Annotated in this window: 71 protein-coding genes and 18 pseudogenes (1 of these 89 cut by a window edge); 25 read left to right on the top strand and 64 right to left on the bottom strand. The window is 34.9% G+C overall.

Going from position 1 to position 115,343, the window contains the following annotated elements; translation table 11 throughout:
* Nucleotides 1-63 carry the 5' end (the start) of an IS6 family transposase gene (locus tag ABH960_RS16670; RefSeq protein WP_404446780.1) on the bottom strand. It extends 645 nt beyond the left edge of the window, so the window shows 63 of its 708 coding nt (coding positions 1-63); its start codon is at nucleotides 61-63; the stop codon falls past the left edge of the window.
* A gap of 73 nt (nucleotides 64-136) precedes the next feature.
* On the opposite strand from ABH960_RS16670, the pseudogene ABH960_RS16665 reads away from it, so the two are divergent.
* Nucleotides 137-673 (top strand): annotated as a pseudogene (locus ABH960_RS16665) (transposase); the annotation flags it as partial.
* A 384-nt stretch (nucleotides 674-1,057) separates the two neighbouring features.
* Here ABH960_RS16665 and ABH960_RS16660 read toward each other — a convergent pair.
* A complete protein-coding gene (locus tag ABH960_RS16660; protein WP_113937317.1) occupies nucleotides 1,058-1,657 on the bottom strand; it encodes a TetR/AcrR family transcriptional regulator in 600 nt (199 codons plus the stop codon).
* A gap of 114 nt (nucleotides 1,658-1,771) precedes the next feature.
* On the opposite strand from ABH960_RS16660, the gene ABH960_RS16655 reads away from it, so the two are divergent.
* The 4 genes from ABH960_RS16655 (at nucleotide 1,772) to dltB (ending at nucleotide 5,950) form a co-directional block, all read left to right on the top strand.
* On the top strand, nucleotides 1,772-2,341 hold the full coding sequence (locus ABH960_RS16655) for a cysteine hydrolase family protein (RefSeq protein WP_078178481.1): 570 nt from the start codon (nucleotides 1,772-1,774) through the stop codon (nucleotides 2,339-2,341).
* A 115-nt stretch (nucleotides 2,342-2,456) separates the two neighbouring features.
* Nucleotides 2,457-3,680, top strand: a complete 1,224-nt coding sequence (locus ABH960_RS16650; RefSeq protein WP_340954662.1) for a multidrug efflux MFS transporter — start codon at nucleotides 2,457-2,459, stop codon at nucleotides 3,678-3,680.
* Between the two features lie 414 nt (nucleotides 3,681-4,094).
* Nucleotides 4,095-4,691 (top strand): TetR/AcrR family transcriptional regulator, encoded by a 597-nt coding sequence (locus ABH960_RS16645; RefSeq protein WP_016093780.1) that lies wholly within the window; start codon nucleotides 4,095-4,097, stop codon nucleotides 4,689-4,691.
* Between the two features lie 92 nt (nucleotides 4,692-4,783).
* Nucleotides 4,784-5,950, top strand: a complete 1,167-nt coding sequence (gene dltB, locus ABH960_RS16640; protein WP_098633303.1) for a D-alanyl-lipoteichoic acid biosynthesis protein DltB — start codon at nucleotides 4,784-4,786, stop codon at nucleotides 5,948-5,950.
* A 464-nt stretch (nucleotides 5,951-6,414) separates the two neighbouring features.
* On the opposite strand, the gene ABH960_RS16635 is transcribed toward dltB, so the two are convergent.
* The 4 genes and pseudogenes from ABH960_RS16635 to ABH960_RS16620 all read right to left on the bottom strand — a co-directional run bounded on the left by ABH960_RS16635 (nucleotide 6,415) and on the right by ABH960_RS16620 (nucleotide 9,085).
* A complete protein-coding gene (locus tag ABH960_RS16635) occupies nucleotides 6,415-6,867 on the bottom strand; it encodes a CBO0543 family protein (protein ID WP_002191492.1) in 453 nt (150 codons plus the stop codon).
* A gap of 407 nt (nucleotides 6,868-7,274) precedes the next feature.
* Nucleotides 7,275-7,799 (bottom strand): site-specific integrase, encoded by a 525-nt coding sequence (locus ABH960_RS16630; protein WP_235661835.1) that lies wholly within the window; start codon nucleotides 7,797-7,799, stop codon nucleotides 7,275-7,277.
* A 17-nt stretch (nucleotides 7,800-7,816) separates the two neighbouring features.
* Nucleotides 7,817-8,280, bottom strand: a pseudogene (locus ABH960_RS16625) (ArpU family phage packaging/lysis transcriptional regulator).
* 202 nt (nucleotides 8,281-8,482) lie between these two features.
* Nucleotides 8,483-9,085 carry a DUF6944 family repetitive protein gene (locus tag ABH960_RS16620; protein ID WP_404446751.1) on the bottom strand — a complete coding sequence of 201 codons (603 nt, stop codon included), beginning with the start codon at nucleotides 9,083-9,085 and terminating at the stop codon, nucleotides 8,483-8,485.
* 510 nt (nucleotides 9,086-9,595) lie between these two features.
* Here ABH960_RS16620 and ABH960_RS16615 point away from each other — a divergent pair.
* Together ABH960_RS16615 and ABH960_RS16610 are read left to right on the top strand one after the other, a co-directional pair.
* Nucleotides 9,596-10,102 (top strand): annotated as a pseudogene (locus ABH960_RS16615) (BclA C-terminal domain-containing protein); the annotation flags it as partial.
* A 708-nt stretch (nucleotides 10,103-10,810) separates the two neighbouring features.
* Nucleotides 10,811-10,966, top strand: a pseudogene (locus ABH960_RS16610) (spore germination protein); the annotation flags it as partial.
* 87 nt (nucleotides 10,967-11,053) lie between these two features.
* Here ABH960_RS16610 and ABH960_RS16605 read toward each other — a convergent pair.
* From ABH960_RS16605 to ABH960_RS16565, 9 genes and pseudogenes are all read right to left on the bottom strand, one after another.
* A pseudogene (locus ABH960_RS16605) lies at nucleotides 11,054-11,331 on the bottom strand (AbrB/MazE/SpoVT family DNA-binding domain-containing protein).
* A 357-nt stretch (nucleotides 11,332-11,688) separates the two neighbouring features.
* Nucleotides 11,689-11,766: pseudogene (locus ABH960_RS16600) on the bottom strand (restriction endonuclease); the annotation flags it as partial.
* A 172-nt stretch (nucleotides 11,767-11,938) separates the two neighbouring features.
* Nucleotides 11,939-12,268: pseudogene (locus ABH960_RS16595) on the bottom strand (putative mucin/carbohydrate-binding domain-containing protein); the annotation flags it as partial.
* A gap of 75 nt (nucleotides 12,269-12,343) precedes the next feature.
* Complete coding sequence (locus ABH960_RS16590) at nucleotides 12,344-13,066, bottom strand: thioesterase II family protein (RefSeq protein WP_003192753.1); 723 nt, start codon at nucleotides 13,064-13,066, stop codon at nucleotides 12,344-12,346.
* A 16-nt stretch (nucleotides 13,067-13,082) separates the two neighbouring features.
* Nucleotides 13,083-13,757: a 4'-phosphopantetheinyl transferase family protein gene (locus tag ABH960_RS16585; RefSeq protein WP_404446749.1), complete on the bottom strand. Its 675-nt coding sequence runs from the start codon at nucleotides 13,755-13,757 to the stop codon at nucleotides 13,083-13,085.
* Between the two features lie 416 nt (nucleotides 13,758-14,173).
* A complete protein-coding gene (locus ABH960_RS16580; protein WP_404446746.1) occupies nucleotides 14,174-29,083 on the bottom strand; it encodes a non-ribosomal peptide synthetase in 14,910 nt (4,969 codons plus the stop codon).
* Nucleotides 29,080-35,550, bottom strand: coding sequence for an amino acid adenylation domain-containing protein (locus tag ABH960_RS16575; protein WP_404446744.1), 6,471 nt, complete (start codon nucleotides 35,548-35,550; stop codon nucleotides 29,080-29,082). The genes ABH960_RS16580 and ABH960_RS16575 overlap by 4 nt, the downstream gene beginning before the upstream one ends.
* Nucleotides 35,551-35,552: 2 nt before the next feature.
* The gene (locus ABH960_RS16570) at nucleotides 35,553-40,109 is read right to left on the bottom strand and encodes an amino acid adenylation domain-containing protein (protein WP_404446741.1); all 4,557 of its coding nucleotides are present in this window, start codon (nucleotides 40,107-40,109) and stop codon (nucleotides 35,553-35,555) included.
* 14 nt (nucleotides 40,110-40,123) lie between these two features.
* The gene (locus tag ABH960_RS16565; protein ID WP_404446738.1) at nucleotides 40,124-41,386 is read right to left on the bottom strand and encodes an MFS transporter; all 1,263 of its coding nucleotides are present in this window, start codon (nucleotides 41,384-41,386) and stop codon (nucleotides 40,124-40,126) included.
* Between the two features lie 705 nt (nucleotides 41,387-42,091).
* On the opposite strand from ABH960_RS16565, the gene ABH960_RS16560 reads away from it, so the two are divergent.
* Nucleotides 42,092-43,261, top strand: coding sequence for a serine hydrolase domain-containing protein (locus ABH960_RS16560; RefSeq protein ID WP_404446735.1), 1,170 nt, complete (start codon nucleotides 42,092-42,094; stop codon nucleotides 43,259-43,261).
* A gap of 649 nt (nucleotides 43,262-43,910) precedes the next feature.
* Here the strand turns inward: ABH960_RS16560 and ABH960_RS16555 are convergent.
* Nucleotides 43,911-44,180 (bottom strand): annotated as a pseudogene (locus ABH960_RS16555) (serine hydrolase); the annotation flags it as partial.
* On the opposite strand from ABH960_RS16555, the gene ABH960_RS16550 reads away from it, so the two are divergent.
* Nucleotides 44,077-44,583 (top strand): TetR family transcriptional regulator, encoded by a 507-nt coding sequence (locus ABH960_RS16550; RefSeq protein ID WP_320557510.1) that lies wholly within the window; start codon nucleotides 44,077-44,079, stop codon nucleotides 44,581-44,583. The pseudogene ABH960_RS16555 and the gene ABH960_RS16550 sit on opposite strands and share 104 nt — an antisense overlap.
* A gap of 253 nt (nucleotides 44,584-44,836) precedes the next feature.
* On the opposite strand, the gene ABH960_RS16545 is transcribed toward ABH960_RS16550, so the two are convergent.
* From ABH960_RS16545 to ABH960_RS16530, 4 genes are all read right to left on the bottom strand, one after another.
* The gene (locus tag ABH960_RS16545; protein ID WP_003192791.1) at nucleotides 44,837-44,959 is read right to left on the bottom strand and encodes a hypothetical protein; all 123 of its coding nucleotides are present in this window, start codon (nucleotides 44,957-44,959) and stop codon (nucleotides 44,837-44,839) included.
* Between the two features lie 294 nt (nucleotides 44,960-45,253).
* Nucleotides 45,254-46,297 (bottom strand): methyltransferase, encoded by a 1,044-nt coding sequence (locus tag ABH960_RS16540; protein ID WP_002203968.1) that lies wholly within the window; start codon nucleotides 46,295-46,297, stop codon nucleotides 45,254-45,256.
* 68 nt (nucleotides 46,298-46,365) lie between these two features.
* The gene (locus ABH960_RS16535; protein ID WP_404446732.1) at nucleotides 46,366-47,586 is read right to left on the bottom strand and encodes a PrnB family protein; all 1,221 of its coding nucleotides are present in this window, start codon (nucleotides 47,584-47,586) and stop codon (nucleotides 46,366-46,368) included.
* 757 nt (nucleotides 47,587-48,343) lie between these two features.
* Nucleotides 48,344-48,460 carry a DNA topoisomerase I gene (locus tag ABH960_RS16530; protein WP_002203966.1) on the bottom strand — a complete coding sequence of 39 codons (117 nt, stop codon included), beginning with the start codon at nucleotides 48,458-48,460 and terminating at the stop codon, nucleotides 48,344-48,346.
* A 613-nt stretch (nucleotides 48,461-49,073) separates the two neighbouring features.
* Between ABH960_RS16530 and ABH960_RS16525 the strand changes: the two genes are divergently transcribed.
* Nucleotides 49,074-49,301 (top strand): hypothetical protein, encoded by a 228-nt coding sequence (locus tag ABH960_RS16525; RefSeq protein ID WP_131243726.1) that lies wholly within the window; start codon nucleotides 49,074-49,076, stop codon nucleotides 49,299-49,301.
* A gap of 227 nt (nucleotides 49,302-49,528) precedes the next feature.
* On the opposite strand, the gene ABH960_RS16520 is transcribed toward ABH960_RS16525, so the two are convergent.
* The 8 genes and pseudogenes from ABH960_RS16520 to ABH960_RS16485 form a co-directional block, all read right to left on the bottom strand.
* On the bottom strand, nucleotides 49,529-51,775 hold the full coding sequence (locus tag ABH960_RS16520; protein WP_404446727.1) for a putative mucin/carbohydrate-binding domain-containing protein: 2,247 nt from the start codon (nucleotides 51,773-51,775) through the stop codon (nucleotides 49,529-49,531).
* A 238-nt stretch (nucleotides 51,776-52,013) separates the two neighbouring features.
* Nucleotides 52,014-54,005, bottom strand: a complete 1,992-nt coding sequence (locus ABH960_RS16515; RefSeq protein WP_404446724.1) for a DUF3472 domain-containing protein — start codon at nucleotides 54,003-54,005, stop codon at nucleotides 52,014-52,016.
* A gap of 140 nt (nucleotides 54,006-54,145) precedes the next feature.
* The gene (locus ABH960_RS16510) at nucleotides 54,146-56,392 is read right to left on the bottom strand and encodes a M60 family metallopeptidase (RefSeq protein ID WP_404446721.1); all 2,247 of its coding nucleotides are present in this window, start codon (nucleotides 56,390-56,392) and stop codon (nucleotides 54,146-54,148) included.
* Nucleotides 56,393-57,168: 776 nt separating this feature from the next.
* A complete protein-coding gene (hfq, locus tag ABH960_RS16505; RefSeq protein ID WP_404446718.1) occupies nucleotides 57,169-57,357 on the bottom strand; it encodes an RNA chaperone Hfq in 189 nt (62 codons plus the stop codon).
* A 39-nt stretch (nucleotides 57,358-57,396) separates the two neighbouring features.
* Nucleotides 57,397-57,712: pseudogene (locus ABH960_RS16500) on the bottom strand (transposase).
* Between the two features lie 248 nt (nucleotides 57,713-57,960).
* Nucleotides 57,961-58,239, bottom strand: a complete 279-nt coding sequence (locus ABH960_RS16495) for an AbrB/MazE/SpoVT family DNA-binding domain-containing protein (protein WP_404446716.1) — start codon at nucleotides 58,237-58,239, stop codon at nucleotides 57,961-57,963.
* Nucleotides 58,240-58,563: 324 nt separating this feature from the next.
* On the bottom strand, nucleotides 58,564-59,985 hold the full coding sequence (locus ABH960_RS16490) for an MBL fold metallo-hydrolase (protein ID WP_404446713.1): 1,422 nt from the start codon (nucleotides 59,983-59,985) through the stop codon (nucleotides 58,564-58,566).
* Between the two features lie 67 nt (nucleotides 59,986-60,052).
* Complete coding sequence (locus tag ABH960_RS16485; RefSeq protein WP_367631230.1) at nucleotides 60,053-61,252, bottom strand: FAD/NAD(P)-binding oxidoreductase; 1,200 nt, start codon at nucleotides 61,250-61,252, stop codon at nucleotides 60,053-60,055.
* A 482-nt stretch (nucleotides 61,253-61,734) separates the two neighbouring features.
* On the opposite strand from ABH960_RS16485, the gene ABH960_RS16480 reads away from it, so the two are divergent.
* Both ABH960_RS16480 and ABH960_RS16475 read left to right on the top strand, forming a co-directional pair.
* Complete coding sequence (locus ABH960_RS16480) at nucleotides 61,735-61,875, top strand: hypothetical protein (protein ID WP_002203961.1); 141 nt, start codon at nucleotides 61,735-61,737, stop codon at nucleotides 61,873-61,875.
* 99 nt (nucleotides 61,876-61,974) lie between these two features.
* Entirely contained in the window at nucleotides 61,975-62,442 is a 468-nt protein-coding gene (locus ABH960_RS16475; protein WP_404446709.1) for a transposase, read from the top strand.
* On the opposite strand, the gene ABH960_RS16470 is transcribed toward ABH960_RS16475, so the two are convergent.
* The 5 genes and pseudogenes from ABH960_RS16470 to ABH960_RS16450 all read right to left on the bottom strand — a co-directional run.
* Complete coding sequence (locus tag ABH960_RS16470) at nucleotides 62,420-62,551, bottom strand: hypothetical protein (RefSeq protein WP_265323983.1); 132 nt, start codon at nucleotides 62,549-62,551, stop codon at nucleotides 62,420-62,422. The two genes, ABH960_RS16475 and ABH960_RS16470, sit on opposite strands and share 23 nt — an antisense overlap.
* 629 nt (nucleotides 62,552-63,180) lie before the next feature.
* The gene (locus ABH960_RS16465) at nucleotides 63,181-64,293 is read right to left on the bottom strand and encodes an RNA-guided endonuclease TnpB family protein (RefSeq protein WP_404446705.1); all 1,113 of its coding nucleotides are present in this window, start codon (nucleotides 64,291-64,293) and stop codon (nucleotides 63,181-63,183) included.
* An 11-nt stretch (nucleotides 64,294-64,304) separates the two neighbouring features.
* Complete coding sequence (tnpA, locus tag ABH960_RS16460; protein WP_044438563.1) at nucleotides 64,305-64,703, bottom strand: IS200/IS605 family transposase; 399 nt, start codon at nucleotides 64,701-64,703, stop codon at nucleotides 64,305-64,307.
* 851 nt (nucleotides 64,704-65,554) lie between these two features.
* The gene (locus tag ABH960_RS16455; protein ID WP_404446701.1) at nucleotides 65,555-67,537 is read right to left on the bottom strand and encodes a methyl-accepting chemotaxis protein; all 1,983 of its coding nucleotides are present in this window, start codon (nucleotides 67,535-67,537) and stop codon (nucleotides 65,555-65,557) included.
* A gap of 821 nt (nucleotides 67,538-68,358) precedes the next feature.
* Nucleotides 68,359-68,661 (bottom strand): annotated as a pseudogene (locus ABH960_RS16450) (MerR family transcriptional regulator); the annotation flags it as partial.
* Between the two features lie 405 nt (nucleotides 68,662-69,066).
* Here ABH960_RS16450 and ABH960_RS16445 point away from each other — a divergent pair.
* The 3 genes and pseudogenes from ABH960_RS16445 to ABH960_RS16435 all read left to right on the top strand — a co-directional run bounded on the left by ABH960_RS16445 (nucleotide 69,067) and on the right by ABH960_RS16435 (nucleotide 71,092).
* Nucleotides 69,067-70,333: pseudogene (locus tag ABH960_RS16445) on the top strand (Y-family DNA polymerase).
* Nucleotides 70,330-70,671, top strand: a complete 342-nt coding sequence (locus ABH960_RS16440; RefSeq protein WP_404446698.1) for a YolD-like family protein — start codon at nucleotides 70,330-70,332, stop codon at nucleotides 70,669-70,671. Before ABH960_RS16445 ends, ABH960_RS16440 begins: the two are co-directional and overlap by 4 nt.
* Nucleotides 70,672-70,717: 46 nt before the next feature.
* Nucleotides 70,718-71,092: a hypothetical protein gene (locus ABH960_RS16435; protein WP_404446695.1), complete on the top strand. Its 375-nt coding sequence runs from the start codon at nucleotides 70,718-70,720 to the stop codon at nucleotides 71,090-71,092.
* A 222-nt stretch (nucleotides 71,093-71,314) separates the two neighbouring features.
* Here the strand turns inward: ABH960_RS16435 and ABH960_RS16430 are convergent, their stop codons facing one another.
* Nucleotides 71,315-71,527, bottom strand: a complete 213-nt coding sequence (locus tag ABH960_RS16430; protein ID WP_078178634.1) for a hypothetical protein — start codon at nucleotides 71,525-71,527, stop codon at nucleotides 71,315-71,317.
* A gap of 920 nt (nucleotides 71,528-72,447) precedes the next feature.
* Here ABH960_RS16430 and ABH960_RS16425 point away from each other — a divergent pair.
* The 3 genes from ABH960_RS16425 to ABH960_RS16415 are packed head-to-tail and all read left to right on the top strand — an operon-like array spanning nucleotide 72,448 to nucleotide 73,424.
* Nucleotides 72,448-72,642, top strand: coding sequence for a helix-turn-helix transcriptional regulator (locus ABH960_RS16425; protein ID WP_404446692.1), 195 nt, complete (start codon nucleotides 72,448-72,450; stop codon nucleotides 72,640-72,642).
* Between the two features lie 17 nt (nucleotides 72,643-72,659).
* Nucleotides 72,660-73,046: a hypothetical protein gene (locus ABH960_RS16420; RefSeq protein WP_404446689.1), complete on the top strand. Its 387-nt coding sequence runs from the start codon at nucleotides 72,660-72,662 to the stop codon at nucleotides 73,044-73,046.
* Nucleotides 73,047-73,091: 45 nt separating this feature from the next.
* Entirely contained in the window at nucleotides 73,092-73,424 is a 333-nt protein-coding gene (locus tag ABH960_RS16415) for a hypothetical protein (RefSeq protein ID WP_404446686.1), read from the top strand.
* A 756-nt stretch (nucleotides 73,425-74,180) separates the two neighbouring features.
* Here ABH960_RS16415 and ABH960_RS16410 read toward each other — a convergent pair.
* From ABH960_RS16410 to ABH960_RS16385, 6 genes are all read right to left on the bottom strand, one after another.
* Nucleotides 74,181-75,599: a 6-phospho-beta-glucosidase gene (locus ABH960_RS16410; protein WP_404446684.1), complete on the bottom strand. Its 1,419-nt coding sequence runs from the start codon at nucleotides 75,597-75,599 to the stop codon at nucleotides 74,181-74,183.
* Nucleotides 75,600-75,611: 12 nt separating this feature from the next.
* Complete coding sequence (locus ABH960_RS16405) at nucleotides 75,612-77,480, bottom strand: beta-glucoside-specific PTS transporter subunit IIABC (protein WP_404446681.1); 1,869 nt, start codon at nucleotides 77,478-77,480, stop codon at nucleotides 75,612-75,614.
* Between the two features lie 275 nt (nucleotides 77,481-77,755).
* The gene (licT, locus tag ABH960_RS16400; protein WP_404446678.1) at nucleotides 77,756-78,607 is read right to left on the bottom strand and encodes a BglG family transcription antiterminator LicT; all 852 of its coding nucleotides are present in this window, start codon (nucleotides 78,605-78,607) and stop codon (nucleotides 77,756-77,758) included.
* Nucleotides 78,608-79,026: 419 nt separating this feature from the next.
* Nucleotides 79,027-80,442 (bottom strand): phosphatidylinositol-specific phospholipase C, encoded by a 1,416-nt coding sequence (locus tag ABH960_RS16395; RefSeq protein ID WP_404446675.1) that lies wholly within the window; start codon nucleotides 80,440-80,442, stop codon nucleotides 79,027-79,029.
* A gap of 479 nt (nucleotides 80,443-80,921) precedes the next feature.
* A complete protein-coding gene (locus tag ABH960_RS16390; RefSeq protein ID WP_002069635.1) occupies nucleotides 80,922-81,491 on the bottom strand; it encodes a hypothetical protein in 570 nt (189 codons plus the stop codon).
* Nucleotides 81,492-81,993: 502 nt separating this feature from the next.
* Nucleotides 81,994-82,224, bottom strand: a complete 231-nt coding sequence (locus ABH960_RS16385) for a DUF2187 domain-containing protein (protein WP_404446672.1) — start codon at nucleotides 82,222-82,224, stop codon at nucleotides 81,994-81,996.
* Between the two features lie 1,264 nt (nucleotides 82,225-83,488).
* Between ABH960_RS16385 and ABH960_RS16380 the strand changes: the two are divergent.
* A pseudogene (locus ABH960_RS16380) lies at nucleotides 83,489-84,436 on the top strand (IS4 family transposase); the annotation flags it as partial.
* Between the two features lie 87 nt (nucleotides 84,437-84,523).
* Here ABH960_RS16380 and aiiA read toward each other — a convergent pair.
* The 9 genes and pseudogenes from aiiA to ABH960_RS16330 form a co-directional block, all read right to left on the bottom strand.
* Nucleotides 84,524-85,276 (bottom strand): quorum-quenching N-acyl homoserine lactonase AiiA, encoded by a 753-nt coding sequence (gene aiiA / locus ABH960_RS16375; protein ID WP_003193532.1) that lies wholly within the window; start codon nucleotides 85,274-85,276, stop codon nucleotides 84,524-84,526.
* 291 nt (nucleotides 85,277-85,567) lie between these two features.
* Nucleotides 85,568-86,041 (bottom strand): GNAT family N-acetyltransferase, encoded by a 474-nt coding sequence (locus ABH960_RS16370; protein ID WP_003193530.1) that lies wholly within the window; start codon nucleotides 86,039-86,041, stop codon nucleotides 85,568-85,570.
* A gap of 171 nt (nucleotides 86,042-86,212) precedes the next feature.
* Entirely contained in the window at nucleotides 86,213-87,301 is a 1,089-nt protein-coding gene (locus tag ABH960_RS16365) for a saccharopine dehydrogenase NADP-binding domain-containing protein (protein WP_404446667.1), read from the bottom strand.
* Between the two features lie 120 nt (nucleotides 87,302-87,421).
* Nucleotides 87,422-87,733 (bottom strand): ArsR/SmtB family transcription factor, encoded by a 312-nt coding sequence (locus tag ABH960_RS16360; protein WP_404446665.1) that lies wholly within the window; start codon nucleotides 87,731-87,733, stop codon nucleotides 87,422-87,424.
* A 633-nt stretch (nucleotides 87,734-88,366) separates the two neighbouring features.
* Nucleotides 88,367-88,529, bottom strand: a pseudogene (locus tag ABH960_RS16350) (DNA cytosine methyltransferase); the annotation flags it as partial.
* Between the two features lie 754 nt (nucleotides 88,530-89,283).
* Nucleotides 89,284-90,117: pseudogene (locus ABH960_RS16345) on the bottom strand (anthrax toxin lethal factor-related metalloendopeptidase); the annotation flags it as partial.
* 157 nt (nucleotides 90,118-90,274) lie between these two features.
* Nucleotides 90,275-90,628, bottom strand: a pseudogene (locus ABH960_RS16340) (IS4 family transposase); the annotation flags it as partial.
* A 512-nt stretch (nucleotides 90,629-91,140) separates the two neighbouring features.
* The gene (gene tnpB / locus ABH960_RS16335) at nucleotides 91,141-92,262 is read right to left on the bottom strand and encodes an IS200/IS605 family element RNA-guided endonuclease TnpB (RefSeq protein ID WP_404446662.1); all 1,122 of its coding nucleotides are present in this window, start codon (nucleotides 92,260-92,262) and stop codon (nucleotides 91,141-91,143) included.
* A 740-nt stretch (nucleotides 92,263-93,002) separates the two neighbouring features.
* Nucleotides 93,003-93,815 (bottom strand): S-layer homology domain-containing protein, encoded by an 813-nt coding sequence (locus ABH960_RS16330; RefSeq protein WP_404446775.1) that lies wholly within the window; start codon nucleotides 93,813-93,815, stop codon nucleotides 93,003-93,005.
* A 199-nt stretch (nucleotides 93,816-94,014) separates the two neighbouring features.
* Here ABH960_RS16330 and ABH960_RS16325 point away from each other — a divergent pair, with 199 nt between their 5' ends.
* From ABH960_RS16325 to ABH960_RS16315, 3 genes are all read left to right on the top strand, one after another.
* The gene (locus tag ABH960_RS16325; protein WP_002016601.1) at nucleotides 94,015-94,248 is read left to right on the top strand and encodes a hypothetical protein; all 234 of its coding nucleotides are present in this window, start codon (nucleotides 94,015-94,017) and stop codon (nucleotides 94,246-94,248) included.
* Nucleotides 94,249-94,472: 224 nt separating this feature from the next.
* The gene (locus tag ABH960_RS16320; protein WP_002169373.1) at nucleotides 94,473-94,718 is read left to right on the top strand and encodes a hypothetical protein; all 246 of its coding nucleotides are present in this window, start codon (nucleotides 94,473-94,475) and stop codon (nucleotides 94,716-94,718) included.
* A gap of 31 nt (nucleotides 94,719-94,749) precedes the next feature.
* Nucleotides 94,750-95,727 carry a CgeB family protein gene (locus tag ABH960_RS16315; RefSeq protein ID WP_404446658.1) on the top strand — a complete coding sequence of 326 codons (978 nt, stop codon included), beginning with the start codon at nucleotides 94,750-94,752 and terminating at the stop codon, nucleotides 95,725-95,727.
* A 125-nt stretch (nucleotides 95,728-95,852) separates the two neighbouring features.
* Here the strand turns inward: ABH960_RS16315 and pseI are convergent, their stop codons facing one another.
* The 9 genes from pseI to ABH960_RS16270 are packed head-to-tail and all read right to left on the bottom strand — an operon-like array spanning nucleotide 95,853 to nucleotide 104,991.
* The gene (pseI, locus tag ABH960_RS16310) at nucleotides 95,853-96,902 is read right to left on the bottom strand and encodes a pseudaminic acid synthase (RefSeq protein ID WP_002169371.1); all 1,050 of its coding nucleotides are present in this window, start codon (nucleotides 96,900-96,902) and stop codon (nucleotides 95,853-95,855) included.
* Entirely contained in the window at nucleotides 96,895-97,455 is a 561-nt protein-coding gene (pseH, locus tag ABH960_RS16305; protein ID WP_016093948.1) for a UDP-4-amino-4,6-dideoxy-N-acetyl-beta-L-altrosamine N-acetyltransferase, read from the bottom strand. The genes pseI and pseH overlap by 8 nt, the downstream gene beginning before the upstream one ends.
* Before the next feature lies 1 nt (nucleotide 97,456).
* Nucleotides 97,457-98,557, bottom strand: coding sequence for a UDP-2,4-diacetamido-2,4,6-trideoxy-beta-L-altropyranose hydrolase (gene pseG, locus ABH960_RS16300; protein WP_219375431.1), 1,101 nt, complete (start codon nucleotides 98,555-98,557; stop codon nucleotides 97,457-97,459).
* 39 nt (nucleotides 98,558-98,596) lie between these two features.
* Nucleotides 98,597-99,592 carry a cytidylyltransferase domain-containing protein gene (locus ABH960_RS16295; protein WP_404446653.1) on the bottom strand — a complete coding sequence of 332 codons (996 nt, stop codon included), beginning with the start codon at nucleotides 99,590-99,592 and terminating at the stop codon, nucleotides 98,597-98,599.
* A complete protein-coding gene (gene pseC, locus ABH960_RS16290) occupies nucleotides 99,593-100,798 on the bottom strand; it encodes a UDP-4-amino-4,6-dideoxy-N-acetyl-beta-L-altrosamine transaminase (protein WP_002069610.1) in 1,206 nt (401 codons plus the stop codon).
* Nucleotides 100,798-101,760 (bottom strand): dTDP-glucose 4,6-dehydratase, encoded by a 963-nt coding sequence (locus tag ABH960_RS16285; protein ID WP_002204252.1) that lies wholly within the window; start codon nucleotides 101,758-101,760, stop codon nucleotides 100,798-100,800. Before ABH960_RS16285 ends, pseC begins: the two co-directional genes overlap by 1 nt.
* Nucleotides 101,757-102,782 (bottom strand): SDR family NAD(P)-dependent oxidoreductase, encoded by a 1,026-nt coding sequence (locus tag ABH960_RS16280; protein WP_002191469.1) that lies wholly within the window; start codon nucleotides 102,780-102,782, stop codon nucleotides 101,757-101,759. The genes ABH960_RS16285 and ABH960_RS16280 overlap by 4 nt, the downstream gene beginning before the upstream one ends.
* 33 nt (nucleotides 102,783-102,815) lie before the next feature.
* Nucleotides 102,816-104,219, bottom strand: coding sequence for a CDP-glycerol glycerophosphotransferase family protein (locus tag ABH960_RS16275; protein WP_404446647.1), 1,404 nt, complete (start codon nucleotides 104,217-104,219; stop codon nucleotides 102,816-102,818).
* 4 nt (nucleotides 104,220-104,223) lie between these two features.
* Nucleotides 104,224-104,991 (bottom strand): glycosyltransferase family 2 protein, encoded by a 768-nt coding sequence (locus ABH960_RS16270; RefSeq protein ID WP_404446644.1) that lies wholly within the window; start codon nucleotides 104,989-104,991, stop codon nucleotides 104,224-104,226.
* Nucleotides 104,992-105,298: 307 nt separating this feature from the next.
* On the opposite strand from ABH960_RS16270, the gene ABH960_RS16265 reads away from it, so the two are divergent.
* Nucleotides 105,299-106,588: a glycosyltransferase family 2 protein gene (locus tag ABH960_RS16265; RefSeq protein WP_016093943.1), complete on the top strand. Its 1,290-nt coding sequence runs from the start codon at nucleotides 105,299-105,301 to the stop codon at nucleotides 106,586-106,588.
* Nucleotides 106,589-107,066: 478 nt separating this feature from the next.
* On the opposite strand, the pseudogene ABH960_RS16260 reads toward ABH960_RS16265, so the two are convergent.
* Nucleotides 107,067-107,659, bottom strand: a pseudogene (locus ABH960_RS16260) (IS6 family transposase); the annotation flags it as partial.
* 138 nt (nucleotides 107,660-107,797) lie between these two features.
* The gene (locus ABH960_RS16255) at nucleotides 107,798-109,843 is read right to left on the bottom strand and encodes a sigma 54-interacting transcriptional regulator (RefSeq protein ID WP_404446641.1); all 2,046 of its coding nucleotides are present in this window, start codon (nucleotides 109,841-109,843) and stop codon (nucleotides 107,798-107,800) included.
* A gap of 269 nt (nucleotides 109,844-110,112) precedes the next feature.
* Here ABH960_RS16255 and ABH960_RS16250 point away from each other — a divergent pair, with 269 nt between their 5' ends.
* Nucleotides 110,113-111,525, top strand: coding sequence for a YfcC family protein (locus ABH960_RS16250; RefSeq protein WP_404446771.1), 1,413 nt, complete (start codon nucleotides 110,113-110,115; stop codon nucleotides 111,523-111,525).
* Between the two features lie 36 nt (nucleotides 111,526-111,561).
* A complete protein-coding gene (gene iadA, locus ABH960_RS16245; RefSeq protein ID WP_404446638.1) occupies nucleotides 111,562-112,734 on the top strand; it encodes a beta-aspartyl-peptidase in 1,173 nt (390 codons plus the stop codon).
* Nucleotides 112,735-112,889: 155 nt separating this feature from the next.
* Here iadA and ABH960_RS16240 read toward each other — a convergent pair.
* The 4 genes and pseudogenes from ABH960_RS16240 to ABH960_RS16225 all read right to left on the bottom strand — a co-directional run.
* Nucleotides 112,890-112,985, bottom strand: a pseudogene (locus ABH960_RS16240) (helix-turn-helix domain-containing protein); the annotation flags it as partial.
* A gap of 313 nt (nucleotides 112,986-113,298) precedes the next feature.
* A pseudogene (locus ABH960_RS16235) lies at nucleotides 113,299-113,754 on the bottom strand (Rpn family recombination-promoting nuclease/putative transposase); the annotation flags it as partial.
* Between the two features lie 43 nt (nucleotides 113,755-113,797).
* A complete protein-coding gene (locus tag ABH960_RS16230) occupies nucleotides 113,798-114,499 on the bottom strand; it encodes a YrrS family protein (protein ID WP_404446635.1) in 702 nt (233 codons plus the stop codon).
* A 238-nt stretch (nucleotides 114,500-114,737) separates the two neighbouring features.
* Nucleotides 114,738-115,172, bottom strand: coding sequence for a hypothetical protein (locus ABH960_RS16225; protein ID WP_002013690.1), 435 nt, complete (start codon nucleotides 115,170-115,172; stop codon nucleotides 114,738-114,740).
* Nucleotides 115,173-115,343: the final 171 nt, after the last annotated feature.

The following is a 115,343-nucleotide window of genomic DNA, read 5'->3' as shown; positions in this document are numbered from 1 at the left end:
TACCGTTAACAAAATTAAATCAGGCTGATAATGCTTCCATTTGAATAAATTTTCCTTTTTTATACTGATCACACACCTTTTCTAGAGTAGTAATATCAGTATGTCCAAGTTTTATAGATTTTTTGCACCAGAACCAGATCAAGTTGTAAGAGAAAAAAAGAAAGGAATGAAGTATTCTCCTCGTAGTAAACGACTCAGTGGTATCAATGTATATATGACCAACACCCCTACAGATATTGTCCCGATGGGACAGGTACATGACTGATATTCTTTGCGTTGGCAAATCGAAATTTTATTTAAAACGTGGAAGTCATTCTTTCAAATCCATCATTGTAAAAAGATAAAACCAGAACGATTGGAGTGCCATTTATATGGTCAATTGATTGCCATTCTACTCTGTTCTTCTATCATGTTTCAAATGCGCCAATTACTCCTCATGAAGAAAAAACGAGAGCTTAGTGAGTATAAAGCCATATATATGATTAAAGACTATTTTCTTCTTCTATTCCAAACTATACAAAAAAACACCCAAGAGCTATCAAAGGTGTTACTTCGCCTGTTCAATCTCCTACAGCAAAACGGGCGGAAATCCCCTAGGTATGAGAAGAAAACAGTCTTTGATATATTAGGTGTCGTTTATAATTGTACCATGTCTGATAACCAAGCAGCTTAATTCAAAAAAGGAAACCCGTTAGGGTTTATTTCGTATGCAAATCTTTAAAGCATCTACGTATAGACTTTCGAAAAAAAGAAACAATCTTGCTTATCATTGACGTTACACGGGCTTAGCTTGATAGCGATGTGGCGATACCCCTTTAAAGACTATATAACTATACTGATTTTTATAGTATGTATAGTAAATAATGAAGGGAGGAATAATTGGAAATGGAAATTATTCTGCTAACTGGCAGAATTAATTGTTGAAAATCGAAAAGGGAGATATAAAGATAAAAGATTCCCATTTAAGGAACCTTTTATGGTGGCAATTTCATTATGTCTTCTTTTTTATAAAATATATAATGAAATTGATAAATTGCAAATTGACATTATTCATATCTTAACAAAACGTTAAACAAAGTTGCTCCAAAATCATATCAGCCGAATAGCCACGGATTTCTCTTTGAAACAAATAGAAATCACTGCTCAAAGCAGCCAGTAACATATCAGCTCTAAAGACGCTGTTAGGTTGGTTTTTCTCGGTTCTATGCATCTCGTCAAATAATTCTACGAATAGCTGATGCAATTCATAATATAAAGGACTCTTATCCTTTGATCGTGGATTACTTGAAGTAGAATTCTCTACTCCTGTAAGCAATTGTGCCTTTTTTTCTCTGAAACGGACAAATAAGCTGAGTACGCCTTTTATTCGTTGATTTGGCGGCTCAGTCTGGTTCTGCTTCAAGTATGCTTCGATATTCTCAAAAAGCATATCAATATTATCTTTGATCAAATCAAGACACAACTCACTTTTATTTCTATAACGGCGATAAAGCGTTCCTGCACCAATTCCTGCCTCTGTTGCTATTTGATTCATACTGACTTGTTCAACACCATTGTGTTCAAATAGCCTAAGAGCCGTATTTAATATACGTTGGCGATTCTCGGCAGCGTCACGTCGCTCAGTCCGATTATGGGCTGTATTCTGATTATTTGCCATACCATCACTCCCTAACATTTATATCCCTTGACAAACGGAGAACTCTCCACTTATAATTCTTAAACGGAGAACTCTCCACTTGATTTTAACCTATTGTAAAGGAGTTATGCAAATATGCAAAATCAAAATAGTAAACCCTCATTATTAGTTATGGATTTACAAAATGGTATTGTATCACGTTTCTCAGAAAATAAAGATGTATTACTTCCATTCCAGAAAGCTGTTGAAGCGGCACGCCAAAATAATATTCCTGTTATTTTTATTCGATTAGGATTTAGCGAAGGCTATCCAGAAGTGAGTCCACAAAATAAAGGATTCTCAGCCATTACTAAAATGGGCGGAATGACTATCTCGGATGCGTGGACACAAATTCACGAATCTGTTCAGCCTGAAGCAAATGAACCTGTTGTAACGAAGTACAGATTTAGTGCATTCGCTGGTAGTAATCTGGAGGTTATCCTCCGTGCACAGCAAATCGATTCGCTTGTTCTCTGCGGTATTTCTACAAGCGGTGTGGTTCTATCCACTTTAAGGGAATCAGCAGACAAAGACTTTGCAATAACGGTACTTTCTGATGCTTGTCTAGATGCCGATTCTGAGGTTCACCGCGTTCTTATGGAAAAGGTATTCCCTCGTCAAGCAGATGTGGTTACTGTTGACGCTTGGATTAAAACACTGGATTAATATCATAACTAAGCAAACGCCTCTCAAGGATTTTCTCCTAAAGTGGCGTTTGTTTGATTTTACTCAGAACATCATTTGTTATAGAAATAAAAAAATGAAAGGACAGGTTATACTCATGCCGATTTGGAAAAGAAATTTAATTGTTTGCTGGTTTGGGATGTTTGTCACGGGTGTGGGAATGAGTCAGCTTGCACCAGTGTTGCCGCTTTATATCAAGCATCTTGGAGTTGATAATGCAGCTTTAATTGCACAGTTGTCCGGATTTTCTTTCGGCATAACCTTTATTATTTCTGCCATTTTTTCACCAATTTGGGGGCTTGCTGCGGATAAATACGGACGAAAACCAATGCTTTTGCGGGCGAGCCTTGGTATGGCAATAGTTATAGGTAGTATGGGTTTTGCTTCGAATGTATATGTATTGATAGGATTAAGATTATTACAGGGTGTAATAACAGGATACAGTTCAGCCTGTACTACACTAATTGCAACTCAGACGGAAAAGGAACATTCAGGGTGGGCTTTAGGTACCCTTTCAACGGCAAGTATTTCGGGTTCTTTACTTGGACCCATGATCGGTGGCTTCATGGCGGAGAATTTTGGATTACAAAATGTATTCTTTATAACGGGGGCAATGATGCTTATTGCATTTATTATTACCGCTTTATTTGTAAAGGAGTCCTTCAACCGCGAGGACAAAAAAGTGCTTAGTGCCAAGGAAACATGGAGGAATGTACCTGAAAAGAGCTTAACTCTTACCATGTTTGTGACTTTTTTTATAATATATATGGCATTGTATACAATGGAACCAATCATCACAGTATATGTGACTCAATTGTCCCGTGATACTAGTCATATTGCAATGATAGCTGGTATCGTATTCTCTGCTTCAGGGATGGCAAATATAATTGCCGCACCAAGATTGGGTAAAATTTCCGATAAAATAGGGCCCCAAAAAGTAATATTAGTCGCCCTTGTAGTAGCGGGACTCATTTTTATACCAGAAGCCTTTGTGAAAAATCCTTGGCAGTTAATGGTACTTCAATTTTTATTGGGATTAACCACAGCTGGCTTGGCTCCTGCAGTCAGCGTTTTAATTAAGAAAATCACACCATCTGCTCTAACAGGTAGGGTTTTTGGCTTTAACATGTCAGCAGGATATATGGGTGTATTTGGAGGTTCTGTTCTAGGAGGGCAAGTGGCGGCCCATATAGGTATCCGATATGTATTTTTTATTACAAGTACATTGTTACTGATAAATGCTGTGTGGGTTTACTACAGAGTATATAAAAAGCTTAATTTAAAAGAAGAAGACTTATTAAGAAGAAAAACAATCACTTGATGGTCTCTAAATAAAGGTATTCTAAATCCTTGTTCACGGGGTTCTATAGTTCGATAAAATAGTATAAAAGATCGATTATTATATAAACCAATTTTACTTTGAATACATGTAAATGATGTGAGAACCATTGTTATTCCAATAGTTCTCACATCGAAGTTAAGATAATCGCGTGATGTGGGAGGGACCCCATGCCCATCAACTTAAGAAAAGTAGACACTCCCAAAAAGAAAAAATGAGCTAAATTCTCAAAATAACTAACTGTAGAGAAAGATAATTTTCATATAGGTGTACATCAAAACCTTAGCTTGGTGGACATGGGGATGGTACTTAGTATTGTAAAAAATGTTCTAATAGAGTAGTATAAATTTATATTTATTGGTCGGTTGACCAAACTAAAAAAGAAGGTGAAATACAATGTCTAATTCTAAAAAAACAGCTACTCGGGATCAAATACTAATGGCTACGTTTGAATGCTTAGCTGAAAAAGGCACAACCGCTATTACATTACGAGATATTGCTACAAAAGCGGGAATTACTTTAAGTTTAATTCATTATTATTTTCCAACAAAGGAGGGATTATTAGTTAACGCTACCTCCTATGTCATGCAAAAACAGATTAAAGAAATTCAGAAGGAACTCTCAAATATACAAGATTTCTCAGAGAAAATGAAAAAACTAATATTTGTAGTACATCACCAGTTCAAAAGTTCTGAATGGAGAAAAGTGTATTTTAGTTTATTGGCAGCAGCAGCTTGGTCACCGAAAATTATGGAAGAAATTCGAGTTCTACAGAACCAATTGATAGACCTAATTCAAGAATATGCTCAAACTTCCAATGTAGAAATCCCAGATCTAGAAGCGTTTTCTAGGGCTTTATTGGCTTCGATGAATGGATTAGCGTTACAAGTTATGCATGGGGCTTCAGAAGAACAAATTGCTCCGGCATATGCGATTATAGAAAAAGTATTTATTAACATCTGCAACCCAAAAAACGCAATGAGTGATTATTAAACTATATAATTCCAAATTCATGTGCCAATCCATTATTCCATGACACCAAATGGAATGAAGGATTGCAAAACATTATAAAGTGAGGTTACAGCATGACCGCATATGGATCATTTTATTTTTTTGCTATAGTGGGGATTTTATTGATACCTACTATCGTAGCTGGATTAAGAGGTAAAATGTTGCGCAAATATAATGCTATCTTAACGCTTATTATGCTTGCTATTATCTTCTCGGATAAGTCAAATCAAGCAATGATGTTAGTAGTATTTATTATTTGGCAATATGTCCTTATTAAAGGCTATTTACTACTAAGAAAACAAAATAATAATACGTTCATGTTTTGCATGGCTATTATTTTGTCGATTTTGCCATTGATTTTGGCAAAAATCGCACCATTTGTACCTGAATTAAAATTCATTGTTTTTACTGGTATATCTTATGTAACATTCAGAGCAGTACAAATGGTATTTGAAATTCGCGATGGCTTAATTAAAGAATGCTCATTTTTTAATTTCTGGGAATTCATTTTGTTCTTCCCTGCTATTTCGACCGGACCTATCGATAGGTATCGCAGGTTCCAAAAAGATATTCAAAAACCACCAAGCGCTGAAGAATATCAAAACCTACTATACACGGGAATTAACCGTATTTTCCAAGGTTTTCTGTATAAGTTTATACTTGCTTACCTAATAAAAGAAAATATTATAGATGCAACATTAGCTCACCAAAACACAATTTCATCAAATATGATTTACATGTATAGCTATAGTTTATATCTATTTTTTGACTTCGCAGGTTATAGTTCATTCGTAATTGGTGTCAGTTATATGATGGGTATTAAAACACCAGAAAACTTTAATAAACCGTTTATCAGTCGTAATATTAAAGATTTCTGGAATCGTTGGCATATGAGCTTATCATTCTGGCTCCGTGATTTTATTTACATGCGCTTTGTCTTTTTTGCAACAAAGAAAAAGCTCATTAAAAATCGCTATATGATTTCATATATTGGCGTCTTTTTAAACTTTTTTGTCATGGGAATTTGGCACATTACTGGTCATGATATTGCTCAATATATTATTTATGCTCTATATCATATTTTTCTGTTTATTTTATTTGATATTTTCGAACGGAAAAATAAGAAGCATAAATTTTGGCCCAACAATACGTTCATGCATGTCCTTGCAATTGTGATTACATTCCATTTCGTATGTTTCGGTTTCCTAATCTTCTCTGGTCACCTAAACAATTATTTTTAATGAATGACCTCTTTTCTCACAACTAAGAAGTTACACATATTTGCGCTTGTAAACGTGGGAGTCAGTTTATTATTTAGATATTCTTCTATAATTCTTTTAATTATGGCTCTTATGATACTATTAATAACTATTATGTTTTTTAGTGTAGAGAAGAAATTGAAAGTATAGTATAGTGAGAATAAATTTTTTTTATAAACAGTTATCCTCCATTATTATTAAATTAAAAAGAATTTCTATCCATATTACGAAAAAAAACATTATTCTTTTTGTAGAAATATGCAGAAAGGATAGCGTTTTTTTTATCAATAACACATATATTTTTATTAACATAATCCATTATTCTCTGTATTAAATATATCTAGAAAAACCCCCTTCAGTTTGCTTACTGAAGGGGGTTCGTATTTACATAATTCCCGTTTTCGGCAATCAAAAACATTCGAATTCTATTATGTTGCCTTCAGGATTTAGTTCATGACTTCTAACTTTCTTAAATAGAGGTAATACCAGTACACCCACATATAAGGGATGATATAGGAAAAAAATGTCCAAATAATATTCCAGCCGTTACCATATACGATTTCTCCACTTAAAACTAATGTCATTTCAAGAAGGGTAGTAAATAGGGATATGAAAAAGACCATCAAGTAAGGTCTTTTGGTTTTCTTTATAAAGAATATCAAGTAACTTGCCAAAATCGGATAAATTCCTATATTAAAGGGTAACGCAGAAAAAGTTTTTTGATCAAGGAAAGGAGCAATCCTCCAAAAACCACAATAAAAGCCGAATTCATTTACGACAAAAGCAACGACACAAAAGAATGAGCCAATCAGAGGGATAATTCTTCTCTCTTTTTTGTAAAGGTGAAGAATTCCAACAGTCCAAGGTAACACAAATGCAATTAGAATATTAAATAACATCTTGACTCTACCTTCCTTTCCTTATAACCATCTTCACCTTACTCCTTATAATTTAAACTAAAAAAGTTTTCCAAACCAACGCAACATGATAATTACAATCAACTGAGTTATGATTAAATTATAAGGCTGCTTATCTCTTATTTTGTTCTCAAAAATATACCCCATATACACATCTAGTTTACATAAAACCACTTATCGGTAGCAAGGAAAAGGCAGGAAACCGTACTCTCACCAAGGAACCTTCTTTTTTTGTTCTATGGATCTATGCCCTTTTTTATACATTCCTATCCTAGCACGGTTTTTGGATTCTTGTTTGTTACTAGAACTGTATAAAATCTTGCATACTCTTAGCATGAGTTTTTCCAAAATGCTGCAATACCCTAGATTTAAAAAGAAATAAGCAGTGATTAGATTTTAAACCTAGTCATTGCTTTATCCATTGCATCTTGATTTACACCTATATAACGTAACGTGACCTTCTCTGACGAGTGATTGAATATCTCCATAAGTAATGCTATGTTTTTCGTTTGCATGTACATGTGATACCCGTATGTTTTTCTTAACGTATGTGTTCCTATTTCATCTAACCCAAACTCTGCCGCTGCTCCGCTTAATATCTTATATGCCATGCTACGACCAATTGGACGATTCTTACCTTGTCTGCTTTGCAATAAATACTCATTGTCTTCTCTTTCTACAATAAACCATTTAAGTTCTCTTTTCAGCGCTGCAGTAATTTGTATTCGTTTCTCTTTCCCTGTTTTCTTTTCCCGCATAGATATATGGCTGCCTTTAACATCCCCTACCTTCAATTTCAAAATATCTGAGATTCTGAGACCTGTATTAATACCCATAATGAAGAGAATGTAATTACGTAAGCTCTTTTCCTTAAAATACTCTTTTAGCTGTTGTATTCGCTCTGGATCACGTATTGGCTAAACAAAATTCATTATTCATTACCTCCAGATTCTTCAGTCTCATAAACTTCTAATCTAAGAGCAAATGCTAATTTATAAAAAGCATTTGATTTATTTCTTCTATATGTACGTTCACTCATACCAATATCGTTATAAACCATATAATCAAAGACTTCCTCATCTTCCAAATATCGTTTTACAATGATATCTCGTTGATTTTTGCTAAATCGACTTAATGTTTATCAATTTGAAAAGATAAACGTTGTAATTTTAATTCTCTTTCACTCATTGCAACATTTGCTAAAGCAACATCTTCAGCTGGCTTGCCTACCATGTTTGTTGGGCCATGATATCTTACCTCGCAAGAAGCTGTGACCTTCACCTCATTTCTAATCATCCCAAATTTTCTATAAATACGAACATTTTCAAGAATCTCTTCTAAACGAACTTGTGTTGCTCTACGATCAATTTTAGGTAAGAAAGTTAATTGCGTCATATATAAAAACACTCCTTATCTATTTTATTAATAAAAAAACAAAAAGCGGACACCAAACCATAGAGCACTATCACTTATGCTCTTTATGGTTTGATGTCCGCTGGTTCTTCCAGTAGGACTAAATATTTAATTGGTATTATTATATCATTTTCTCATATTTTAGTAACTTTGTTATTAGAAAAGGATTATTTTATTAAGTCCTCTATGAAATACTTTCTTCTATCTCTTGGCTTTCTTCTCTTATTTGACCGATTAATGAAACTACTGAACCGACCGCTTGGACCCAACTCCCCGTAATCACTATAAGCTGCCCATCCTCCTCATCGTCTTCCGAAATTCCCTCCACTTTATCCCGACTAGCTTTCAATTCATCTATTCCACCTATTGCCTGTAATGAATTACCAGTCGCTTGTAACACATTCCCGATAATGATATACGATTCATCCATATTGGAACTATCTTCTATTTCCCCACCTATTGATGTAACACCACCTAATGCTTGTATCCAATTTCCTGCAATTACTAATTTTTTTTTTGTTTCATCTTCAAATTCTATAATAAGTCCTGTTAGAACCGTTACATTACCAATTGATTGGATTTCGTTCCCAATCAATTCAAGGGATATTTCTCCTTGTCCATCAGCTTCCAGACCATTCCCCGTTGCCTGTAATACATTCCCCCATACGCTCAAATCTTTTCTTAATTCGCTGTTCAATCTTTTTAAAGGTGTACTCCCAATCGCAGCAATAATTGTCCCTACTGCAACAAACCATGCGCCAACTATCTCCTTAATCGGATCATCCATTCTCAATCTACCCCGTCATTAATTTACTACTTGTAAGATATGTATTGGAGCATCTTCATGTTAATGGCCTACTTCTCTCCCTCCTGAATAAAGCTCAATATTTCGTCAATACTATACATACATCTAGAGTTACATCACTGTTTGGAGCAGTTAGCTACTTCAGCTAGCTGCTTTGTTGTGCCAAATTAATTTTGGGTTCAAATAATTCACACCTTTTGAAAAATACAGATCCGATATTACGTATTCTTTTACAGTAATGGTACTGGTCATAAGAGCATCCTCAAAGGTTGCTCTTTTAAATTTAATCTTCTCTTTAATCTTCTCTTTAATCTGTTCACAATTTTATGCGGTAGACATATTATTAACAAGACAAGACAAGACAAGACATAGTTTATATATAGTGGTGCACAAAAAACTTTGTGCACCATTTTTCATCTCGATAACTTAGTATTTAAATAGCTTTTTTGTTCAAATACTTCACGCCCATGAAAAAATTTCATTTGGTATCACATAACCGGAGCTACTGGAATAACTGGAGCAACCGGACCTTCTGGTGGACCTCCGGGGCCTACTGGACCTACTGGACCTACCGGACTTACAGTATCTGGGTTATCTCATTATGCTTATGTTTTCAATACAGCAGCTCAAGTTGTTGCCTTAGAAGCACCTATTCTTTTTAATTCACATGGTAAAATGACACCTGGTTTTACTCATACGCTTGGAACTTCTCAATTGATGGTTCTTAATGCAGGAGATTATAAAATTTCTTTTTCTATATCAGGAGTTGAGCCTAATCAATTCACACTTTTTTTAAATGGTGCTCCGGTTACCAGCGCAGTTTATGGATCAGGTGCAGGAACTCAACCAAACAACGGCCAAACAATCCTCACTTTAGCTGCAGGTGATATTATTACCCTTAATAATCATACTTCCGCTGCTGCAGTTACTTTGCAGACTTTGGCAGGTGGAACACAAACAAATATAAATGCTTCGATTGTAATTGAAAAATTAAATTAATTTAATCATTTATTTCTTGAAACTCTGGCAGTAAATAACCTAGAGTGGATTCTTTTTTTAACAAGCAGTTAGCTTTTGCTAGCTGCTCTTTTAATTAAAATAACGATTTTATTTTAAAACTACACAAAGCGAAAGAAATACGCATACAATGTCGCGGATTCTTTTTCAATGTAAGTTTGGGTAGAAGAGCACCTTGGTAAGCGCTCTTTAATTTCTACTGTATATTTTTATACGCAATTCATATACTTTAAATAACCTGTTATGTCTTCAACAAATATTTTAGTGACATTCCACTTTTTTGAGACAACAAGCCCTCCGGTTGTTGTCTTTTTTCTCTATTCAAATAAGGATTTTGTTTTAAAATTGCACCTACCTAAATAGCACGTATACAATATCGTGTGTATTCATATTCAATATAAATTTTAGTCAGAGAGCTCTTTTCAAAGAGCTCTCTATTTTTCAAATCAGGACCTTGTTCTATTTTTTATTTAAAACGTATAAATCAAAATGGTGGTAAGTAATTATCTTGACAATTGAATAATTCTTATTTCGGCACCTATACGAAGTGCTCTTTTTTGATTATTACAAAATAATTATTTTATTAAAATCTTCACGAGCAATAACTTCGAATTCTTAGATCAAAATGAACCTCTAGATGATTACAACATATGCTAATTTAAATACTTTCTAGGAAATTAGGTGCGTACTATGCCCACAGTTGTAGCAAACCTTGTCGCACAAAATAGTACTGGTTCTTTCAACTTAGGCGATTTTTATAATGTTTCTCCAAAAGAGAATACAAAATCTTATAATGGTTCAGGATCATCAAATGTTGGTTTTGTTATCAATACCTTTAGCGGTGTTAGGTTCGTTGTGTTATTATTTTTTATAATAAATACGGTACATGAAATTATTTTATTGATTTTAAAAAAAGCCCCTTGTAAGGGCCACTTATTTTACAAGGTACTGTTTTACTTCTTTTATTAATAGTTCCGCACCTTCTGGATTTAATGTTATCTTACCATTTGCTAATACTATGTTACGATTTGACACCTCTTCTGTTAATGCACAAACACCACCAGGCTGATACTTCTGTAAAACAATGTCTTCACCTTCTACAAGATCTCTAATGGTGATTTTTCTTTAATACCTAGCGTATTTCTAAGTTCCTTTGGAATTACCACACGCCCTAACTCATCTACTTTTCTAGTTACTCCGGTTGCTTTCATCTAATATCTTTCCCCATACATGAAAATTTAGTTTCATTTACAAAAGAACAAGTAAAATAAATAGAGGATTTTTGGCACGATAACAAGATAAGTAATTGAAATGAAGCAATTCGTCAGCTAGTAGAAAAGGGTTAAGTCTTAAATAATGACTAGCCTTTTTATTCCCCCTAAAAACCCCAAAAACACATTTAAAGTCCTTATCTGTCTTTACATATGTTTTTAAAATGAACAAGACCTATTTTAACTTGTCCATCGAAACGCAAAATAAACAAACCTGAAAAGTCGTTTTTAAATTAAACTTCCTTTTTTTAATACACTCTTTAAAAAATTGAAAAAGAGCTGAATTTTTATCACAGCTCATGTATTTATTAGCTCTGTATGCGTACATGTAGAGTGTTGAGAACATCCAAAAATCTTGCTTCCTGTTTTATTTGATGTACAAAATCAGTCTTTTCTAAATCAGAAAGATTTCATTCACAGAATTTTTGGACTTATAGTATAAAATACGATTCCGTTAAAAATCTACTATCGTTCCTCTTCATATATTGGCACCAGAACCTCCTTTTTAACCAAAAAAGTTGAGGATTCCCCCAACTTTTTGATTCATCTATTGTCTTATTAGTCCTGTAGATGTAACCTGATATATTCTCTTCTTACCCATATATTCCTGTTTGCCATTCTCAAGGTTAGTTAAAGTAGCTCATATCTTTTCCTTTTCTGCTTCCCCTTCTATATGGGTAAGTTCAATGTAATCCCCAACTTTTACAGGAACGGTTTGGGTTTCAGCAGTTCGTTGTCTATTTCCCACAATTTCTTTATTGTACACAACGCTACCCGATGAGTTCTGTACTTTTATACTTGCATACGTACTATTAAAGTAGGAATGTGGTATACCAGCTTCTAATTGTATCTGCATTTTTTCTATCTCTTTATTCAATGATGTTTCAACAGAACCTGTATTTTTCACCTTTAATATTTTTATTTTTCAACCATAAGTATACCTAGAAATATTCTAAAAACTAGTTGAAAATCTTTTAGATTCTAACTTTCTTATAATACCACTTGCTATTTCTTCAATATTTTCATTTAGAAAGAAATGATTACCTTCAAATGAATTGAAGGTACACGATTTACTTGTGTATTGTTTCCATTTTTTCACCTCATCATATGTAGTTAATTCATCTTTTTTTCCGTTCAATACAAGAAAATCAATGTCACATGCTCGTATATTGTTGTTATGGATATATGTCTCTACAATTTTAAAATCTGCTCTTAGAATGGGGAGAAAAATTCCCATTAATTCTTCTGATTGTAGTACCTCGGTTGATGTTCCCCCCATTGCAATAACTTCATTTTTGAATTGTTCATCGGGTAGGTTATGTCGAATATTTTTTATCTTACTATTAGGATGATTTCTACCGGATAAAACAAGAAATTCAGGCAATACATTATTAGAATCCTGTATTTTTCTAGCTAATTCATAGGCAATCAAGCTTCCCATGCTATGCCCATATAAAATATAGGGCGAATTATCTAGTTGCTTGACTATACTATTGTAGACATCATTTACAGCCTCTTCCATACTCTGGTACAGGCTTTCTTCAATTCTATATCCTCTACCGGCTAACTCTATTGGAACTACTTCAATATGTGGATTAAAGTAATTTTTCCATTTTGAGTAACTAAACGCAGAGCCACCAGCATGTGGAAAGCAAAAAAGTTTAGTCTTATTCATAGATTTTCTCCTTACTTTAAAATTTGTTTATATTTTGGCCAATTGTATAAAAGTCTTTAATTATTATCTCATTCGGTAATTCATCACGTTTTGCACAAGCAGATATCTTATAATTTGGATCAATATTATATTGTCTAAAGTAAAAGTTTTGAGGTATATTCGTGTATGAAATTAAAGTTCGTGACTCTTTTTTTACAGAGAATGAATTTAACGGGATATAAAGTCCTTTACCAATCATTTTTATATGGCTTTCTTTTAATGTCCATAAATCAAAAAAATAATTGATTTGTTCATCAGAATTCATATTAGATAAATCATAAAATTCTTCCTCTGAAAAAAATTCATTTGCTAATTTAAGAGCCTCTATGTCTGAAACTCTTTCAATATCAATACCTACATTAGAATTAGCAGTGGCACAGACCACCCATTCTCCTGAATGCGAAATATTAAAGTGAAAGTCAGAAAAATTTTGAACAAAAGGTTTTCCGTACTCATTATATATAAATTTAATTTCTTCATTATTCATTTTATATTTTTGGCAAACTAGGGAACGAATTAATAAATCTCCTATCAAAGTCCTATTAATATCACATAAATTTAATAAACGCTTCATTCGTTCTCTCTTCTCATTTGAAATCAAGTTACTAAATTGATTAAACAAATGATTTTCAATATTTTTTGGTATTTTCACAGCATGAATTTGTATGATAAATCACTTCCTTTTTAAAAGGATTTCTTCCTATGTATACGTTATAGAAATTCAATTTCATTTTCTAACTTGCATTTATTCAAGTGCAAATATAATAGAAAAGGTGCATATTTACATATCAATGAAAATATACACCTTTCCTCAGCAATATCATCAAAGCATTCGCTTCTGGTACAAAAACTTCAGAGAATTTACAGCATACTATGAACAACTCATATATGTTTCTATGTCCCTATCAAGCAAGCCCCTTAAAAAGTAATGCTCTTGATATATATATACATAATCTCCTACACTTGATGTGCAGTTATTGGACTGCTCTCTTTATTTACACTACTACTCACAAATAACAACTTTAATAATAACAATGTTTGTTTATAAAGTTGCCTCTTTTGTGCTCTCTACTTTTCCGTTAGCGAAAGGGATGTCTCTTTTATTCCTTCTAATTCATTTAGTAGATACTTAGCTAACTTTTCAACTGCGGGGGAAGCTACTATTTCTTCGTGTGATCCAGGGACCGAATACATATTCACTCTTCCTTTTAATAAAGGCTTCCAATCCGTAAACAATTCTTTACCTTCCTCAGCACTAAAGTAAATAACTTCCCCAAAATATGGTGTTAAATCATGCTCTGCCATTAAATTCAGACATTTCCTGTGAGCATTGATAATTTGCTTCAAATTCGTAAGATTTGCATCAGGCGGGAGCACTCCTTCCACAATTAATTGTTCAACAAGCATGTCCTGTTGATGAACAAGCTCTTCTTCCTGGTCCACTAGCTCTATATGGATGAAATGCTCCAATATATAAGATAGCATTTCATCCTCTGTCTTGTAATCCCGTTCTGAAGGCACCTTGGTATCCAATAGTACCAACACCTCAACTTCTTCTCCCTGGTTCCGTAGCATAGTTGCGATTTCATAGGCGATGGCACCGCCCAGAGACCATCCTCCCAGACGATACGGCCCCTCTGGCTGAGCCCGCTTCATTTCCTCGATGTAGAGTTGCACTACTTCCGATAAAATCAACCCGTTCATTCCTTCTTTCTCTACGAGAGGATTCTGTAGACCATAAAATGAGCAGTGATCCTTGAGTAACCTTGCTAGCTGAATGTAACAGAGTACATTACCCATAAATGGGTGAACACAGAAGAAAGGTCTTTTCTCTGATTCTTGTAATGGAACCAGAACCGATAATGATTCTTCCATACGATGATTCTCACGGATGAGACAAGCGATTCCTTCCACTGTCGGATTCTTAATTAGTGCGGGCACCTTAATCTCTTTTCCAAATTTCTCTCTGACCTTTGAAATCAATTTGATTACAAGGAGAGAGTGACCTCCTATATTGAAGAAATCATCGTTTACATGGATATCTTCTAACTGTAGCAAATCCTGCCAGATTGTAATCAGCTGATACTCGATTTCATCCCGTGGGATGATTGGTGTAGAAAAGGTACTTTCTCTTTGAATCGTTAAGCTGTTCAGTGCCTTTCGATCAACCTTCCCATTTGTTGTAAGCGGAATCGCATCCACCTCAATAAAGTGTGCAGGAATCATATAATTCGGTACTTGCCTCTTGAGATGCTCACGCCATTCATGCATACTTCCTTCACCCACCACATAGGCAACCATTCTCCGATCTCCTGGTTGGTCCTCTCTTATCAAGACTATAGCCTCTTTCACCGATGGATGACTTTCTAAATTCGCTTCAATCTCTCCAAGCTCAATCCGGAATCCTCGAATTTTCACTTGATTATCGATTCTTCCCAGATAATCCAAATGGCCATCAGCTAAATAGCGGACTAGATCTCCCGTCCGGTATAACCGTTCCCCTTCATTAAATGGATGAGGAATAAAACGTTCTAACGTTAACTCTGGACGATTCAAGTATCCTCTCGCTAGGCCTGCTCCACCGATATAAAGTTCACCCGTTACACCAACTGGAACAGGTAACAACTTCTCATCCAATACATAGGCTTGAACATTTGGCAACGGACGCCCAATGGTTACTCTCTTACTATCTTTTTTGATACGATAGCATGTCGCATCAACCGTACATTCCGTAGGACCATATACATTATAAAAATGGATATGGTCATTCTCTACTAATTGTTCCCACAGTGATGGCATAATCGCTTCTCCACCGACCAGTACCTTGCTTGGAACATGAACACTATCGTTTTTTTCTAACAACCCCTCATCTATGAGTAATTGGAGTAGTGAAGGTGTTATATCAAACATTTCCAACTTATTCTCCCGAATATAAGATACAAACTTTTGAGGATCACTGCGAACTTCTGTTGAAATAATATATAAACTAGAACCATACAAAAGCATTTGTAATTGTTTAACGGATGAATCAAAGGCGATTGAGGCATTTAGACCAACGCGCATGTTATCATGTGCCCGATGTGAAAAAACCTCTTTCTGTAAACCATAGGATAGATTTAATACCGAATGATGCTGCACCATAACCCCTTTTGGATTCCCGGTCGAACCTGAAGTGTAGATAACATACGCCAAGTTTTCTCCTGTTACTTTACATATTGGTGAAAGGGTGTTTTCTTGCGAAATCATTGCTTGATCTCGGTCCAAACAAACTGTTTCAACTTCTTCAGGTATCCAACCTTGTGATACTTTGTTCGTAACCAATATTTGAATTCCTGTGTCCTCCAGAATATATCGTAGGTGACTTTCTGGATACGATGGATCCAGCGGAACATAGGCTGATCCAGCTTTCAAGATTCCCATGAGACCGACAATCATCTCAACTGAACGTTGGAAACAAAGCCCGACCAATGACTCCGTCCCAATCCCACATTTCTGAAGATAATGGGCCAATTGGTTTGCTTTCTCATTCAGCTCTCGATACGTCAACTGCTGATTTTCATCTACCACTGCCACCGCATCAGGTGTACGATCCACTTGATCTTCAAACAGTTTGTGGATCACACTCTCACGTGGATACGCTGCTGCATTATCATTCCATTCTTCCAGTAGTTGTTTCTGTTCTATTTCCGTAACATACACCAGCTCCGACAGAGTTTGATCAACGTTCTCGATCATTTGCTTAAACACCTGGCTTAAATGCCCCAGCATCCGTTCAATAGTGAGACCATTAAACTTGCTACGATCATACTTCAACTTTAACAACAACTGGCTTTCTGGGACAACTGTCAATCCTAATGGATAATGAGTTTGCTCTACTCCTTCCAACTCACCAATTTCTAGATTTCCTGAGGACTCCTCTTTCACTGGGTAGTTTTCAAACACATACAAGCTATGGAACAGTGGGGTTCCTCTAGGAACTTCACTCCATCCTTGAATCTCTGTCAAAGAAGCATATTCATATTGTCTTCTTTCTATCTCTTCCTCTTGTATCTTCTGCAACCAATCCATTATTTTTATATTATCTATCAACTGAATTCGCGTCGGTGATGTGGCAATAAAAGGACCTACAATGTTTTCAACATCAATAATCTCAGTAGGGCGTCCTGAGCTAGTTACACCATAGACAATGTCATCTTCTCCACTATACCGGCCCATGAGATACGCCCACGCACCTTGAATTACCGTATTCAAAGTGAGCCTATTGCGCTTCGCCCAGTTTTGTAACGCTTGGGTTTGCTCTTCTGATAAATAAGTTACCTTCTCTGTGTAACCTTTTTCTTGCTCTTTACTTTCTAAACCCAGCAGAGTTGGAGCTGTAAAACCTTTAAGTTTCTCTCTCCAGAATTGCTCCGCCTGATCCTGATTCTGCTCTCTTAGCCATTGAATATATTTCTTGTATGGCGATGACTTAGGTAAATGCACGGCTTCTCCATTCATTCTCTTCTGGTACACTGTAAGCAATTCGTTAAAGACCAGTGGTAGGCTCCATCCATCCAACAGAATATGGTGATGTGTCCAAACAATCCGATATTCTTCCTCACCTTCTTGAATGACAGTCACCCGCATCAATGGCGCTTCATCAAAAAGAAAGGCTTGTTTTCGATCCAATGCCAAAAAGGCTTTTCTTTTCTCCTCTTTTTCTTCAGCAGTCAGCGTACGCCAATCTTCTACATTCACCTTAAATGGAACACTCTCATACACCACTTGTAAAGGCTCTTCAACTTCATCCCAAAGGAAAGATGAGCGGAAAATTTCATGCTGCTGAATTACCGATTTCCACGCCTGTTCGAAAGTTACAATATCCAATTCTCCTCTAATCATGAAACTTAATTGCACTATATACGGCGCTACATGTTCATCCCCTTGGTCATGCAATGTATGGAAAATCATACCTTCTTGCAAAGGCGATAGTGGATATAAATCGGTAATCTGATAATTATTTCCACAATTCATCTTGGATAATACTTTTGTCAAACTGGCTTGGTCAAGATTAGCCATCACAAAATCTGAAACGGTCAGTGCAGATTCTCCATCCGCAGATTGAATCAATTTACTTAGTTGATGGAGCATATTCTCTGCAATACTTTTTATCGTTGATTTCGCGAATTGTCCTACATTGTATACCCAAGTGAACTGAAGTTTCCCATCCGTTACAATTCCAATTACATCGATTAAATGCAAGCGCTTGGAACCAGAAGCATGATCTAAGCGCTTAAATCCGTTCTCCGGAATAAGCATTGCATCGTCAGAAAACATTTGGTCAAATTGTCCAAGATAGTTAAAACTAATAGACGGTGTATGTTGAGACCCCCATTTCTCACACATTGTTGTGTTCAGATACCGCAAAATTCCATGGTCAACACCCTTATTAGGAATTTTACGCACTTGTTCTTTAACTAATTTTAATGCTGCAATTGGCGTGTCGGCACCGGTAATATTTAAGTGAACAGGATAAATACTTGTAAACCACCCCACAGTTCTAGATAGGTCAACGTCTTCGATAATCTCTTCCCGACCATGCCCCTCCAAATCCACGGTCAGCGCCGGATGACCTGTCCATGCTGCTGTAGCCTGTACCAATGCTGTCAATAGTACCTCATTGATTTGAACACGATGAGTGCTTGAAATTTCTTTCAATAACGTACGGGTCTCTTTCTCATCCAGCACCACGGTAATCTCCTCGGTTCCTGTGTTTGCTGGAACTTCGAGGGTGGTATCCACTGGTAGCATAGCCACTTCTTGTTCGGATTGCTGCTCCCAATAATCACGCACTTCTTGCACAATCCCAGCTTCAGCGTAATGATGCAATTTCTCCGACCACGCTTTAAAGGATGTACTCTTTGTAGGTAATTGGATCATCTGATCCTGGCTCGCTTGATTATACGCCGTTTGCAGATCCTCTAGTAAAATCCGCCAAGAAACACCATCCACTGCTAAGTGATGAATCACCCAGAATAATCGGCCGGCTCTTTTCTCACCTTCATCAAAATACACCATTCTCATTAGCGGTCCTGCGTGTAAGTGCAAGCTTGCTTGTGCAGTGTCAATCTCCGTTTGAATCACTTGATGCCATTCTGCTTGCGGCACTTCTTCTAATGAAATAACGGTCAGCGTCGATTGTTCTTCGATTCCTTCGTTCCGCTGTTTCCAAGCTCCATTCGGTAACCGTTCATATCTTAAACGCAAGGCATCATGATGGATTAGAAGGGTACGCACAGCTTTCTCCAGTAATACTATATCCAGTCGCTCTTTTGTTCTAAAAAACATGGATTGATTCCAATGGTGTGGGTTTGGATGATCTTGTGCAAAAAACCATTGCTGGATTGGTGTAAGGATCAGTTCTCCAGTTACAACTCCCTGCTCTGCTTGTACACCCCGTTCTTCATTGACTACTTGCGCCAACTCAGCAATCGTTTGGTGTTCAAACATTTGCTTTGGCGTCAATTGCAAACCTGCTTGCTTCGCACGAGAGACAATCTGAATGCTGAGAATCGAGTCTCCACCAATTTCAAAGAAGTTATCATGGATTCCCACCTTTTTAATCCCTAATACTTGCTTCCAAATGGTGGCCAGTGTTTCTTCGTTACCATTCCGCGTAGCAACACATTCACTTTCGATTTTCCTCTCCTCTGGTACAGGTAAGGCCTTACGATCAACTTTTCCGTTAGCAGTTAGTGGAATGGCTTCCATCATCACAAATCCTGAAGGAACCATATGGCTTGGTAGTTCCGCCTTGAGATAATCTCTCCACTCGCCTACATTCCCATCACCCACGACATATGCCACCAACCGTTTATCACCCGGCTGATCTTCTCGAACAATTACAACAGCCTCTTTTATGGAGACATGTGCGTTTAAAGCAGATTCAATTTCTCCGAGCTCAATTCGGAAACCACGGATTTTCACCTGGTGATCAATCCGCCCAAGATAATCCAGATTTCCATCAGGTAAGTATCTCGCTAAGTCTCCTGTCCGATATAATCGCGCTCCTGGGTCACTACTGAATGGATGAGGAATGAAACGCTCTGCAGTCAATTCGGGTCTGTTTAAATATCCACGTGCAAGTCCTGCTCCACCAATATATAGTTCGCCAGCTACGCCAATAGGCACAGGTTGTTGACAAGCGTCTAGTACATACACTTCTAAATCTGGAATCTGTTTTCCTATATTACTTCTTGAAGCATACTGCACATCATCTTGAGTAATTGGATAATACGTAACATGAACGGTAGTTTCTGTAATTCCATACATATTAATTAACTGTGGTTTCTGCCCTCCATACCTTTGAAACCATGGTACCAAGCTGGTAGGATCGAGTGCTTCCCCACCAAATATGACATAGCGCAGATGCAAGTCTTTCTTCTCATCTTCTTGTTCACACACTTGTATCAATTGTCGAAATGCGGATGGTGTCTGATTAAGAACCGTAACCTTTTCCTTTACTAACAGTTGATAGAAATCCTTGGGCGATCGACTAATCCAGTAAGGAACAACAATCAATCTTCCGCCATGGAGTAATGCCCCCCAAATCTCCCATACCGAGAAGTCAAACGCATAAGAATGGAAAAGCGTCCAAGTATCTTTTTCATCAAACTGATACCAACATTCCGTCGATTTAAATAAACGAATCACATTGTGATGCTCTACCATAACTCCCTTCGGATTCCCTGTTGATCCCGAAGTATAGATTACATACGCCAAGTTTTCTCCTGTCACTTCACATATTGGTGAAAGGGTGCTTTCTCGCGAAATCATCGCTTTATCCCGATCCAAACAAACTGTTTTGATTTCTTCAGTTATCCAACCTTCTAATGCTTCGTTCGTGACCAATACTTGAATCCCTGTGTCCTCCAGAATATATCGTAGGCGACTTTCTGGATACGATGGATCCAATGGAACATAGGCTGCCCCAGCTTTCAAGATCCCCATGAGACCGACAATCATCTCAACTGAACGCTGGAAGCAGAGACCAACCAATGACTCGCTCCCAATCCCACATTTCTGGAGATAATGTGCCAATTGGTTTGCTTTTTCATTCAGCTCTCGATAGGTTAACTGCTGTTTTTCATCTACCACTGCCACCGCGTCAGGTGTACGATTTACTTGCTCTTCATACAGCTGATGAATCCCAAATTCCTGTGGATATGCTACAGCATTATTATTCCACTCTTCTAACTGTTTTTGCTGTAATCCTGACAGTATCGGCAACTTAGCTAATGATTTATCAGGATGTTCCACGATTAAATTCAACCAGTTTCCAAAATTTTCGGCTATGGATTCAATAGTTAAACTGTCAAATAAATCAGTCCTATAAACAAAAGTAAGCAATAAGCCCTCTTCCACTTCTGCGGCAGTTAAACTTAAATCAAATTTGGCGATTGAAGCGTGGCTGTCCATTACTTCTATATTTCGTCCATGTAGCTGTGGTAGCTCTTGTCCCGTATTTTGCAAAGTAAACATGGTTTGGAAAATCGGAGAATGACTTGTACTTCGTTCAGGTTGGATAACCTCCACAATTTTCTCAAACGGAACATCTTGGTACTCATATGCCTTCAATGCTTTTATCCGCACTTGAGACAACAACTCTTTAAATGCCGGTGCGCCACTTAAATCAGCCCGATAGACTAACGTATTGACAAAGAAACCAATCAATCCTTCAATCTCTCGATAATTTCGATTCGCAATTGGGCTTCCAACAAGAATATCTGATTGTCCTGTATAACGGGCAAGGAAACTTTGATAAGATGCCAATAAGGTCATGAAAAGCGTTGCCCCTTCTTGACGACTAAGTTCGTTTAATTTATCCAGTAATGAGCGTGACAACAACACATTATGAGTTAATCCATGGTGGGTTTGTACCGGAGGACGGGGACGATCCATCGGCAACATTAAGACTGGTAACTCACCAGACAGTTCTTCCTTCCAATATGCAAGCTGTTGATTTAGTACTTCCTCTTTTAACCAATCCCTTTGCCATTGAGCAAAATCGGCATATTGAACTGGTAATGGTGCGAGCTCTGCTGGTTTTTCGCCAATCGCCTCCTCATAAAATACCATCCATTCTTGGAGCAAGATTTCCATCGACCATCCATCCGAGATAATATGATGCATATTACACAGAAGAACCCATTCTTCTTCTGAAATTTTCACGATTTGTCCACGGAACAATGGCCCTTGCTCTAAGTCAAATGGGGATTCCACTTCAGTTTGAATCCATTGCTCCACTTCTCTTTCTCTCTCTTCTGGAGAAATCTTAGTTAAATCAATTTGTGGAAGGGAACGGAAAGTATACGGTTGAATCTTCTGCACAGGATGACCGTCCACTTCATGAAATACTGTCCGCAATGATTCATGACGCTCTATCAACTGATTCCATCCCAACTCCAATGCTTCTAGTAACCAATTTCCTGTAAGACGGCATACCATCGGCATATTATAAAGTGCACTATTAGGTGTAAATTGATCGATAAACCATAAGCGCTGTTGAGCATAAGAAAGTGGAATGGCATTTCCTCGTTCCATCGGCATCAATGGTGGAGTTTCTCGTTTTTTGCCTCCCTTACGTAACTGATCTAATCGCTTCGCCAGTGCCTCCACCGTTGAATACTCGAACAGTTCACGCACCAGTAGTTTTATTTGAAAGACTTCTTGTAAACGTGAAACCACTTGAGTAGCAAGTAGAGAATGACCACCAAGTTCAAAGAAAGAATCCTGAACACCTATATTTTCTATTCCTAGCACTTGACTCCACACTGAAGCGATAAGTTCTTCTAGCGGAGTTCGTGCGTGAACGGTATTTTCAGTAGATAATTTGCTAGGTATTGGCAATGCCTTTAAATCAAGTTTTCCATTCGGTGTAAGTGGTAAAAATTCCATCTCAATAAAGTTTGTTGGGACCATATAATTTGGTAAATGTGTTTGTAGATGCTCTCGCCATTCTTGGACACTTCCTTCACCAACTACATAAGCTACTAATCTCTTGTCGCCTGGATCATCCTCTCGTACCAATACAACCGCTTCTTTCACAGAAGAATGTGCCTGCAAAACTGCTTCTATTTCTCCCAATTCAATCCGGAAACCACGAATTTTCACTTGGTCATCTATACGACCATGGAACTGGAGAGCACCATCAGAAAGATAACTTGCTTTGTCTCCGGTGTAATAGAGACGCTCTCCTGACTTGAATGGATGCGAAATAAATTTTTCCTTTGTAAGGTCCGGATGATTAGCATATCCACGAGCAAGACTCTTCCCTCCAATATAGAGATCTCCAATCACACCACTTGGTACTAGCTGAAGATGAGAATCTAACACATAAACTTCTGTATTCGCAATCGGTCGACCAATCGATGGCGTACCTGTTGTCACTCCTACAGGTACATAACAATCCGTGGTAACAACGGTATTTTCCGATGGACCATACTGATTGATTACCGCAAAAGGAATATCGTTAGATGGATACTGCGTTAATTGATCCCCGCCGGTAATGATAAAACGAAGATCCGTTTTACCTGGCCAAGATAATTTCAAGAGTCTTTCCAGAATAGGCGTAGGTGCAAAACTAGCTGTTATTCGCGAATCAATGAGCCAGTCTCTTAGTGCTTCTGGATTAATTCTCAGTTCCTCTGTTGACAAGTAGAGTGCTGCACCAGCAGTTAGATACGGCCAAATCTCCTGGACAGCCGAATCAAAAGCAATCCCTGCAATCTGAGTCGCACGATCCTCTGCTGTAATACGATAAACTTCTTGATGCCAAGAAACCATATTCATTAATGAGCGATATTCAATCATGACACCCTTTGGCTTTCCTGTAGAACCAGAGGTATAGACAATGTAAGCTAAGTTCTCTGGATTTATCTGCCGTGTAGGTGCGATTACGCTTTCCACTGTTAACTCTTCTAACCTCACCATTTCGACCTGTTCGAAAAGGCCTTCTTGTCCTTCCGCCGTCACTACAAATTGAATTCCTGCATCTTCAATCATGTATTCTAACCTTGATTTTGGATACAACGGATCTAAAACGACATAAGCTCCACCAGCTTTTAATATACCTAGTAAACTTACCATGAGCTCAGCCGACCTCGGAAGATAAACTCCCACGACTGACTCTGGAGCAACTCCTTTTCGCTGTAAAACATTTGCCAACTGATTTGCTTGTGCATCCAGTTCACCGTAAGTCCAATCTTTTGTTTGATCAACTACCGCAATCGCTTCAGGACGCTTTGCTACTTGTTCCTCAAATCTGTCGCAAATAAGACCCTGTGGGGGCATTTCCATTACAGTGTCATTCCATGTTTCTAATAACAAAGTACGCTCAGGTTCCGATAGCATGCTCAGACTATGCAACGGATTTTGCGGGTAATGGGAAACTTCGTGTAGCCATTTCTCAAAGTGCCCTGCCATCCGTTCAATAGTTGTGGCATTGAATACATCCTTATTGTATTCAAAAGTAAAAAGTAATCCCTCTTCCGTCTCAGCTACCATTACGCTTAAATCAAACTTTGCGATTGGACTATGGCTTTCTATCATTTCAATACTTCTACCAGATAACACCGGGAACTCTTGTTTCATATTTTGCAAGATGAACATAGTCTGGAAGATTGGCGAATGACTTGTACTCCGCTCTGGTTGTACAACTTCCACAATTTTTTCAAAAGGGATATCTTGATACTCGTACGCCTTCAATGCTTTTTGACGAACCTGAGACAGAACATCCTGAAATGTCGGTCTACCACTAAGATTAGCCCGATATACCAAGGTGTTGACGAAGAAACCAATAAGTCCTTCAATTTCTCTATAATTTCGATTAGCAATTGGACTTCCGACCAGAATATCTTCTTGTCCCGTATAGCGGGATAGAAAACTTTGATATGCAGCTAACAGGGTCATGAAGAGTGTAGCCCCTTCTTGACGACTAAATTCATTTAATTTGTCATGTAGCGTGCTTGGCAGAACCAGGGTGTATGTCGACCCGTGATGAGTTTGTATTGCGGGACGCGGGCGATCCATAGGAAGTTGGAGTACAGGAAGCTCCCCAGACAATTCTTCCCTCCAATATTGGAGTTGTTGATCAAGCACTTCCGCCTTCAGCCATCCTTTTTGCCACTGAGCGAAGTCGGCATATTGAACCGGTAATGGTTCAAGTTCTGCTATCTTTCCATCCGTAGCTTTCTCATAGAATGCCATCCATTCTTCAAGTAGGACTCCCATTGACCATCCATCTGAAATGATATGATGTAAAGTACAAAGGAGAATCCATTCTTCCTCTCCCACTTGCAAAATACTTGTCCTGATTAGTGGGCCCTCTGTTAAATCAAATGGCACTTCTGTTTCTTGTTGAATCAAACGTTTAACTTCTTCTTCTCGGTCTTCTGGAGAAAGCATAGTTAAATCCGTTTTCGGAATTGATCGAAAAGCATACGGTTCAATTTGCTGCACGGGCTGACCGTTCACTTCATGAAAGACCGTCCGCAATGATTCATGACGCTCTATGAGCTGATTCCATCCCTTTTCCAATGCCTCAGGTAGCCAACTCCCTGTAAGGCGGCATACCATTGGCATATTGTAAAGGGCGCTATTAGGTGTAAATTGATCGATAAACCATAAGCGCTGTTGGGCATAAGAGAGCGGAATAGTTTCCCCTCTTTCCATCGGCATTAGTGGCGGAATCTCTCGTTTTCTATCTCCTTTACGTAACTGATCTAATCGCTTTGCCAGTGACTCCACCGTTGCATACTCAAATAGTTCACGTACCGGTAATTCGATTTGAAAGATTTTTTGTAAGCGTGAAACTACTTGAGTAGCTAGCAGCGAGTGACCACCAATCTCAAAAAAAGAATCCTGAACACTTATATTTTTTATACCTAACACTTGGCCCCATACGGAAACAATGAGCTCCTCTACTGGTGTTCGTGATGAAGTAGTAATATCTTCACTTATGAACTGTGCCTCCAATTCCAATAAAGCTTTCCGATTCACCTTACCATTTGGAGTGAGTGGCATCCCTTCAACTTGGAAGAAGTATGCCGGAACCATATAATGTGGCAATTGCTTCTTAAGATATTCACGCCACTCTCCAGTATCCCCTTCACCCACTACATAGGCTACTAACTGCTTATCTCCTGGTCGATCTTCCTTCACCAACACGACAGCCTCTTTTACAGATGAGTGATCATGTAAAGCTGCTTCGATTTCTCCCAGTTCAATTCGGAATCCTCTGATTTTGACTTGGTTATCTATTCTTCCAATATACTCCAAGTTACGATCATTCATATATCTCACCAGGTCACCCGTTCGATATAATCGTTCCCCTTCCTTAAAGGGATGCGGAATAAAACGCTCAGTAGTTAACTCTGGTCGATTGAAGTAGCCACGTGCCAATCCTACTCCTCCAAGGTAAAGTTCCCCCGCCACACCAATCGGTACCACCTGTTGATGTTGATCTAACACATACAACTCTGTATTATCAATTGGACGACCAATTGGAATAAGCATAGGTTCTTTTTCTAAATCACAATTATAATAAGTCACATCCACAGTCGCTTCGGTAGGACCATACAAGTTAATTAACTTTGTTTGCTGAACATCGTAAAATACCCCCTTAAAGCGGCGAACCTGTTCAGTATTTAATGCTTCTCCACTAGTAAAAACCTGATTTAAAGACGCTACATCCCTTTTCGAATTATATTGTTCCATATAATCCAAGAAAGTAGATAACATCGACGGAACAAAGTGAATGGTGTTCACACGATATCGTTCGATATACTCCTCAATCACCGCAGGATCTTTCTCTCCTCCTGGTGGAAGCAAACAAACACGTGCTCCTACAAATGACCACCAAAATAATTCCCAGACAGAAACATCAAACGAAAACGGTGTCTTTTGTAGAATTGTATCCTCCTCAGATAATGGATATTTTTTCTGCATCCACTGTAGGCGGTTGATAACCGAATGGTGTTCAATCATTACTCCCTTCGGATTTCCCGTCGAACCCGAAGTGTATATGATATAGGCTAAGTTATTTGCAGTTACTCCACTTACCGGAGCCAAATTACTCTCTTTAGAAATCATTACTTGATCCCGGTCTAAACAAATTGCTTGAATATCTTTAGGTAACCAGTCCTGTAGTGCCTCGTTTGTTAACAGCACTTGAATTTGTGAATTCTCTAAAATGTATCTCAGGCGGTTTTCGGGATAACTTGGGTCCAGTGGGACATAAGCCCCTCCTGCTTTCAAAATCCCAAAGAGACCAATAATCATATCAGGAGAGCGTTCAACACATATACCAACCAATGATTCAGGTCCTATACCTTGTTTTTGTAGATAATGTGCCAATTGGTTCGATTTTTCATTGAGTTCTTGATACGTTAACTTTCCACCCTCATAAACTACCGCCACTGCATCAGGTGTACGTGCCACTTGCTGCTCAAATAGCTCATGAATCATACACTCATGACCATAAACTATGTCAGTATCATTCCATTCTTCTAGGAGTTGTTTCTGCTCTGTGTCCGATAACATTGACAGCTTTGTATATGATTCATCTGGATGATACGCGATTTCATTTAACCAGTTCTCAAAATGGCCTGCCATACGTGCAACGGTACTACTATCAAATAAATCCGTGTTGTATTCAAATGAGACAAATAGACCTTCTTCCACTTCGTAGGCAGTTAAACTCAGATCAAATTTTACAATAGACATATTACTTTCTACCATTTCGATACTTCTACCAGACAAATCTAGTCGTTCTTGTTTTATATTCTGTAGTGTAAACATGGTCTGAAAGATAGGAGAATGACTCATACTTCGTTCAGGTTGCACAGCTTCTACCACTTTTTCAAATGGTATATCTTGATATTCGTAAGCTTTTAACGCCTTTTTCTTTGTTTGGTTCAAAATCTCCCGAAAAGTAGGGGTGCCACTCAAATCTGATCGGTAAACCAACGTATTAACAAAGAAACCGATTAATCCTTCTACTCCCTTATGATTCCGATTTGCAATCGGACTTCCGACTAGAATATCTTTTTGCCCCGTATAACGAGCAAGAAAGCTCTGGTATGCAGCCATTAAAGTCATAAATAAGGTAGATCCTTCTTGTCGACTTATATCCTTTAATTGATTGAGTAATCTATAAGGAAAAATCACGTGATGCGTATCCCCAGAGTAAGTTTGCGTAACCGGTCGAGGTCGGTCCACTGGCAGTTGTAATATAGGAAGCTCCCCAGACAATTCTTCCTCCCAATACGTGAGTTGACGATTTAACACATCACCTTGCAACCACTCCTTTTGCCACTTCGCAAAGTCTGCATATTGAATGGATAGTGAACTTAATTTAGCAGGATTCCCGCCCGTTTCTTCTTCATAGAAAGTAAGTAATTCATTCATGAGTATACCGATGGACCAAGCATCAGAAATAATATGATGCATCGTACATAGTAATAACCATTCATCCTTTCCTAATTGAACAAGCTGATTACGAATTAAAGGGCCATTCATTAAATCAAATGGTTCTTGCGCTTCTCTCGCAATTAAACTATCTACCTCTTTTTCTTTTACTTCTAGAGGAATTTGCGAGTAATCCCTTACGGGTAATGCTCTAGGAAGGAATTCGACAATTTGTTGTACAGGTTGTTCTCCTACTTCTTTAAAAACGGTTCGTAATGATTCATGACGTTCAATGAGTCGATTGAATCCCTTTTCTAATGCTTCAGGAATCCAATTTCCTTTTAGATGCCATACAGTTGGAATATTATATAAAGAACTGTTTGGGTTAAATCTGTCCATAAACCACAAACGTTGTTGTGCATAAGACAACGGAAGTGCTTCTTTATTCTCCTTTTTTTGCATTTTCTTCTGAAGCCAAGCTCTTTTCTCAGGAGAAAGTGAACTCAGCTTTGCATGTAAATCACTTCTCATTTTTTTACCCCTTCCTCAACTAAATTACTCTCGAATATTCCTTGTGCTTCTTCCTCTGATAGCTCTTCTAATTGCTTAAGTAGTTCAAGTAATTCTTCATCATTACTCACTTCTGCTTCTTTTTGAATATAGTCTTGAAGACTTACATTCTCCTTACTATCATTCTGTATTTCTTGATTTTTGTTATAGAACAATTGATCAATCTGTTTTGCCAATTGTTGCACCGTATGAAACGTAAATAGATCATGCAATGGTAACTCGATTCCAAAAGCCTCTTTAAGATTGGAAACAGCTTGTGTAGCAAGTAATGAATGCCCACCTATTTCAAAAAACGAATCCTGCACTCCAATATTTTCTACTCCTAAAACTTGATGCCATATTGAAACGATTGTTTTTTCCGTAGGTGTACGGGGAGCAATATACCCCCTCACTATCTCCTGTCTCTCTGGTACTGGTAAGGCCTTCCTATCAATCTTTCCATTTGGAGTGAGTGGAAATGCATTCAATCCGACAAAATAGGCTGGAATCATGTAATTTGGTAGCTGGTCCTTGAGATAATCACGCCACTTATGAGCATCCCCATCTCCCACAACATAGGCAATCAAACGTGGATCACCAAGATAATCTTCCCGCACCATCACAAGAACTTCGTTAACTAATGTATGCTTTTGCAATGTCGCTTCAATTTCTCCTAGTTCAATCCGGAACCCACGAATTTTTACCTGATGATCGATTCGGCCAAGATACTCCAAATTTCCATCTGGCAGATACCTTACTAGGTCTCCAGTCCGGTATACTCGCTCTCCTTCTTTAAACGGATGCGGTATAAAACAATCTTGCGTTAAGTCAAGACGGTTTAAGTATCCACGTGCTAATCCTGATCCACCAATGTAAAGCTCACCAACTACACCAATTGGAACCATTTTTTGTTCAGCACTCAGTACATATACTTCTGCATTGAAGACTGGTTTACCAATTGGTGGTACCCTATACATGACACCCTTTTCTAATTCCATATATGTGGAATACGTAGTATCTTCGGACGGTCCATATAGGTTGTACACCTTCTCAACCGTACTTCTCTCGTATAAATCTTGAACGAGTGAATATGGTAATGGTTCTCCAGCCAAATTCATCACCTTTACCGAAGAAGGAATTGTTTTTGCGCGAACCAGTTCCTTCGCTGCCGATGGCACAGTATTGACCAAAGTCACACCCTTGGTAGACAACTTGTCTAGATGTAGAGCATTTTCAGCGACAATCACCTTACCACCCATCGTTAAGGGAACAAACACTTCAAAAACGGATAGATCAAAGGATAGCGAAGTTGAAGCTAATACTCCCGCTAATTCCTTTTGGGAATATGTGTGATGCGCCCAATGAATCATTGTTACTGTATTCCTGTGCTCAATCATTACCCCCTTTGGATTTCCAGTGGAACCTGAAGTATAGATAATATAGGCTAAATTATCGCCCGTCACTTCACTGGTACACACTGTAGTTACTTCTTGTTCTATTTCTTCTCGATCACGATCAATACAAATCACGGCAACGGATTTAGTTATAACCATTTTTTGTTGTAACTTTTCCTGTGTCACCAGTACCTTTATTTGAGCATCCTCTAAAATGTATTGCAGTCGACTTTCCGGATACGCTGGATCAATTGGGACATATGCTCCTCCTGCCTTCATAATTCCTAAGAGGCCGACAATCATCTCGGATGAACGTGTAACGCAAATCCCAACCAATGATTCGCATGCAACACCATTTTTCTGTAAATAATGTGCCAGCTGATTCGAGCGTTCGTCCAACTCTCGATATGTTAGTTCTTCATCTTCGCACACTACTGCAATTGCTTCTGGTGTTTTTTTCACTTGTTCTTCAAACAATGTATGAATCGTGCTTTCTTGTATATCTACAACACCTGATTCATTCCATTCCTCTAGTAATTGCTTATATTCTGCTTTCGATAACATATTCAGTTCAGATAATAAATATTTTGGATGAGAGACAATTTGATTTAACCAATGTTCAAAATGACTTGCCATGCGTTCAATGGTTGTATCATTAAACAAATCAGTATTGTATTCAAAGGTTAGCGATAATCCTTCTTCCGTCTCAGAAGCAAATAAACTCAAATCAAATTTCGCAACAGAAGCATGACTTTCCATGAGTTCCATGTTTCTTTCAGATAGCTGAGGAAACGCTTGTTTCGTATTCTGTAAAGTAAACATGGTTTGAAATATCGGTGAATGACTTGTATTCCGTTCCGGTTTTACAGATTCCACCACTTTCTCAAATGGAATGTCCTGATACTCGTAGGCTTTTAGTGCTTTTTTTCGTACCTGCGACAAAAGTTCTTGGAACGTCGGATTTTCACTGAAATCTGCTCGATAAACCAACGTATTTGCAAAGAAACCTATTAATCCCTCAATCTCTTTAACATTTCGATTTGCAATTGGGCTTCCAACCAAGATGTCGTCTTGTCCTGTATAACGAGAAAGGAAGCTTTGATACGCTGCCATCAATGTCATAAATAAAGTGCATCCTTCTTGCAGACTTAAATCTTTGAGCTTTTCCTGTAGGGAATTCGCCACCGTTAAGGACTGACTTGCACCACGGTGGGTTTGAACCGCAGGTCGAGGACGATCCATCGGTAATTGTAAAACCGGTAGCTCCCCAGATAATTCTTCCTTCCAATATTGAAGGTGCTGATCCAAATTCTCTTCTTTTTGCCATTCCTTCTGCCACATGACAAAGTCTGCATATTGGATAGATAACTCCTTCAATTCGACCGGTTTTCCGCTTAGTGCTCCTTCATAAAAAGCCATCCATTCTTCAAGTAAGATTCCCATTGACCATCCATCTGAAATAATATGATGCATCGTACAAAGGAGAACCCATTCTTCCCTGTCCACTTTCAATATTCGTGCTCGAATTAGAGGACCTTGTCCAAAATGAAATGGTTCCTCCGCTTCGTTTTGAATGAGCCGTTTCATTTCTCTTTCCCTATCTTCTAAAGAGAGATCTGTTAGATCCGTTTGAGAGATATGTCTGAATACATGAGATTGAACCTGTTGAAAAGGTTCACCCTCTTGTTTTAGAATTATCGTTCGTAATGATTCATGACGCTCAAACAACTGATTCCATCCGGATTCCAATGCTTCAATTGACCATTTACCTGTTAAGCGACACGCTGCATGAATATTGTACATCGCACTATTTGGCATTAATTGTTCAATAAACCATAGACGTTTCTGCGCATAGGAAAGTGGAATAGATTCTTCTCGTGTCATAGGTACAAGGGGTGGAACCTCTCGTTTTTTATCTTCTTTGCGCAACTGATCTACTCGTTTCGCTAATGCTTCCACTGTATCGTGCTTGAAAAGTTCACGTAATGGGATTTTGATTTGGAACAATTCTTGCAATCGAGAGACGATTTGAGTAGCAAGTAGTGAGTGCCCACCACTTTCAAAGAAGGAATCCTGAATACCAATATTTTCTGTCCCTAACACTTGACCCCAAACCGAGGCAATAAGCTCTTCCGATGGCGTCCGAGGTAGAACATTTAAATCTCCAATAGCTTGCTCATCAGGTGCTGGCAAGGCCTTTCGGTCAATTTTCCCATTCGGAGTAAGCGGGAAGTGTTCTAACTCTACAAAGTGAGCTGGAATCATATGATTCGGTAATTGGTTTTGTAAATACTCTCTCCACTCTTGGGTATTTCCATCGCTTATTACATATGCAACCAATCGTTGATCACCTGGACGGTCTTCTCTAACTAATACGACAGCCGCTTTAATAAACGAACATTTTTCTAAAGTCGCTTCAATTTCTCCTAATTCAATCCTAAAACCGCGCATTTTTACTTGATGGTCCATTCTACCTATAAATTCTATATTTCCATCAGTTAGATATCTTACTGAATCTCCTGTTCGATATAGTCGTTCCCCCAATCGAAATGGATGCGAAACGAATTTTTCAGCAGTAAGATTCGGACGATTTAAGTATCCACGTGCTAAACCAGCACCACCAATATATAACTCACCCTCAATTCCTATTGATTGCAAGCGTTGATTTTGGTCTAATACATATAATTGCGTGTTCTGTATTGGCTGCCCAATAGAAACAAATTCTTGATTAGGCTGAATATCAAATGCATTTACATAAATAGTGGCTTCAGTTGGTCCATAAAAGTTGGTTAATTTCACTTGTCCACTATAATTCCATTTCTGTTGAAATCGTCTAACTAACCCTGAACTTAGTTCTTCTCCACCAGAAAATACATGGCGTACGGACGAACAATTCATGTTCAATTCAATATGATTGAAGTGATCTAAGAAAACAGATAACATCGAAGGTACAAATTGAACTATAGTAACCTGATGTTTTTTAATCACTTCAGCTATAATAGAAGGATCTTTTTCTCCACCTCGAGGTAGGAAAGATACACTTGCTCCAACGTGAATACCCCAAAATAACTCCCAAACAGATACATCAAATGAGAATGGGGTTTTCTGCAAGACCACATCCTTTTCAGAAAGTGGATATTTATGTTGCATCCATTCTAGGTAATTGATTACTGAATGATGCTCAATCATCACTCCCTTTGGATTACCTGTAGATCCTGAAGTATACATAACATACGCTAAACTTCTCCCTGTTACACCACTTATACATGGGATTGATTCTTCTTTTTTAATTGCAGTATAATCTTTATTCATACAAATCGTTTCAACATCTTCAGATATATATAAATTTTTTGAATTTTCTTCCGTCACTAGTACTTCGATTCCAGCATCCTCTAATATATAACGAAGCCGACTCTCTGGATAAGTAGGATCAAGTGGAACATACGCCCCTCCTGATTTTAGAATACCTAATAACGCTATCATCATTTGTAATGAACGTTCCATATATACCCCGACTAGAGACTCTGAACCTACACCACGCTTTTGTAAATAATGTGCTAGCTGATTCGCACGCTCATCCAACTCTCTATAGGTAATTTGTTTATTTTCGTACATAGCTGCGATTGCTTCTGGATTTTTCTTGACTTGCTCCTCAAACACCGTATGAATCATGCCTTCAGCTGAATATTTTACTTGAGTATTATTCCATTTCTCTAGTAACTGTGTCTGCTCTTCCACTGTTAAATGAGTAATTTCAAAGAGTTTTGAATCTAAGCTCTTCGTCATCTGAATTAATATTTGCAATAAGTGACCCTGAATCCGATTTATTGTTTCTTCATTAAAATAGCTTCGATCATACATCAACTTTAAAGTAATTTTCTTACCGGGCATTACAATGAGTGTTAAAGGATAATTTGTTTGTTCCGCGCTTTTAACATCTAGTAATCTTAAATCATCATTTCTCTTACCTTGAATTGGATAATTTTCAAACACATACAAGGTATGAAATAAGGAACTATTCCGCGGAACCTCACTCCACCCTTGAATATCAACCAACGAATTATGCTCATATTGTCTTCGTTCCATTTCTTTCATCTGTATTTTACGAAGCCAATCTACTACTGATGTATCATCCGTTAATCGAATTCTCGTAGGTAATGTGTTAATAAATAGACCTACCATATTCTCTGCTCCTATCAAATCAGTAGGACGTCCAGAGCTAGTTATGCCAAATACGATGTCACTTTCACCGCTATACCTACTCATCAAATAGGCCCATGCGCCTTGTACTAACGTATTCAATGTTAATCGACTATTTCGTACCCACTCTTGTAAATTCTCAGTGAGTTCCTCAGATATCTGATAAACACACTCTCCATAGCCCTTCTCCTGTTCTTGATCCTTTCTTTCCATCGCTAATGGCGTAGGTGCATAAAACCCCTTTAATTCTTCTGTCCAAAATTCCTCTGCTTGACTTTGATCTTGTTTATTTATCCACTGGATATATTTTTTATAAGGAAGAGATTTAGGAAGATTCAACAATTCTCCCTTTATCATCTTGAGATAAACTTCCATCACTTCACTAAAGACCAATGACACACTCCACCCATCTAGCAAAATATGATGATGTGTCCAAATGATTCTCGTTTCCTCTTCTGCTTCTTTAATCGCAGTGACTCTCATCAACGGTGCTTCATCCAATAAAAATCCTTTTCTACGATCTGCAGTCAAAAACTGGTGTAATTTCTTCTCCCTCTCCTCATGCGAATGGGCACTCCAATCCTCTTGATGAATAGTAAAAGGAAGACGTTGGTAAACTGCTTGCAGAGGTTTTTCTACTTCCTCCCACACAAATACTGAGCGTAGAACTTCATGTCGATGAATAACATATTCCCAAGCCTTTTCAAAAGTAGCAACATCCAATTGCCCCCCGAGCAAGAAGCCTACTTGTACAATGTAGGAAAAAGAATGTTCATCATCTTGATCGTATAAAGTATGAAACAATATTCCTTTTTGCAAAGGTGATAATCCATATATATCTATAACGTCTCCCATCTTTACACCCTCTTCTTTGTTAATTTAAGTAATACTTTGCTCAAGCTTTCTTCCGTAAGATCCTCAGCATCAGCAAAATCTGATACTGTAAAAGCTGACTCTGTTGTTGGTTTATTAATAAGTTGAAGCAGATGCCTCAACATACCATCTGCTATCGCTTGAATTTTTAATCTAGAAAACTGTTCTCTACTATATATCCAAACAAAATGTAACTTCTCATCTTTTACCATACCGATAACCTCAATTAGATGAGATGGCTTGGAATCTGGAGCATGATCTAAAAATGTAAACCCTGTCTCTTGCATAAACAAAGATTCTTTTGAAAACACTTGATCAAATTGGCCCAAATAGTTAAAGCTTATTGAAGGCTTTTGCTGATAAAACGGAAGTAATTCTTTTTTCAAGTAACGTAAAATACCATAATCAACTCCGCGATTCGGAATTTGACGCAATTGATCTTTTACAGCCTTTAATCCTTCAATAGGTGTTTTAGTTCCTTGAAAATTCAGATGAACAGGATAAATACTCGTGAACCAGCCCACTGTCCGTGATAGATCAATACCTTCAACCATCTCTTCTCTCCCGTGTCCTTCTAGATGAATAGAAACCGTTTGCTGATTTGTAAAATCGACGATAGCTTGTCCTAATGCCGCCAATAGTACCTCATTTATCCTTGTCTTATGAGTCACTGGAACTTCTTGTAACAATGCATGTGTTTCTTCTACTCCTAAAGTCCTCGTCACTTGATCAATCGATTCTTCTGTTGTTTCTTGCATTGGATAGTCCATTGGAATTTTCATCGTTTCTTTTTCTACCCGTTCATTCCAATAATCTTGTACTTCTTTTGAAATACCCGAATCACTGTATGCCTGCAGGCGTTCCGACCACTCTTTAAAAGATGTACTTTTCGCAGTTAGGCGAACTCCTTGACCTTGTTTCATCTGGTTATATACCACCTGTAAATCTTCCAATAGAATTCTCCACGATACTCCATCTACTACTAAATGATGAATCACCCAGAATATTCGATCATTTCCAGACAAGGTGTCCTCAAAGTAAACTACTCTCATTAACGGACCTGTAACTAAATTGAAACTAGTTTGAGTAATGTTCATCTCTTCTTGTATTACTTTATTCCACGCTTGTTCATTAGCTTTGTTCCGTTTTACCACATGAAGTACAGAATGCTCATCAGTCCCTTCATTTCTCTGCCTCCACGTTCCATTTGGTAACTGTTCGTACCGGAAACGTAAAGCATCATGATGTTTTAGTAAGTTTAAGATCGCTCCTTCTAGTAACTTCACGTCCAATCTCTCTTTTACTCTTAAAAGCATTGATTGATTCCAATGCTCCGGACGTGAATGTTCTTGCTCGAAGAACCAGTACTGAATTGGAGTAAGGGGCACTTCTCCTGTCACAATTCCCTGCTCCGCTTGCACTCCCTGCGTTTCTATAGCCACTTGTGCCAACTCGGCAATGGTTGGGCATTCAAACATTTGCTTTGGAGTAAGTTTTAACCCCACTTGACTTGCTTGAGATATGATTTGAATACTGAGAATCGAGTCACCACCAATTTCAAAGAAATTATCATAGATTCCCACCTTTTTAACACCTAACACATGCTTCCAGATGGTAGCCAGTATCTGTTCGTTACTATTCCGAGGGGCAACAGCTTCACTTTTAATCTGCTTTTCCTCCGGCACAGGTAAGGCCTCACGATCAACTTTACCGTTAGCTGTAAGTGGAATAGCTTCCATCGTCACAAATCCCGAAGGGACCATATAGCTCGGTAGTTTCGCTTTAAGGTACTCTCTCCACGCACCTACATTTCCATCTCCTACAACATATGCTACTAATCGTTTATCACCCGGTTGATCTTCTCTTACAATTACAACTGCCTCTTTTATAGATGCATATGCATTTAAAGTAGACTCAATCTCCCCAATCTCAATTCGGAAACCACGTATTTTAACCTGATGATCAATTCTTCCACGATAATCCAGATTCCCATCCGGCAAATACCTCGCTAAGTCTCCTGTCCGGTATAATCTTGCTTTCGAATCACTACTAAATGGATGAGATATAAAGCGCTCTGCTGTTAATTCAGGTCTATTTAAGTACCCACGTGCAAGCCCTGCCCCGCCAATATAAAGCTCACCATCTACACCTATAGGAACAGGTTGTTGATAGGCGTCTAGTATATACACTTCTAAATCTGGAATTCGTTTTCCGATATTACTTCTTGAAGCATGCTGCACATCATCTAGAGTAATCGGATAATATGTAACATGAACTGTAGTTTCTGTAATTCCATACATGTTAATTAACTGCGGTTCTTTCTCACCATATCTTTGAAACCATGGTAACAAGCTAATAGGTTCTAACGCTTCTCCACCAAATATCACATAACGCAGCTGCAAGTTTTTATTCTCATCTTCTTGTTCACACACCTGTATTAATTGTCGAAATGCGGAAGGCGTCTGATTTAGAACCGTGACTTCTTCCTCTACCAATAGTTGATAGAAATCCTTAGGCGATCGACTAATCCAGTAAGGAACAACAACCAGTTTTCCACCATACAATAATGCTCCCCAAATTTCCCATACTGAGAAATCAAATGCATAAGAATGAAAAAGCGTCCAAGTATCTTTTTCATTAAACTGATACCAACATTCCGTTGATTTAAATAAACGAATAACATTGTGATGCTCTACCATGACGCCCTTCGGATTCCCTGTTGATCCCGAAGTATAGATTACGTAAGCTAGGTGTTGAGGATTTACATTAGAAATCGGTAAAGTCTTACTTTCTTGCTCAATCTCATCTCGATCACGATCAAGACAAATCGATTTTATATTTTCTGGTAACCATTTCAATCCTTTTAAACTTTCTTGCGTTACAACTAATTGAATGCTAGCATCTTCTAAAATATACTGAAGTCGCTGCTCTGGATATGTTGGATCAAGTGGAACATAAGCTCCACCAGCCTTCAAAATCCCCAAAATGCCTACAATCATTCCCAGAGAACGTTCAACACAAAGGCCCACCAAAGAATCGGGTCCTATTCCTTTTTTCTGTAGATAATGTGCTAACTGATTTGCACGTTCATTTAGCTCTCTATAGGTAATCCTCTCCTTTTCATACATAACTGCAATAGCATTTGGATAAATCATCGCTTGCTGTTCAAACAATTCATGAATGGTTGCATGATATGGAAAGTCAAGCTTTGGTTCATTGAACTCTACTAAACTTTTTCTTTTATCTTCTTCTGAAATAATTTCAATCTCAAAAACTTTTTGCTTTGGGTTTTTAAATGTATTTTCTATTATTGCTAACATGGTTTTAAAAAAGCGGTTTATCTCTTCTTTAGAAAATAGCTCTTTACGATAGTCAATATGTACTTGTAAAGAGTCTATATCAGTCAAATTCTCAATATGTACTGCAAAATCTTGCATTTCTTCACCATTTGGAATCCAAAGTGAGTCACCACTTTCATCACGATCTCTATAATCAATCGTAGTTCCGAAAAGTCTAACATTGCTGTTGTTCTCTTTATTAATCTGCTTTAATAACAAATCAAATGGAAATTTCTGATGTCGTAATGATTTACTTTGTTTTCTGGACACTCGACCAATAAATGAAAGCACTTCTTCTTCAGGGGCGATATCCATTCTTAGAGGAACTGTACTCACCATCATTCCAATTAATTCCCGCTCCATTTTAGTCATACGATTGCCATAAGCCATTCCTAATGCAATATCAAGCGACGAGGTCCACCGATAAATCGACAACGAAAACGCAGCAACAAAAAGAGAATATACACTTAATTTATAATCTTCAGAAAATAACTCTATCTTTTTCTTCAAATGCTCCGATAATATAAACGTTTCACGTGATGCTTTGGTACTAACTTGGTACGTATTATAAGGCTTCAATCCCGTCACAGATGGAATTGTTTTAAATTCCTCTAACCAGAATTTTTGATCTTTTTGAAAGCGAATACTATTCAAGTATGTTTGTTCATTGGCCAGAAATTGAACATATGAATTTCTAATTTCGCCTTCCTCAGTCTCGTTATGCATCTCATAATAATATTTTGCAATCTGACTGGTAAATATTTGGATTGATAAACCATCCATGATAATATGATGAACATTCCCAAAGACTGCACATTCATTATCGTTTAATTTTATTAAAGCGAAATAGTATAAATCTGAATTAAATAATGTAAACGTTTCTTTTGTTTTCTGCTCAATCCATTTCTCAAGCAAATCTGAATCCTCCACGGAACTGAAATCGAAAAACTCAAATTCTTGTTCTTCATGTTTAATAAAATATTGTTCAGGTTCCTGATGCCCATTTTCTTTTAATCTGATGCAAAGACCATCATTTTCACTAATAACACGATTCACAACTCGATTTAATTTTGAATAATCCATTTTTCTATGAAGTTTAAACAAAAACCTTAAATTACATATCCCTTTACCCGAATGAATAACTTCTGTATACCATATTCTCCTCTGTGGATGACTTAACGGATAACATTCCTCATTGGCCATAAAAAATCTTCCCTTCAAAAATTATTTACTCTTACAGGTTCTTGTTTATGTGTAGCCCATAAATATTTCTGTAGTGCAACCCCAATTACTGCAATGATGATGAGCCCAATACCCACATAAAAATAGAGTTCAATTACTCCGAAAAAGTGAACCAGTGGACCGCTCATAGCAGGAGAAATAATGAGGGCTGCATTTGCTAAACTGCTTTGAATCCCAAATACTCTTCCGACCTGTTCTTGATGAGATTCTATTTGTAGAATGACTTGATTGGATACAAACATAAGTCCACTTCCAATACCAGCTATAAAACTGATCAGATAGGCAAAAATGAGGGCTGCATCAGGACTTATCAGAGTTATCAGACTTATTCCCCCAAAGCCAATTCCCATTAAAGCAATACCTCCACATATTACCCAACCATATTGAAAATGTTTTAATTTCTGAGTTAAGAATGCGCCAATTATTCCCCCAAGACCAATAATAGAAATGATGTATCCCATTTTACTCTTATCATTTGGGAACAAGCTCTTAAATAAAGTAGGGAACTGTGAGTCTACTAATTGTAATACTGCCATAGCTATTGTAAAGAAAATCATGGTTGATAATATCATCCGATTGGATAATACATAACCCCAGCCTTGTAACCAAGCAGTCCAAGTACTTTGCTTTTTCTTTTCTATATGTTCTCTTGACAGAGATTCCTGTAACCTTATTGTGGGCAACAGAACCAAAGCAGCTAGTAAACAGCATATTGCCCTTATAATCAGACAAAACTCTGGCTGAAACCAGCTCAGCAACATTCCTCCTATAAGTGGGCCCAGTATCTTGGTTCCTTGCTCAACTATCCCATTGATACTTACTGCTTTGGTAAGCAGATCAGGAGAAACAATCTGTCGTGTTAGTGTTTGCTGTGCAGGATAGTAAAAAACGGTGAAAATGGAACGAACCATTAATGCTAACAAAAGCCAATGAATATTTTGGACAAATAAAAGAACAATTGTTAATAAACCAACCATTAGATTACAAAACATCATAATTGGAATTTTTCTAAAGCGATCAGCAATCACGCCTGCCCATGAACTAAATATAATCCCAGGAAGTGCATACGCAACAGGAATTAATCCAATCATGGTGGGGTCTACTTCCCATTCAAAACTAACAATGGTCATAATGGCTAACATGTCAATAAATACTCCGAGCATAAGCAGTGAATACGCAGAGAAAACTTGTAAATAAATTGTATTTCCCCATAGACTTTTTGATTCGGTAATTTTCATAAAAACGAGCTCCTTAAGTTTACTAAATAGGGACGATAGAAACTAATTGGGTGGAATAAGAGACTTCTCCCGCCTCTTCAACCCTATTCTTTTTTTTGCAGTTCGTTTGTGATGGTAATGAAATCAATAGCTTGCTTTGACTTTCTCAAAGACACTAACGCTCTAAAAGTGAGATATTGACTAACAATTAAATCATAACACTCCTATTAATGGGATTATTTTCTAAAAATAATATAGAAAACAATGAATATTCCGATTATTATTTTCTGAAAACCAGAAATATTTTTATAAAACAACTAAATTAAGATTAAATCGTATCGCAGATTTTAAATAATATTAATAAATAGAATCTATTTTAAACGTAAGAAATTTGTAAGGAATGGGTAAGAAAAAAGAGAGTTTCATTGTATAGGATAAAAATATTACGAGGCGTGAAAGGCGGAACAGATATGACTTATATATGAAAAACAAACTAGTAACAAAAGTGTTTCAAGGAAAAGAAGTAATTTCTGTGGTTTACAAACATGTGAAAAAAGAGAGATTTACCGTTTGTTAGGGCAGAATGGCGTTGATAAAATAATACTTATGAAGATAATTACAAATTCAATGTTGACCTTTTGTAATCGGTGAAGATGATAGCTGTGTGGTTAGTATGAAACAGCAAGCAACCACCTATACAATATGAATAGAGGAGAGGAATGCCTTATGAAAACACGTAGTCAAATTACATGTGCAAGTCTGGCCCTTTTAATAGCTGGAAGTTCTCTATTATATACAACACCAACCTCAATTGTAAAAGCAGAGCCCACTCAGAATGTATCTAGTTCGTTACAAACAAATACTCAACGAGATCGTACTTCCGTCAAGCAAGCAATGCGGGATACATTGCAACTTGGATACCCGGGGATACTTGCTAAAACTTCTGAGGGTGGAAAAACGTGGGGGTATGCCGCTGGGATAGCGAATCTAAGCACCAAGCAATCAATGAAAACAGATTTTCGCTTTCGCATTGGCAGCGTGACGAAGACGTTCACCGCAACGGTTGTACTTCAATTGGCTGGAGAGAACCGCTTGAATCTAGACGACTACATCGAAAAATGGTTGCCTGGTGTCATTCAAGGAAACGGATATGATGGTAACCAGATTACTATCCGGCAGATATTGAACCATACAAGTGGTATCGCTGAATACTCAAGGTCAAAAGACGCTGATTTTATGGATACAAAAAAATCGTATATGGCTGAAGAGTTAGTGAAGATGGGGATTTCTCTGCCCCCAGACTTTGCCCCAGGAAAGGGTTGGTCTTATTCAAACACAGGATACGTATTACTGGGTATTCTTATTGAAAAAGTAACCGGAAACAGCTATGCGGAAGAGATTGAAAATCGGATTATTGAACCGCTTGAATTATCGAATACATTCCTACCTGGCAATTCAAGCGTTATTCCAGGCATCAATCATGCCCGTGGATATGTCCAACCAGACGGAACAAGTGAGCTAAAAGACGTTACTTATTATAACCCAAGTGTAGCTAGCTCAGCTGGAGATATGATTTCTACTGCTGACGACTTAAATAAATTCTTCTCTTACTTGCTCAGTGGCAAATTACTGAAAGACCAGCAACTAAAACAAATGCTTACTACAGTTCCTACAGGAAAAGAAGGAATCGATGGATATGGTCTTGGAATCTATGAAACTAAGCTTCCAAGCGGTGTCTCGATATGGGGACACACAGGTGGCATTCTAGGGTTTACTACTCTTGTTGGAGGTACACTTGGAGGCAAGCATACGTTGGTCGTCAATTGGAATAGTTTGGGTAGAACTGACAGTCCTACTCCTTTTAAAAATATTTTACTTGCTGAATTTAGCAAGTAGGAAAAAAGGAAAAATTTATCGTAGTTTTCATAGTTAAAAATATACTTTTCTGGTTCAAGAGCCCTAATTTATTTTCAAGAAAAATTTGGGACTTTTTTTGTTTTGGTGGCGTTTATTCTTCTTAAGTTGATGGATGTACGGTGCTACCCCATGCCCATCAACTTAAGAAGTTGGTTGTTCCCCAAAATGAAAAAATGAATTGAACTTTCATAAATAACTGTAGGGATATAAAATTTTCGTTTTGGGGGTTATTTCAAAATCTTAGGTTGATGGGTATGTGGTAGGGCCCTGTATTTGACTCTTTTTCTACACCTAGATATTCTAGTGTTCGTTCTAACATAAGTGCAGCCTGTTGATGTGTGAGTGTGCCATGTTGGTTAAACTTAGTAGCCGAAACACCTCGGATAATTCCTGCATCGTATAGGGCTTGTACATCATAATACCGGCTGCGAACGTATTTACACCGAGAAGATGAGTGGGGCAAAAGATGATTGCCCAGAACTGGTATGCTAGCTATTCTTGCAGAGTTTGAGCGTGATATTATTCGTGGAAAGCCTCTTCGTAAAGATCATACGTAAATACAAACAAAACCAGCAAAACACCTCTTCTGTGTCGTACTGGTTTTGTTGAAGTCCATCTAGAATTGTAGCTAGTTCAACGTGATTGCAAATTCCGAGGTCGGCGCGCCAGCAAATACAACCGTTCCGTTCTTCGGCAGTTTTACTTTGTTATTGCCGCTCACAACGGTAAAATTGACACATACTCCCTTCTCATCATACACCGCGAACGAACTCTTCGATGGCAAAGCCACGGTCATCGTTTTCCCCGCTGCCGCTTGTGGGATCGTAAACCATTTCGCATACCCATTTGCTTGCAGCGTAACTTTGGATGATTGGCCTGCATCAAGCGGTTTTACATTGCGTGACTGCTATATGCGTTATATTCAGCTTAAACGCTCACAATTATTTAACTTATATAAAGCGGAAAAAGATGTTTTACTTCGAATACAAAAGGTCCTTCATTATATTAGTACAGAATATCATCAAGATCCTTTTGTTTCTACACTCTTTCAAGAATATAAAGAGTACCATTCACCTGAAATCACAGCTTGTTTTAAAGAATCTGAAGAAGAGGCAATTAAAATGATAAGTGATTTACTTGAAAAAGGTTATCAGCAAGGAGCTTTGCATAACGTACCGTTACCGCTAACAGCCTTTATGTTAGTACGAATGATTTTTGACTATGAACAGGATTATATAAAAAGTGAGAAAAGCGATAAAGAATTTTTACAATTGCTAAAGCATATGCTTCTTAAAAACTAGTTTTAATAACATACAAAAAACAACATAATCTGCTTTATGTAGAAAATATAAATCTAGCCAAGTGATTGGTAACAAGTGTTATTATAGTTTTAACAGAATATTGATAGTTGTATTTTGGACGATAGGAATAGGATATGTGAACTCCCCCCACTTAGTGGCTCTTACGAGCTTTCTTAAAGTGGTGCTTCTCGGTTAGTCGTTACTTTTGTTAGCTAACGAATTCGTCCTAATATAGCTGAGTTATTGTAGCTGCTTACAATTGACTACATAATCGAACGAGATAATCACTCGCTGTACGTTGACTTACCCAAATACAGAGGATAGCTACTTCACTTTCAGAAAATAGTTGTAATTCATCTTGAATCGAAAGATTCATAAAAAAACGTTATTTATTCTATATAGCTTTTTAGAAAAAATAACGTTTTTTACACTCGGGTGATGTGAAAATTCTTAAACTGTCGGGCATGTGACAGAAAACCTAGAAGAAATTAGCTGAAAAATCAAATAAATAACTTCCTTATTAATACCAAATCCATTGATTATTATTAAATGTAAGTTATCATCAATCGATATGTATACAAAAAAACCTTTCTTACGAAAGGTTGAGCAGAATAATTCATTTCCTACTTATCACTGAGCTTTTCCCTTTACAATCTCGAAGTAAGAGTTTTTAGGGCTTTCGAGCGACTAATATACCATTAGCCCCTGGGGAATGAAATGTAATTCTTTGGATATCTATAAATCCAATATTTTTTAACCAACCCTCATATTCTGACCAACTGTAGTTTCGGCCTTTTATTGTTTCAATAAGCATATTTAATGACATGAGAGCCGCAGATATAGGTCCAGTTTTATCATCATCAATCATTAGTTCACTTATAATAATACTTCCACCTTCAGGAAGTACATTATAACATTTTTGTAAAATCTCATGATTTTCCTCAGGTGACCAATTTTGAAGAAGCATTGAAAGAAGAATAACATCTGATCCTTTAGGTAACTCCTCTTTAAAAAAATCTCCAGTATGCGTTTTAATTCGATGAGATAATTCTGCCTGTTCAATTTTTTCTTTAGCAATTTTTAATGCAGGTGCTAAATCGAAAACTACTGCATGTAAATCAGGGTATTTTTGTACTGCTTCTATACAATATGCCCCAGAACATCCACCGACATCAAGAAGTTGCGTATTTTGGGAGAAATCAAAAACCTTAGTAAGCTCTTTCCCTGTTTGAATACTCCAGCTATGCATACCCTCTGTAAAAATCCGCTGTTCTTCAGGGTTAACAGAAATAGACTCAAAAATCCCTAGAGAATCATCTTTTAATACTTGCATCTGATCGGTTTTAATAGCTTCTGTGAGCTTACTCCAGGGGATATATTCTCTTTTATCCAACATAGTTATAACTCCACCGAAGTAATAAGGTTCACCTTTAACTAAAAATTTATTTGATAAAGGGGAATTATAATACAATTCTCCTTTCTTTGTAAGTAAACCTAAAGCAGTACATGCAGTTAATAACATTTCGGCAGGACGCATCTGAATTTCTAGTTCCTTTGTTACTTCTTTTATATTTATACCTTGTTTGGGCATTATATTAAAAATCTCTAATTCTACAGCTGATGCAAGTGCTTTAGAAGCCCAAAACCCAGTTGCAATATTCAGTAAATTATTAGCTGATATATCTTCTATTTTATTTTTAATCTGACTATTCATTTCTCCCACTCCTTATTATAGATAGTTATACATATTACAAGTTCAAAAGAATAAGAATATAGTATCAATCATAAATGATACAAGCGCGATGTAGAAGTCTCTTCTATGATTTCATCAAGTTGGATACGAAGTTGCTGTAATCGGTCTTCTCCTTCTATAGTCATTCCTGTAGAAAGATACTCCTTTTGTGGAATGTTTTTTTCAGATAAAGTGAATACAGCTCTCGATTTATGCATGATTCGCCAACGTTTTACTGTATCTATACATACATTAAATTTGTTAATTAATTCTTCATTGGTAACTATAATAGGTCGTATTTCTTTAGCTAGTTTTTCGATTAACTCTATGATGCTTCTTTGTTCATATGTCATATACATACGAGATTCTTGTAATAAGATTCTCATAGAAGATTTACCAGAAATCTGTAGTATAGCATCAACAATGTGAACAATTGGGGACATTGGACCACTTGCTCCTGTTAGTATCTTTCCGGATTTTGAAGCGAGGCCCCAAATCATGAATGGTTGAATAGATGATAAAAAACTTTCTCCGCTAAAACTTCCCTTTTTCAAAGTGCTTGCAAACATTTTTGTTATATTTATTACTATCTTATGAAGTTCATCAAGTAGGATAGTAATAGATTCTGTTGTGAGTCCACTTAAAATTACATTCTTGATTACTGGAAATATGGATGCACCGATAGCTTCCATTCGAACAATGGTCATTGAAAAGTTTTTATGATGTTCTCTGTGCTCTTCAGTTGCCCAACAGAATATCGGTTGTAACCCTTCACCTTTAATTACATTTTCTATATTATAAATTTGATTAGAACCAATGTTATCGACCTTCCAGTTATAGAGCATTAAATTGTGAAGAGTACCGACTGGTGGCATTCCAAGTTTCTCATTAATATATTGCCAGTATTCCAAGCAATATTCCGGAATATCTAGTGTTTTTCTAGCATATTCGCCGGATTTAGGTGGAATAGTATCCCATCTGAAACTATGAAATATAATTGCTAATCGAGTACTTAGATTATTAAGTTCATAGTTATTTAATGATTTTACATTATTTACATCAAAAAGTTTCTTATGCTTTGCAAGAAACTCTTTCACTAAATTTCGCGCACCTAGATAATGTAATTCCTGTATACATTGATTTGCTAAAATATCAAATTCCGATAAGTAATTAGGAAGTTGATGTAATTGTAATGGTGTAGTATTAGGTAAAAAACCATGAGAATATTTATCTAATTTTTGAATATCTAACTCATTAAAAGCTTTTGACATTATGATTCCTCCATAAATTAATTCGAAATGTTTTATTAAAACTTTTTGGGATTTCTATAAATAGTTGGTATAGTATATATTTTCTTATTGGAGATTACTTGTCTGTAAACAGAGCGAACTTGCTTTATAAGTGTTAAGGGGACTTCCTTACTTTTGAATCGATATAGAAAATATGATATTCTCAGGACTTAGTATAATTTGATAATCATACTTTCACAATATAATAATTGGAATTAATTAGAATCTGTGTATTGAGAAAGTTTTTATGTATATTTTGATCCCTCCTTTTCCTAAAATAAAAAAAGGTTATGTTGGAGACAACAGGGCCTTTTTTTCGTAAAATGATTATCCCATTAAATTCCCACAATCTACTTAATCAAAAAAATGGACTATATGCTGGATTCACTTCTTCATAATCACAACACAAGCAAAATCGAACCCACTTTGGATGTTCGTTAAACGTATCCCTGAATGATTGCTTTTTACATTTGGGACATGCTGATATTTCATTCCCCTTATTACGCTTCTGACTCTCCACATTCTCAAAAGATACATTTGTAGTTGGTATTTCATTCGTACACAATATACCTTCCCCCTCTCTTTTTTCAGGAATTTATAGACAACGAAAAAAGGACACACCTATGGCATATGTATGCGTAGGTATGTCCTTTTGCAAGATAGATTTAGAGGTATTTTGTTACTTTCATCACATCATATTTCTTATTAATTTATATACAGAATTTAAGATTTTATGATATTATTTCTTTTTCTCATATACAAAAGTAATCCTCTTCTGTTCGGAGTCATATGTTAATTTCGCACCAAACATTTTTCCTGTTTTCTTCGATACAAATCCTTTAATTGTATCCATCATATGTATCAAACCTTTCTTTTTTGGTGTAAAAAGTGTTTTATTACATGATAAAAAGCACCCTACACAAGGATGCTCTTAATGCGATAAGGAGTTAGATATGAGTGAATAAGGAACAACGCAGGGTTGTACCTATACTTGTCCTTATCAAAAGGTGACATAATAACAGCACCCGTTTCCACGAGTACTTTGGTAAAAAAGGGATTAGATGAAATATAACTTGTTTTATACTATATGCTTGTCTCTTTTAAAGTGTGAAAATGAAAAAGAGCTCTCTCCTTAAGTGCTCTCTCGCAAAGAGTATCGGTAATTATATTTGCAACCGTTCTATATAAGTGTATGCTTCTCAATTATCTTTATGTCTGAAATTGCTATTATATAATCCATTACGGTATGTCATATTTCGTATAAAAAAGAGTAACCATACATCACTTGCTCTCATATTGTTTACTTTTAATATATATTATTATATTTTAGTAAGCATAACTACTAAAGGAGGAAATCTATGATTAACGCAATAGGTATAGCTTTCATTATTTCCTACGATTTGGCTAATACAGATAGTTTTTAAATCGAACAAAGTAATGCGCTTATTGAATCCATCAGTTCTCGAAAAATGATAAATAATGAAGGAAAGCCTGTATTAGAAATAACATGTAAATATAACATTCTAATGAATGAAGATACTGAATGCATAACTATTAATAATTACACAGGAAAGATATCACCTTTTCTTCGTTCAATAGTAGGACCAGGTCTTGTCATAACTGAAAATTATTATTTAAACCATGTTGATAAGCCCACTAAGCATATAAAAGAAATTATAAAGGAACTTTTAGAATAATAAGGGCAACCATGCATTCGTTGCCCTTTCGTCAAATGTCTATGTTATTACTATAAATCATTTTTTCAATAGGTAACATTCACGGAACCCAACATTGGAAAACCACTTTATTTTATTGGCTGTAATTTCCGTTTTGTAGGCACTTCAAAATGTTAGCTTAATGGGAATGAGGGAAACCCCATAATTACCATCAACATTTTGGCGTAGTTTCAATATATATTAGACCCCTATGTTAGTGGCTTCCATAATGCCAAAGCGAATATCCAATTTGGGTCACCATTTCCTTGATGATTTTGAACAGCTTCATACACTTTCCCTTGATGCTCTACTTTGTCCCCCTTTGTATATGCCTTCCTCGGATCCCATTTTTCATAAGATACATTTTGATCTTTTGTTTTTATCAGAAGAATGTTACTTTGATTTGATGTATTTCCAGCTGCATCTACAGCCTTCACTGCATATTTATATTCCTTACTAACTTTTAGGTTTTGATCAGTAAACGTCGTTCCTTGTACCGTTTGAATCAATTGTCCATCACGTAATACCTGATATTCTTTTACACCTACATTATCTGAAGAAGGATTCCATTTTAGCTCTACACTGTTAGAAGTAACATTGCTTGCATATAATCCTTGTGGCTGTGTTGGAGCCTCTGTATCTGGCTTAGGATTAACAATTTGATTTACTTTCTTCAGGCCATCCTTTGTAACCTCATACATTACCTTTTTATCAAAGCTTTCGTGCTTATTATTATCTAAATTTATTAACGTTGCTCTCTCTTCACCTTCTAGGTGTGTAAGTTCAATAAAATCGCCCACTTTTACTGGGACTGTTTTTGATTCAGCATTTTGCTGTTTATTCCCATAAACCTCTTTGTTATAGACCAATTTACCTGATGTGTTTTGCACTTTAATACTTGCATATGTGCCATCAAAGTAATGGTGTGGTACACCTGCTTTTAGGTCAATTTGCATTTCTTCTGTTGATTTATTTAAATTTACTTTTGCAAATTCAAAATCTCCAATCCCTTTCAGTGACCATGAAAACTGTTTTCCTTCCAAGATATCATCTGTATTTGGTACATGGCTTTTTATTTGAGTAAGAAGATCCATCATCGGTCGCGGTTCATTCGCAAAAACAGAAATGATACTGTTATTTAATTCTTTCCACTCAGCATCTGTTACATTTGGATTTTGTAACATAAGAGAAACGTAATCTTTCCATACTAAAAAATTGATTGGTAAAATATTGGTGGATATTTTATAAATTGCAATTTTATTATCTGCTGAAGTGATCGCTTTCGCTAACCAGCGTAATCGCTCTGATTGATCTAGTTTTACTGGGTCACGTTCAGCATTTTCAAATAGTAGCATATACGGTACTTGATTTGTCGGGCTATTATCTGACCAAGGAATAACAGTTGCATCATGACGGCTCGATTCACCCCATCCGGATATATCATTTCCTAAATTCCAAGAAGATGGTTTGTTATTCCATATGAGTGCACAATGTCCAGGTTGTCCAACAGGCATAGCTGCCACTCCAAAGGCTTGGCTTACTTGCGTACCAAACTTCGAAATATTACCGCATACCCCGCCAAATCTGTAAATGGAAGAAAGATTCCAACCTAAACCGTAGAATGCATCATTTCCAGCGTGAATGCTAACTCCATCTTTGTTATGGGTTGTATATTTAATCAAATATGCACTTTCCCCTACCTTATCTTGACTTTTAAGTTCTGGATGTTCCGTATTAATCATATTTCTTGCCCAAGTTAAATCTTCTTCTGGTGACCAAGTATTCACTACTAACCTTAAATGCCAAACATCATATGTTCTAAAGCAAGGAAGTAACTCATTATTTTGATCTGCTGATTTATAATGTTGGTACCTTGTTAATGGATTAATAGGTTGATTGTTTGTCCAATATTTTATAGGTTCAGCATGAGCTAACGATGTGGATATCGCTAATTTTAAATACAATCCTTTGTGAGAATCTGCATCCGCATTCCAAATTGTATACCATATCTCAAGTGCATTTACAGGGTTTTTTCCAGTTGGACTACCACCTTCAAGATAGGTATTCATCACATCTGTATTTTTCATAGCCCAGCTAAGAAATTTTTGATGGTCAGCATCTTTTTTAGCAAATGCATCCATTGTTGCAGCACCTGTTTGTGATATGAATTGCCACTGAGCCAAAGCTGCTGCAAATACTGGATCTACAAGCTTCTTTTTTAAATTCTCTTCAGTAATACCCCCAATATTTCCATTCAGATATGCTGTGAGATTATTCAAATGACCTTCAAAATTAACATTTGCAATTGCTTGATCCGTCTGTTGGTCCAATGTTTCTAAAGTGAATGTCTCTTGATTGAATGACATTGTTTCAGCTGAAACCTTTGTATGCGGAATCGTAGCAATACTTCCTAAAATAATCGGCATTGTTATTAATAAAGATGAAATCCTTTTCAAAATAATTCCCCCTTTTTTGTTTTTGACCTTTGAATGCTGCATGATTCTCGTTTATATAAAATAATTTCCATACTTAAAGGCATGAGGAATTAAATAGCCAACATGAATATAATTTGGTAGTTTCCTAACCTTTCGCAACTGGCTGACATAGTGGAATGCACCTTAGTCCCTATAACTTTCACTGATTTTACCTTTATCGAATTTCATTTTATAACGTGGTATTCCCACGCCCATCAACTTAAAAATTCAAAGTAAGTGGTTTCCATAACGATAAGGCAAATATCCAATTCGGATCACCATTTCCTTGATGATTTTGAACAGCTTCATACACTTTCCCTTGATGTTCTACTTTGTCGCCCTTTGTATATGCCTTCCTCGGATCCCATTTTTCATAAGATACATTTTGATCTTTTATTTTTATCAGAAGAATGTTACTTTGATTTGATGTATTCCCAGCTGCATCTACAGCCTTTACTGCGTATTTATATTCCTTATTAGCTGTTAGATTTTGATCAATAAACGTCGTACCTTGTATTGTTTGAATTAGTTGTCCATCACGTAATACCTGATATTCTTTTACACCTACATTATCTGTAGAAGGATTCCATTTTAGTTCTACACTGTTAGAAGTAACGTTGCTTGCATATAATCCTTGTGGCTGCGTGGGAGCTTCTGTATCTGGTTTCGGATTAACAATTTTATCTACTTTCTTCAATCCCTCTTTTGTAATCTCATAGACCGCTTTATTCCCAAAACTTTCCTGAATGTTCTTTTCCATATTTGTAATAGTAGCTCGGTTCGCTCCTTCTAAATGTGTGAATTCGATAAAATCGCCTACTTTTACCGGAACTTTGGCTTGCTCAGCATTTTGTTGCTTATTTCCATAAATCTCTTTGTTATATACTACTTTACCTGATGTGTTTTGCACTTTAATACTTGCATATGTACTATCAAAGTAGTTATGTGGTACACCTGCTTTTAAATCAATTTGCATTTCTTCTGTTGATTTATTTAAATTTACTTTCGCAAATTCAAAATCTCCAATCCCTTTTAGCGACCATGCAAATTCGTTACCTTCTAAAATGTTTGGAGATTCATTTTTGATTTGTACCTTTTTCTCAACAGTTTGATCAAATAAATCTGTTAATATAATTTTTGCATAAGCATTTGTAGATAATAGTATAGATTGACTAATCTCACTTTGATAAGATTTAATATTATCAATTATCTCGATTGGTTGTCCTGTCATATTTTCATCATTATAAATTTCAATTTTACCTTTAAATTGTGGTGTGCTATTTTCTTTTAGTTTCCAGGATACATTTAATTTTTCATTTTCATAATATATAGATTGTATATCAAAATCTAGTTTTCCTATTTCAGGTTGAGTAGGTTGATTTAGTGTGAATATTTTTCCTGTTCCAATGGTAGATTGAGTATTACCTCCTGCTTTGACCCATACATATTCTGAAGTCGCTCCTCCATCATATTGATAAGAAGTATCATGCTGTCCAGAAATACTTTGATTATTCCAAGAATTCCATTGTTTATCTAATAACTTTCGACTATAACCATTTTTTAGGCGTGCTTCTCGAACATCCTGTCCATTACCAGCCCAGTCTTCTTGAAACATTCCTAATCCATGATTAAATGCAACATTAGCAACCGGAAAGTCCATAATTGCAATTAGATGCCATTTATTCTTTGTTACATCTTTCATCCATTGTCCAAATTTAGTATGACCATTTTCTTGCCATGAACGCATTGTCATTCTGTACCAATTGTGGTCTTTCCAACCATAAGTTGTTTGAACCTTCAGTCCTGTTCCTTCTCCTCCAAAGAGTCCAGCTTGTGAATTCGGAGATAAGTATTCGGCCTTTATTGCTTCTTTAGAGGCAATTGGATCCCATAAGGCAAAATGTAAAGTACGTTTTCCATTTTCATCAAACCCACTTTGTTGTTGAAAACCAGCATATCCTCCAGCTTCACCACCTGCATTCCAGTTGTGTACAGCCCAATACGTATAAGGTGCAGTCTGAACTGGTGACCAGTCTATACTAATAATATCTGAGGAAGCTGTATTTTGTGGACTCACATAAACTGAAGGAGCAGCTGAACGTGTTACTGCTTTAGTGTGCGAAATAGACGTTCCAAACATAGAAAACATGCTACATGCTGCGGTAATTATAATAACTTTATTAAATCTTTTTTTCGTTTTCTGACTAATCACTAATCTACTTCCTTTTCTAATTTTTATTTTTAAATAATAACTTAGTAGAGAAATCTATCAAAATTCAAGCAACATCCAGTAATTCTTTAAAATACTGACCCAATCTATGATGTTCTATATTCACATCTGATTCTTACATATTAATTGATTGTAAGTGGTTTCCATAAAGATAACGCAAATATCCAATTCGGGTCACCATTTCCTTGATGATTTTGAACAGCCTCATACACCTTCCCTTGATGTTCTACTTTGTCTCCCTTTGTATATGCCTTCTTCGGATTCCATTTTTCATAAGATACATTTTGATCTTTTGTTTTTATCGGAAGAATGTTACTTTGAATTGATATATTTCCAGCTGCATCTACAGCCTTCACTGCATATTTATATTCCTTGTTAGCTGTTAAGTTTTGATCAGTAAACGTCGTTCCTTGTACCGTTTGAATTAGTTGTCCATCACGTAATACCTGATATTCTTTTACACCTACATTATCTGTAGAAGAATTCCATTTTAGCTCTACACTGTTAGAAGTAACGTTACTTGCATATAATCCTTGTGGCTGTGTGGGAGCTTCTGTATCTGGTTTCGGATTAACAATGTTATCTACTTTCTTCAATCCCTCTTTTGTAATCTCATAGACCGCTTTATTCCCAAAACTTTCCTGAATGTTTTTTTCCATATTTGTAATAGTAGCTCTGTTCGCACCTTCTAAATGTGTGAATTCAATAAAATTGCCTACTTTTACCGGAACTTTTGCTTGCTCAGCATTTTGTTGCTTATTTCCATAAATCTCTTTGTTATATACCACTTTACCTGATGTGTTTTGCACTTTAATACTTGCATATGTACTATCAAAGTAGTTATGTGGTACACCTGCTTTTAGATTAATTTGCATTTCTTCTGTTGATTTATTTAAATTTACTTTCACAAATTCAAAATCACCAATCCCTTTCATCGACCATGCAAACTGGTTTCCTTCTAAAATATTCGAAAAATTCGGTGTATCCGGTTTAACCGGATTAGAATCTGTACTTTTCCAAATTTCAGCCGTTAAATTTGGATACCCTAGTGCCGCTACTTTTTGGATTGTATCATTATTTGGGCGTAATCCCCATTTCTCAAAAAACGGAATTAAATTTTGTTTTGCTGCCTTTGATGCTGAAATCATAAATAATTGTTTTTTCGTTTCATCAGTTTGTGGAATCTCATTTGAAGGCATGTCTCTATACAGCTGATGCAACTTAGGATAGAAGTCTTCTCCGTACGCTAGTTGTAATTGCCAAAGCATTACAACTTTAACAAAAAGGTCACTAATGTCATCATAATTTTTATTAGGTTGTTCTAAGTATTGAAATGCCTTAGTATAAGCGCCCTCTTGTTGCAATCTAAAAGGTTGATTAGATGTAAATGCTTTTTCTACAGCAAGGCTGTAAAGATTGACTTGTACCTCTGTCATATTTTTAAAGTTCCAAGGCGTTTGTTGTCTCATATGTCCTGCCTCATGCCAAGGTCCCCATCCATCATTTGTAAATTTATTAATGTCTAATACATGTTGGATTGCATCTCCTACATATGCAGTTCTGTGAGGATATGCATACATATAATAATCCAGAGAATGGTTATCCTCCACATAATGCAGATAATGTTTATCTACTTGTTCTTCAGATAATCCAGATATTTTATCTTGAATTCTAGTAGCCTCATCCATTTTTTTTAAGAGTTGTACAGGATCTGTGTTAGAGTCTATCAAATATTTTTTAACACGAACTGGGCTAGCAGTAATCAATACGCGCTCCCCTTTTAATTCCACCGCATGTGCATTTGGATATTGATTGAGCATATTTATTAAATCTTGTTTCGTATGCTTTCCAAGTTCAAAGAGAGGAGTAGCCGTTCCGCCTGTTATTACTGTTGTTTGAATGGTACCACCTTGTTGTTTATTATAAAAATAAATCATTCCTCCATTTGGAGATTGAATTGTGTTTGTACCTGGATTTAAAGTAAATGATTTAATTTTGGAATCTTCCCTCCAAGAAGCATCGAACGAGAAAGTTCCAATATATGCTTGTATACTTTGATTTCCTTGTACCTGAATTGTTATTTGTTCATTTGGCTTAGCATATAACCCTGTTGGCTCGTATGCACTAAAATTTCTTTCCCTTCTTTCAATATTTTGAAGCTGGGAGACATCTCCTTTTCCTGGAACTGCAAATACTCGATTTTCCACATTAACAGAATTTTCATTCTGTAACGTTGTAGATACTTTCTTTTGCTGTGCTTGTTCTTCCGCAAAGACTTCTAATGAAGGCGTTATTCCAGTAGCAAACATAGATAATGTGGCAGTTATCATCACTAAATTTTTTGTTTTTTGTTTCTGTCCCCTTTTCATAATATCCCTCCGCTATATTTCCAAATACTTATATATTCATATTATCTATTGACACATATTTACACAATTTAACATAAATATACTCATTTATATAAGATAATGAACATATTTCAATTCACTTGATAAGAAGAATAATTAAATGAATCTATGAGAAAAAGAAGGATTTTAATACGTTTATTATTAAAAACGTATTAAAATCTTTAAAAGTGTCAAAATATTAATACATTATGTTTTGGTACAAAAACTTCCAAGCAGTTGTAACTAATCACCTAAACCCGGATATACCAGTACTTTTAAAAGAACGTAATCCTAATTGGGGTCACCATATCATTTCGATAAATTTGTACGCTAAGAAATTTATAAAGGTTGTAGATGTTTAATAAACGTTTAAAAATATTTTATAACACATCTTTAAACATGATAATCCTTGACTATATAAGTAATGTCTTTAAAGGTATACTTCTATAAGAATTTTTGAGGGAAATGAATAAGTTGTGATAAACCTAATTAAATAAATGATTTGAAAGTAAACTAAACGGCTAAAAGTTTACTTTCATTTTTATTAAAAAAAGAACATGTAGAAATTACTACATGTTCTTTTTGAGTTGATGGCAATATTACAACTTGTTTATATTAGTTTGCTACTTTCATACTTTTGTAAAACTCGTTTTCACTATATGGTGCCCCTAATATCCTGTTTACATTTGTACATATTAACAGATTAGTATTGCATAGATCGTAAAATTTGCCTAGGTAGAGCTAAATACTTTATGGTATTACTTAATGATTGTAGAGATGGCTTGTTTGTATACCAGTTGTTGTTTACCATGAACCATCATTAAGACAGTAAATTTATCTGCTGCAAGGATCTGCCCACGTACTGGAACGCCATTCTTTAAAAATACAGTAACTTCCCCTTTTTTCTCTTTCAATTGTTCATACATATCTTCTTGTAAATTAAACATGAAATGCGCCCCCTGGTTTGTTTGTATTTACTTTTCTTCTCATACCTGCTGCTTTTCACTGTTGGATATATGTGATTCCCATTCACTTTCTATTTTTCTAAACCATTTTGCTTAGATAATATCTTTTTACTTCACCATAAAGAATCCAAATTTCACGTTCCTGCATTTGAATCATCACTTCATGAAGAATCTCATCATGTTCATACTTTCTAGGTTTTCTATGATGTGTTTTTAAAAACTGTGTATATTCTCTACGTAACCAATTAGAAATATGTTCTTTTTGTTTTCGCTTGAGATGTGACCATTTTTTATTTGTTTGAAGGATTTTTCCATTTACTTTTTTGTGGTTTTTCATCGAAACTCATCTCCTTTTACTAGCAAAACGAATATATAACTATCGTATCACATTTAAATTGAAATACTGCTTTAGGGACATATTTCGCAAGAAATCTATGCAAAATAAACAATACATGATCCATTTAGCGGATTAATTCAACATAAAAGTAAATGTAGACTATTTGTGTGGTGTTTTATCTTTTATTAATTATTACGGTACGTGAAATTATAATGTTAAACCTAAAAAAGCCCCTTGAAAGGAGCTTCTTATTTTACAAGGTATTGTTCTATTTCTTTTATTAATAATTCTGCACCTTCTGGACTTAATGCTATCTTACCATTTGCTAATGATATGTTACGATTTGACACTTCTTCTGTTAACGCACAAACACCAGCAGGCTGATACCTCTGTAAAACAATGTCTTCACCTTCTACAAAGATCTCTAATGGTGATTTTTCTTTCATACCTAGCGTATTTCTAAGTTCCTTTGGAATTACCACACGCCCTAATTCATCTATTTTTCTAGTTACTCCGGTTGCTTTCATCTAATAGCTTTCCCCATTTCATTATCAATTGTACCCAAGTTATTCTTTACTATTGTAACAAGCTTTTCCCATACATGAAAATTTATTTGCATTTACAAAAGAACAAGTAAAATAAATAGAGGATTTTTGGCACGATAACAAGATAAGTAATTGAAATGAAGCAATTCGTCAGCTCGTAGAGAAAGCTTAAATAATGACTATCCTTTTTATTACCCCTGATTTCTCCCTGTTAATCAAAACTTCCACTGCAGCATCTGCAATATCCCGACAGTCAATAAAAGATGAATGTTGAAAAAAGAAAAAGACATTTTATACTCTTTTAAATTACTTATAGTATGGTAATCCAGATTTTCCCCATGCAAGGAATCCTCCTTTTAAATTGACTACACCCTTTAAACCAGCTCTTTGCAAAATACTAGCAGCTATAGCAGAACGTAAACCCGTCCGGCATTGTAAAACTATAGGACAACCTGTAGGAACTTGATCTAGCTGCTCAAATAAATTACCTAAAGCAATATGTATTGCATCATGAAGGTGTCCTTCATCCCATTCTTTTTTACTACGCACATCGATAACCTTAACACTTCCATCCTTTATTAACGGATATAATTCATCTGATGTTTTTTCCTTATAACTCTCTAAACTATGGAATCTTTGAATTACTTTTGAAGGCGCAAAAGCAATAATATTATCTAAGCCAATAGACTCAAAGTCTCTAATAACTTCCTCCACATTAACTTTTTCCATATCTAAAATGATTAATGTTTCTTTTTTATAGTCTAATAACCACCCACACCAAGTTGAAAAAGAATTGTTATACGGAATATTAATGGATTTTTCAATGTGACCCGCAGCAAAACACTCTATATCCCTTATATCAACAATTTGCTGAACTTTTTTAGTGATTTCTTGGAACTCTTCAAATGTATTAATGCTAATAATATCTCTCTTCTTACGAATTGGTGGACCCAATTTATTTAAATACTTCATTAATGAAAAATACTTCGGAGGATCTGGCTGTCCCGTCAATAGAGTAGATATAAAATTATTTTCTTCATTACACTGAAATGCCCAATTGAGCATCTTTTCATAACCTAATGTAGAAGTTGGAATTGCCCCTAATGCTTTTCCACATGCACTTCCTGCACCATGCGATGGCCAGATTTGTAAATAATCAGGGAGCTTTTTTATTTCTTGTATAGAATCAAATAGTTGCTTTGCTCCTTTTTTAGCAGTGTCTTTAATACCAACAGCTGTTTCTAATAAGTCTGGTCTTCCTACATCGCCTACAAATACAAAATCACCCGTGAATATTCCAATAGGTTGTTCATTTGTATAATTATTCTGGCTCGTGTCAGTTACTAAAAAAGAAATGCTTTCAGGTGTGTGGCCTGGAGTATGAATTACTTTAAATTTTATATGACCAATTTTAAATTCAGTTCCCTCTCTGACAAGATGGTATTGAATCTCATTAAGATACTGATATTTCCAATCACAATCACCTTCATCAGATACATATAAATTTGCTTTATAAAGATGAGAAAGTTCTCTAGCCCCAGAAAGAAAATCAGCATGAATATGTGTCTCAGCCGCAGCAATTATTTCCATTCCCTCTTTCCTAGCATATTCTATATATTGTTCTATACAACGGCTTGGATCAATTACAATTGCTACTCCTTCCTTCTGACAACCAACTAAATAGGAAGCATGTGCTAATTTTTCATCATAAAAATATTTTAAGAGCATGGCTATTCCCTCCTATTTCTTATTTCCTATTACTTTTCAGATTTTAAAACAACTTTTTATCTTTCCCCTATAAAATTCCTTTCAACATAAAATTCCAATACATATATGGCAACATATATCTTTTTAGCAAAAACATGCTATACCGTTCTTCCGCTTGATTAAACGGAAACGTTTCTTGAGGCTCATGTTCATAGTTAAATTCAGCTAGTATAAGACTTTTATACCCTGTAACAATTGGACAAGATGTATACCCATCATATTTAGCCTGCATATCTCTTCCATTCAGTACGTCCATAATATTTTGTTTTAAGACAGGTACTTGTTTTCGAATTGCCGCTCCAGTTTTAGATGTGGGTAAATTTGTACAATCCCCTAGTCCAAAAATATTTTTATAACGTACATGCTGCAAAGTATAAGGGTCTATATCAACCCAACCTTGATGATCGCTTATTTCACTATCTTTTATAAAACTAGGCGGTCCCATTGGTGGAACAACATGTAACATGCTATATGACACACTTTCTTTTTTTAGTGTTTGCGTATCCTCAAAAATAGCTTCTCTCTTTTCGGCAATAATTTCTACTAAATTTTTATTATATTTCGTTATAATTTGCTTTCTTTTTAACACCTTATCTAGTGTATCTGCATAACGTGGAACCTGAAATATGTTAGGGTTTGCAGAATAAAACATAACTTCGCTATTCTTTCTTACTTCACTATTACAAAAATGCTCCTCGGCCAGGTACATAATTTTTTGTGGGGCACCACCGCATTTAATAGGGGTGTTTGGGTGGGTAAAAACAGCATTTCCTCCTTTAAATCTTTCAATTTCTCTCCAAGTAGAATCAACATATTTATAGGAATAGTTACTACAAACACCATTAGTCCCAATAGATTCTTTCAACCCTTTAATACCACCCCAATTTATTTGTATACCGGCTGCTACAATAAGAATTTCATACTCAAGCATAGTTTCATCATCTAAAAGAATCTTATTTTCAGATGGGAACAACTTAACAACACGTTTAGGAATCCAGATCGCACCATTAGGAACAAGTGATTCTTGATCACGCATCGTAGACTCCTTTGAAACAATTCCACCACCCACTAAACTCCACAGAGGTTGAAAATAATGTTTTTTAGATGGATCAATAATCGCTATACTTTCTTTAAATAGGGATACATTACGTAATAAATGTGCAGTAAAGGACAGTCCCGCAGTCCCGGCACCAATTACAATGATTTTATAACTATCTTTAGTCTTCATTATCCTCTTCCTATCTAAACTTAACTGTTATGAAAAATAGTTATTAGCCTTTTTTAATCGCATTAACATAATTGTAAGTTAAAATCTTGTCTTTTTTATCTGATTAAAATGAATTTTTTGTTAATTTTAGCCATTAACATTATTATATGCATGAAATCCTTACATTACTTCTATATTTCGTTTAAAACACTAAAACCTTATGTGTTTCAATGTCGCACTGTATCCAACCTCTCTTACATTGTATTTCTAAAGACGATGGGGGTTTCTTGTTCGAAAAGAGCGATAGGGTTACTCAATCCGCATCCATATATGTTTTATTCTTTTTCTTTACTAAATTTGAACTACTTAATTATCTATGAATACCGTATAAACAGAAAATTAGTCACCAAAAACAAGGGCATCAAGCCGTACATGCGAGAACCATTCTATAAAAATCATATATGTAAAAGGAATTTGGATAATTTTATCGAATGGATTTATCTATGAAAACAACACTTTCACATCCAAATCAACCCACAATTGAATCACTTCAAGCTCAAATAGAGGAACTCACGGCAAAAGTGAGTTGGTATGAAGAACAATTTCGTCTCAGTCAACAAAAACAGTTTGGTACGTCTAACTAAAAAAACCTAATATACCTTATAATATAATTAGTATATATTGGTGATATGATAATTGAAAAAGTTAGAAAAATCCTCTAAAGTCTTTGTAATTTTTTTATTTTGCATGTGATATTACTTATATTTTCTCCAAATAGAATAGTAGGTAGGTCAGCTATCCAAAAAGATGACATAAAATTACACGTATACGCACAAGCCACTACGGGAGCACCTCAAAAAATAAGTAAAAGTGATTTAGCTATATTAAAAGAAAAAATTAAAGATACATATCCTAATATAAAATCTACGGACATTGAGCTTGAAGGTGACACACCGTTCCGTCATGTTGATGATCCAGCTTATATCGGAGAATTTACTGTATACGGAAAAGTTATAGGTACAACACTAAATGAAACATCGAGAGAAAATACAGTTGCAGTTTTAAAAGTTTCATATTGGGACATGCCGATGATTCAATACCTGTTTTATGAAGAGTCTATCGCAAGGCTATCGCTTATAATTTTGTTACCTATATTTTTTGTTGCACTTTGCATCCTTTGTTTATGTCCTAAGAAAAGCGACCGCCCGTAATAGGCGGTCTTTTTACGTTTACCTGTAACGCCTGCCTTTCGAGTTCGTCTAACTTTTTTAGGAATGTCAATTCCGCTTCTAAAAACGCAATACGTGCTTCCTTTCCCACGGCGTTCTGTATAAAAGCCTTCCTCACCAATCACAGCTAAGTTAAACCCATTCTCTAAAAAGATTTGGATAGGGCCTTTTCCTTGTTGATTTTCTTTTACCGCTCTTACTTTGAAATCTGAACAATAGCTAATCTAACATTCAGACACTTTTAATACATTTTTATTTTTTTCTAGCTGTTTCATTTGAATTTCGTTAAAAATAATCTTACTCATTCTCCGTACCTCATTTCTATCGTTGGTTCCGGTTTTTTGATAAAAATACAAAAAAAACGAATCATGGGGCTTTTTTTAAGTGTCCATGATTCGGGGTACAGTTCATATAATTATTAGTCTTGGATTAGTATTAGGTGTATTTTTATAGAAAATCATTGAATTACCTAAGAGTCCTGGTCTCAATATCACATCAGATTTGCATCAAAAATGTAAATCAGTATTTTTCTGTTGTTGCTCTTTATTAAGACTTTGTCTTATAAATAATTCGGCAATAAGTGAACTACCCGCCACTTAACGTCCTAACGGACTGTTTGAAGTGGGGGCTTCTCGGTTAGTCGTTACTTTTGATAGCTAACGAATTCGTCCTAAGACAGCCGAGCTAACTCCCTTGTTCCAAAGGTTATTTTATTGCTATTTATGCTAACGCTAATAGGCGTATTGCTTCATTTTTGATATTGATAGCTGCGTTATAATCTCTATCGAAATTTACACCGCATATGCAAGAATATACTCGTTCAGACAATGTCATATTTTTTACATTTCCACAACTACTACATGCTTTTGTGGAAGGAAACCATTTGTCTATTTTCATAAGTTGTTTTCCTTGTTCGTATAGTTTATAAACTAAAAAAGAAGTGAACATTCCCCAACTATTGTCAGCGACACTTTTTCCAAAATGAAGTGCTTGCGACATTCCTTTCATGTTTAGGTCTTCAATAGCTACAACATCAAAATTAGTAGCCAACTCTTTAGACTCATGATGAAGGAAATTCTTACGTTGGTTAGCTACTTTCTCATGTAACTTAGCTACACGAATGCGTTGTTTATTCCAGCGCTCTGAACCTTTCACACGTCTGGCTAATACTCGTTGCGCCTTCGCTAATCGGTCTAACATCTGAGGATAAAAGCGAGGATAATTGGCTTTCTCATCTTCGCTACTCACATACAATTCAGCCATTGCGAAGTCTAATCCAACTACACTTTGTACTTCTTTTTGTACAATCTCTTTTTCATATTCAGTCAAGATGGACACATAGTATTTACCAGCAGGTGTCATCGAAATCGTACACGATTTAATGATATGTTTTGGCGGGATTTCTCTATGTTGCTTCAGTTTCACCATTTTCAGTTTCGGTAATTTGATATAACCATGAAATAACATAATATTCCCGTTTACTACATTCGTTGTATAAGACTTTCTGTCTTTTTTACTTTTGTATGTTGGAAAGTCATTTTGACCACTAAAGAAATTCTTATAGGCAGTTTGCAAGTTTAGTTGAGCATTTGCCAAAGCTAATGAATCAACTTCTTTTAACCACTCAAATTCTGCTTTGTATTTCGCAGGAGTTGGAAGCTTTTGTTTCTTTAGTTGTTCCTTGTCATCTTTGTATTTTTCGTACGCTTCTTTACGTTCTGCTAACATTCTGTTATACACGAAACGTACACAACCGAAGGTTTTACGCATAAGGTATGCTTGTTCTTCTATTGGATACAAACGAAATTTATATGCTTTATTATGCTTTGTCATATCATTTCACCTCACTTTTCACCTTGATTTTCAATATACTTCATTACCACGTCTATTGGTGAACCACCAGTAGTTAGTAAGCAAAAACTTCTTGACCAAAACATCTCTTTCCAAAGTTTCTTTTTTACTTGTGGAAAATCTCTTTTAATGAGTCGAGAGCTTGCACTTTTATAAGCATTAATGAATTTTGTCATCTCTGTATTAGGATGTGCCTTGAACAAGATATGTACATGGTCAACATCATGATTCCACTCTACCAGTGTTATGTTGTAATTCTCAGATAACCTGACAAACATGTCTTTTGCATAGTCTGACATATCATCATCAAATACATTTCTTCTGTATTTCACAACCAACACAAGATGATAATACAACAAGAACACTGAATGATTATTGCTGTCTAATTTCATTGATATACCAACCTTTGTAATTTATAAGACTGATTATATCAGAGGCAAAATAAAAAGCAAAGCCTTTTGGCTACGCCAAACCGAAATTCATCTCCCACCTACCGCTGGGCTACGCCCTTCACGCGCTTGAGGAAGGAGCATTCTTTCGAGGAATTCGTAAAATTATTCAAAAATATCATAACCACATTTTTTACTCAATACGCGTGAGAATTGCTCAATGTTTAGAATTAATAATTGAAGTACATATTATCTATGAGGTGCCTGTTCACTCTATTTAGTATGTTTTTTGATTTTCATTATTTAGAGACCTCATAAGCAAGTGGTGATAACGATCACTTGCTTTTAACATTATTATATTCTTAATATATGATTTATCACATTGATGATACTGCTCACCAAATGTTCACAAAAATACTTACACAGTATTTTCCTTTCAACTGGGCTTACAAATAAATATATAAATAATATCAATTTTCCATCCCAATATATTATGTCATTTTTACTTAATCACTTAAAGAAAGCGAAATTACAGCCAACAGCCAATCCATTGAATTCGCCTCTTTTTGCTCGAAAATTGTTCTACAACTATTACTCAAAATAACGTCTATCAAAACATTTCATTATCGAGCAGTTACATTCTACATGAAATTCCTTTCTAATATTCCTCGGTATTGTTTTGTATTCTTCTGCTATAATTCCCTCACTTATGAATGTAATTATCCGTTCTAATTTTAGGGTTTTTTGTAAAAAAACAAAAAATAAGAGCGTATATTGCAAAATAATTCAACATACGCTCTTATAAAACCTTATGTGTTTTAATAATTTTAATAATTTAAGGGTATACCAAAATTTTATATTTTAAATCCACCTATTAACTCCTGTAATTCTTCGGCCATTTGTGCTAATTGAATTGCTGAAGAATTTATCTCTTCCATGGATGCATGTTGTTCTTCGGATGAACCAGCTATAGTTTGCATACTTGTGCTATTCTCTTTTACAGATACTGCTATTTGATTAATAGATGTATCGACTTGCATTGCATCAGATGTCATCTTATTTGATAGGTCCACCATACCATGTATTTTGGAAACGATATCATTCGCTGAATTTGAAATCTCATAAAAACTTTGTTTTGTATCATTCGCTACCTTAATTCCCGACTGTACTTCTATTCCTACTTCATTCATAGCTTTAACAGTCTCATGTACATCTAATTGTATTTCCTTAATTAATTTTCCAATTTCCATTGAAGATTGTCCTGATTGTTCCGCTAATTTCCCAACTTCATCCGCAACAATTGCAAATCCACGTCCCTGTTCTCCTGCCCTAGCCGCCTCAATCGCCGCATTTAGTGCTAGTAGATTTGTTTGTTCAGCAATATTTTGAATCGCTTCTAATATAGTGCCTATTTGCTGCGATTTCTTATCTAATAATTTAATTACAGTATCGGATTGGGAAACAGAATTATGTATAGACTGCATTTGTGTTACAGTTTGTTCTACTAATTGTTCCCCCTCATTTGCTTTTTGTTTTGTGTATAAAGATGAGGTCGATACTTCAGAAGCATTATCAGCTACACATTGAATATTTCGTGTTACCTCACCTATTAATTTAGCTCCAGACTCAACTTCATTATTTTGAACTTCTGCACTATGTGAGATTTCTTCCATTTCTTTTGTAATTTGTTCTGTTGCAACACTTGCTTGCTCTACACTAGCAGTTAGTTCCTCAGAAGAAGCTGCTACATGTCCTGCAGATGTGTTAATTTGTGAAATAATATTGCGTAAAGACTCTGCCATTGCATTGAAACTATCACCCAATTGACCAAGTTCATCCTTTGAACGAATATCAATTTTCTCCGTTAAATCTCCTCGACTAATTCTTTGAGCTGAAATAACTAATTGTCTTAGTGGATTAATAATAGATCTAAGAATGAAGAAAATTATAATTCCACCTAATAATAAAGAAGCTCCTATTATAGCAAATGTTTTATAAAAAATAGGATTGGTAGCTTCTTCAATTTCTTTCGTAGGCATTACACCAGCTATTTTCCAACCTGTTTTTTTATTTGTCTTAAAGCTTATGTTTCGGTCCTCACCATTGAGGCTATACGTAACCTCTCCATCTTCTTTCTTATAAAGTTCATCTGCTAAAGATTTATCTAATTTTTCACCAGGTTTTAATGTTGGATGAACAACTATAGTTTTATCTTGACCCACTATAGCTACAAAACCTTGCTTTCCTATCTTTATCATTTTAGATGTTTTTACGATATCATCAATATTTAAGTCCATACCAATGACACCACTTTTATCTGCATTTTGTTTGGCAATCGCTATTACCATATTTCCTGTAGCTTTTGATTTATACGGAGATGAAACAATAATTTCTCCATTCGCTTTTTCTGCATCCTTATACCAACTACTTTCTAACGGATTAAATCCTTCTGGTATTTCTCCAACAGGCGCATGAATAAATTGATTGTTACTGGATGCGGAATAAATTGTTTCTATCTCTGGATGTAACTGTATATATTGTTCAAATTTACTCTGCACATTTTGTAATTGATCAGGATTATAATTGCCTTGTGTGAGTAATTTTGCAAAATAAGTTACATCTATATATTTGTTTTCTAATTCATCATCAACAATCTTATCTAAAATACTTACATTATCTTTTGCTGTTTGTAGAATTGTTTCATTAAGATCTGTTTTCGCCTCATCATAAGATGTTATTCCTACAATAAGACTAGGTATAATTAATATTGCAATAAATGCCATAGACAACTTCGTTTTTAGCTTTATTTGTTCCAATCTTTTTTTTATATTAAACACGATTTTCTTCTCCTTTTCATTCTTACAACTCATATTATTTATTTAAATGTTTACTCCTTTATCTTTTTCTACAATTATTTATGGTATCATTTGAAATGAAATTACTACTATATCCTTTTACATATATCTTCAGAGATAGCAATTTAGCTTTCACAAGCGGAGTTTTATTTATCCCCCCTTTCAAGTATGTTATTTTTCTATTTTAAGCAAATATAAAAATAAGAATTATTCCAAATAAACTGTATTAAATATATACTTCACTCTATTAAAATGGTTTTTAGTTTTGATTGGATAAAAGGTTTAATTTAGGCCTAATTAAATTGTATGAAATCCTTACCATAAGAAATTCTCTAAAACTTAACTAAGTGAATATATCCCCTGGATAATTCTACTTAATGGCTTTTTAAACCACTCTAACTGCTTCACTTCATTCATACATCTATTTACTACAGCCGCTTGTTGTTTTGTTGGATTACTGAACCATAAATTCTAAATAGAAGAATACAATAAATTCGAGGACTATATTGTAACATGTATACATAAGTTTTAAATATTAAAATCAAAAAATATATAAATTTTCCATTATACGTATCTTCATATATTACAATTATTTAGTATGAATTTTAATTTGCTACCATCTATATAGAAAAATACTAGCATTAGAATATATAACCGCAGGAACCAATATGTATTTTGGAGAATGGAACACATCGCTATCAAGCTAAGGTTTTGAAGTACCCCCTAAACGAAAATTTTCTTACTCTACAGGTAGCTACTTTGAGAAGTCAGTTCATTTTTTTCGTTTTTGGGGCGTTTATTTTTCTTAAGTTGATGGGCATGGGATCTGCCCCCTGGGATTCCTCTTTCTTATTATGGATTCCAAACTGCTTTGCAATCATTTTCGCAGCCTTTTCTAAAGTCATGCCATCTTGCTTACTCAACTCTACTAACTGTTCAATAAGTACAACATCAAACTCTGTATATTCCCTTCTCCCTCCGCTATTCTTTCTAACATCATATCCTTCACGTTCAAGAACATCCGAATACTTTCTAAGGGTGCTGCCACTTACCCCTAAACGACTATAGACCTCATTGCTGGTATATATTATCTCTGCTTCTGACATAGCGCTACACCACCTCCTATAAGGGAAATTCCATATTAAAGGAATAATCCCTTTTAGAATCCATCGACGAAGCTCGCACGGTCTTTGCTATGTTTTGTCGGAATAAGAGAATTTGAAAATAAACATTTTTTTGGATTTTCACTTAAAAAACAAGGTCGGGATGAGTATAATGACCAACATGCAGAAAAAAGGAGGAAATACTATGAAAAAGAAAAAGGCACATAAAAGAAAGAACGAATTAAACTTAAAGGTTCGTTTTTGGGGATTTGAACTCTTCTTCAAACATATTTCTTAATTAAACATTTATATTTAAATTTTATTTGTAAAACCTCTTCATAAAAGAACGTAGGTTCGTGTATAATGAAAACGAACATATGTTCTTATTATATTTGAGGAGGAATCACAGTGTATGACTATTCAATCCTACCGAATAGAATCATCTTATGTGTTGATTTACGTAGCTTTTACGCTTCAGTTAGTTGCATTAAAATGGGTTTAGACCCTATGCATACAAAGTTGGCTGTAGTCGGCGATGTAAATAGAAATGGTTCAATCGTTCTTGCTGCAACACCACCCTTAAAAGCTCTGGGCGTAAAGAAGATGGCAAGGCTCTACGAAATTCCTCGAAGAAAAGATATTCTTGTTGTGAATCCGATTATGAGTACTTACATAAAATGCTCTAATTACATAACAAAGTTAGCTTTACAATACGTTCCTTATGAGGATTTCCACCAATATAGCATAGATGAATTCCTGTTGGACGTTACTGATAGCATTCATTTATTCGCTAACGATCCATATGAATTTGCTATGAAATTTAAACGTGAAATATATCAACATACACGTATTGAATGTACCATCGGAATTGCTCCTAACCCTTTAATGAGTAAGGTTGCTTTAGGACATAGAAGCAAAGAAGAACAAAGACGGGATTGCATTTTGGAAGTATAAGGATGTCCCTACGAAATTATGGAGCATACGACCACTTAATAAGTTTTGGGGCATTTCGTACAAAACAGAAGAAAAGTTGAATCGCAAGGGAATACATTCCATCGAGGATTTAGCTAATTATCCTCTAAAATATTTAAAACAGAGTTTCGGCAAAATCGGAGAGGAATTGCACTTACATAGTAATGGCATCGACTTCAGCCGTATTTCGGAGAAATACGTCCCTGCTACAACTTCAATCGGGAAAAGCCAAATTCTAATGCGTGACTATACGATAGAAGAATTTCCGATTGTTCTACTGGAACACATTGAAGAAGTCTGTTATCGCCTTAGAAGGCAAAACAAACTTGCTCAAACCGTTCAATTCTCTGTTGGCTATAGCAAGAGTTATAACGGTGGGATTAGAAAAACACATACTTTAAGCCGTCCTACTAACTTAACAATGGATATTTATAAGATTTGTACATACTTTTTACATGAACAATATACTGGAGAACCCATCCGCAGCATAAACATTTCTCTAACGAATTTAATTTGAGAAGGAGAGGAACAAATTTCTCTTTTCGATAATGTCACGCAACGAGAACAAGAAGTGAAGCTAACAAAAGTAATGGATGAAATACGCACAAAGTTTGGGAAGAACAGTATTTTACGTGGGATTTCCTACACGCATAGCGCTACAACTAGACACAGAAACTCACTAATAGGAGGAAATAAGGCATGAATAACGCTAATATGCCCAAAGGGCGTGGAATGGTAAAGTGGGCTCCATTCGCCGCATTAACACCACAGTTTGACGGAATACGTGAAATCATTAAGGAACAACACAAAGTAACCCGTCCGATCTTAACTAGTGAAGAAAAAGAACGAATTGAAAACATGTTATTATGCTTCTTGGTATCTAAAGAAGAAATAATGATTACATATTATGAGGACGGTTATTTTCTCTCTAATTATATGACCATTGTTGATATTGACCCGTCAAATAGCGCTGTCATATGCACTAATGCTTTTTATAACAAGATGAAACTGCAATTCTCTAATATAATAGATATTAAATAGAATAAATTGACGTTATCAAGCTAAGATCATTTAAAGGAGTGTAAAAATGCAAGGGAATCAGATAAGAAAGAACGCAGCAGGAGTAGTTATTCATAATGATATAAAGAACTATCCCTTACTAAATATACCTATGATTATTAATGAAAAGGATGGACAGATTTACGAAGTTTTCAGTGTTGGTTTTCATTCTAACGATGCAGTAGCAATGATAACAACAGACGGTTTTGCTACAAATAGGGTGAATGCCCCAATCGTAACAGTAAAAAACAATGATAGTAGTATTCAAGTATACCGCTTACCTTTAGATCTTGAATATTGGGTACTTTCTTGTATGCGTGCTGCTTCAACAGGGGAAAATCCATTCCCTTGTAAAGTTGCTTTTGGAATCATTGACACTAAATTTCATGTGGAATTCAGATAAAAAGAAGCAATTTCATTTGAAATTAAACACCTTAATTCTATATTTTGTTCCCCTTATCTTGAGGGCGATGTTGCCTTACCTCTCAGGTGAGGTCTACAAGCGAAAAAGACGGTCAATATTGAACCGTCTTCTAAGAAATAAAATGCAAATGTACATTCATATATGACAGCTAAAAATCATATAAAAGACCATGTGTCATACTTAATGAAATACCAATATGTTTTAACAGCATTTCTCTTTCATAGCTTTCATCATAGACATAGTAGAAGTCATCATTTCATCACATTCATGCATTGTATTAATCATAGCTTTATCCATGTTTACATTCATTTGCATCATGTTGTTCATCATCATCTTCATACACTTCATTTCACACATCATTTTTTCCATAGACATCATCATATTTGTTGTACCTACCATCATTGTTTTTTCCATTTTAACATCCTCCTACATTTTTAAACTTTTTTTATCTAGCAATTATAAACATTCTTTTTCTTTTTACAAATACCTCCAAATTTCTTCCTGGATAGATATTGATAAATAATTTCTAGTTAAGATAAAGAAACCCAATATAAAAAGAAGTATCTTTTTATGTAGAAAACTTCCATATTAGGGGTGCGGAAACGATTCTGGGTATGAGGGGCCACTCTGGAAATTTATTCAAAGTGATACTGTAAATGAGAACTATAATTTAACATTCAGAAAAAAATCAAAGGAGTTTAGTTATGCTCTACTTTTTATATCATTCTCAGAATATGTAAGGCGTTCTAGGTTTTAAACATAAAATAAAAAGGATTAATGATTGACCCTTTTTATTATTTTAAAACCTAGTTTGTAATGAAAAATTTGGTTTAAAGGAAATTTGTAATAGTTGTTTTTCGCTTTCGTCGTAAACTTTCAAAGTATTTCCCCAAGTTTTTATTTTATTTACATTAACCAATACAATATCGTAAATAAGCGATTTTAAGTTCTCATGCGTCAATTCAAGGCTTACATAGTTTTCATAAACAGATATAAATATATGCCAAATTACAGGTGTGAGTCAGGCCGCCCTGTATCGTAGATTAAAAGAACTTGATTAAAGTTCTTTTTTAATTTGTGATTAAATCCCAGAGTGGCCCCTCATACCCAGAATCGTTTCCGTACCCCTAATAAAAAGAAATGCCCTCTAGAATGAAAAAAATGCTATTCTTTCTTTAGAATCATAGGAAAGGATGGCGTTTTTTCTATCTAAAATGTAGTAGGAGCATCCTTTGTATTTTATAAATGTAAAAAGTTTTTGACATTCATTACTTAAGTAGGTAAACTAATGATGTGAAAAGTTTTTGACAAAATTAGGGGTGATGTTTATATAAATGGAGAATGTAATTCGAATTTTACGTAAGGAGAAAAAACTTTCCCAAGATGATTTAGCTAAATTATGTCATGTTTCAAGACAAACGATTAATGCGATAGAAAATAATAAATATGATCCTACATTGGAACTGGCTTTTAGTTTAGCGAAAAATCTTTGTGTAACAGTTGATAAATTGTTTATTTATAAAAGCTAGATGAGGAGAAAAAACAAATGAAGAATGGAATTAATATCTTATTTACTAGTTTTTACATTTTGATTATGGGTTTACTTGCGCTTGAGTGGTATCAGAAGCAACAGCTCTCTATCACCACGTTATTTGTAGCTACAATCATTTTGCAATCATTATTTATGAAGAGAATTTTAAAAGGTAAAAAAGAGAACAATCATTTTATCGATGAAATGTTTTTACATATTAGACAGAAAAGCTTATCAATTTGTTGTTTTATAATGTATGTATTAACTGTAGGTATTTTATTTATATCAGAAGGGACATGGAACTTTAACCATATGCATAACAAACCGTTAATCTTTTTAGTCTTTTTATATCCTATCGTTTACCAAATTAGCCATATGTTTGTTGGAAGGCGAAATTCTTAATTTGCATGCATAAACAATAAATTTATTTGTAAAGGAAAGATTAGAATGGGAATTGTTTTAATAATTATTTTGGTTGGAATATTCAGCTTGTTTACACGCAACTTAGCAGGGGAAGGTGGAGGATTATCAAAGGGAGATGAACGCCAAAAAATAATATTTAAGGACGCTTCCATTACAAGTTGGCAAGTTATCCTTTTTTATGCTTTAGTACGTCTATTGGCAATCACACCATTTATAAAGCAATTATTTGTTAATGAAAAAACATCCATCCTTTTATCCAATTCTTTTTTTTCAAATGGTGGAGATATCTTATTTGTCGGTTTATTAGGATATACGATAGGGATTTTTGGTAGTTATATAAAGCGTACGCAAATTTGATAGTAGGGGTTACGCAACAGACCCATCTAGCTAACATTTTGAAGCGCCCCAAAAAGAAAATTTGGTCTTTTCATAGATGTCCATGAGATTTTAGTCCATTTTTTCGTTTTGGGGTATTTGCTTTTCTTAGCTTGATGGTGATATGGCGTGATCCCTATTATCTTGCTTTTATTTTTGCTTATTGCCTTTATTCGGATCATATAATACCATTTGAACTTAAAAAATATCACTGTCCGTGAAACCTAAAACATTCATTTCTTCTTTCAATGAACGCCATGGTTCTATTTTAATGAATTTCGTAATTTTGTCCCTTAGCACGCATGCAGATAATATGCTTCTTCTTTCTTTTTCAAAATCCCCCCCTACTGCAAGATAATAAACCATATAGCTATATAAAAATTATATAATTACTAAGTGCATTATGAAGTAATATGTGTTAGTTAGGTGGTTCATACTTTACTTTATTTCTTCTCTTTATACTCTTTAATTATAGATTCCAACGAAATAAACAAAGACGAAGTCTTCAATCAGACCTCGTCTTTTCGTCGTATAACGTATTACAAAAATTATTAGCGGCTTCAGTAATTTCCTCACCGTTTTATGTGTTAAGAAACTTTACAACAGAACCGTTTCTAGTTTATCAGAAATCTTTTGGCTGCACCAAACCGAAAGATTTCTCCCACCTATCGTTGGGCTATCCCCCTGTACACGCTTGAGGAAAGAGAATTTTTTCGGATAATGTGTTAAAATTTAATTTCAAAATGAATCCAAATTATCACCATTAGAGGCAATAACATTTTTATACCATGCAAAACTTTTTTTTCTATAACGTTTTAGGGTTCCATTTCCATCATTATCCTTATCTACATAGATGAATCCATAACGCTTTTTCATTTCTGCTGTTGATGCACTTACTAAATCAATTGGTCCCCATGTAGTATAACCTAATAAATCGACTCCATCAGTGATGGCCTCTTTCATTTCTGTAATATGAAATTTCAAATAATTAATTCGATAATCATCATGTACTGTACCTTCTGTATTTAGTACATCTATTGCTCCAAAACCATTTTCAACAATGAATAGAGGTATTTGGTATCGATCATATAACAAATTCAAGGCTATGCGTAAACCTTTTGGATCAATTTCCCATCCCCAATTTGAGACCTTTAGGTATGGGTTTTTAACACCACCAACCTGTAAGTTACCGGCAGAAGTTTCATATTTATCAGGAGATGCAGATGCCGTACCGCTATTATAGTAGCTAAAACCTAGGTAATCTACTTTATGGGATGAGAGAATTTCCTCATCACCAGGTTCCATCGTGATTTGTATTTGATTTTCAGCGAAATATTTTTCAGTATATGACGGATAATATCCTCGAACTTGAACATCAGTAAAGAATACTGTTTCACGATCTAACATCATAGCTTTCCATACATCTTCAGGATTACAAGTATGTGGATAAGTTGGCGCATAGGCAAGCATGCAACCTATCTTACTATTCTTTATCGTTTCATGACCTGATTTTACAGCTAAAGCGCTTGCGATAAATTGATGATGAGCCGATTGATACTGTATATTTTGCTTATGATCCCCTTCTTTAAACTCGAGTCCCCCACCAGTAAAAGGAGCATGAATTACAAAATTAATTTCATTAAACGTCAACCAATATTTCACGTGTTTATAGCGTTCAAATAAAGTAGTGGCAAAATTTAAATAAAAATCAATAAGTTTACGATTTCGCCATCCTCCATATTTTCTCACTAAATTGAGAGGCATTTCATAATGAGATATTGTTACGATAGGCTCAATGTGGTATTTTTTCAATTCGGCAAATACTTGATCATAGAAAGCTAATCCTTCTATACTTGGTTGAGACTCATCACCATTTGGAAAAATTCGAGTCCATGCTATACTCATACGGAAGCATTTAAATCCCATTTCTGCAAAGAGAGCAATATCTTGTTTATAGTTATGATAATAGTCAATTGCAGTATGATAAGGGCAATCTCCATTTAGTAAGAAATTTGGTGGGCTAAAGACACCATTTGGTAGTACATCTGCTGTAGAAAGACCCTTTCCACCTTCTTTATGAGCCCCTTCAATTTGATTCGCTGCTGTTGCTCCACCCCATAAAAAATTTTCAGGAAACGGTTTAGTGAATGGTTTCATATTTAATACCCCCTATTTAACTATTGTTAATAAATTCGCATTAGTTGAGACGGATTGATTCGTCGTTTGAATAATATCTAGAAATTGATTGCTATTTGTCACAATAATAGGTGTCGTTGTTTCATATCCAGCTTCTTTAATTTTATCGATTTCAAATTGAATTAAAGATTGCCCCATCGACACTGAATCTCCTGTTTCTACAAGCTTAGTGTAATACTTTCCATCTAATTGAACTGTATCAATTCCTACATGAATTAAAATCTCGATTCCATCATCTGAGGTAATTCCCACTGCATGTCCAGTTGGAAACATAGTAGTCACAGTCCCGTTTACTGGGGAAATCACCTCACCCTTATTAGGATCAATAGCTATACCTTTACCCATTGCTTCGGATGAAAATACTTGATCGTTTACTTGTGATAATGGGATGACTTGTCCAGATAATGGGCTGTTAATTATTTGTTTGTTTAATACTTTTTTCGTGTTATTAGGATTCCTCAGCTGCTTAGGTTCCCCTTCCATCTTTCCCTTCTGTTTTGAAGGTTTATCTTCATATCCAAAGAAATAAGTAAGCAGTGTAGCTCCACCAACTGTAAGTAAGATCATGAAAAAGTAAGGTAACCATGGAGTGGTAGAACCACCTAGTGTAAAAATACTATGCAGCATAAACGCTTTCGCTTCGGCTTTAAATGACCCAATAAATGCGCCTCCGATAGCACCAACAATAATGACGTAAGCTAGGGTACGTTTATGAGTTAAAATTAAGCCATAAATAATTGGTTCTGTTACACCAGAAAGTAAACCTGTAATTGTAGTAGATCCTGCTAGAGATTTTAGTTTTTTGTCTTTCGTTTTCAGAAAAATTCCTAAAGCGATTCCCATTTGTGCAAATGTACTTGCTGCCCACATTGGATCTATTGGATCTCCACCATTCGTTAAGTTTTCGATACTCATTGGAATGAGTGCCCAATGAAGTCCAAAGACAACTAAAATAATCATTGTACCTCCAATCACTGCACCAGTCAGTAATCCACTGTGTTCGCTTAAAAAGTTAATACTAGAGGTAATCATTTTCCCTACATAAATTCCGAATGGCCCAAACACTAGTACTGTTAATGGAACTATAATAATCAATGAAATCATTGGAGAAAGAAATAATTGTAAATCTTTATGGATAACTTTTTTTAGGAACTTCTCCAATTGTGCATAAATAAGTACAGCAATAAAGGATGGAACGATACTTGAAGAATAATCCATTAATAGGACAGGAATTCCCAAGAATGAAGTTGTATCTCCATTGCTCATTAGACTAGTAAAATTCGGTTCTAATAATGAAGCTCCAATAATTCCACCCATATATCCATTAGCACCAAGTTTAATAGCAAGAGTAATACCAATCATAACAGGTAAAAAGTATAAAATAGCATTTCCTGCTGCTGCTAGGATTCCATACGTACCACTTCTTTCAGAAAGAACACCAAACATAACTAATACTGCTAATATCGCCTTTAACATCCCAGCTCCAGCAAGTGGTGCTAAGAGCGGTGTAAACGTACCAGAGATTAATTCGAAAATCATTGCTGTGAGCTTTACCTTTTCTTTTGGTTGATTATTTGATTGAACAGATCCACTATTAAAGTTTCCTACTTGAACTAAATCATTGTACACATCTGCAACATTTGAACCAATTACAATTTGAATTTGTCCTGTACTCTCAACAACACTAAGTATCCCTTCTAAATGTTCTAACTTTTCTTTGTCTAAAAGCTTTTTATTATTTAGTTGGAAGCGAAGACGCGTAGCGCAATGGACAACGCTTTTGACATTCTCCTTTCCTCCAATTCCTTGTATAATCTTTTTTGATAATTTTTCATATTTCATTCTACACACTCCTTTATTATTAAAAATTATTATATATATCAAGATATCCAGAATTTCCTTAGAGATTTGTACTCAAAATCTGAATCCCTTGGACACAAAAAAAGGAAATTGGAGAAACAAAAGGTTTCTTCTAAGAGAATTTCTTAATTTTTGATTAGATAAGGATCAATGCTATAAAATGTAGCATCAGAAATATAAAAAACCTGAGTTGAAACTATGTATATACATAAGCTTCAACTCAGGTTTTGCCTGCCAAACAGTCACAATCCTGTAAATTAATCATTTTGATTTAATTTTCTTTGAGTAACACGATTTATATGAATAACAAAATAAGTAATCTCATTTTTTGTAAGTTTTTGATTGTAGTTAGATTTTAAAAGTGCCATTATCTTCTTTGCACAACCGTAAGCTTCCGGATAACTTTCATTAACTTGTTGATATAATAATCTATCTTCTTCTACTATTTGTTCATTACGAGAGAGACGATAAGCAAAATACCTTAAATGTGTCACAAAACGATTATAGTTCAGAGATTTTTCATCTAATTTGATTCCAAAATGGTAGTTTACAATTTTTAAAATTTCTCCTACTATTTTTGTTACCATAATGGTTTCTTCCATTACTATATTATCTTGTTGTGCATTAATTACATGTAAGGCAATGGAACCAGCTTCTTCTTCTGGTAGTTCAAATCCAGTATGTTCTTTAATTATTGTAAGAGCTGTTAAACTAACATTATACTCTTCTGGATAAAACTTTTTTATTTCCCAAAATAAAGGATTCCTAATAATTTGACCTTGTTGAAATCGATTAATTGCGAAGTTAATATGATCAGTTAAGGTAAGATAAATATTATCACTAATTGAGTTAGAAATTTGTTTCTTTATATATTCCACAATTTGGGTAGTAAGCTCGAAGTGTTCCGTAGGAATCTCATTAATTAATTGTAATAATTTATTCGATACTTGACTTTCCTTCTCTAGCACAAATACTTTATCCACTATGGATTCATCAATATATTCACCTACTTTTTTTTGAAAAGCAATTCCTTTACCCATGACAATCATTTCTGTTCCAGCTCGGTTTACCAAAGCAACATTATTATTAAAAACTTTTTTTATGAGCATATATCATCACCTTATTAGGTTTTTAGATATTGATTGCTCAGCAGCAGCTACATACTTTAGAGTATAAAAAAACCTAAATTAATTAGAATCCAGTATTTCAAAATCTGGTTTCACCATAATTTAGGTTTTGCCTGCCGAACAGTCACAATCCATTTGAAGTTTTATACCCTGATTATAGCCAACTATGTTAGCGTTTTCAATAAGTTTTTATAATTACATATTATTTCCTGTTTTTTAACTGGTTTGACAGTACATGTTGACCATAAGGTTCGTAGCATAAATTGAATACGAATCATAGCTAGCAATACTTCACTATGCTTTGATTTGAACTACTCACCACTTCAAACAGTCCGCGAGGATCTTAAGTGGTGAGTAGTTCAAAGAACCTTACCCTTATTAAAAAACTTTACAATAAAACCTTAATTTGTAATAGCGTATATTTTCACTGTAAATTTGCTCGTTGCGCCACTTGGGTTTGCAATATAGTATTTAGAATTTGTATATGCTTCAGTCTTTGATCCATTCGAAATGTTTCCCCAACGAACAGAATCCGTCCCCAGAGAAACATCGATCATAACATTGAAGGAAATAGTAGAAGCATTATCTTTTTCTGTAGGCTCGATAACCCATTTTAACCCCTTTGTTCCTGTAGGTAAATTATTAATGCTAAAGTTTTGACTTGATCGATTTTTTTGTCCAGATAATGGCTTCGATTCAGAAGAAATTTGGGAAATTAATATTTCTTTTTCACTTGAGTCTATCCCATTTAATCTGATAATACTATCTATTAAACCTGGTCCAGGAAAATCAGCAGCAATAATACCAGAATGCTTAATACCACCTTGTTGTATGAAATCAGTTCCAAGTGTATTCATTCCCCCATAAAATACTTGTCCATTTATGTCTCGAGGGAAATCTCTCCATTCATTTGTTACATTTTTTTGAATCAGTTTTGGATTACTATTAGTATTTCTGCTCTCTTTTCCGCTTGCAACAAACCAAGGGTAACAATTATTCAATAATGCTGCTGCACCACCCGTGCCACTAAAATGGTTGAGATAGATCTTACCATTGTTAAAGTTATTATTTGCATTTAGAAGATGGGTTTTCACCGCATTCCATTTTTCATACATTCCGTCTGGTCCAGTGCCAACTTCAAACTTATCTTGGGTATTCAAAGATTCATAATTAATACCATATTCTTGAGATGCCGAGAAATTTTGTAATATTACAATTTTCCCTCGAACATCTCCTAACTTAGGATTATTTTTTTCTGAGGATGGTACAGAATTCGGATCCCAAAAATAGGAAGCATTACGGTCTTTATAATTTTTAAATATTTCCTCGAATGATAGCGAGCCACTTTCAGGATCAGTATCTTCCTTTAAACGCATTAAAATAGTTTCTTTAGGATTATCTCTTAGAAATTGAATTGTCTCTTTTAATACATCTTCAAACATTGCTTTTTGATTTACAATTCCATGGTGCATCGCAAAAGTATCTTTTACACGTTTAACACGCATGTCTACATAACGAATTCCTGCATTGAATTGTTGAGATAGGGTCATTGTTTGATTTCTTGTCAAATTTTCATCAATAAAACTTGCCCCATGTAAAGCCATTGAACCATGAGTCCCCGGGATAGATACTTCGCTTATTCTTTTTGTATCTTCTAGTTTTGACATCCATGTTGGATTTTGATAGCCTATATTGGATTCATAGGAATAACCTGGATGACTATCAGCAAATACTGTAGAAGTCGTACATAAACTTGCAAGTGTAAAACAAGTAAGGATTCCACTTTTTAAGATGTTTTTCATTTTTATTTTCTTCATTATATCTCTCCTAATTTTTAATAGATTCGTCTCATAAAATAAGGTACGTTTTTTTACAATATACATTGCTTCTTTTCCCAGAATAATGAGATTTTCTGCTTAAAAATATTTTTTGATAGCGGTCTGTTACTTGAAATTTTGAAGGGCCATAGCGGTTCATCCAACAACCATCAGATTCATGCATATACAAATTTCATAGAGCCGAACCATAGACATGTAAAGACACCATTCTTCATCATACTTCACGGATCTTAAAAAGAATCGAAGCCACTCATTTTTTATACAAACAAAACAGAAGTCTTAAACAAGACTCCTATTTTGTTACATATAATGATAGACAAGATGGTTAACAAATTAAGAAAATATAACAGGTGTGTTAATACATGGTTTATATTTATTTAAAAGCTTTTTATAACAAGGATACTTACGAAAAATGGGCTTCTGCAAAACTAAACAAAAACTTATTTCCCCTTCAATTTCTACTCATTAAAAGTTAAACTAACTACAGTGGCAATAGATTGTGCTGCTTGTTCCCAGCTTCCATCTATAACTTTTCCCATCTGTTGACCAAGTGAGTTTAAATCATTTGGATTAACTGGGATTCCATTATACGCAGCAAGAATTGATAAAAGCGGAGCCACAAATGGTGTAAAACCACCCCTATCAATATTAAATACAGGCTTATCTATCACCTTTCCATCTTGTACTGTAAACTCATAATAAAATTGATCATCTGGACGAAAACTTAAATGATGAGAAATTTGTCCCTTAACATATTTTTTACCGCCAGCTAAATTTACAACTTCAATTGGTTTTACATTAAATTCGTGCTCGAATACTTTGATTTTTTTGACTTCGGGACCATGTAAAGCAGCATTAACAGCTGTTTCCAAATTATTCTGTGCAAACGGTTGAATACTAATTTGTGACTCTTTTTGTTGAATAGGTGCTTCTTTTTCTGCAGCAAATACCGATGTAGTAGGTAATGCACCTGTAGCTAAAGTAGCTGCAAGCGCTGTTGTCATGATCATCTTACTCTTCATTTTCATAGTTTTCTTCCCCCTTTAAGTTATGATATATAACCTTTTAAATACTGACACCGTACATTGTATTTATCACAATATACACCAAAGATTATTATAAGAATACCGATAATTAATGTCAGAAAATTAAAATGAATTATATATGTATTTACAATAATATCTATCTACACATATTTTCTCAATTTTCAGATAAATAATTAGATAATAGCCTTTTATAAGATAGTTTATCATCTTAAATCTTTATATATACTCTATAAACATAGTAAAATCATATTGCTAATACTATAATTGAAGAAAAAAATCATATTAAAGTTAATAAATTAACACAAATTTTCATATTTATTTTTAGGTTCTGTTACAAACTTTCTTAACAGATAAAAGATGAGAGGGTTTACAAGGTGAGTATCTTAAATTCATAAGTTATTATCTAACTGCTGGTGTTCACCATCCAATGAAACCAGTAACTACATCAAAAAAAGTGCTCCTAGATTTATCTAGGAGCACTTTTTTAGGAAATACTCTTCTCTCCATGCTTACTAATCCTTTCATAACAGCCATGTTTGACAACTTGACGAATTTCTATTAATTCATTTTCTTGAATTTGGAGTATTTCTGAAACATCTACAACAATTGTATTTGTTAGAACATTTACCACATATCCAGTTAATTTTAAGGAAGGATTGTAACGATAAGGAAATTGGACATAATCCCCTGTTTTTACTGTAATTATTTTTTCCATATAAAAACCTCCCGAGTGTATTTTATATTTATAGTTCATTAGATCTGTTCCATATTCCTTCTCAATATATCCAGGTTACAATAAATGTATTAGTCTACAGACTACCCACATCCTCAATCGTATTCAAAGGAGAAAAAGACGTGTTAAATAGGATTACATTACAAGAACAAGTAGAGAAAAGAAAGCAAAGGTTCCTAATATTAGTAGAACAATACAGCTATACCCATTCTATTTTCCTAGCCCCTAGCTACGAATTGGTTAAATGAGTTTATAAACTCATTTGTTCCCATCATACCTAATAGATATATGCTTCATATGGTTCTCACATCTATCAAGCATACTCAACTATTACTTTTCTCTAGTAAAGTAATAGGGACATCTATGTCCCCATTGACTTCAAACTGAGTTCCCCTCCTTTTCAAATACTATTTCAATAATTGGGATTACAGTAATTTTATATAATTTTTTCATCTACTTTTTGTAGCAATGCTCCTATAAGAAATGCTACTTTGCTTCTTCATATTATTTTATAAAAAGTATTTTTCAGGCCAATTATTTTCATAAATTGAACCCCAATGATTTCACTATTTTGGATAAGTTTCTTCTATAGAAAAATTAAATTTGATATGAAAGATTGGAATACCTTCGCATTATATTTATTTTTTCATTATAATATTCAAGGGAAGTAGGCAAAATGCAACATAATAATTTATCAGACGGAGAGAGAATAATATATGTACCCAAAATTCATTGACAAAATAGCGCTTTCGAAAGCTCATAAAGATTTATTAATTAAACTGTATAATAAAGAAATTTCAAGAAGTGAGTATAATCGGTTGGTAGATACGTTTTATCGGCCACAACAGAAAGAAACTATGAAGTAAGTGTTTATGTAAAAATAAGGAATCGTATATAAAGTAAAACTACATCAAGAACACTTCAAAACCTATATTCCAAGTAACCATTAAAAAATAAAACTTTCAGGTACCATGGCGGATCGACAGAATCAAAGCGTTGCCAGATGTACAAAAAACAATTATGAGCGATGAAGAAATTCAAAATAATATCAACTTTTGCTGTTTTACCGCCTATATGATGTTATTAATTTTAAAAAAGAAGAAAATGATTACAAAATTTTAACTATTTCATTAAAATATAACGATAGTTTTAGTGCCCTATCACAAGCTGGCAAAATTAAATCCCACCTGAAATGAAAAAATACGCTATTCTTTCTGTAGAATCATAGGAAAGGATGGCGTTTTTTATGTCTGTTTCTGTGTCTGACGAATTACAACTATTTGCTCAAGAGATTCAAATTTTTTTATCTCCAAATACCTTACGGGATCTTGCTAGAGATGTTGGTTTTGTACAACGAACTAGTAAATACCAAGCAAAAAATTTAGTAGCTTTATGTGTATGGGTGAGCCAAAATGTAGCTATGACTTCTTTAACTCAGTTATCTAGCTGTTTAGAAGCATCAACAGCAGTACTTATCAGTCCTGAAGGACTGATTCAACGATTTAATAAGGCGGCCGTCCAACTTTTACAACACCTACTAGCCGAACTACTAAGCAAAAAATTGGTCGCATCTATGCCGATTTCTTCTCCATACACTTCTGTTTTCAAGCGTATTCGTATTTTAGATTCAACTGCATTTCAACTTCCCGATGTATTTTCATCGGTTTATCCAGGTGCAGGAGGATGCAGCCATACAGCTGGGATAAAAATTCAACTTGAGTATGATTTGTTAAGTGGACAGTTCCTACATATTCATACAGGTCCAGGTAAACAACATGATCGCACTTACGGCTCTCTGTGTGCCCCAACTGTGACAGCGAATGATTTATGTATCCGAGATTTAGGCTATTTTCATTTAAAAGATCTTCAATATATACAAGATAAAGAAGCCTACTATATCTCTCGTATCAAGTCGAATACACGTATTTATCAAAAAAATCCTAACCCTGATTATTTTCAAGATGGAAGGATTAAGAAAGGTACAGAGTATATAAAGATAGATATGGAGACGTTAATGAACTCTCTTCAACCAGGACAAACATGTGAAATAGCTGATGCTTATGTAGGAATGATTGATAAATTGCCAACTCGTGTAATTGTTCATCGATTAACAAAACAACAGCAACAAAAACGATTACAAGATCAAGCTGTAAGAGAAAAAAAGAAAGGAATGAAGTATTCTCCTCGTAGTAAATGACTCAGTGGTATCAATGTATATATGACAAACACCCCAAATCAATAAGTCATGAGCTAACGAGCTCATGACTTTTTATATGCTATATCACAAATAATCTGGGAACACTTTACAGCCCTTTTCTTGCTCCATATCATGTCCAAAGAAAATAATCGGATTTTCTTTCCTAACAACATCTTTTAAACGTTTTATTGAAGATAAAGCTAAATCCGAATCAAATCCAGCAAACGGTACTTCATCTTCAAAGTTTTCTTTCGTATATGATGCATCAATAGTTAGCAACACTGGACCTGATTTTTCCGTCTCAATTAATAATGACTGATGCCCTGGCGTATGTCCCGGTGTATATATTAATTGCACACCTGGCACTACTTCATAATCCCCTTCAATGATTTTATAGTTTAAATTCGGCAATATACATTCTTTCAAATATTCCTCTCTGTGGAGTGCTACCTCATATTCAGCACGCTGTACAATAATTGGTGTATTTGTAAAAACGCCATTTCCTCCTGCATGATCAAAATGCAAGTGAGAACTAATGATATAAAGAAGATCTTCTGGCTCATATCCGGCACGCTTTAAAATATTTGCGATCCTATCGTTCTCATTCATTTTAGGTAAAACTTGTCCTTCAACAAATGTACCTTTAAAAAGATTCTCATTATTAAGAGCACTTTCTGGCATACCTGTATCTACTAAAATAAGTCCCTCTTCTGTCTCCAAAAGATAACACCAAACAGGTAAGTTTAGTAGTTTACCCGGTGTAAGTGTACTATTAACTGAAGAATGATCCAACATACAACGACCTGCTGGGAGGAAATAAAGCTTCTTTACTGTCATTATGTATCCACCTTTACAAATAATTTAGGATAAAACAATACACTATAATATTTCGCTTATTAGAAATAAACTCCTTCTCACCTCTCATTATTTCAACCATTATTTTTTCAATTGTTCACAACTTTTCATTACAAATTCAGTGATATTGGAAAGCCTATGCAGGAATTCAGTCCGCCTTTAGGCATAGGATAAAAGTGTCAACTTTCCGTAGAAAAGTTAACGTCAAGTAACTCCAAAATATACAATAAAGGTTGATTTTAGAGTTACTTTTCCACATTGGAATATCTTGTCTTATTCCCCTTTTTCGGTGGATGGGCAAAAACACCCTAATTCTAGAAATTCATCAGTTTCCATAAAACCAAACTTCTTATACACTGGTCTACCCATTTTTGAAGCCCCAAGCCATATTTGTGAGATACCTGAAATCTTAACTTCATCAACTAATTTAGTTAACAGCTTTGTTGCGATTCCTTGCCCACGATAATTTTCATTAGTATACATATTTGTGATATAAGCCTTTTTTCCAGTCTTATTGGTGTAACAAGGTGGAAATTCATAAAAAATTACTGCACCACAAGCTATAGTTTCTTCATTATCTTCCACTAGCCATTGAATTAAAGTACCTTCACTTAGTTTATTTTTAAAGAAAGCATATAGTTCTCTACCAATATCTATATTAGGTTCTATCCCCTCATCAACTAATTGCTTTTTTCTTAACTCGACCAATTTATCAATATCATCGATATTTGCTTTGCGATATTTCAACTTTTTACAACTCCTTTATAAAATTACAACTGACCAGCCCCATAGCATAATTAATTCTCATCATTTTACCATTGATTCTTATTAAACTAAACTGCCATTAAGTTATTTGGGGTATTTGCTCTTCTTTGCTTGATAGCCATATGTGTACTACCACGAATAGAACGATACCTTTTATATATTTTGCTTCGTAATATTAACCCCATATTCCCTATAAAAATCTAAAATTACAGATGCATTCATACCCAAATCTAATAAATTTTCCGGAAAGTAAATTTTAGAATTCGGAACCACAATATCAGATGTTTGTAAAATGTTCTCTGCTTGGACAGCTGCTCCTAAAGCAGTAAGATGTGTCTGTCCTAACGGATCTGATATATTCACACATCGTCTATGCAATACACCAGTAGCATCATAACCTTTAAGGTGAATAACTATGTTATGTGCACTTCCCCTTCCGGGTTTATAGAGAATATTTTTCCGTAAATCGGTAAATTTTTCTCCGCTAATCATTTTCCAAATCCCTGTATTCACCAGAGAAACCAGTCCATATGTAGATATTTTACTATCAAAAGCAATACGAAAGTTAGCCGAAACAGCATGAATTGATTCTGGCAGGGTTACGTGATCAGGAGTATCCAAACGATAACATTTGGTTATATAACCATTGGGAAAGCGGACTTTGATTGGATCAGTCATTGGATAAGCCTGTCGTATTCCCTCTCGAGCTTTGACTTCAAATGGAATCGTTAACCGGTCCATATATGCTGTTGAATTTGGTCCTGCTTTGTCTTGAAGAGAATATAGTGCGTTGATATCAACCGTAACCTCTTGAAGATCTTTTGAATACATTTTAGCAAAAAGGGCTGCTGTCCCTCCCATCCACCCTGAAGCTAATACAACAGGGGATTGGACCTCAACATTTTTTAATCGATCAATAGAACTCTTAAAACGTTCAGTCCAACGAGTAATGTCAACCAATGGAATTTTTTTTCGAACTGCAGATAGAAGTAGTCTATCTTGCGGGTCATTAACCGCATTAACAACTAATGTGAAATTATCATCCAAATTTCTTAAAGGATCATCTGTTGTGTTGTCTACAGTGACTATTTTTACTCTCTCTGATTCAAAAGGTAACGCTTTCCCTAAGGTTCTTCCTCCTAATCTAATTTCCAAATCAGGATGTCGATCATGTAAAATTTGAGCAATTTGACTACCAACAACACCATACCCACCAACAATTAATACTGTTTTTTTATTCATCTGAAACCTCCATTTTAATTAGTATGAGATTATAAGTTTAAATGATTAAAAGCTTAAACCTTTTAACGTAATGTCACTAAAAAAAGGGACAAAAAGTGTCCCTAAACTATAAATGAGTACCTAATTCTTACATTCATCTTCAACTAAAGAAACAAGTTCTTTTAAAAGATTTATTGTTTCATTAAATTCAAGACAATAATACATTTCAGTGCCTTTTTTCTGAACTCGAAGTAACCCTGATTGTTTCAATATTTTCAAATGATGAGATACAGTAGGTCTTGACATGGGAATATGCTCCGCAATTTGCGTCACATTCAAGCTATCTTTATCAATTAAAAGCGATATAATTTGCTGACGAGTTGGATCTCCCAACCCTTGGAAACATGGTCTTAAATTTTCTAAAATATGCATTACTTTATCATTACAGTTCATTTCGCTAACATTACCTTCCGTTTAAGAATTTAATCATTTGAACGTATTATAAATTACATTGCTATCTAATGCAATAAAGAAGTAGCACCAACTTTAATTATAAATATTGAAAGTTTCATAAACAGCCATTTTCAATTTTCCAGATTTGTAAGAATGTCAGTTCTTTTTTCTGTAACAATTGCCAAATTCATTCCAGCTACAACCAAGACAAACCCACGAAATTTACGAAGCTTATATCGGATTGTATCAAAAGCTTCCAACTCAAGTGATCCTGCTTCGCCTGTTTATCTTCCTACAGAAAAACGGGCGAAAGTGCCACTGTTATGAGAAAAAGAAAGTCTTTAATATTTTAGATGTTGTCTATAATTGTACTAAGTGTCACAAGAAAACAGGATAGCAATAAATAAAATGGCCTAACTTCTCATAAATGACTGTTGTAGTGATATAAAATTTTCGTTATGGGGGTAATTTAAAATATTAACTTGATAGCTATGTGGCGGGACCCCATCACCATCAAGTTAATTAATTTATTGCTCCATAAAATTTTCTTTATGGAGTTACTTTGAAATCCTAGGTCGATGGGCATTTGTTTTTCTTAGCTTGATAGCGGTGTGGTAGGATCCCTTGTTAATCAGCCTGATTACAAGAAGTATCTAATGTCTGAGCAACACCTTTCCCTCCTCTTCCCCTTCTAGTTTTACTCCCTGGAACAGAATAATTAACACTATCCCCCACTTCAGCTACTGCATATCCTTTTTTTTGTAGCTTCTTTAATATGGATTTTATAGCTTTTCATCATTTACACTCTCCATTTAATTCATTTCTAATTAAGCTGCCTTTTTATTAGGAAGTAAAACCCTGGGATCATCTTTGCATGTAATCGTAGGGGATATCCCCATAGGATTACACATCTCTCCACCCCTTCTCCAACCACTAGAATTAATATTTCCTTTTATTTAAATACGATTTTGTCCAATTTTTCTTCTGATAGGAAATACTTTTCTTGTACATTTTTTTCGAGAATGTCTAATAATAGCATCCTTTAACGAATTCCCCGAAAGAATTCTCCTTCCTCAAGCGTGTGAAGGGCGTAGCCCAACGGTAGGTGGGAGATGAATTTCGGTTTGGCATAGCCAAAAACTTTTGATAAACTAGCTATATGAAGTTCTTTGATAACTTGATATATGAGGTTGCAGGAAGAAAATAGAGTGCGAAAAACAAGCCATTCGGTTCCTGCGTAAAATATCAACCGTACCAAAAGAGCGTCCAAGCGTTGGACATCTAGGGATGGAAAACCCCGAAGTAACGCTCAGGGAGACGAAAGGTTGCTTTCATCGTGGAACTGAGAAACTCCCACTTCAAGCCTTGCTAAGTGGCGAGTAGTTCACAGGAATAACTTATTGCCACACAACAGTTCCCTAGTCTATCCTTCAATTCAGATGTTCTTTTCCTTTTTAGTATAAAAATACCCCTTTAGATAACCACCTAAAGGGATAGAGCATCGTATCTTTTTTATAAACATCGCGACTTTATTTTAAAGCCATAGTTAACTCTGCCTTCTTGTTATAATCTACTTTTGCGAATTCTCGATCACTATATCCTTTTAAAGACCAAGCAAATTGATTTCCGTCTAATAGTTCATTAATAGGTTCTGTTGAATTGGAATCCCCTTGAACAGTTTTAATTAATAAATCTATGCATCTATAAGTCAATGGAGCCTTATCTTTTAGCTCTTGCTTAGATGATTCGCTAAAATAATAATATGTAAAACATTCCGCAAAATATTCTTCCTTATTTTCGTAATATTTATCCGGGAAAATTTTCTGTCTCTCTTGACTGAAAGGAACATCAAACAAATCAGTATGACTTATATTAAAAAAAACCACTCGATCAATTGCATGCGCTATTTCATGAAGTTCTAAATTAATGGAACCATGCCCCTTTCCTCTTTCACTAAAACCTATTCTAGCCATTACAGGTTTTCCACCAATATCAGATCCCACACCTGGTACATCATCCCAGGTCAATTGTTTTCCTTCGGCATTGGTTTGCCCTTCCCATCCTCGTGGAATTAATCCTTTTAGGTCCCTGTATTCGTCAGACTCAGTGATAGGATAATTAACAAGTTTTACATATGTTCCGTCTGCCACTAATTTATCAAGTATGCCGCTTTTTATTTTTTTTATTCTATCAACCATATGTTGTGCCTCTTGATATTCTTCCACATTATTTCCTCTTATATCAATATGAATAAGCCTTTCATTTTTAGTCTGTTGTTCTTTTATAAACTCAAGGTTGTTTAAAGTTTCGGCTGCAAGGGGATGGTTTGTAAGGGAAATAGACAGAATAAATATCAATAATATCAAAATTGTATTTTTTTTCATATAAATCCTCCCGTTATATGATTTTTAATAACCCTTTGATTAAATAGGGATATTTCAAAAACAAAATTGATAGTGATTGAAGAAATAAGCATTCCTTTTAAAAGCCTCATTTCATGATTCCAATAATTCTGGGTTAATTTTATTTTCCATACTGGCTTGCCTTTTTATATTGTATGTATTGAAGGTCTTTTAAATGAAAACAACCTAAATCTCGGATACATAAATCCTTTGCTGTTACAGTTGGGACACACAGAGAGCCGTAAGTGCGATCATGTTGTTTACCTGGACCTGTATGAATATGTAGGAACTGTCCACCTGGATAAACCGATGAAAATACATCTGGGAGTTGAAATGCAGTTGAATCTAAAATACGAGTTTGCTTGAAAACAGAAGTGTATGGAGAAGAAATCGGCATAGATGCGGCCAATTTTTTGCTTAGTAGTTCGGCTAGTAGGGGGTGTAAAAGTAGGACGGCCGCCTTATTAAACCGTTGATTCAGTCCCTCAGGACTTGATGAGTGCTTCGATTGATGCGACTTACTTTAAAAACGGACTCAAATTCATTTAGTGAATAATTACCATCCTCCCATTCTTTCAATATGTTAAATTTATCCTCCGCAGAGTAAACTTTTTTAGACATTAACAAAACTCTCCTTCAAGCAAACAGATTTTTATTTTTTATCTGTCTACCTAAAGGAGAGCATATCAGTTTAGAAAGAATAACGTTTTCTTGGTACTTAGGGGTATTGTTGATGGGCATGTATGGTGCTCCTATCAGTATATCCAAGTTTGATAAACCATTTTTATATGTTTCAAAGTTTTTACATCAGAACCCATATTAGTTTAGCTTTTTTTTGCACCTATAACTTGGACATCATCAAATAATACATTAGATGTTCCATTTGACGTTAGAATCCCAACATGAGTGTTTGTTAAATCCCTACTTGTATTGAACTACCCCCACTTTCACTTCGTTTAGAAGTGGGGGATTCCTAAGTAAAGAGTTCTATCGAACTCTAATTTATTAGGCTATCTCCGCAGTCCTTGCGGTTAGAAGTCTTATCGCTTCATTCTTTAGATTGATACTTGCGTTAATATCCCTATCATGATGTGTACTACAAGAAGGGCATTCCCATTTACGTAGGTTTAGATTTTTAACGTCTTTGTTTTGATATCCACAACAAGAACATAATTGGCTTGAAGCAAATGTTTTCGATACGACAATGACTTGTTTGCCGTACCATTTTGCTTTATATTCCAACATGGTTCGAAACTGTGACCATGATACCTCACTAATTGCTTTTGCTAACTTATGATTTTTTAACATATTCGATACTTGCAAATCTTCTATACCGATAACATCGTGGTTTTTGATGATTTCAGTTGAGATTTTGTCCAAATAATCTTTTCTAGAATTCATTATATATTCATGAATTCTAGCTACCTTAATTCTTTGTTTATTCCAGCGAGAAGATCCTTTCATTCTTCTAGAAAGAACACGCTGTACTTTTGCCAACTTCTCTTCTAACGATCGAAAAAACTTCGGGTTTTTATAGGTTGTTCCATCTGACAAAATCGCGAAGTCTTTTAGCCCTACATCCATTCCAATGTAAGAAAGTGTTTTCGGGAGTTCTTGCACTTCTGTTTCCACTAACAATGACACAAAGTATCTACCAGAAGGGTTCCTTCTAACCGTAGCATTTAAAATACGTCTCTTTACTTCACGACTTTTGGCAAATCGAACAAGACCTAGTTTTGGCAATTTCATTTTGTTGCCTACAACGGCAATGTTTTCATTTGTTTGTTTTGTGGTATAAGATTGTACGTTGTTCTTCTTAGATTTGAAACACGGGGAGCTGTTTTGTTTTTTGAAAAAGCGTGTATAAGCATCCGCAAGGTTGCGAACGGACGACTGAATCGCAATACTATCCACTTCTTTTAGCCAAACAAACTCTTTCTTCATGGCAGGGAGTTTGGCAGAGCATGTACCATATGTCAAACCTTTTCCTGTTTCCTTGTATGCATTATCCCATAGAGATAGGAAATGATTGAATACAAAACGAGAACAACCAATCGTTTTATTGATTAGAGTTGCTTGTGCTTTATTTGGATATATACGAAATTTATATGCTTTATTGATAATCATAAGTTTCACCTCCATTTCAATATATATCTATTATACATCGAACGTACATTCGATATACAGTAAAATGATCATGACAATTTGTCAAGTAACACTTTACTACCTGTCGAACAATTAAGAGGGCTCTTGCCATCCCTTGTCCGAAGCCAATTCATCTCCCACCTACTCACTAGGCTGTGGCCCTTCACGTTCCTTGAGGAAGGAGTCTTCTTGGCTAAAATGATAAAGTTTGATTCAAAACATATTAATAAGTTGTTTGTATTAAAAGAGACCCTTCATACTTTGAAAAAAGATTGATTAAAAATAGAATTACTCTTGTGAACTAATACACAATTTTTATAAAAAAGTTTGATTGAAATTCATCATAAATCCTGCTACAACAACATTTCTTTTAAAATGTATTCTTTAAAACGGTTAAACTTTTTTCAAAACGGTACGACTTTATTTCAAATCCACACTTAGAAATTGTTTTTTAATTTTCAACACCTTATATACCGTCTTAGTGCTTGTATTTTAAAAATAGACTATAAAAAATGCACCTCTAATTGTCAATTATGTGACTAACAATTAGGGTGCATTTTTTGATCAAATTAGTTAGTTTTTTCAAAACCTATAACTTTGATTAGAGAAAAGATGAATTGTGTTGATATAAACTTTTTTACACTCAAAATGATGAGTCAATTTCAAAACAAACTGGTACGAAGCCTATATAGGCTTCGTATTAAAACCATCTTATTATAAGATTAAATAGGCTTTGGTACAAAATTTAGATTTAAGTTGATTGCTCTATATAAAAATACAGCCATTTCTGCTCTTGAAACATTCGCTCCTGAATTGAAATTTTCATTTCCTGTACCACTTGCAATCCCATTGCTATATAAAGCTTTTACATATTCATTCGCCCAATGATCTTTCATATCATTGAATTCATAATTAGCTTTGATTTTCAAGTTAAATGCTTTTGTTAACACTACTGCAATTTCAGCCCTTGTCGCAGTGTTTTTTGGATTAAATGTCTTTTCCCCATTTACTGAAAAAATACCGCTCTTCGTTAAGGACAAAATTTCTTTTTTAAATGGGCTATCATTTATATCTGTAAAAGGATTATCACTTGTATCCAGCAGTGATAAAGATTTATATAAGACGGCTGCTAATTGTTCACGTGTAAGATTAACATTTGCACCAAAGTAACCATTCCCATATCCATTTATAATTTTATTTCCTGCCATATATGATATTTGGTCATACCCCCAATGACTTTCTGGAACATCTAAAAATACATTAGGAACTTTAATGCCATTTTCATTAAAATAATACCATTTATTATCTACGTCTTTCCAATCTGTAACCATAGTACCATTTTCGTTAAAATAATATACTTGTCCCTTAATAGTTTGTAAGCCTGTTTGCATAACACCATCTTCATTAAAGTAGTATTTGTATCCATTAATAGATTGTAGGCCTTTAACCAGAGGGCCCTCTTTATCACGATAATACCAGTTTCCATCTTTTTGAAACCATTTAACCCAAGGATATTTCTCACTAACTTCTTTTATATTAAAATATTATATTTTTAAAAACAAATAACATCCAGGCTAACTAAAAAAGATAGATATAAGTTAATATACTGCTTTTTCGTTTTTATATAATTCTAGTTTTTCTATTAGTCCAAACATTTCATATTGTTACCACATACAATATAAAATGTTTGGATTGTATTATATTAATCAACACTTAAAGTTAGGAGGGCTTAATATGGCAGAATGCACAGGTTTAGCTTGTTTTTTATTCTCTTCGTGGCCAACAGGAACTGTTGTTACAATTACCACTAAATCAGGACAAATTATTGGACCTGCTACTTTTTCATTGTTCTTTCCGACTATTTGTGCGGTTGTATTAGTTGAAGAAGATGTGATAACCCCCTCTTCTACCAATACCATATTCATAAGTTGTGAAGATATAGAAAGTGTTACTTTAACCACCCCTTAAGATGCTTCAGGTGGTTAAAGTTCAATCCATAGTTAAGACATTCTAATGAATGTCTTAACTATGGATAATCTAATCAAAATGCTCCAAAATGTATTATTCCATTGTATCTATCATTTCAATAAGTTGCTTTAAACTGAATTTTTCCCCTTCTAAAGGTTACTTGTCTACACATCCCTCTACATACTTTCATATGATATAGTATATTGTTTAAAGGAGGGATAAATTTGTTCTTATGTAATTTATTTCGTTGTTCAGGTGGAGTATGTAGTATTTTTAAAAATTTACAACCAGGCGAAGTCGTTACTGTGACTGGTAAATCTGGAAATATTATTGGACCTGCTATTTTTACAAATTTTAACCCTAATACTTGTATCGTCACATTAGAAGAGGAAAATTCAGTTACTCCTCCTACTACAAGTATTACTAAGATCAGTTGTAAAGAAATAGAAAGTGTTACATTTATCTCATAATATATTTTAAACCTAAAGCAGGGATTGAAATATGAAACTCTTATACATTACTTCTGGTTACTCAAAAATCTATCAATATCTAGATCAAAGCATACAGAGAACACTTATCGATCAAAATTTCGAATGGTTAGCAGTACAGCCGAGTGAATTAATAGAGCAATTGGATTTCATTACAACAACGTTTCATCCTGATATTGTTTTCACCTTATTAGGTAATCATCTACCACAAAAAGCAATTCAATATTTTAAAAAAAGGAACATTAAATTAGCTGTCTGGTTAACAGAGGACCCTTTTTATATAGATACCTCTCTTCTTCTATTAAATAACTTTGATTTTATATTTACTATTGATAGTGAAGCACTTAAATATTATTCAGGTTTAGGATATACCAATGTATACCACTTACCATTAGCAACTAATATAGATGTATTTAAGCCTGGTCTAAGAAATTCGAAATATAAAAGTGAAATATTGTTCATTGGATATCCTTATCCAACCCGAGTAAAATTGATGCAGTTTCTTTTGGAAAAAACCCCTTATCACTATACTGTTATTGGTCAACACTGGAGAAATAAGTTAATTAAAAAATGGAAAAATCACCGAAGAATTAAAATTATAGAAGAATGGATTCCACCTCAAGAAGTTGCACTCTATTATAATAACGCTAGTCTTATATTAAACCCTCATCGTAGTCATCTATTTTCACAGAATAAAAATAAAAATAAAGTAAAAAATAATACCATTAATAATCGTACGTTTGATATTGCAGCTTGCCAAGGCTTTCAAATTATTGAAGAAAAATCTGACCTTTCATCTTTCTTCAATAAAGATGAAATTATATCCTATAATAGCTTTGAGGACTGTTTAAATAAAGTATCTTTTCATTTGAATGATACGATTTCGAAGAGATTAATGGTCGAAAAAATTCATACAAAAGTTATTACACAGCATACTTTTCATGAGAGAATCCATTTTATTACGACTATTTTACAATCACAACTTCATTAGGTTATTAAATTAAAAATATCTTTTCTTCTATAATCATTCTGAATAAATTAAAATGCCTTTTCATTAAATTGAAAAGGCATTTTAATTTATTCAACGAATTCCTAGTAGTATCTAATTGTACCCTATCAAATAAGATCCCACGAAACAGGCGTTCCTTTTTCAATGTCCTTATTCGCTTTCTTTCCGATAATTTTGGATAGGTGTTTTGGTAATAAGCCATTACCTGGTCTAATAGCTTTAATATTTTCTATCGTGAAAGCCTCTCCCGCCTTTATGTTTTCTACAACATATAATGACCTTCTAAATTTTAAAGAATCTTTTTCTAAATCAGTAGGGCCATAATATACTTTCCCCAAAGATTCCCATGCTTTTTCAGTTTCGCTTACTAATAATTTAAATTCAGCAGGTTCCATTGAAAAATCAGCGTCAACTCCTCCATCCGATCTCGAAAGCGTTAAATGTTTCTCAATTACTGTGGCTCCCAAGGCGACACTCGCTACAGATACTCCTACCCCAAGTGTATGATCAGACAAACCTACTTCACATTTAAATAACTCCTTCATATGAGGTATCGTAGCTATATTTGTAGATTTCGGAGATGCAGGATACGTACTTGTACATTTTAATAGAATTAATTCTTTACATCCCTCTTCTCTCGCAGCTCTTACTGTTTCATCTAATTCAGCAATAGAAGCCATACCTGTCGAAATGATTATTGGTTTTCCTGTCGTTGCTACTTTACGTATGAGGGGAATATCAGTATTTTCAAAAGATGCGATTTTATAACAAGAAACATTCAATGATTCTAGAAAATCTACAGCAGTTTCATCAAATGGAGTACTAAATGGTATCATTCCTAATTCTATACAGCGATCAAAAATGGGTTTATGCCACTCCCATGGTGTATATGCTTCTTTATATAAATGATAAAGTGTTTTACCTTTCCATAAGCTTTTCGTATCCTGAATTAAAAAATCACCATTTTCTATATTTAAAGTCATTGTATCTGGTGTATATGTTTGAATTTTAAATCCTTGTGCTCCAGCCTCTGCTGCTGCCTCTACAATTTGCAAGGCTCTATCTAATGATTGATTATGATTCCCTGACATTTCTGCAATAATAAATGGTGGCGAGCTATTGCCAATCTCTCTACCCCCGATATATAAATTACTCATATTTTTCACCTTCAATTTCTGTTTTTATAGCTTCTTTCCTTTCCATCCATTGTTCATAAAAAAGGGTCATTGTAATAACGTCGATAAATTCATTATCCCTGAAAATATGGTTCACATATCTTCCATCTTCCTGGAAGCCGAGTTTCTGATGAAAGTTTAAACTAATATGATTTGATTCTAATATTTCTGCACATACTTTTTGTATGCCATTTGTTTCAAAAATATAGTCTAATGCTACTATACCTAATACAGTTCCAGCACGCCTTACACTCTGTTTATCTCCTATATAAAATCCCCAATTACAAGTTCGATCTGTTTTATTTATTTTCGTAAAATTAACAAATCCAATTGGCTTTTCTTTATATATTAGTAATCTTGCAATCATTGTTTCATCATATTTTAGTTTTTCAAACCATTTATAGTGTTCATCTATTGTTATTTTATGATCTTCGTACATAACAGAACGAATTTCTTCTGTATTCCTCCACTTTAAAATAAGATTTAAATCTTTCTTTTCTATACATTTCAAATGGAATTTTTCAATATTTAACATACTATCCTCCTAAAATAATTTTTGTTATTTCATCCGAATTACTGGCACACTTTATGGCAAGAGCTTTATTAGACATTTCTCTCACTTTATCTGAATCTGTTAAAAGTTTGTTTAGACATTTCGTGATGGTTTCATCTGAAACACTTTCAGCTGTACCGATATTCCATGTAGCTCCGGCCTCCGCCACAGCTTTGGTTACTTCTATTTGATTTTGTGCAGTTGTAATTGTTATAGAAGGTAATCCAAGAAAACAGCGCTCCCATGTTGTTGTGCCCCCAGCTCCTATCCCTAAATCCGCTCGTATCATAAACTCTTCAATATTCTCTATTTGACAATAAAATGAAGCGTTTGAAATGCTCTTGCAATAATTTTGAATATCTTTCTTATGAGGATTTTGGCTTCCTACCACTACATCTATTTTTAGAGTATCACTATTAATATTTTGTATAGCTCTTAACGTTTTTAATGTCTCATTCGTTACATCGTGCCCACCAAAAAATATAAAAATATGTTCAACCGCACCCGTTCTTTTTCGTAAAAATTTCTTAGCAGAATGGAACTCTGGCCGTAATATGGCATATTTAGGTCCTAATTTTATTAAAGAGTGCTCTGGTATTAATTCTTTATAGCGTTCATTAAGACTTTCGTATAGATTTTGATCTAATAACAATTCACAATCATGTACTCGATCTGCAAGATCGTCAATTACCATAATCTTTTTTACAGTTTTTTTTAAAACAGTCTCCCACTTTTTATCTAACCCATAATGATCAACTATTAACCAATCAAATTGGGGGAGTTGAGACAAAATGTCATTGGTTTGTTGTGCATCAACAAACCAATGACATTTTAGCCAATTCAAATAACTCCCATATACTGTACTTGAGAATTCAGTATTTTCATCATTTGTATCTAATAAAAATACGTGGAATCCTTTACTTAAAATATATCGCTGAAGATCACCTTGTAGCTTACGACAAATGAAATAAATTTGAGCACCTTTATTCTGTAACTCCTGAGCCAATGTTAAACAACGCATAATATGACCCGTCCCTATTTCAATAGATGCATCAGCACGAAAGACAATTTTTTTCTCAAGCAAGTTACTCCCTCCTCGTTAAAAGTACTACAATTTATTAATTTATAATTTTGTTTCTCTATTTAGCTCATCCACTAATGATTGTTGATTCGCCCATTTCAATTTCACATGACTATTGATTTGAATGAGCTCAGGATTTTGAAGGATGTAATCTTTTATTTGCTGAAAAAATACAGGTTCGTCTTTTACATTAAGATTTTTATAAAGTTCATTAAACATGTCTAAATCTGGTTGTTCATCTAATGTTAACCTCCAAGAAGGATAACACAATGGAGGAGGAAGTTTTACTATATTGACCCGGAATAAATGAGGGTTATTTATAAAATAAAATGGAAGATATTCTGTATAGTTTAAAGTTTTTGGGGCTTGTAGCAAACGTTCAATTGCTTCTAATGTGAAAATATCGCCTGCTGTTCCGACAGGTAACGTACTTAGCTGTGCTTGTGTATAATCTGCTCCACTTTTTAAATGTTGCTCTAGTAAATAATTATTGATTTCTGGTGATACAACTGGGCAATCTCCTGTAATCCGCATAACAATGTTTGCATTTTCTTGTTTTGCAGCTTGGAGTATGCGATCTGCGGTATTTTCTGAATCACCTCTGAAAATTTTAACCTTCCCACCTAGATCAAATTTTTCTAAAGGATCATCTTGTGCTACATCTGAAGTAGCAAGTATGACTTGGTGTCCCCCAGGAATAGCTAATGCATTTATAAGACAGCGTTCAATAGAAGGGATTCCATGTATTGGCAATATTGCTTTTAAAGGCAACCTAGTAGATTTTAATCTACAAAGTACAATAATTACTACTTTAGGAGGTTCAATAACCTCTTTCGTTAATGGAGTTCCTGCTTGCAAATTATATAAAGCTACTTGAGGTAATAATTCCTCAAACTGAAGCTGGTTCAGTGCATTTTCAACGCTACCTAGTTCCATATCAACTTTATTAGCTGTAATGATTTCTCCTTTTTTTATATCAACTTTTGTTACTGCTCTTAACAACTTTTTGTTTCGCAATTCTAATAACACCCCTTTCATTTAATGTTTAGCAACTCTATAAAACGAAAGAACTTTTCTTACTGCTTTTATTACATCCCCTACATCACCTTTTGTCATTTTAGGAAATAGAGGAAGTGTAATAATTTCCTCATATAAATTTTCGGCTTGTGGACAAAGGCCTTTTCTATAACCCAAATTTTGATAAAACGGTTGTAAATGTACTGGTATATAGTGCACATTCACACCAATATTTTCTTTTTGTAATGCCTCATAAATTTCTTTTCGATTACCCTTTAATAATTTAGTATTTAACCGAATGATATAAAGGTGCCAACTTGAGTGGGTTTGGGGCAATTGCTTTGGTATGATGATTTCAGGTAAACTATTAAATTCTTTATTATAAATGTCTACATATTTCTTTCTAATCTTAATAAAAGAATCTAATTTACTTAACTGTGATAAGCCAAGAGCAGCCTGTATATCAGTCATCCTGTAGTTGTAACCCAAAAATTGCATTTCATAATACCAAGGCCCATGATTATCAAGAAGTTTTTGAGGATTCCTTTCAATTCCATGTGTACGAAATTGAACAAGCTTTTCATAAAGCAAAGTATTATTTGTAGTAATTACTCCACCCTCTCCTGTTGTAATATGTTTCACAGGATGAAAGCTAAACATTGTCATATCACCAATTGAACCAATCTTTTGGTTTTTATAAGTGGCTCCTAATGCATGTGCTGCATCTTCAATGATAATCAAGTTATTCTCATTTGCTATTTTTTTTATTTTATCTAATTCTACAGGCTGCCCAGTAAAGTGTACGGGAATAATAGCCTTTGTTTTGTTTGTAATCTTTTCCTCTATAGACTTAGTACTGATATTGTATGTTTCATAGTCTATATCAGCGAAAACTGGCTTTCCACCCTGGTATAAAATACAATTTGCACTTGCTACAAATGTCATTGAGGTTGTAATTACTTCGTCTCCCTCTGTGATTCCAGCTGCATAGCAGGCAGCATGCAAAGCAGCTGTACCACTTGAAAAAGAAACAGCGTAATTTGCCCCAACGTATTTTGCTATAGCCTCCTCAAACTGTTGAATCGTTGGTCCTGTCGTTAAAAAGTCTCCTTTTAATATATCTATAACTGCCTGAATATCATGGTCATCAATTTGTTGTTGACCATAAGGCAAATATGTTCCTCTAACAGGATTTCCCCCATGTATACCGAGAATTTCCCTGGCCATTATTCTTTCTCCTTAGGGTTAATTTTTAAAGATTTAATCCACTCTTCTGTTTTAATAACTCCATCTTCTAAAGAAACTTTCGGTTCCCAATTTAATATTGTTTTTGCTTTTTCATAGTTACATAATAATTTTTGAATTTCACTTTGTGGATGGATATGAGTTACATGTTGAATACTTACTTTATTTCCCGAAATCAATTCTGCTAATTTATTAATTGATATATCTTGTCCTGTTCCTGCGTTGATAATATGACCATTTGCTTTAGAAGAATAGCCTGCTTTCACAACGAAATCTGCACAATCTTCAACGTATAAAAGGTCTCTCGTTTGTTTCCCATCTCCATAAATATTTACTGGTATTTTATCTAATTTATTATTTATAAAAATGGCAACAACCCCACCTTCACCTCCAGTTTTCTGGAATGGCCCGTACGTATTAAATGGACGAATTACCACAACTGGAAGCTTATAAGCATAATAGTAAGATAGAACCATATTTTCAGCAGCTATTTTTGATCCAGCATATGGAGAAGCTGGTTTAATGGGGTCTAATTCTGATATTCCTTGTGCATTAGTAGCTTTATCATATACCATACAAGTACTCATAAAGACCATTTTGACATTATGCTTATGACATTGTTCTAACAAATTAAAAGTACCTATTGTATCATTTTCAAAAGTCGTTCTAGCATCATCTATACTATCTTGAACATTAATACTTGCTGCTAAATGATAACAAAGGTCAAATGAATGATTTTTAAATAATTGGTCAAGCAATTTTTTATCTTTAATATCTCCTTGTATACATTGCTTCAAGTTTAAATCATAAACGAACTCGATAATATTTGCTGTAGTTGAATTCGCTAAATTGTCTAATATCCATACTTCATGCTTATCTTGCAATAATCGCTTTACAACCCACCTACCAATAAATCCTGCACCACCAGTTACTAATATTTTCATAATTTCTCCCCTCCTGCTAGTAGTTGCTGGTTTATAATCAAATTTCTAAGTTCTTCTTTTGAAATCGCATCTTGATGATCTGAGCGATAAAATCCTGGCTTCGCTCTATTGGCATTTTCATATTGAGCACCCTTTTTTAGTGGACTTGGTATGATAAACATATCCGGTAATTCAAAAGCCTGTAAAGATTCATCATGTGTCATAAGTTCTTCATACATTTTTTCACCAGGTTTTAATCCAATTTCTTCAATCTTAATACTATCCTTGGACAAACTATACAACTTTGTAACTTCTTCTATCATCACTTCACTTAAATCTTTTAATGAAATAACTGGCATTTTCAATATGAAAGTTTCACCGCCCTTTGCTATTTTCATTGCTTCAATGGTTAACATCGTTGCTTGTTTCAGTGTCATCATAAATCTGCTCATACTAAGATCAGTTACAGTTATTTTGTGATTTTCTTTAATTTGATTTTCAAATAAGGGAATAACAGAACCTCTCGATCCCATAACATTTCCGAAACGTACACTTGCAAATATTGTTTCACTAGATCCTTTTGAATATTCCGCTGATGTTATCAATCTTTCAGCTGTTAGTTTTGTTGCACCATAATTATTTGTTGGTGAAATTGCTTTATCAGAGCTTGTGAAAATCACCTTTTTTACTTTCTGGGCAATTGCTGCTTTTATTACATTTTGTGTTCCAAAAATGTTGGTCAATACCGCTTCAAACGGATTATATTCACAAAATGAAACATGCTTCATCGCCGCAACATGGAACACATAATCAATATTTTCCATTGCGCTATATAGGCGATCATAATTTCGAATATCCCCAATTAAATAGCGAATATTTTGATTTTTACCCCTAAACTCTTCTTGTAATAAAAATTGATTATATTCACTTCTACTAAAAATTCTTATAACTTTTGGCTTTCCCTCTAAAACATTAGAAAGAATGCTTTTTCCAATTGTTCCTGTTCCACCAATAATTAAAACGTTTTTATTTTTAAAAAACATAGATATGAATACCTCCTCTTTTTAAAATAATGTTTATCCTTGTGCGCTTTGAATTAAGCCTTGCAACTTTTTGGTGCTTACTTCTTGTGGATAATTTTCACTAATAAATTGTTGTCTTAATTCTTTTGCTAGACTTGACTGCAAAGAATCGTTTAGGACCTTTTCAATCGTGCTCACCATATCTTCAATAGAGTGATTTACAAGCCAATCTAATTTATCATAATACTTATAATCTCTATCCTCTAATAACGATTTATAAACAACTACAGGTATATCTAATAACATTGCCTCTAACCCAACTGTTGAATTAGAAATAACCACAAGATTCGCATGTAAAATAACATCATACATGTTCACTTCATTTGTTATATATTTAACATTAGGATATACGTTACTTAACCGAACATATTCTCCCACTAGGTTACGCCCTTTTTCCCAAGGATGAGGCTTTATAATAACTGTGATATTTTTGTCTTTAACTAATTTTTCTGTCAATTCGATATAAAATGAAGTTTTAAATGGCTGGGTTGCAATAAAAACTACTTTTGTAGAGGGGTCTATTTTTAATTGTTTAAAAAGATTCTTTTTATCCATATATACCCTATCGAAGATATCATCATATCTGGGATGCCCTATAACCTCAATTTGAGATTCACTGACCCCTTTTTGAAGGTACCAATCTCGTTCATATCTTCCATATACAACCTGTTTTGTAGCGAAAACTGGAAAGTATGCTTCTTCACCCATTATCGCACCATGCTGAAGACAATAACTCGGTATCCCTTCACTTTTAGATAGAAAAGTAAGAGCTCTGCTTGCTATATCCTCCGTTGTGCCAACAATCACACCAGAAATAACTTGTTCTTTAAATATGAAATATGCCATATCAAGTTTCTCAATCATAATAGGGAGGTCACTGAGTAATTTTTTTTGAAAAAACATGTTTGAAAATAGTGGATGTTTATTAAACTTTGAATAAATTTTTTTAGCCTTTTCGATGAAAACATGTGCAGTATTAGGGGCTTTATTTATATAATCTGGTGCACAAATTGTAGGAAGACCATAAAGTTCTGTCTTTTTTGATCTAGTTAATATCTTTGTATGATTTGGATTAAAGTGAGTAAAATTACTTACTGAAAAACGGAGATAATCTGAATTCAGGAGAATCACTCCATTTTGATTTATTCTTTTTATCTTTGATTGAAATGAAGACATTCTTTTTTCAAACTCTAACTGCAACTGTGTTTCCTCTATAGGTTCAATTGACAGTTGTTTATAAAAATCTTTTTCTTTCATTTTATTTTTTACATCTTCGTCCAAATATTGATAGAAATTACTCAGTAATGGTAAAGGAACATTATAATGCTTTAATTCAGAAAAAACATTTATATATTCTAGATTTAATAACCAGTAATTTTTCAAATAGATGTCACTCAATATTTCACCCTCTTTTTTTTCTTAAGTCTTCTCTTAATTCTTTACATGTTCTTTGTGATGGTAATAATTGTACAAATTCATTTTTTTCTTCCGCAAATAACTGCGCATGTATTGAATGTGAAGTAATATAATTGATATCTAAAATTTCATTTAAAGGATAAAAATCCCAATAATGATTTAATCTCCAAAAAAAGCGTGCATCTCCTATACGATAAAACTGAGGGTCTTCATCCCAGTAAGTACTCCACCTTTTTTTAAGAATCGGCAAAACAGATGCTCTATGCATTATAGAACAATGATCAATTGCGCATGGCGCATTATTAGTGACTTTTTTTGCAGGCCTTTCAACAGTTTTGATAGGTAAATCTGATTCATCTAGATGGATCGTTTTTGATGCAGAATATACAATTTGAACATCTTTATTCTCATCAAGATAACTAGACATCATTTTAAGTCGCTCTTTTTCGTATTGATTATCATCTGTAATATAAGTAATATACTCCCCTTTTGCATGTTTAAGTGCCTCGTTAATTAAAGCAGCATATCTGACTTTTTTTGTTCGTTCAGAAATATGGGCTACATTACTTTTATAAAAGTGTACATTTTTCTTGTTTATGAATGGTTGAATCACTTTCTGAGTCAGTTCGTTAGAATCATCATCCATAATAAAAAGTTCAAAATCTTGGAAAGTTTGGTTTAATACACTTAATATCGATTTTTCTACAAATGTGGGCTTATTATAACTTGTCATAATAACTGTAATTTTAGGCAAATATTACTCTCCTCCTTATCATTAAATAAAAAATAGTTACGTTATTATATAAAGAGAAAGGACGAACCGTTCCGATAATTTTAAAAAAGATTTATATATGTAATAAAATGATAAAGTAGCTATTTTATTTGCCCATGCATCTTTTTTATAATCCGCTATAGTCTATACCATATCTATGAACAAGTAATAAACTATTTAAGTACAAAAAAGAAAATATCAATAGTTAGAAACAACTAACTCCAAAGATTCAATTAATATTCACCTGAAAATATTAAGCTATCCAAAATTCTCACAAGAGGTGACAACTTTGAAACCCCTAATTTCAATTATCCTCACTAGCTATAATAAACCTTCTTTAATTAATCAAGTTATTGAAAGTGTTCAGATGCAAACTTTTAAAGAATGGGAACTTTTTATTATGGATGATAACTCTTATCCAGATACTATAAATATCATAAAAAAGTATTTAGATGACCCTCGAATTTATTATAAGAATAGTTTTATACAAGGTAATGAAAGATATAAAACTACAAGATATGCAACGCTCATTAATGAGGCGCTTCCATTAACATGCGGAGATTATATTTGCTATTTAACCGATGATACTATGTACGTTCCAAATAGATTAGCTGAAATGTTATCTTTCTTACAAAAAAGTCCTGAAATAGATGTGGTGTATTCTTCTCAGCACGTAAAATGTGTTGATTATAATCTACAACCTACTCATGAATATGTAAGAAAAGCCTCGGAAATTTTATATACAGCTGCAAATGTTGTGGATCACTGTTCAGTTATGCATACAAGAAGAATTTTATTAAAGGTTTATCAAAAATACAGTAATTATTGGGAGACCGATCCTCTATATTGGTTTAACGGAGATGCAATGTTTTGGAAACGTCTAAATACATTCCAACCTTTCTATCCTATTAACAAAGTGCTCGATATTACTTTCAAAACACCTTTTTCCTTCCAAAATCTATATGCCAACCTCCCATCTAAAGATTTAAATGGTATATTGCTTAGAAATTCACAAGGTGACGTATTTTTAGTTGATAATTATAAACGTAGGCCCATATCAAAAGAAATGCTTTCTTACTTCAAATATAATCAAAATCAAATTGTCCCAATACCCGAACCATTTATTTACAAATACACAGAAGGACCACCTATATCTCTTACAGAACCCATTCCAAATTTACGTGTTGTAAAAAATGAAAAAGGAGAATTATTTTATATAGAAAATAATCAAAAACGTCCATTTATTAACACTACAGCATTTCGCAAGTTTAAATTTTCAGCTCAAGAAATTATTAAAGTTTCGCAACGTAGTTTAGATGAATTTTCAGATGGACCACCTATTTACCCAAAATTATCTAATTACACGATTCTACCTGAAGGGAAAGTATTTATCTATCATCACAATTATTTCATTATGACAGATCGCATGCTTCACCCAATAGATAAAGACATGTTACAAAAACTGTATCTATTAAAGAACTGTATACCGATTTCAAAAACTAGCTTATCCTACTTTAAAATTGGTCCTCCTATTTCATCATATCCATCTCACTTAGCTGAAGAGTACCAAGAAGACTGACAAACGAGATTGTGCCAAGAAGGACTATCCCCATGCCCATCAACTTAAGAAAAGTAAGCACCCCAAAACAAAAAAATGAGCTGTTTTCTCAAAATATCTACCTGTAGAGAAAGAAAGTTTTCATATAGGGGGTACTTCAAAACCTTAGCTTGCTAGTAGGGGTCACCATCTATCAATATTAGTAATGCAGATAACATCATCCTATCGAATAATAAGAAATATATATAATGCCATACTTCATCATTATTGCACGCTTGTTTCTTTCACAACAAATTCTATATGATAATAGGTGCACTTCTTCTCTTCATGAAGTTTTGATGTACCATTATGACTCTCTCAATTCTGTCAAAACAGTCACTTCTTTTTTTTATTTTTTCTTTCTCAAATAGTTCTGATTTTCCCATTGATTCTTTTAGGTTCTGGTGCAAAAATAAAGTAAAAGAGAATAAAGCATATATATTCCTAACGGAATCGTATCTTATGCTACAAGTCCAAACAATTGATGGACGAATTCTTTCTGATTTTGGATAGACTGGTTCCGTAAATTAATCTGTTCTTTTTTAATCATATGCATGGCTTATACTCCAGAAAGAATGGATATAGCTGTTTCAAAAGATTTGAGCCCTAGCATAGAACGGATACGCTTCTTTATAAAGCGATGATCTTGTTCTACTATATTATTCAAGTACTTTTGTTGTCTAAGTTGCATACCATCAGGTATGCTTTTTTCTTTTTTCAACAGTTCAATTTCTATTGGATAAGCCGGATTCTTATCGACTGTTATAACACGTGGCTTTGAAACATGAAAAGACCACAAAGCTTTCTTGAAAAAGCGCTTTGCAGCCTTCTGGTTTCTTGTTTTGTTTAGGAAAAATCAATTGTGTTTCCTTTCGAATCAACAGCACGATACAGATACATCCATTGACCTTTGACTTTCTCATACGTCTAATCAATCCGCCAAGAATCATTGGCTGGCTTAAGATGCTGCCGTATTCGCTCATCTAATTCAGGACCATACTGGTGAACCCAGCGCATGATGGTTGTATGAGCAATAGATAGTCCACGTTCTTTTATCACGGTTAATAGCATTAATTTGATCAAACTTTATTCGAAAACTACATTAGGGGATTACTTGCAAAGTTTGCACCAAAATCTGTAATGGCTAATTATATCATTTCCATTCACAATCAAAATATAGGAATGATTTCTTTAACAATACACAGCATACTTTGATTTAAGAAAATACAGATACTCTATTCCGGCATCAGTAATCTTTGTACCGGCTCGCCCTCTTCCTTTTACGACAAATCCTTCACTTTCTAAAATATCCAGGCGGCGACGGATTTGCTGTGGGGATAAAGCAAAGTCTGATTCTTTGCTTTTACTTGAAAGCAGATCTCTGCTTGCCGCCTTTCCTTTTACGTTACATTGCTTGATTACTTCCAAGATAAAAACATGCTCCTTCATTTCCAGTATACTTCCACATACGGGATATTCGGATTTCACGCTGCTCCCCTCTTGTCCCAGCATGGACGGAAGATCTCCTTTCGTCACGACATTTCCCTCACAAATTGTCAGCATATAATCAATTGTGCTTTTTAATTCTCGTATATTTCCAGGCCATTCATATTGCATGAAATACTCCAGCACATCTTGTTCTATCTTTACCCATTTTCCGCTCTTTGTGATGAAATGCTTAATCAAAATTGGTATATCCGCTCTTCTCTCAATGAGTGGTGGAATGCAGAGATTAAGTACATTCAACCGGTAAAATAAATCGATTTTGAATGAACCGGTCCTTATCTTTCCTTGAAGATCTTTATTTGTTGCGGTAATCACTCGAACATTGACAGGTATAATTCTTACACCACCGATTCTGCGGATTTCTCCCTCCTGCAGAACGCGCAGCAGATGTGATTGAACAGTAAGACTTATGTCCCCGATTTCATCCAAAAAGATAGTTCCGTTATCCGCTAATTCAAACAGACCTTTCTTGCCCCCCTTTTGTGCTCCTGTAAATGTCCCTTCTTCGTAACCAAACAATTCACTTTCAAGCAGGCTCTCTGTTAATGCGCTACAATTTACAGCCAGAAACGGTCCGTTTTTTCGCAATGAATGCTCATGAATAGCATGGGCAAACAGTTCTTTTCCTGTCCCTGTTTCACCCTGAATTAAAATCGGATGTTCCGATAAGGCAAGTTTCTTGGCGATTCGCTTACGCTCTTTCATTACAATATGTTCGCCGATAATATCCTCAAATCCGTATTTTGTATGAAATCCTTTATTACGCATTTCTCTTTGCGCTGTTTTTTCAATTTCAAAGGCTTGATGTACACTCTTAAAAGTTGCGACAATTGTATTTTCTTGCATCATTTGCAAACGAAAAATTACGACATCCACGCCATCTATGTCGAAGAACTTGCTTTCATCCTTTCCATTCATGATGAAATCGGTAATATCCCGACGACTCATCACATGTTCTACATACTCATTAACCACATCTTGCGCCACAATATGAAACAATGCCGTAAGACGTTCATTGAATACCGTAATCCGCCCTTCCTGGTTAACGACTAATATTCCATCATCGACAGTTCCTAACACATTTTGGATGTGCTCACTCATCTGCTTAGCATCCCGCTCTGCATGTAATAACTTACGTTGTAATTCAATGATATTGCTAATATACCTTTCTGAAATCTTCGAGGATATATCCTTGCTCAAACCACAACATTCTACAACTTCCAGAATTGTTGTCATATCAAAAAGACGTACACCTATATCAATTACTTCTTTTATGTAAGAAGGGCACAGATGTGTTTCTCCTGGCGAAACAGCAATTCGAACATCATCATAAAACAATACCCCCTTCCGAAAAGGGATAAATTGAATATGATTTATACCAAGTTGATATAAGGATTCAATAAGATTTATTGTTGCATCATCATTATCATTCACCACTAGAACTGATGAATCTTCAGGTATTCTTAAAAGTTTATCAATGTATTCATGATGAACTGTTCTCTTTCCCACAATTATTTTCTCAGCATTCACGCTATACATACCATTTGTTTGATCATAAACAGAAGCTGATGAATACAAAATAATTGTATCTTCAAGAGACTGCGGTATTCCCTCATCCGCAGCATGGCTTTTAATATAAACATAGTCTCCAAGCAATTGTTCTAGTTGCTCCTGTAAGGCTTGCGTTGTTTTTGAGCTTCCAGCTATAAGTGTAAGTGAGGATTTTAACATTAAGACACCTGCCTATATTTAAATTGGTTCTATTATATCGCCAAAAAAGGACAATAAAAACCAAAATCTCTACTCTTGCCATAAAAATCTCCTTAAAAATCACACTATCAATATTGGCACACATATTGCATATATAAATTAATGAAGTGTCCGAGGTTATGAAAAGGAGGGAAACAGCAGAATACGAGAAAAGAACATGGTCTATTAGCGGTATTTTTGTAAGCGTTCTATTTCAATCCATTTATTTTAAATACAAAGGAGGAACACATATGAGCCAACTACAAGAACAGGCTGTTTCACTTGGAAAAAAAGAGAAAAAAATTAATGTTTTTGTATTGCTATTCGGCATTCTCGTAACAGCGACTCTATTAACTTATTTTTTACCGACCGGAGAATATGCACGGATTGAAGTGAATAACCGGACTACTGTAGACCCAAATTCTTTTAAATCAATAGAATCTGCTCCGGTCGGATTTTTCGATATGATAAAAGCTGTTCATACAGGAATGGTAGAAGCCGGCAATATTATATTTTTCTTATTGATTATCGGAGGATTTTTTGGTGTCTTAAGAGCAACTGGTACGGTTGATGTGCTTATCGCTACAATGGCTAGGAAGTTGGCGACGCGTGAAAAACTATTGATTCCTGTCGTGACGCTGTTCTTCGCTGTAGGTGGCTCTTTAATGGGGATGGCGGAAGAAACACTAGCTTATCTTCCTCTTATCATTCCACTGGCGTTGGCTCTGGGATTTGATGCAATTACAGGAACTGCTATCGTCATAGTAGGAGCATTGTCAGGGTTTACAACTGCCATCATGAATCCTTTCACAGTAGGGCTTGCACAAGGAATCGCAGAATTACCGATGTTCTCAGGCATAGTGTTTCGTCTTATTTTATTTGTTATCATCTACCTTGTTTCAGTTCTTTATATCTATCGTTACGCAATGAAGGTAAAGAAAAATCCTTCTATAGGAATCTACGGAAAGTATACAAAAGAAGACGCGGAAAAACTACTGCAATCAAGTGGAAAGTTAACAACAAGACATAAGTTCATCTTAGGAGCTTTTGTAATTAATTATATCGTTTTGGCGTTTGGTGTAATCAAATTCCAATGGTACATTACAGAAATTTCATCTTTATTCCTTTTATTGACAATAACGATTGGGATCATCGGAAAACTATCTGCAGATCAGATTGTTAACTCCTTTATCAACGGCTCTGCATCCTTGCTCGGTGGTGCTTTGATTATCGGTGTATCGCGCGCCATTCTTGTTGTATTGAATGAGGGGCATATCGTTGACCCTATGCTGCATCAATTATCTGTATCAATCAAGCATATTCCGGACTATTTAAGCGTTGTTGGCATGTACAATTTCCAAGCTCTTATTCATTTTGTTCTAGCATCTGGCACTGGTCATGCGATGCTGACAATGCCGATTATGGTGCCACTTGCAGACTTATTGGGTATTACACGCCAAACTGCAGTGTTATCGTTTTCTTTTGCTGACGGAATCGGAAATATGATTTTTCCGACCGCTACGACCTTAATGGCAGGCTTGGCGATTGCAGGAATTTCTTGGACAAAGTGGGCAAAGTGGATTCTGCCACTTGTATTCATTCACTATCTCATCGGATTAGTAGCTGTTATCATAGCTCACTTCATAGGATATGGTCCATTCTGATATAAAACGAAAAGTATTGACAGGAGGAGAAAAGAATTGATTACCTTAATAAAAAATGGAGAAGTATACGCACCCAACTACCTAGGACGGAAAGACATATTAATTGCAGATGATAAAATCGCATTCATAGATGATACAATCGCAATTCCTAACAACTTTGCTCCTATTCTAGTCATTGATGCGGCGAATCTTTTGGTTGTTCCAGGATTTATCGATTCACACGTTCATATAATTGGTGGAGGCGGAGAAGGCGGATTCAAAACCCGCACACCTGAGCTGATGCTTACTGAGATTACAACTGCAGGTATTACAACACTAGTCGGTTTACTCGGTACTGACGGGACAACACGTAAAATGGAAAGTCTGCTTGCCAAGGCGCGGGCACTTGAAGAAGAGGGAGTTTCTTGTTTCATTCATACAGGCTCCTATCAAGTGCCAGTAAAAACGCTGACGGGAAAAATCGAAGATGATATTATTTTAATTGACAAAATTATCGGTGTTGGAGAGATTGCTATCTCCGACCATAGATCATCAGAACCTACATTTGAGGAAATAGTTAAAGTCGCCACTGCCGCACGCAATGGCGGTCTTCTGTCAGGAAAAGCTGGCATAATAGAAGTTCATGTAGGGGACGGAGAAGGAAAACTTTCATTGTTACATGAAATTGCAGATAAAACCAACATTCCGATTCGGCACTTCCATCCAACACATATAAACCGAAACGAAGAATTATTCAGGGCGGGTATTGATTACGCAAAGCGAGGCGGTTACGTAGACTTTACCACAAGTACTACTCCTCAATTTTTGGAGGACGGGGAAGTGAAATGCAGTGAGGCATTACGTATAATGCTTGAAGATGGGGTCCCAGTCGGACACATCACCTTCTCCTCAGATGGACAGGCCAGCCTCCCCTTCTTTGACAACAATGGGGAGTATGCAGGCCTTCAAGTCGGAAAAGTATCTTCGCTATTTCACGAAGTACGAGAATCTGTTTTAGTGGAAGGTATTCCGTTAGAAACGGCACTAGAAGTCATTACCACGAATCCCGCACAATTGCTTAAACTTTCAAGTAAGGGCTGTATCCAAACCGGGAAGGATGCTGACATCGTATTGTTGGGAAAAGAAACGTTGGACATTCACAGCGTCATTGCAAAAGGCAAGTTTATGGTAGAAAATAAAGTTCCGATAGTGAAGGGAACATTTGAATAAGAAAGATAAGAAGCTTCTATTACAAAAATCATTTAAAGACACTAGAAAAATATGAAACTTATACAAATGAATAGTATATAAACTTAAGACCACCGGTTTAAAAAATCAGTGGTCTTTTATTTAGAGAAGAATTTAGCTAATTAATTTCATGTTTTGAATACAAAGCGATTGCAACCAATGGTTTTAGCAATTAATATTTCTTGTTTCTTATTTAGGTAGATATGAAATTTATATGCCTTACTTACTAACATAGGGTGCACCTCACCTTTTTATAGGATATCTACAGTATAAAAAAAAACGTAGGCTTAAGCCTACTGATATTCATCTCCCACCTAAAATTAGTGTTTCACACCTTTATATTTTTGAGGAAGGAGTCTTCTGTCAGAAACCGAAAAAAATGAGATACTCCCATTTTTTTCGGTCTTGGATTATTTCGTTTTCATTAGCTTGATAGTGCTGTTTCCGTATCCCCTAAAAATAGAAAAAGAAGATTGAGACATCTCATCTTCTTTTCAGGCAGAGTTAGAGAAAGCATTTTATTAGATAAAATGCTTTCTCTAAGAACTAGCTCTGCAAAAATCGCTGTATTTCTATTTCTGGTAATCCTGTAAGCTTTGCAATGTCTTCTACAGACACACCATTTTTATGCATACCTCGAATGAGTTGCATCTTTCCTTGCTCAACCCCTTGTTCAATTCCCTTTTTAATTCCTTGTTGTTCTGCATGAGCAAATTTTGCTGCCTCATCCATTAAGGCCTTTTCTCTTGCTTCATATGCTTGACGGAAAGAAGAATCTTGACTCATACGTTCCCATTTATTCATTGCTTTTTGTAAAATCGGATCTCGGTTCATGGCAATATCCTCCAATGTTTGTGTGAGATGTTCATCTTCATTCGCAGGTAATAATAATAACCAACGAACAAACGAATCTTCCCCCGGATTGACTTTCTCTTCGCCCCATTGCTGCATCAACTTTGGAATCTCTACTATATGAACTTCTATATCATCACTTAATAGCTTAGTCGCTCACAACAAGAGAGGATAGCATTTACATTTTGCTTATTTATTTTACCACTTGAACAGATACTGGTTTCCAGCCCTGATTCTCTACCCAATCAATATCAACCTTATATTTTTTATTACTTTGCTTATCTCGTACATTACCGTAGGCTTTATTTTCACCATTATTTCCAATAAAATCAAAAATCAATTGACCCTCTGGAACATCAACAGCATAAGAAATTGCTTTTTTCATCTCATTCCAATCTACTGTTCCTTCTTTAAATTGCATTGCAGGTTTTGCTCCTTGCTCTGTACCAATTGGCTTCCAAGAAGGATTAGTTTGAGAACCCTTTTCTTGAGATGCCGTTTTTTCTCCCTCTTTATTTTCATTTCCGCTCGTTTTTACCGATTTTTCTGCTTTTTGTTTCTCTTCTAACAGTGCTGCTTCTCTCTCTTCACGTTTCTTCTCTTCTAACAGTGCTGCTTCTCTCTCCTCACGTTCCTTCTTTTCTAACTGCGCTGCTTCTTTCACTTCACGTTTCTTCTCTTCTAACTGCGCTGCTTCTTTCTCTTTATGTTTCTTCTCTTCTATCTTTGTTGCTTTCTTTTCTTGAGCAATTGCTTTCTTTGATGTATCAGTAGGGGAAAACAACTGGTATGTCACTATACCAACTGTCACTAATACCAAAGTAAATGCAATATTAAAAATCACCTTTTTACGACGATTTTGTTGTTTTTCTTGAAACCTGCTTCCTTGTCCCATTTTTTAAACCTCCGAGTTTATTTTCTCCTCTAATCTTTATGTATTATTCTTATAATTCTTAATATTTTCATTAAACAATGGAAATGAATTACAATTCCCATACAAGATTTCATATCATAATAAAATTTGTGTTGTTTCAAGCATCTGACATATGTTATTCAAAAATATTTTAATACATTAAAAATTGATAAGCATCTGTTCGTAAGAAACCTTCAATTTTATTCAAAGGTGATTCCAATTACGTCCACATTAGATCTCCTGTAGAAATCTTTTTAACAATTAAGCCCCTTCTTCCCTTATTTATAATTTTCAAATTAAACTGCCCTCTATGGTACAATAAAGATGTGTTGTTTTCTACTGGGGTATGTCGTAAAATCAAAAGGGATTTTATCTCTTTTACCTTTTTTTCAGAGTAACTTTCACCACTAGGAGACTCTATTATTCCTAATGTAATCTTTAATTCGCTTTCATCAAAAATCCAATCTTTATTAAGTTCCCTTATCTTTTGTATAAAGCTTCTTTTGGTTTTTCCTATATAGATCAATGTTTCATTCTTAGCATATACTCTAGAGATTGCAAATATTCCCTTCTTAAAAGCTTCTTCTCTATTATAAAAATCATTTAAACTATACAATCCATACCATTTAATATGTACTGTTTCTATTAACCTCACCTCATTTTTATGATAATATTATAATTTCTGAATGTTCAAATTATTATGGATACATAGCCTTGATTACTTGAATTATAAATAGTGCTTTTCAATAATACATTTTATTATTACTAATTTCAATAATGAACATGTACATATTCATTATTGAATGGCTGCAAAAAACATGGGAAT

The sequence above is a fragment of the Bacillus sp. RC252 genome (genome assembly GCF_044909215.1).
In the GTDB taxonomy this organism is placed as follows: Bacteria; Bacillota; Bacilli; order Bacillales; family Bacillaceae_G; genus Bacillus_A; species Bacillus_A mycoides.
This window is presented reverse-complemented; position numbering and strand designations above follow the sequence as displayed.

Excerpts from the sequence above, each read along its gene's own strand:
- ABH960_RS16660 (WP_113937317.1), bottom strand. The coding sequence starts at position 1,657 with ATGGCAAATAATCAGAATACAGCCCATAATCGGACTGAGCGACGTGAC.
- ABH960_RS16655 (WP_078178481.1), top strand. The coding sequence starts at position 1,772 with ATGCAAAATCAAAATAGTAAACCCTCATTATTAGTTATGGATTTACAA.
- ABH960_RS16650 (WP_340954662.1), top strand. The coding sequence starts at position 2,457 with ATGCCGATTTGGAAAAGAAATTTAATTGTTTGCTGGTTTGGGATGTTT.
- ABH960_RS16645 (WP_016093780.1), top strand. The coding sequence starts at position 4,095 with ATGTCTAATTCTAAAAAAACAGCTACTCGGGATCAAATACTAATGGCT.
- dltB (WP_098633303.1), top strand. The coding sequence starts at position 4,784 with ATGACCGCATATGGATCATTTTATTTTTTTGCTATAGTGGGGATTTTA.
- ABH960_RS16635 (WP_002191492.1), bottom strand. The coding sequence starts at position 6,867 with ATGTTATTTAATATTCTAATTGCATTTGTGTTACCTTGGACTGTTGGA.
- ABH960_RS16620 (WP_404446751.1), bottom strand. The coding sequence starts at position 9,085 with ATGGATGATCCGATTAAGGAGATAGTTGGCGCATGGTTTGTTGCAGTA.
- ABH960_RS16590 (WP_003192753.1), bottom strand. The coding sequence starts at position 13,066 with ATGAATAAGACTAAACTTTTTTGCTTTCCACATGCTGGTGGCTCTGCG.
- ABH960_RS16580 (WP_404446746.1), bottom strand. The coding sequence starts at position 29,083 with ATGAGAAGTGATTTACATGCAAAGCTGAGTTCACTTTCTCCTGAGAAA.
- ABH960_RS16575 (WP_404446744.1), bottom strand. The coding sequence starts at position 35,550 with ATGGGAGACGTTATAGATATATATGGATTATCACCTTTGCAAAAAGGA.
- ABH960_RS16570 (WP_404446741.1), bottom strand. The coding sequence starts at position 40,109 with ATGGCCAATGAGGAATGTTATCCGTTAAGTCATCCACAGAGGAGAATA.
- ABH960_RS16565 (WP_404446738.1), bottom strand. The coding sequence starts at position 41,386 with ATGAAAATTACCGAATCAAAAAGTCTATGGGGAAATACAATTTATTTA.
- ABH960_RS16560 (WP_404446735.1), top strand. The coding sequence starts at position 42,092 with ATGAAAACACGTAGTCAAATTACATGTGCAAGTCTGGCCCTTTTAATA.
- ABH960_RS16545 (WP_003192791.1), bottom strand. The coding sequence starts at position 44,959 with ATGAATCTTTCGATTCAAGATGAATTACAACTATTTTCTGAAAGTGAA.
- ABH960_RS16540 (WP_002203968.1), bottom strand. The coding sequence starts at position 46,297 with ATGAATAGTCAGATTAAAAATAAAATAGAAGATATATCAGCTAATAAT.
- ABH960_RS16535 (WP_404446732.1), bottom strand. The coding sequence starts at position 47,586 with ATGTCAAAAGCTTTTAATGAGTTAGATATTCAAAAATTAGATAAATAT.
- ABH960_RS16530 (WP_002203966.1), bottom strand. The coding sequence starts at position 48,460 with ATGATGGATACAATTAAAGGATTTGTATCGAAGAAAACAGGAAAAATG.
- ABH960_RS16525 (WP_131243726.1), top strand. The coding sequence starts at position 49,074 with ATGATAAATAATGAAGGAAAGCCTGTATTAGAAATAACATGTAAATAT.
- ABH960_RS16510 (WP_404446721.1), bottom strand. The coding sequence starts at position 56,392 with ATGAAAAGGGGACAGAAACAAAAAACAAAAAATTTAGTGATGATAACT.
- hfq (WP_404446718.1), bottom strand. The coding sequence starts at position 57,357 with ATGTTTAATTTACAAGAAGATATGTATGAACAATTGAAAGAGAAAAAA.
- ABH960_RS16495 (WP_404446716.1), bottom strand. The coding sequence starts at position 58,239 with ATGAAAGCAACCGGAGTAACTAGAAAAATAGATGAATTAGGGCGTGTG.
- ABH960_RS16490 (WP_404446713.1), bottom strand. The coding sequence starts at position 59,985 with ATGCTCTTAAAATATTTTTATGATGAAAAATTAGCACATGCTTCCTAT.
- ABH960_RS16485 (WP_367631230.1), bottom strand. The coding sequence starts at position 61,252 with ATGAAGACTAAAGATAGTTATAAAATCATTGTAATTGGTGCCGGGACT.
- ABH960_RS16480 (WP_002203961.1), top strand. The coding sequence starts at position 61,735 with ATGAAAACAACACTTTCACATCCAAATCAACCCACAATTGAATCACTT.
- ABH960_RS16465 (WP_404446705.1), bottom strand. The coding sequence starts at position 64,293 with ATGACAAAGCATAATAAAGCATATAAATTTCGTTTGTATCCAATAGAA.
- tnpA (WP_044438563.1), bottom strand. The coding sequence starts at position 64,703 with ATGAAATTAGACAGCAATAATCATTCAGTGTTCTTGTTGTATTATCAT.
- ABH960_RS16440 (WP_404446698.1), top strand. The coding sequence starts at position 70,330 with ATGAATAACGCTAATATGCCCAAAGGGCGTGGAATGGTAAAGTGGGCT.
- ABH960_RS16435 (WP_404446695.1), top strand. The coding sequence starts at position 70,718 with ATGCAAGGGAATCAGATAAGAAAGAACGCAGCAGGAGTAGTTATTCAT.
- ABH960_RS16430 (WP_078178634.1), bottom strand. The coding sequence starts at position 71,527 with ATGGAAAAAACAATGATGGTAGGTACAACAAATATGATGATGTCTATG.
- ABH960_RS16425 (WP_404446692.1), top strand. The coding sequence starts at position 72,448 with ATGGAGAATGTAATTCGAATTTTACGTAAGGAGAAAAAACTTTCCCAA.
- ABH960_RS16420 (WP_404446689.1), top strand. The coding sequence starts at position 72,660 with ATGAAGAATGGAATTAATATCTTATTTACTAGTTTTTACATTTTGATT.
- ABH960_RS16415 (WP_404446686.1), top strand. The coding sequence starts at position 73,092 with ATGGGAATTGTTTTAATAATTATTTTGGTTGGAATATTCAGCTTGTTT.
- ABH960_RS16410 (WP_404446684.1), bottom strand. The coding sequence starts at position 75,599 with ATGAAACCATTCACTAAACCGTTTCCTGAAAATTTTTTATGGGGTGGA.
- ABH960_RS16405 (WP_404446681.1), bottom strand. The coding sequence starts at position 77,480 with ATGAAATATGAAAAATTATCAAAAAAGATTATACAAGGAATTGGAGGA.
- licT (WP_404446678.1), bottom strand. The coding sequence starts at position 78,607 with ATGCTCATAAAAAAAGTTTTTAATAATAATGTTGCTTTGGTAAACCGA.
- ABH960_RS16395 (WP_404446675.1), bottom strand. The coding sequence starts at position 80,442 with ATGAAGAAAATAAAAATGAAAAACATCTTAAAAAGTGGAATCCTTACT.
- ABH960_RS16390 (WP_002069635.1), bottom strand. The coding sequence starts at position 81,491 with ATGAAAATGAAGAGTAAGATGATCATGACAACAGCGCTTGCAGCTACT.
- ABH960_RS16385 (WP_404446672.1), bottom strand. The coding sequence starts at position 82,224 with ATGGAAAAAATAATTACAGTAAAAACAGGGGATTATGTCCAATTTCCT.
- aiiA (WP_003193532.1), bottom strand. The coding sequence starts at position 85,276 with ATGACAGTAAAGAAGCTTTATTTCCTCCCAGCAGGTCGTTGTATGTTG.
- ABH960_RS16365 (WP_404446667.1), bottom strand. The coding sequence starts at position 87,301 with ATGAATAAAAAAACAGTATTAATTGTTGGTGGGTATGGTGTTGTTGGT.
- ABH960_RS16360 (WP_404446665.1), bottom strand. The coding sequence starts at position 87,733 with ATGAACTGTAATGATAAAGTAATGCATATTTTAGAAAATTTAAGACCA.
- tnpB (WP_404446662.1), bottom strand. The coding sequence starts at position 92,262 with ATGATTATCAATAAAGCATATAAATTTCGTATATATCCAAATAAAGCA.
- ABH960_RS16325 (WP_002016601.1), top strand. The coding sequence starts at position 94,015 with ATGGCAGAATGCACAGGTTTAGCTTGTTTTTTATTCTCTTCGTGGCCA.
- ABH960_RS16315 (WP_404446658.1), top strand. The coding sequence starts at position 94,750 with ATGAAACTCTTATACATTACTTCTGGTTACTCAAAAATCTATCAATAT.
- pseI (WP_002169371.1), bottom strand. The coding sequence starts at position 96,902 with ATGAGTAATTTATATATCGGGGGTAGAGAGATTGGCAATAGCTCGCCA.
- pseH (WP_016093948.1), bottom strand. The coding sequence starts at position 97,455 with ATGTTAAATATTGAAAAATTCCATTTGAAATGTATAGAAAAGAAAGAT.
- ABH960_RS16295 (WP_404446653.1), bottom strand. The coding sequence starts at position 99,592 with ATGAAAGGGGTGTTATTAGAATTGCGAAACAAAAAGTTGTTAAGAGCA.
- pseC (WP_002069610.1), bottom strand. The coding sequence starts at position 100,798 with ATGGCCAGGGAAATTCTCGGTATACATGGGGGAAATCCTGTTAGAGGA.
- ABH960_RS16285 (WP_002204252.1), bottom strand. The coding sequence starts at position 101,760 with ATGAAAATATTAGTAACTGGTGGTGCAGGATTTATTGGTAGGTGGGTT.
- ABH960_RS16280 (WP_002191469.1), bottom strand. The coding sequence starts at position 102,782 with ATGTTTTTTAAAAATAAAAACGTTTTAATTATTGGTGGAACAGGAACA.
- ABH960_RS16255 (WP_404446641.1), bottom strand. The coding sequence starts at position 109,843 with ATGTTAAAATCCTCACTTACACTTATAGCTGGAAGCTCAAAAACAACG.
- ABH960_RS16250 (WP_404446771.1), top strand. The coding sequence starts at position 110,113 with ATGAGCCAACTACAAGAACAGGCTGTTTCACTTGGAAAAAAAGAGAAA.
- ABH960_RS16230 (WP_404446635.1), bottom strand. The coding sequence starts at position 114,499 with ATGGGACAAGGAAGCAGGTTTCAAGAAAAACAACAAAATCGTCGTAAA.